Source organism: Roseibium sp. RP-7 (assembly GCF_053005225.1).
In genome coordinates, this window is record NZ_JBRKQA010000001.1 from 1 (window position 1) to 115343 (window position 115343).

General features: G+C 60.7%; 98 protein-coding genes and 1 tRNA gene (1 of these 99 running past the window's edge). 43 read left to right on the forward strand and 56 right to left on the reverse strand.

The window, feature by feature from the left end; translation table 11 throughout:
* Positions 1 to 49: 49 nt before the first annotated feature.
* Positions 50 to 126, forward strand: a tRNA-Met gene (locus tag ACVDG9_RS00005).
* A gap of 208 nt (positions 127 to 334) precedes the next feature.
* Here the strand turns inward: ACVDG9_RS00005 and aptA are convergent.
* Positions 335 to 1675, reverse strand: coding sequence for an omega-aminotransferase AptA (gene aptA / locus ACVDG9_RS00010; RefSeq protein WP_447236999.1), 1341 nt, complete (start codon positions 1673 to 1675; stop codon positions 335 to 337).
* A 116-nt stretch (positions 1676 to 1791) separates the two neighbouring features.
* Between aptA and relB the strand changes: the two genes are divergently transcribed.
* Positions 1792 to 2367, forward strand: a complete 576-nt coding sequence (relB, locus tag ACVDG9_RS00015) for a type II toxin-antitoxin system RelB family anti-toxin (RefSeq protein WP_022999333.1) — start codon at positions 1792 to 1794, stop codon at positions 2365 to 2367.
* A 7-nt stretch (positions 2368 to 2374) separates the two neighbouring features.
* Here relB and ACVDG9_RS00020 read toward each other — a convergent pair whose 3' ends face one another.
* Complete coding sequence (locus ACVDG9_RS00020; protein WP_075284660.1) at positions 2375 to 3244, reverse strand: MurR/RpiR family transcriptional regulator; 870 nt, start codon at positions 3242 to 3244, stop codon at positions 2375 to 2377.
* Positions 3245 to 3359: 115 nt separating this feature from the next.
* Here ACVDG9_RS00020 and ACVDG9_RS00025 point away from each other — a divergent pair, with 115 nt between their 5' ends.
* The 5 genes from ACVDG9_RS00025 (at position 3360) to ACVDG9_RS00045 (ending at position 8472) form a co-directional block, all read left to right on the forward strand.
* Positions 3360 to 4406, forward strand: coding sequence for an ABC transporter substrate-binding protein (locus ACVDG9_RS00025; protein ID WP_077291277.1), 1047 nt, complete (start codon positions 3360 to 3362; stop codon positions 4404 to 4406).
* A 79-nt stretch (positions 4407 to 4485) separates the two neighbouring features.
* On the forward strand, positions 4486 to 5604 hold the full coding sequence (locus tag ACVDG9_RS00030) for an ABC transporter ATP-binding protein (protein ID WP_447237000.1): 1119 nt from the start codon (positions 4486 to 4488) through the stop codon (positions 5602 to 5604).
* Complete coding sequence (locus ACVDG9_RS00035) at positions 5601 to 6536, forward strand: ABC transporter permease (protein ID WP_447237001.1); 936 nt, start codon at positions 5601 to 5603, stop codon at positions 6534 to 6536. Before ACVDG9_RS00030 ends, ACVDG9_RS00035 begins: the two co-directional genes overlap by 4 nt.
* Positions 6533 to 7363 carry an ABC transporter permease gene (locus ACVDG9_RS00040; RefSeq protein WP_447237002.1) on the forward strand — a complete coding sequence of 277 codons (831 nt, stop codon included), beginning with the start codon at positions 6533 to 6535 and terminating at the stop codon, positions 7361 to 7363. The genes ACVDG9_RS00035 and ACVDG9_RS00040 overlap by 4 nt, the downstream gene beginning before the upstream one ends.
* Positions 7360 to 8472, forward strand: coding sequence for a DmpA family aminopeptidase (locus ACVDG9_RS00045; RefSeq protein ID WP_447237003.1), 1113 nt, complete (start codon positions 7360 to 7362; stop codon positions 8470 to 8472). Before ACVDG9_RS00040 ends, ACVDG9_RS00045 begins: the two co-directional genes overlap by 4 nt.
* A gap of 52 nt (positions 8473 to 8524) precedes the next feature.
* Here ACVDG9_RS00045 and ACVDG9_RS00050 read toward each other — a convergent pair whose 3' ends face one another.
* The 8 genes from ACVDG9_RS00050 to ACVDG9_RS00085 form a co-directional block, all read right to left on the reverse strand.
* A complete protein-coding gene (locus tag ACVDG9_RS00050; RefSeq protein ID WP_447237004.1) occupies positions 8525 to 10312 on the reverse strand; it encodes a gamma-glutamyltransferase family protein in 1788 nt (595 codons plus the stop codon).
* Between the two features lie 30 nt (positions 10313 to 10342).
* Positions 10343 to 11212 (reverse strand): ABC transporter permease, encoded by an 870-nt coding sequence (locus ACVDG9_RS00055; RefSeq protein WP_075284669.1) that lies wholly within the window; start codon positions 11210 to 11212, stop codon positions 10343 to 10345.
* Between the two features lie 5 nt (positions 11213 to 11217).
* Positions 11218 to 12165 carry an ABC transporter permease gene (locus tag ACVDG9_RS00060; protein WP_075284666.1) on the reverse strand — a complete coding sequence of 316 codons (948 nt, stop codon included), beginning with the start codon at positions 12163 to 12165 and terminating at the stop codon, positions 11218 to 11220.
* Between the two features lie 59 nt (positions 12166 to 12224).
* Positions 12225 to 13730, reverse strand: coding sequence for an ABC transporter substrate-binding protein (locus tag ACVDG9_RS00065; RefSeq protein WP_075284667.1), 1506 nt, complete (start codon positions 13728 to 13730; stop codon positions 12225 to 12227).
* A gap of 28 nt (positions 13731 to 13758) precedes the next feature.
* The gene (locus ACVDG9_RS00070; RefSeq protein WP_447237005.1) at positions 13759 to 14859 is read right to left on the reverse strand and encodes an ABC transporter ATP-binding protein; all 1101 of its coding nucleotides are present in this window, start codon (positions 14857 to 14859) and stop codon (positions 13759 to 13761) included.
* On the reverse strand, positions 14856 to 15851 hold the full coding sequence (locus ACVDG9_RS00075; RefSeq protein WP_447237006.1) for an ABC transporter ATP-binding protein: 996 nt from the start codon (positions 15849 to 15851) through the stop codon (positions 14856 to 14858). The genes ACVDG9_RS00070 and ACVDG9_RS00075 overlap by 4 nt, the downstream gene beginning before the upstream one ends.
* On the reverse strand, positions 15841 to 16557 hold the full coding sequence (locus tag ACVDG9_RS00080; RefSeq protein ID WP_447237007.1) for a FadR/GntR family transcriptional regulator: 717 nt from the start codon (positions 16555 to 16557) through the stop codon (positions 15841 to 15843). The genes ACVDG9_RS00075 and ACVDG9_RS00080 overlap by 11 nt, the downstream gene beginning before the upstream one ends.
* Before the next feature lie 186 nt (positions 16558 to 16743).
* On the reverse strand, positions 16744 to 17079 hold the full coding sequence (locus tag ACVDG9_RS00085; RefSeq protein WP_447237008.1) for a hypothetical protein: 336 nt from the start codon (positions 17077 to 17079) through the stop codon (positions 16744 to 16746).
* Between the two features lie 159 nt (positions 17080 to 17238).
* Between ACVDG9_RS00085 and ACVDG9_RS00090 the strand changes: the two genes are divergently transcribed.
* From ACVDG9_RS00090 to ACVDG9_RS00120, 7 genes are all read left to right on the forward strand, one after another.
* Positions 17239 to 18453: a transporter substrate-binding domain-containing protein gene (locus tag ACVDG9_RS00090; protein WP_209170169.1), complete on the forward strand. Its 1215-nt coding sequence runs from the start codon at positions 17239 to 17241 to the stop codon at positions 18451 to 18453.
* On the forward strand, positions 18450 to 19052 hold the full coding sequence (locus ACVDG9_RS00095) for an ANTAR domain-containing response regulator (RefSeq protein ID WP_022999317.1): 603 nt from the start codon (positions 18450 to 18452) through the stop codon (positions 19050 to 19052). Before ACVDG9_RS00090 ends, ACVDG9_RS00095 begins: the two co-directional genes overlap by 4 nt.
* Before the next feature lie 4 nt (positions 19053 to 19056).
* Positions 19057 to 19944: an ABC transporter permease gene (locus tag ACVDG9_RS00100; protein WP_145903762.1), complete on the forward strand. Its 888-nt coding sequence runs from the start codon at positions 19057 to 19059 to the stop codon at positions 19942 to 19944.
* Positions 19945 to 19946: 2 nt separating this feature from the next.
* The gene (locus tag ACVDG9_RS00105; protein ID WP_055656842.1) at positions 19947 to 20867 is read left to right on the forward strand and encodes an ABC transporter permease; all 921 of its coding nucleotides are present in this window, start codon (positions 19947 to 19949) and stop codon (positions 20865 to 20867) included.
* A gap of 71 nt (positions 20868 to 20938) precedes the next feature.
* Positions 20939 to 22567, forward strand: a complete 1629-nt coding sequence (locus ACVDG9_RS00110; protein WP_447237009.1) for an ABC transporter substrate-binding protein — start codon at positions 20939 to 20941, stop codon at positions 22565 to 22567.
* Complete coding sequence (locus tag ACVDG9_RS00115; RefSeq protein ID WP_022999313.1) at positions 22557 to 23507, forward strand: acetamidase/formamidase family protein; 951 nt, start codon at positions 22557 to 22559, stop codon at positions 23505 to 23507. Before ACVDG9_RS00110 ends, ACVDG9_RS00115 begins: the two co-directional genes overlap by 11 nt.
* A 66-nt stretch (positions 23508 to 23573) precedes the next feature.
* Positions 23574 to 25355 (forward strand): ABC transporter ATP-binding protein, encoded by a 1782-nt coding sequence (locus ACVDG9_RS00120; protein WP_062491175.1) that lies wholly within the window; start codon positions 23574 to 23576, stop codon positions 25353 to 25355.
* Positions 25356 to 25427: 72 nt separating this feature from the next.
* Here the strand turns inward: ACVDG9_RS00120 and ACVDG9_RS00125 are convergent, their stop codons facing one another.
* Positions 25428 to 27647, reverse strand: a complete 2220-nt coding sequence (locus ACVDG9_RS00125) for a CHASE2 domain-containing protein (protein WP_447237010.1) — start codon at positions 27645 to 27647, stop codon at positions 25428 to 25430.
* Between the two features lie 372 nt (positions 27648 to 28019).
* Here ACVDG9_RS00125 and ACVDG9_RS00130 point away from each other — a divergent pair, with 372 nt between their 5' ends.
* Positions 28020 to 28910, forward strand: coding sequence for a FecR family protein (locus ACVDG9_RS00130; protein WP_447237011.1), 891 nt, complete (start codon positions 28020 to 28022; stop codon positions 28908 to 28910).
* 7 nt (positions 28911 to 28917) lie between these two features.
* On the opposite strand, the gene maiA is transcribed toward ACVDG9_RS00130, so the two are convergent.
* The 6 genes from maiA to xdhA all read right to left on the reverse strand — a co-directional run bounded on the left by maiA (position 28918) and on the right by xdhA (position 37551).
* A complete protein-coding gene (maiA, locus tag ACVDG9_RS00135) occupies positions 28918 to 29562 on the reverse strand; it encodes a maleylacetoacetate isomerase (RefSeq protein ID WP_447237012.1) in 645 nt (214 codons plus the stop codon).
* 209 nt (positions 29563 to 29771) lie between these two features.
* Positions 29772 to 31151 (reverse strand): guanine deaminase, encoded by a 1380-nt coding sequence (gene guaD, locus ACVDG9_RS00140; protein WP_447237013.1) that lies wholly within the window; start codon positions 31149 to 31151, stop codon positions 29772 to 29774.
* 66 nt (positions 31152 to 31217) lie between these two features.
* Positions 31218 to 32801 (reverse strand): permease family protein, encoded by a 1584-nt coding sequence (locus ACVDG9_RS00145; RefSeq protein WP_031268760.1) that lies wholly within the window; start codon positions 32799 to 32801, stop codon positions 31218 to 31220.
* Between the two features lie 68 nt (positions 32802 to 32869).
* Positions 32870 to 33724 (reverse strand): xanthine dehydrogenase accessory protein XdhC, encoded by an 855-nt coding sequence (gene xdhC, locus ACVDG9_RS00150; protein ID WP_447237014.1) that lies wholly within the window; start codon positions 33722 to 33724, stop codon positions 32870 to 32872.
* A gap of 3 nt (positions 33725 to 33727) precedes the next feature.
* Positions 33728 to 36070: a xanthine dehydrogenase molybdopterin binding subunit gene (gene xdhB / locus ACVDG9_RS00155; protein WP_447237015.1), complete on the reverse strand. Its 2343-nt coding sequence runs from the start codon at positions 36068 to 36070 to the stop codon at positions 33728 to 33730.
* 17 nt (positions 36071 to 36087) lie between these two features.
* Positions 36088 to 37551 (reverse strand): xanthine dehydrogenase small subunit, encoded by a 1464-nt coding sequence (gene xdhA, locus ACVDG9_RS00160; RefSeq protein ID WP_447237016.1) that lies wholly within the window; start codon positions 37549 to 37551, stop codon positions 36088 to 36090.
* A 202-nt stretch (positions 37552 to 37753) separates the two neighbouring features.
* On the opposite strand from xdhA, the gene ACVDG9_RS00165 reads away from it, so the two are divergent.
* Positions 37754 to 38653, forward strand: a complete 900-nt coding sequence (locus ACVDG9_RS00165; protein ID WP_022999303.1) for a LysR family transcriptional regulator — start codon at positions 37754 to 37756, stop codon at positions 38651 to 38653.
* 13 nt (positions 38654 to 38666) lie between these two features.
* Here the strand turns inward: ACVDG9_RS00165 and ACVDG9_RS00170 are convergent, their stop codons facing one another.
* The 7 genes from ACVDG9_RS00170 to pobA all read right to left on the reverse strand — a co-directional run bounded on the left by ACVDG9_RS00170 (position 38667) and on the right by pobA (position 44790).
* Complete coding sequence (locus tag ACVDG9_RS00170) at positions 38667 to 39980, reverse strand: lyase family protein (protein WP_447237017.1); 1314 nt, start codon at positions 39978 to 39980, stop codon at positions 38667 to 38669.
* A gap of 54 nt (positions 39981 to 40034) precedes the next feature.
* Positions 40035 to 40871: a 3-oxoadipate:acetyl-CoA acetyltransferase gene (locus ACVDG9_RS00175; protein WP_447237018.1), complete on the reverse strand. Its 837-nt coding sequence runs from the start codon at positions 40869 to 40871 to the stop codon at positions 40035 to 40037.
* Positions 40872 to 41067: 196 nt separating this feature from the next.
* Entirely contained in the window at positions 41068 to 41688 is a 621-nt protein-coding gene (gene pcaG / locus ACVDG9_RS00180) for a protocatechuate 3,4-dioxygenase subunit alpha (RefSeq protein ID WP_075284651.1), read from the reverse strand.
* Positions 41689 to 41690: 2 nt separating this feature from the next.
* On the reverse strand, positions 41691 to 42419 hold the full coding sequence (gene pcaH / locus ACVDG9_RS00185; RefSeq protein ID WP_055656871.1) for a protocatechuate 3,4-dioxygenase subunit beta: 729 nt from the start codon (positions 42417 to 42419) through the stop codon (positions 41691 to 41693).
* Between the two features lie 13 nt (positions 42420 to 42432).
* Complete coding sequence (gene pcaC / locus ACVDG9_RS00190) at positions 42433 to 42837, reverse strand: 4-carboxymuconolactone decarboxylase (protein ID WP_022999298.1); 405 nt, start codon at positions 42835 to 42837, stop codon at positions 42433 to 42435.
* The gene (gene pcaD, locus ACVDG9_RS00195) at positions 42830 to 43621 is read right to left on the reverse strand and encodes a 3-oxoadipate enol-lactonase (RefSeq protein WP_447237019.1); all 792 of its coding nucleotides are present in this window, start codon (positions 43619 to 43621) and stop codon (positions 42830 to 42832) included. The genes pcaC and pcaD overlap by 8 nt, the downstream gene beginning before the upstream one ends.
* Positions 43621 to 44790 carry a 4-hydroxybenzoate 3-monooxygenase gene (gene pobA, locus ACVDG9_RS00200; protein WP_022999296.1) on the reverse strand — a complete coding sequence of 390 codons (1170 nt, stop codon included), beginning with the start codon at positions 44788 to 44790 and terminating at the stop codon, positions 43621 to 43623. The genes pcaD and pobA overlap by 1 nt, the downstream gene beginning before the upstream one ends.
* Before the next feature lie 92 nt (positions 44791 to 44882).
* Between pobA and pcaQ the strand changes: the two genes are divergently transcribed.
* Positions 44883 to 45803, forward strand: a complete 921-nt coding sequence (pcaQ, locus tag ACVDG9_RS00205) for a pca operon transcription factor PcaQ (protein ID WP_055656875.1) — start codon at positions 44883 to 44885, stop codon at positions 45801 to 45803.
* A 14-nt stretch (positions 45804 to 45817) separates the two neighbouring features.
* Here pcaQ and ACVDG9_RS00210 read toward each other — a convergent pair whose 3' ends face one another.
* From ACVDG9_RS00210 to ACVDG9_RS00230, 5 genes are read right to left on the reverse strand one after another with little or no spacing between them, the layout of a single operon-like run.
* On the reverse strand, positions 45818 to 46771 hold the full coding sequence (locus ACVDG9_RS00210) for a glucokinase (protein ID WP_062491154.1): 954 nt from the start codon (positions 46769 to 46771) through the stop codon (positions 45818 to 45820).
* Positions 46768 to 47910 carry an ABC transporter ATP-binding protein gene (locus ACVDG9_RS00215; protein ID WP_447237020.1) on the reverse strand — a complete coding sequence of 381 codons (1143 nt, stop codon included), beginning with the start codon at positions 47908 to 47910 and terminating at the stop codon, positions 46768 to 46770. Before ACVDG9_RS00215 ends, ACVDG9_RS00210 begins: the two co-directional genes overlap by 4 nt.
* Before the next feature lie 23 nt (positions 47911 to 47933).
* The gene (locus ACVDG9_RS00220; protein WP_055656877.1) at positions 47934 to 48773 is read right to left on the reverse strand and encodes a carbohydrate ABC transporter permease; all 840 of its coding nucleotides are present in this window, start codon (positions 48771 to 48773) and stop codon (positions 47934 to 47936) included.
* Entirely contained in the window at positions 48770 to 49663 is an 894-nt protein-coding gene (locus ACVDG9_RS00225; protein WP_022999290.1) for a carbohydrate ABC transporter permease, read from the reverse strand. The genes ACVDG9_RS00220 and ACVDG9_RS00225 overlap by 4 nt, the downstream gene beginning before the upstream one ends.
* A 25-nt stretch (positions 49664 to 49688) precedes the next feature.
* The gene (locus ACVDG9_RS00230; RefSeq protein WP_209170181.1) at positions 49689 to 50933 is read right to left on the reverse strand and encodes an extracellular solute-binding protein; all 1245 of its coding nucleotides are present in this window, start codon (positions 50931 to 50933) and stop codon (positions 49689 to 49691) included.
* A gap of 96 nt (positions 50934 to 51029) precedes the next feature.
* Between ACVDG9_RS00230 and ACVDG9_RS00235 the strand changes: the two genes are divergently transcribed.
* On the forward strand, positions 51030 to 52244 hold the full coding sequence (locus ACVDG9_RS00235) for an ROK family transcriptional regulator (RefSeq protein WP_077291250.1): 1215 nt from the start codon (positions 51030 to 51032) through the stop codon (positions 52242 to 52244).
* A 376-nt stretch (positions 52245 to 52620) separates the two neighbouring features.
* Here the strand turns inward: ACVDG9_RS00235 and ACVDG9_RS00240 are convergent, their stop codons facing one another.
* The 9 genes from ACVDG9_RS00240 to ACVDG9_RS00280 all read right to left on the reverse strand — a co-directional run bounded on the left by ACVDG9_RS00240 (position 52621) and on the right by ACVDG9_RS00280 (position 62633).
* Positions 52621 to 53679 carry a sugar phosphate isomerase/epimerase family protein gene (locus ACVDG9_RS00240; protein WP_152504958.1) on the reverse strand — a complete coding sequence of 353 codons (1059 nt, stop codon included), beginning with the start codon at positions 53677 to 53679 and terminating at the stop codon, positions 52621 to 52623.
* A gap of 23 nt (positions 53680 to 53702) precedes the next feature.
* Entirely contained in the window at positions 53703 to 55301 is a 1599-nt protein-coding gene (locus ACVDG9_RS00245; RefSeq protein WP_447237021.1) for a glycoside hydrolase family 43 protein, read from the reverse strand.
* Positions 55298 to 56344 carry an L-glyceraldehyde 3-phosphate reductase gene (gene mgrA / locus ACVDG9_RS00250; RefSeq protein WP_447237022.1) on the reverse strand — a complete coding sequence of 349 codons (1047 nt, stop codon included), beginning with the start codon at positions 56342 to 56344 and terminating at the stop codon, positions 55298 to 55300. The genes ACVDG9_RS00245 and mgrA overlap by 4 nt, the downstream gene beginning before the upstream one ends.
* 11 nt (positions 56345 to 56355) lie before the next feature.
* Positions 56356 to 57477: a Gfo/Idh/MocA family protein gene (locus ACVDG9_RS00255; protein WP_447237023.1), complete on the reverse strand. Its 1122-nt coding sequence runs from the start codon at positions 57475 to 57477 to the stop codon at positions 56356 to 56358.
* A 9-nt stretch (positions 57478 to 57486) separates the two neighbouring features.
* Positions 57487 to 58233, reverse strand: coding sequence for a sugar phosphate isomerase/epimerase family protein (locus tag ACVDG9_RS00260; RefSeq protein WP_447237024.1), 747 nt, complete (start codon positions 58231 to 58233; stop codon positions 57487 to 57489).
* A 31-nt stretch (positions 58234 to 58264) separates the two neighbouring features.
* Positions 58265 to 59356, reverse strand: a complete 1092-nt coding sequence (locus tag ACVDG9_RS00265) for an ABC transporter ATP-binding protein (protein ID WP_447237025.1) — start codon at positions 59354 to 59356, stop codon at positions 58265 to 58267.
* A gap of 11 nt (positions 59357 to 59367) precedes the next feature.
* On the reverse strand, positions 59368 to 60252 hold the full coding sequence (locus ACVDG9_RS00270; protein ID WP_031268755.1) for a carbohydrate ABC transporter permease: 885 nt from the start codon (positions 60250 to 60252) through the stop codon (positions 59368 to 59370).
* Between the two features lie 110 nt (positions 60253 to 60362).
* A complete protein-coding gene (locus ACVDG9_RS00275) occupies positions 60363 to 61253 on the reverse strand; it encodes a carbohydrate ABC transporter permease (protein WP_055656892.1) in 891 nt (296 codons plus the stop codon).
* A gap of 144 nt (positions 61254 to 61397) precedes the next feature.
* Complete coding sequence (locus ACVDG9_RS00280; protein WP_447237026.1) at positions 61398 to 62633, reverse strand: ABC transporter substrate-binding protein; 1236 nt, start codon at positions 62631 to 62633, stop codon at positions 61398 to 61400.
* A 228-nt stretch (positions 62634 to 62861) separates the two neighbouring features.
* Between ACVDG9_RS00280 and ACVDG9_RS00285 the strand changes: the two genes are divergently transcribed.
* The 3 genes from ACVDG9_RS00285 (at position 62862) to ACVDG9_RS00295 (ending at position 68050) form a co-directional block, all read left to right on the forward strand.
* Positions 62862 to 63896 (forward strand): LacI family DNA-binding transcriptional regulator, encoded by a 1035-nt coding sequence (locus ACVDG9_RS00285; protein ID WP_055659226.1) that lies wholly within the window; start codon positions 62862 to 62864, stop codon positions 63894 to 63896.
* 444 nt (positions 63897 to 64340) lie between these two features.
* Complete coding sequence (locus tag ACVDG9_RS00290; protein WP_075283402.1) at positions 64341 to 65144, forward strand: PstS family phosphate ABC transporter substrate-binding protein; 804 nt, start codon at positions 64341 to 64343, stop codon at positions 65142 to 65144.
* 125 nt (positions 65145 to 65269) lie between these two features.
* The gene (locus ACVDG9_RS00295) at positions 65270 to 68050 is read left to right on the forward strand and encodes a bifunctional diguanylate cyclase/phosphodiesterase (RefSeq protein ID WP_209009461.1); all 2781 of its coding nucleotides are present in this window, start codon (positions 65270 to 65272) and stop codon (positions 68048 to 68050) included.
* Between the two features lie 48 nt (positions 68051 to 68098).
* Here ACVDG9_RS00295 and ACVDG9_RS00300 read toward each other — a convergent pair whose 3' ends face one another.
* Together ACVDG9_RS00300 and ACVDG9_RS00305 are read right to left on the reverse strand one after the other, a co-directional pair.
* On the reverse strand, positions 68099 to 69115 hold the full coding sequence (locus tag ACVDG9_RS00300) for a 2Fe-2S iron-sulfur cluster-binding protein (RefSeq protein WP_447237027.1): 1017 nt from the start codon (positions 69113 to 69115) through the stop codon (positions 68099 to 68101).
* Positions 69116 to 69177: 62 nt separating this feature from the next.
* Positions 69178 to 70965, reverse strand: a complete 1788-nt coding sequence (locus tag ACVDG9_RS00305) for an ethylbenzene dehydrogenase-related protein (protein WP_447237028.1) — start codon at positions 70963 to 70965, stop codon at positions 69178 to 69180.
* 675 nt (positions 70966 to 71640) lie between these two features.
* Between ACVDG9_RS00305 and ACVDG9_RS00310 the strand changes: the two genes are divergently transcribed.
* From ACVDG9_RS00310 to ACVDG9_RS00340, 7 genes are read left to right on the forward strand one after another with little or no spacing between them, the layout of a single operon-like run.
* Positions 71641 to 73008 (forward strand): V-type ATP synthase subunit B, encoded by a 1368-nt coding sequence (locus ACVDG9_RS00310; RefSeq protein WP_062491123.1) that lies wholly within the window; start codon positions 71641 to 71643, stop codon positions 73006 to 73008.
* A complete protein-coding gene (locus tag ACVDG9_RS00315; protein ID WP_022999273.1) occupies positions 73008 to 73631 on the forward strand; it encodes a V-type ATP synthase subunit D in 624 nt (207 codons plus the stop codon). Before ACVDG9_RS00310 ends, ACVDG9_RS00315 begins: the two co-directional genes overlap by 1 nt.
* A complete protein-coding gene (locus ACVDG9_RS00320) occupies positions 73628 to 75421 on the forward strand; it encodes a V-type ATP synthase subunit I (protein ID WP_447237029.1) in 1794 nt (597 codons plus the stop codon). The genes ACVDG9_RS00315 and ACVDG9_RS00320 overlap by 4 nt, the downstream gene beginning before the upstream one ends.
* Positions 75418 to 75867, forward strand: a complete 450-nt coding sequence (locus ACVDG9_RS00325; protein WP_006939055.1) for an ATP synthase subunit C — start codon at positions 75418 to 75420, stop codon at positions 75865 to 75867. The genes ACVDG9_RS00320 and ACVDG9_RS00325 overlap by 4 nt, the downstream gene beginning before the upstream one ends.
* Positions 75868 to 75891: 24 nt before the next feature.
* Positions 75892 to 76593 (forward strand): hypothetical protein, encoded by a 702-nt coding sequence (locus ACVDG9_RS00330; RefSeq protein WP_447237030.1) that lies wholly within the window; start codon positions 75892 to 75894, stop codon positions 76591 to 76593.
* A 1-nt stretch (position 76594) separates the two neighbouring features.
* Positions 76595 to 77341, forward strand: coding sequence for a hypothetical protein (locus ACVDG9_RS00335; protein WP_022999270.1), 747 nt, complete (start codon positions 76595 to 76597; stop codon positions 77339 to 77341).
* Positions 77338 to 79173 carry a V-type ATP synthase subunit A gene (locus ACVDG9_RS00340; RefSeq protein ID WP_022999269.1) on the forward strand — a complete coding sequence of 612 codons (1836 nt, stop codon included), beginning with the start codon at positions 77338 to 77340 and terminating at the stop codon, positions 79171 to 79173. The genes ACVDG9_RS00335 and ACVDG9_RS00340 overlap by 4 nt, the downstream gene beginning before the upstream one ends.
* A gap of 84 nt (positions 79174 to 79257) precedes the next feature.
* Here ACVDG9_RS00340 and ACVDG9_RS00345 read toward each other — a convergent pair whose 3' ends face one another.
* Positions 79258 to 79959 (reverse strand): nitroreductase family protein, encoded by a 702-nt coding sequence (locus tag ACVDG9_RS00345; protein ID WP_022999268.1) that lies wholly within the window; start codon positions 79957 to 79959, stop codon positions 79258 to 79260.
* Positions 79960 to 80379: 420 nt separating this feature from the next.
* On the opposite strand from ACVDG9_RS00345, the gene ACVDG9_RS00350 reads away from it, so the two are divergent.
* Positions 80380 to 81369: an ABC transporter substrate-binding protein gene (locus tag ACVDG9_RS00350; RefSeq protein ID WP_022999267.1), complete on the forward strand. Its 990-nt coding sequence runs from the start codon at positions 80380 to 80382 to the stop codon at positions 81367 to 81369.
* Positions 81370 to 81496: 127 nt separating this feature from the next.
* The gene (locus tag ACVDG9_RS00355) at positions 81497 to 83788 is read left to right on the forward strand and encodes a putative bifunctional diguanylate cyclase/phosphodiesterase (protein ID WP_447237031.1); all 2292 of its coding nucleotides are present in this window, start codon (positions 81497 to 81499) and stop codon (positions 83786 to 83788) included.
* A 111-nt stretch (positions 83789 to 83899) separates the two neighbouring features.
* Here the strand turns inward: ACVDG9_RS00355 and preA are convergent, their stop codons facing one another.
* The 3 genes from preA to ACVDG9_RS00370 all read right to left on the reverse strand — a co-directional run bounded on the left by preA (position 83900) and on the right by ACVDG9_RS00370 (position 87258).
* Positions 83900 to 85213, reverse strand: coding sequence for an NAD-dependent dihydropyrimidine dehydrogenase subunit PreA (gene preA, locus ACVDG9_RS00360; protein WP_022999265.1), 1314 nt, complete (start codon positions 85211 to 85213; stop codon positions 83900 to 83902).
* 75 nt (positions 85214 to 85288) lie between these two features.
* Positions 85289 to 86635: an NAD(P)-dependent oxidoreductase gene (locus tag ACVDG9_RS00365; protein WP_447237032.1), complete on the reverse strand. Its 1347-nt coding sequence runs from the start codon at positions 86633 to 86635 to the stop codon at positions 85289 to 85291.
* Between the two features lie 368 nt (positions 86636 to 87003).
* Positions 87004 to 87258: a hypothetical protein gene (locus tag ACVDG9_RS00370; RefSeq protein ID WP_022999263.1), complete on the reverse strand. Its 255-nt coding sequence runs from the start codon at positions 87256 to 87258 to the stop codon at positions 87004 to 87006.
* Positions 87259 to 87759: 501 nt separating this feature from the next.
* On the opposite strand from ACVDG9_RS00370, the gene ACVDG9_RS00375 reads away from it, so the two are divergent.
* A complete protein-coding gene (locus tag ACVDG9_RS00375; RefSeq protein WP_055656929.1) occupies positions 87760 to 88557 on the forward strand; it encodes a creatininase family protein in 798 nt (265 codons plus the stop codon).
* A gap of 13 nt (positions 88558 to 88570) precedes the next feature.
* On the opposite strand, the gene ACVDG9_RS00380 is transcribed toward ACVDG9_RS00375, so the two are convergent.
* Positions 88571 to 89506 carry a LysR family transcriptional regulator gene (locus ACVDG9_RS00380; protein WP_031268748.1) on the reverse strand — a complete coding sequence of 312 codons (936 nt, stop codon included), beginning with the start codon at positions 89504 to 89506 and terminating at the stop codon, positions 88571 to 88573.
* A gap of 178 nt (positions 89507 to 89684) precedes the next feature.
* Between ACVDG9_RS00380 and ACVDG9_RS00385 the strand changes: the two genes are divergently transcribed.
* From ACVDG9_RS00385 to ACVDG9_RS00410, 6 genes are all read left to right on the forward strand, one after another.
* On the forward strand, positions 89685 to 90695 hold the full coding sequence (locus ACVDG9_RS00385; RefSeq protein ID WP_447237033.1) for an ABC transporter substrate-binding protein: 1011 nt from the start codon (positions 89685 to 89687) through the stop codon (positions 90693 to 90695).
* 72 nt (positions 90696 to 90767) lie between these two features.
* Positions 90768 to 91607: an ABC transporter ATP-binding protein gene (locus tag ACVDG9_RS00390; protein WP_205838498.1), complete on the forward strand. Its 840-nt coding sequence runs from the start codon at positions 90768 to 90770 to the stop codon at positions 91605 to 91607.
* Positions 91607 to 92527, forward strand: a complete 921-nt coding sequence (locus ACVDG9_RS00395; RefSeq protein WP_201030437.1) for an ABC transporter permease — start codon at positions 91607 to 91609, stop codon at positions 92525 to 92527. Before ACVDG9_RS00390 ends, ACVDG9_RS00395 begins: the two co-directional genes overlap by 1 nt.
* Positions 92527 to 93831, forward strand: coding sequence for a cytosine deaminase (locus ACVDG9_RS00400; RefSeq protein ID WP_075283390.1), 1305 nt, complete (start codon positions 92527 to 92529; stop codon positions 93829 to 93831). The genes ACVDG9_RS00395 and ACVDG9_RS00400 overlap by 1 nt, the downstream gene beginning before the upstream one ends.
* A 2-nt stretch (positions 93832 to 93833) precedes the next feature.
* Positions 93834 to 95240: an FAD-binding oxidoreductase gene (locus ACVDG9_RS00405; RefSeq protein ID WP_447237034.1), complete on the forward strand. Its 1407-nt coding sequence runs from the start codon at positions 93834 to 93836 to the stop codon at positions 95238 to 95240.
* A 4-nt stretch (positions 95241 to 95244) separates the two neighbouring features.
* Positions 95245 to 95826: an NAD(P)H-dependent oxidoreductase gene (locus ACVDG9_RS00410; RefSeq protein WP_022999255.1), complete on the forward strand. Its 582-nt coding sequence runs from the start codon at positions 95245 to 95247 to the stop codon at positions 95824 to 95826.
* A 21-nt stretch (positions 95827 to 95847) separates the two neighbouring features.
* Here ACVDG9_RS00410 and ACVDG9_RS00415 read toward each other — a convergent pair whose 3' ends face one another.
* From ACVDG9_RS00415 to ACVDG9_RS00430, 4 genes are all read right to left on the reverse strand, one after another.
* Complete coding sequence (locus tag ACVDG9_RS00415) at positions 95848 to 96252, reverse strand: RidA family protein (protein WP_447237035.1); 405 nt, start codon at positions 96250 to 96252, stop codon at positions 95848 to 95850.
* Between the two features lie 144 nt (positions 96253 to 96396).
* Entirely contained in the window at positions 96397 to 98055 is a 1659-nt protein-coding gene (locus tag ACVDG9_RS00420; protein WP_447237036.1) for a CRTAC1 family protein, read from the reverse strand.
* A complete protein-coding gene (locus ACVDG9_RS00425; RefSeq protein WP_447237037.1) occupies positions 98052 to 99473 on the reverse strand; it encodes a di-heme oxidoredictase family protein in 1422 nt (473 codons plus the stop codon). Before ACVDG9_RS00425 ends, ACVDG9_RS00420 begins: the two co-directional genes overlap by 4 nt.
* Positions 99470 to 100654: an ROK family protein gene (locus tag ACVDG9_RS00430; RefSeq protein ID WP_208984363.1), complete on the reverse strand. Its 1185-nt coding sequence runs from the start codon at positions 100652 to 100654 to the stop codon at positions 99470 to 99472. Before ACVDG9_RS00430 ends, ACVDG9_RS00425 begins: the two co-directional genes overlap by 4 nt.
* Positions 100655 to 101004: 350 nt before the next feature.
* Between ACVDG9_RS00430 and xylF the strand changes: the two genes are divergently transcribed.
* The 5 genes from xylF (at position 101005) to xylA (ending at position 107201) form a co-directional block, all read left to right on the forward strand.
* Complete coding sequence (gene xylF / locus ACVDG9_RS00435) at positions 101005 to 102036, forward strand: D-xylose ABC transporter substrate-binding protein (protein WP_022999249.1); 1032 nt, start codon at positions 101005 to 101007, stop codon at positions 102034 to 102036.
* A 137-nt stretch (positions 102037 to 102173) separates the two neighbouring features.
* Positions 102174 to 103463, forward strand: a complete 1290-nt coding sequence (locus tag ACVDG9_RS00440) for a sugar ABC transporter permease (protein ID WP_075283384.1) — start codon at positions 102174 to 102176, stop codon at positions 103461 to 103463.
* 24 nt (positions 103464 to 103487) lie between these two features.
* Entirely contained in the window at positions 103488 to 104255 is a 768-nt protein-coding gene (locus ACVDG9_RS00445; RefSeq protein WP_006939086.1) for an ATP-binding cassette domain-containing protein, read from the forward strand.
* A gap of 149 nt (positions 104256 to 104404) precedes the next feature.
* A complete protein-coding gene (xylB, locus tag ACVDG9_RS00450) occupies positions 104405 to 105856 on the forward strand; it encodes a xylulokinase (RefSeq protein WP_289807608.1) in 1452 nt (483 codons plus the stop codon).
* A 25-nt stretch (positions 105857 to 105881) separates the two neighbouring features.
* Positions 105882 to 107201, forward strand: coding sequence for a xylose isomerase (gene xylA, locus ACVDG9_RS00455; protein WP_022999245.1), 1320 nt, complete (start codon positions 105882 to 105884; stop codon positions 107199 to 107201).
* A gap of 80 nt (positions 107202 to 107281) precedes the next feature.
* On the opposite strand, the gene ACVDG9_RS00460 is transcribed toward xylA, so the two are convergent.
* From ACVDG9_RS00460 to ACVDG9_RS00470, 3 genes are all read right to left on the reverse strand, one after another.
* Positions 107282 to 107455, reverse strand: coding sequence for a DUF2256 domain-containing protein (locus ACVDG9_RS00460; protein WP_447237038.1), 174 nt, complete (start codon positions 107453 to 107455; stop codon positions 107282 to 107284).
* Complete coding sequence (locus ACVDG9_RS00465; RefSeq protein WP_447237039.1) at positions 107452 to 109020, reverse strand: FAD-binding domain-containing protein; 1569 nt, start codon at positions 109018 to 109020, stop codon at positions 107452 to 107454. Before ACVDG9_RS00465 ends, ACVDG9_RS00460 begins: the two co-directional genes overlap by 4 nt.
* Before the next feature lie 79 nt (positions 109021 to 109099).
* Positions 109100 to 109609 (reverse strand): MmcB family DNA repair protein, encoded by a 510-nt coding sequence (locus ACVDG9_RS00470; RefSeq protein WP_031268744.1) that lies wholly within the window; start codon positions 109607 to 109609, stop codon positions 109100 to 109102.
* A gap of 136 nt (positions 109610 to 109745) precedes the next feature.
* Here ACVDG9_RS00470 and ACVDG9_RS00475 point away from each other — a divergent pair, with 136 nt between their 5' ends.
* On the forward strand, positions 109746 to 110228 hold the full coding sequence (locus tag ACVDG9_RS00475; protein WP_031268743.1) for a hypothetical protein: 483 nt from the start codon (positions 109746 to 109748) through the stop codon (positions 110226 to 110228).
* Positions 110229 to 110375: 147 nt separating this feature from the next.
* Here the strand turns inward: ACVDG9_RS00475 and ACVDG9_RS00480 are convergent, their stop codons facing one another.
* The 4 genes from ACVDG9_RS00480 to ACVDG9_RS00495 all read right to left on the reverse strand — a co-directional run.
* Positions 110376 to 112160, reverse strand: a complete 1785-nt coding sequence (locus ACVDG9_RS00480) for a SulP family inorganic anion transporter (RefSeq protein WP_228870351.1) — start codon at positions 112158 to 112160, stop codon at positions 110376 to 110378.
* 92 nt (positions 112161 to 112252) lie between these two features.
* A complete protein-coding gene (locus tag ACVDG9_RS00485; protein WP_447237040.1) occupies positions 112253 to 113923 on the reverse strand; it encodes a bifunctional protein tyrosine phosphatase family protein/NAD(P)/FAD-dependent oxidoreductase in 1671 nt (556 codons plus the stop codon).
* Positions 113924 to 114050: 127 nt separating this feature from the next.
* The gene (locus tag ACVDG9_RS00490; RefSeq protein WP_022999239.1) at positions 114051 to 114944 is read right to left on the reverse strand and encodes an MBL fold metallo-hydrolase; all 894 of its coding nucleotides are present in this window, start codon (positions 114942 to 114944) and stop codon (positions 114051 to 114053) included.
* A 35-nt stretch (positions 114945 to 114979) separates the two neighbouring features.
* A protein-coding gene (locus ACVDG9_RS00495; RefSeq protein WP_062491082.1) for a DUF6691 family protein crosses the window boundary here: on the reverse strand, positions 114980 to 115343 show its 3' portion. It continues 71 nt past the right edge of the window; 364 of the gene's 435 nt are visible here — the last part of the coding sequence; its start codon lies off the right edge, out of view; it ends in the stop codon at positions 114980 to 114982.

A 115343-nucleotide genomic window follows, 5' to 3' on the forward strand; every position in this document is an offset into this window, starting at 1 on the left:
ACCCACTTGGACCAAACGCGCAGCGCGCCAAGGACAAACAAAAAAACAACGCGGGATGGAGCAGCCCGGTAGCTCGTCAGGCTCATAACCTGAAGGTCGCAGGTTCAAATCCTGCTCCCGCAACCAACAAATAACCCGGCCTCGCGCCGGGTTTTTTGTTGGTAACGGATACAGATTTTAAACTGACCAGCGCCCCCACAAAAAGCGCTATGCCCGACGCCGAAGGCCACAAAACGCCCAAAGCCACATACCGAAACAAACAAATAACCCCGGCAGAAAAACTGACCGGGGTTTTTTGTGCCATTATGACAGGGCCGGGCGAAAGAACGGAAACCTAGGCCGTTTCGGAGAGAACCTGTCCCAGTGTTTCCACCATCTCGTCAATCATGCCTTCTTCTACAATCAATGGAGGCGAAAGGGCGATGATGTCGCCAGTCACGCGGATCAGCAAGCCCGCCTCGAAGCACTTGACGAAAACCTCGTAAGCACGTTTTCCGGGCGCGTCCTCGCGGGAGTTGAGTTCAATGCCGGCAATGACGCCAACAGTGCGGATGTCCTTGACGTGTTTGGCGCTCTTGAGCGTATGGATACGGTCTTCCCAGGCGTTTGAAATCTCCGAACCACGGGTCAGAAGCTTATGTTTTTCGTAGATATCGAGCGTGGCAAGGCCGGCGGCGCAGGCAACCGGGTGACCGGAATAGGTATAGCCGTGGAAGAGTTCGATTGTTTCGGCCGGACCATCCATGAAGGCTTCATAGATCGCGTCTTGCGCGAAGACCGCTCCCATCGGAATGACGCCGTTGGTAAGACCCTTGGCAGTGGTAAAGAGATCCGGTTTCACGCCGAAGAAATCGGATGCGAAAGGGGCGCCAAGGCGTCCGAAACCGGTGATGACCTCATCGAATATCAACAGGATACCGTGACGGTCGCAGATCGCACGCAGTCGTTCCAGATATCCCTTGGGCGGGATCAGGACACCGGTGGAACCGGCGACCGGTTCGACGATAACGGCCGCGATTGTCTCCGCCCCATGTAGCGCGACGATCCGTTCCAGATCGTCGGCTAGATGTGCGCCCCACTCCGGCTGGCCCTTGCTGAAGCTGTTGTGTTCGGGAGCATGGGTGTGCGGCAAGTGATCGACACCGGTCAGGAGCGACCCGAAATGGCGGCGGTTGTTGACGATGCCGCCAACGGAAATTCCGCCGAAGCCGACACCGTGATAACCGCGTTCGCGACCGATCAACCGGGTTCGGGAAGCGTCTCCCCTGGCGCGGTGATAGGCGAGCGCCATCTTCAGGGCCGTGTCGACGGATTCAGACCCGGATCCGGTAAAGAAGACATGGTTGAAGCCTTCCGGCGCAACCGACTTCAGACGTTCTGCAAATTCGAAGGCAATCGGATGGCCCATCTGGAAGGAGGGCGCGTAGTCCAGTTCGGACAGCTGCCGGGCGACCGCATTGGTGATCTCTTCATAACCGTGTCCGGCATTGCAGCACCAGAGGCCCGCAGTGCCGTCGAGAATGCTGCGGCCGTCGTCGCTGCGGTAATGCATGCCCTTGGCCGAGACCAGCATGCGTGGAGACTGCTTGAACTGACGGTTCGCGGTAAACGGCATCCAGTAAGCGTCAAGCGGCTGGTTGGATCGAATATCTGTGTTGTTGTTGACGATGTTCATGTGTGCCTCCTCGGTCGGTCGCACTAGAAAGCACTGATTTTGACAAGCCGAATAGTCTGTTTCTTGCAGACATCAAGGTATTGAAAAGACGCATTTTGAATGGGAAACTGTTTAGGATGATAAACACACTAAACACCGATGACTTCTCACGCGACGTCGGATTGCGCCTGCGGGCGATCCGGGAAGCGCATGGCTATTCACAGCGGGAATTGGCCAAACGGGCCGGTGTCACCAACGGTTTCATCTCTCAGCTGGAAGCGGCCAAGATCAACACCTCCCTGAGCGCGCTGAAACGTGTTCTGGACGGTATACCGATCGGTCTTTCCGAGTTTTTCGCCTATGAGCCGGAGCGGCAGGAGCAGGTGTTTTTCGGCGTCGATGAGCTGACCGAAATCGGCAAGGGCAACATTTCTTACAGGCAAGTCGGCAACAGCCTCTTCGGACACGAGCTGCAGATGCTTTACGAAGTTTATGAAGCGGGTGCGGATACAGGGCGGGTCATGCTCAGCCACGAGGGCGAGGAAGCCGGTATCGTCATTGAGGGACGGCTTGAAGTTACCGTCGGCGAGCAGAGAAAGGTCCTCGGACCTGGAGATGCCTACCTCTTCAAGAGCTCGATCCCACACAGGTTCAAGGCACTGCGAAACGGCCGCTGTGTCGTTGTCAGCGCCTGTACGCCGCCGACGTTCTGACCCTACGCTAGAACAGTCCGAGCTTCTTCGAATTCGCCTTCCATTGTACCAGACGGTGGCTCGAAGTCGTCTCGTTGGCCCTGGCTGCAATGTCGACCATCAGGCTGAGCGCGGCAACGATCCCGATTGTCGATTCCAGAAAGAGGCCCGTTCTGGAAGGCGCATAGACGGCGGCATCGGCGATCTCCCTACTCCAGTGGCAATATTCGTCCGAAACCACAATCACTGATCGGCCCTGGCTCTTTGCCAGCCGGGCGAGCTTCAGCGATTCCGATGCATAGGGCACGACGTCCACCAGGATAAGGCATGTTGTGGCGGCCGTTTCCGGACCGTGATCAAGCCACTCGCCCAGCATGCCGTCATGGGCGGACAGGAAATGGACATTCTTTCGCGCGAGCGCCATCCGGCGGGCGAAATCCTCCACTGTTCCCCGGATCGACTGAAATCCCGTGGCGTAAATCGTCTCGGAAGCCGAAACCAGTCGGATGACCTCTTCCCAGTTATCGCCTTGCGTCTGGTTGAAGACGTTGGTCAGTCCCTGGACCTCGGCTTCCAGCGTCTCGACGAACCGCAAAGGGATGTCCCCGTCGGTGACGAAGGAGGCCGTGGTGACCGAATAATGTTCGCGCAGCAGCTGCTTCAGCCCTTTCATGCCGTCGCATCCGAGCCGGCGCAGCAACCTTCCGACGGTGACCTCTGAAACCCCCGCCTTTTCCGCGAGAGATTTTCCGGTTTCCAGTCCGAGAGATGAAATATTCAGGCTGACAAACTGCGCAAGCCGGGCCTCCTGCTTGGGGAGTTTGGGTGTTTCATCCTGCAAGCGTTTGATGAATTCATCGAATTTCGCCTGAGGGAAGGAGGAGAAGCCGGCTTCCATTTCAGTTCCCAAAATGACAGAAAAATAACATTTGACAGAAATGTCATAATTCAATCTCCTTTTGGACGCAAGCCCGTTCACCTCCCAGAAACGTGGCAGCAAACCAGAGGGTTCCATGACTAACAACACGCTGAAGAGAGTTGCCAAGGCAACACTTGGCGCAGCGGCACTGGTGGCTGTTGCCAGTGCTGCGCAGGCCGAGGAAGAACTGAATCTCTACAATTGGGGCGACTACATAAATCCGCAGGTTCTGACCAGATTTACCGAGGAGACGGGGATCAAGGTGAACCTGGACACCTATGGCTCCAACGAGGAAATGCTTGCGAAGATCCAGGCCGGCGCCACCGGTTACGATATCGTGTTCCCGTCGGTCCATATGCACGACATCATGTTCCAGCTTGGTTTGCTGGAAAAGACCGGCATCGGCAGCGATCCGGCTTTCAAGAACATCGACCCGCAGTTCATCCGCGCGAAGACAGATCCGGACGCGGAATACTGTCTGCCGTATGCCTGGGGCACAGTCGGCATCGCCTACAACAAGCAGAAAGTGGCCGAAATGACCGGCTGGAAGGATTTCTTCGCCCTGGCTGACAAGGGCGAGAAGATCATCCTTCTCGACGATCTGCGCGAGACCATCGGCATTGGTCACATCATGAACGGCACGTCGGTCAATTCCACTGATGAAGCCGAGATCAAGGCTGCGGCAGATTACATTCTGGAGCGCAAGAAGAACGTCACCGCCTTTACCTACGACAGCATTCCGCTGGTCCAGTCCGGCGATGTGGCGGCGGCACACTGGTATGTCGGCGCGAACATTTTCGTGCAGCAGGCTCCGGACGTGCTCGCCTACGTCATCCCGGAGGAAGGCGCGACCATGTACCAGGAGGATATCTGCGTCCTGGCCAGCGCACCGAACAAGGACAACGCAAAGAAGTTCCTGCAATTCTATCTTCAGCCGGAAATTTCCGCGCTGAACGTACAGCAGCAGCTGAATGGCACCCCGAACCTGCCGGCCCGGGAGCTCCTGCCGCCGGAAATTGCCAACAACGAAAGCATCTACCCGCCTCAGGACGTGATGGAAAAGCTGCAGATCTTCGTGGACCTCGGCCGCGACCTTCAGCTTTACAACAGTGAATGGACGCGCATCAAAACGGCACAATGAGTGCGGATGCGGACGACCGTCACGACCAGACTGCGCGGCCACGGGCCGCGCATGTCGCCTGACGTTCCGAGGGGGTAGAATGCAAGGAATTTTGAGGATCGAAAGCGCCTCCAAGAGCTTTCAGGCTCCGGAAGGTGGCGTCATCCGGGCACTGGACAACGTGTCCCTGACAGTGGCTCACAACGAGTTTCTGACGCTGCTTGGCCCGTCGGGCTGCGGCAAGACCACCTTGCTGAGGGCGGTCAGCGGGTTTGAGGATCTCGACGGTGGCGAGATCTACATAGACGGCCAACCGGTATCGGATCAGCCGGCACACAAACGACCGGTCAACACCGTCTTTCAAAGATATGCGCTGTTCCCGCACCTGTCGGTGCAACGGAACGTTGCCTACAGCCTCGAGGTTAGAGGCGTCGCGAAAGCGGAAATCAGACAGCGTGTCGGCAGCATGCTTGAGCTTGTCGGCCTTGCCGGAATGGGCGCGCGCAAGATCGGCCAGCTTTCCGGTGGGCAGCAACAGCGAGTGGCCCTTGCCCGCTCGCTTGTGGCGCGGCCAAAAATTCTTCTGCTGGACGAACCCCTGTCGGCGCTGGACAAGAACCTGCGCCACAAGATGCAGCAGGAGCTGAAGACCCTGCAGCACGAACTTGGCATCTCGTTCATCTTCGTCACCCACGATCAGGAAGAAGCGCTGGTGATGTCGGACCGGATCGCGGTGCTGAACGGCGGCAACATCCAGCAACTGGATGCGCCTGAAGAGCTCTACCGACGTCCAGCGAACGAATTCGTTGCTCGCTTCATCGGCGAAAGCAACCTCCTGGACGCGACAGTGGTTTCGGTTGCCGGTGCGCGTTGCGACGTCGTTCTGACCGATGGTACCGTCATACGCGATTGTCCGGTAAACGGCCTGAAGCGAGGTGATCCGGCTAAGGTGTTGATCCGGCCGGAAAACCTTCTGGCGGACCTGGGGCAAAGCGGTTCTGGCGAGCGGGCGGGACACGAAATCTCGGGCACCGTCAGCGAGAGCTTTTTCGCCGGAACCGATTACCGTCTTGTCCTTTCTTGCCAGGGGCTGCCGCCGGTCAGGGCATCGCTTCGGGCGGGACCTGGCACGTCGCATCACACCATCGGCGAACGGACTTCGCTGTTCGTGCCGCATGATGCCGTGCACCTCATTCCGGGAAATGGAGCTCCGGCATGAGCAGGGGGCACAACACACTGGAAAACAGGAGAAAGCTGACGCTGTTTGGCCTCTTGCTGCCACCGTCCGCCTTTCTTACGATCTTCTTCCTCGGGCCGCTCACCATCATGATCGTCTATTCCTGGCTCACACCGGGTCTTTATGGCGGCGTTGAATGGAAATTCTTTCACCTGAACTACGGCCGCATCCTGGGCTGGGCCGACACCAAGTACGAGCGCTTCGACCCGGTCTATATCGAGATCTTTCTGCGGTCGGTGAAGCTGGCGGCAACCACTGTCTTGCTCAGCCTCATCCTCTGTTACCCGGTCGCTTTCTGGGTGTCGCGGATGTCGGACAGGATGAAAAACCTGGTCATCTTCCTGATCACGCTGCCTTTCTTCATCAGCCTGATCGTGCGTCTGTTCGCGTGGGTCCTGATCCTGCGGCCGACCGGTTTCTTCAATCAGGCGCTGATGGGCCTCGGACTGATCGATGAGCCGCTGGAAATCATCTTCACAGGCACGGCGGTGGTCATCGGCATGGTCTATGTGTTCGTGCCGTTCATGTTCCTGCCGCTCTATGCCAGCATCGAAAAGCTGGACCACAGCCTGATTGAAGCCTCGCAGGACCTGGGTGCCAACCGGCTTCAGACGTTCTTTCGCGTGATCCTGCCGATGACCCTACCGGGCATCGTCGGTGGCTCAATCATCGTTTTCATCCCGAGCCTCGGGAATTTCATCGTGCCGTCGCTTCTCGGCGGGGCAAAGGTGGTCATGATCGGCAATCTGATCGAGCAGCAATTCCTGTCGGCGCGCAACTGGCCCTTCGGAGCGGCGCTCGGAATGATGGTGATGGCCGCCGTCCTGGTCCTGCTTCTCTACTACATCCGCATTGTTACCCGTGAAGAGCGGCGCTCCGGCGGATCGAAGGTGGCAGAGGAGGTTGCGGCATGAGGCGCAAGATTTCCTGGCGAAACCTGTTCCTGTCGGTCTACGGATGGCTGTTTCTGGTCTTCATCTACGTGCCGATCCTGTTGATCACGGCGTTCTCGTTCAACTCCAACCCGGTCAACATGATGATCTGGCAGGGGTTTACCTTCGACTGGTACCGCACGATCTTCGGCTTCCCGACGGAACTGAACGAGCTGACGCTTTATGTGGAATCAACCGATCAGCTCTATAACGCGGTCCTGAACAGCCTGACGGTAGCCCTTATCACGACGGCGGTGTCGACGGTGCTCGGAACGTCGGTTGCGTTGGCGGTCGCCCGCTTCCGGTTCCGCCTCAAGAATTTCTACCGGGCCCTTCTGTTCATGCCGATGATCATGCCCGACATCATCCTCGGCATCGCACTGTTGATCTTCTTCGTGTCCTTCGGCTTCGGTCTTGGCCTGCACACGATCATCATCGGCCACTGCACGTTCCTCAGCAGTTACGTGTTCATCGTGGTCAGCGCCCGCATCGCGGATATGGACGACAGCCTGGAAGAGGCATCGGCGGATCTGGGGGCCGATGGCTGGAGGACATTCCGGCGGGTGACCCTGCCGCTGATCGCACCGGGTGTCATCGGCGGTGCGATGCTCGCCTTCATCATCTCGATGGATGATCTGGTGATCACCTATTTCATCTCCGGCGTCGATTCCACGACCCTGCCTGTTCACATCTACGGGATGCTGCGCAGGGGCATCAAACCGGAAATCAATGCAATTGCCACGGTCATGCTGGTGTTTTCGTTCATCATCGCATCCGTTGGCCTCTACATGCGGTCCCGCAAGAAATGACGCAGAAACATAACTCCAAACGTGCCCGCGACCTGGGACTTCCCATGCCGGGCACTCCGGGTCCGCAAAACGCGATTACCGATGTCGAAGGGGTGCTTGTCGGCTATGAAACGCTTTCCTCGAGGCTGACACCTGCGCTCGCGAGCAACGGTCTTCCCGTGCAGACCGGCGTCACGGCAATCCTGCCCAGGGGGCGGACATCGACACCGCGTCCGGTGTGGGCGGGGCTGCATTCGCTCAACGGCAACGGTGAAATGACCGGCAGTCACTGGGTCAAGGACGCGGGCTATTTCACCGGCCCGATCCTGATCACCAATACGCACAGCGTAGGCGCTGCGCACGAGGCCGCCGTACGCTGGATGGTCGATACCTATCGCGATGCCTGGGAGAACAACCACCTTTGGGCGATGCCGGTTGTCGCGGAAACATATGACGGTGTCCTGAACGACATCAATGGCCTGCATGTACGGCCGGAACACGCGGCAAAAGCCCTCGAAAACGCGACATCCAATCCGCCTGCCGAAGGCAATGTCGGCGGTGGTGCCGGCATGATCTGCTACGAGTTCAAGGGAGGAACGGGCACCGCCTCACGGCGTATCGAAGCAGGTGGCAAGCCCCACACGGTCGGGGTTCTTGTGCAGGCGAACCACGGTCTTCGGCCATGGTTCAAGGTGCTGGGACAGGCCGTCGGGGAAAAGATGATGGAAAACCGGTTGCCTGGCTTCAAGGCGGAGCGTGGCTCTATCATCGTGATCATCGCAACGGATCTGCCGCTGCTGCCTTCCCAGCTCGACCGTCTGGCCCGCCGCGCGACCATCGGCATTGGCCGGGGCGGAACGCCGGGCGGCAACAGCTCCGGCGACATTTTCCTTGCTTTCAGCACGGCCAATGAAATGGATCTGCCGCAGCTCAGCGGGCCGTGGAAATCCATGGTGTCGCTGAACGACGATCTGCTCGATCCGGTCTACATGGCTGCAGTGGAGGCAATCGAGGAAGCTGTCCTCAACGCCATGCTGGCGGCCGAAGACACGCCAACCGCAAGGCCCGCAGGTGCGGTTTGCCGGGCGATCGACGCCGAAGCCCTCAGAGAGCTCTTCGCACGGGTTTGAAAGCCCCGCCGGCGCCGATAGGTGCAAGAGATCGGCGGGGCTGTGGTGCCGTCTATCGACCGACCGCGTAGGCCTGCATCAGGCGCGGGGTCGCCGCTGCCTTCAGGACGCCGTCAGCGCTGCGCTTGGCGGCGGTCAGCCGGCCAATGGTCCAGTTGCCGGAAACTTCCACCGAATGCCCGCGGGCCCGCAGCAGATTGATTGTCTCGGAGCTGAAATTGCCTTCCGCCATCACGTGCCCCGGCTGACGCTGGCGCGGGTGGAACGACGTCGGGAAATGGGTCGTGTGGAACAGCGGCAGATCGATGGCTTCCTGCAGGTTGAGGCTGTGATGCACCAGCCGCAGGAACAGGGAGAGCTGCCACTGGTCCTGCTGGTCGCCGCCTGGTGTGCCGAACACCATCGCCGGTCGCCCTTCATGGAAGGCCAGGCTCGGCGTCAGCGTGGTGCGCGGGCGTTTGCCGGGCGCCAGGCTGGTCGGCAGGCCGTCTTCCAGCCAGAACATCTGCGCGCGGGAATTCAGGCAGAAGCCGAGCGCGGGAATGATCGGAGAGGATTGCAGCCAGCCGCCGGACGGGGTCGCGGCAACCATGTTGCCCCAGCGGTCGATGATGTCGAGATGAACCGTGTCGCCCCGCCGCTCGGAAAGATGCGCCATCGTCGGTTCGTAAAGACCCGTGTTGGCAATGCCTGCGCGCTCGATCACGGCCATGTTGGCAGCCACCTGGTCTTCGAAGCCCGGCAGAACGCCAGGGCGTAGGTCGAAGGAAGCGGTGTCGGAAATCAGTTTGCGCCGCGCATCGTTGTAGTCGTCCGACAGCAGCGTGCTCATCGGAACGTCAACAAAGGCCGGATCGCCGTAATAGACCTCGCGGTCTGCATAGGCGAGCTTCATGGCTTCGGTCACATGGTGGACGAAGTCGGCACCAGCCGGGTCCATTGCGCCGATGTCGAAGCCTTTCAGGAGCGCCAGCGCTTGCAGGAGCACAGGCCCCTGTCCCCATGGGCCGGTCTTGGCAACGGTCCAGTCGTGATAGTCGCTCAGGAGCGGATCTTCGTAAGTCGCACTCCAGGTCGCCAGATCGTCGGCGGTCAGCACACCCTTGTGCTTGGCGCCCGAACCATCCATCACCTCGGCGGTTTCCAGGAAGGCCGCTATCTCCTCGGCAATGAAGCCGCGGTAGAAACAGTCCCGTGCCGCGTCGATCTGCTTCTCGCGGCCGGATTGGCTTTCCGCTTCGCTCAAGAGCCGGGTCCAGGTCTGGGCCAGAACCGGGTTCTTGAACATCTCGCCGGCTTCCGGCACGTTTCCGCCAGGCACCCAGGCCTCGAAGGACGTCGGCCATTCTGTCTGGAAGAAGTCCTTCAGCCCGCCGATGGTCGCCGCTGCACCCGGCAACATGGGCTGGCCGTTTTCAGCGTAATAGATCGCAGGCTCCAGCACATCGCGCAGGCTCAAGGTGCCGTGGTCGCGCAGCATCAGCATCCAGCCGTCGAAGGCACCCGGAATGACGGTCGACAGCAGGCCGTTGCCCGGAATGAGATCCAGCCCCTCCGCCTTGTAATGGTCGATGGTGGCTCCCGCCGGGGCAGGTCCCTGGCCGCAAACGACCTTGGTTTCGCCGGTTCCGCCCTTGTGGAAGATCACCGGCAAATCGCCGGCAGGGCCGTTCAGATGCGGCTCCAGAACCTGCAGCACAAGCCCGGTCGCAACGGCGGCGTCAAAGGCATTGCCGCCTTTTTCCAGGATGCTCATGCCGACGGCGCTTGCGATCCAGTGGGTGGAAGTGACGACACCGAAGGTGCCGGTGATTTCGGGGCGGGTGGTGAAAGTCGGCATGAGTTACTCTTTGGGTTTAAAAAAAACGGGTCAGCTTTCGCGCGGGTCGAGAGCGTCGCGCAGGCCATCGCCAAGCAGGTTGAAACCGAGAACGACCAGGAAGATCGCCGCACCCGGCCACCAGGCCATCCAGGGCGCCTGGGTCATGAAGTTCTTGGCAACGTTCAGCATGGAACCCCAGCTCGGTGCGGGAGGTTGCTGGCCGAGGCCGAGGAAAGAAAGGCTCGCTTCGGCAATGATCGCGGTGGCGACTGTCAGGGTCGCCTGGACCAGAACCGGAGCAAACACGTTGGGCAGGATGTAGCGGGACATGATCGCGAAATGGCTGAGCCCGATGGCCCGGGCCCCTTCGACATAGTCCTCTGTCTTGACCGACAGCACCTGGCCGCGTGTCAGGCGCACGAAGATCGGCATGGCCGACAGGCCGATGGCGATCATGGCGTTGCTGAGGCTCGGCCCCAGGAACGCGGCAAGCGCAATTGCCAGAATGAGAAAGGGCGTTGCCAGAAGCGCATCGGTGACCCGTGAGATCGCCTGGTCGATCCAGCCACCGAAATAGCCCGACAGAAGACCAAAGGGCACGCCGATCAGCACGGCGATCAGCACGGACACGACGCCCGCCATCAGCGAGGCCTGCGCGCCCCAGATCATGCGCGAGAGGATATCCCGGCCGATCTCGTCGGTGCCGAGCCAGTGGGCGGCGGATGGCGCCTTGCGCACGGCGCTCCAGCTGGTTGCGGCCGGGTCCGCAATGGGCAGCAGCGGCGCGGCAACCGCTATGCCGATGAAAAAGGCGACGATGATGAAACCGAACAGCGCGCTCTTGTTCGCCTTCAGCTTTTTCCAGGCGCGGCTTTCGAGGCGGATGGTTTCCTCGGCCGGATCTGCGGCGGTGGTCACGGCGCTCACAGGCTGCTCCTCATGCGCGGGTTGAGAAGGAAGTAGAGAACATCGGCAATCAGGTTCATCAGGATGAAGCCGGCAGCCGTGCACATGACGATCCCCTGGACGACGGCATAATCGCGAGTGAAGACCGCATCGACGATCAGCTTGCCGAAGCCCGGAATGGTGAAGATCTGTTCCGTAAGCACTGCTCCTGCCAGCAATTCGCCAAAGAGCAGGGCACTCAGGGTGACGATGGGCAGAAGCGCGTTGCGGAACGCGTGTTTCAGGATGACCACGTTCTCTCGAAGACCTTTGGCACGGGCGGTGCGGACATAGTCGGCCTTCAGGACACCCAGCATGGCAGAGCGGGTGTGCCGCATCAACGTGGCCGCCAGTGCCGTGCCCAGCACGAAGGCTGGCATGATCATGGTCTGGAGTGATTTCAGCGGATCGACGAAGGGCGATTCATAGCCGGAGGCCGGCAGCCAGCCCAGGTGAACGGAAACCAGCATGATCAGCATGATGCCGAGCCAGAAATTCGGGATGGAAAGGCCGGACAGCGCCACGAAATTGGCGATGTAGTCCACGGCGGTTCCCTTACGCACCGCGGACAGGATGCCGGCCGGAATGCCTATGGCGAAGGCGATGACCATCGCCATCACCGCGAGCTGGATCGTGACCGGCAGCTTGTCGGCAATAAGCTGCGTCACCGGCTGGTTGGTCCGCAGCGAAATGCCGAGATCGCCCTGCAGCATGGCCTTCATCCAGGAAAAATACTGGTAGAGGATCGGGTCGTTGAGCCGGTATTTCTCGCGGATGAACGCCAGCACTTCAGGATCGCGTTCTTCGCCGGCAAGCACGAGCGCCGGGTCGCCGGGCAGCAGTTTCTGCAGCACGAACACGAAGACCGAGACCAGAATGAGCGTCGGGATGGCGATGAGCAGCCGGCGTACGATGTAGGACAGCATTCAGGCAAAATCCGTTTGGATCGAGACCCGGCAAGAGCCGGGTCCCGTCATGCGTCTGGTTATTTGAACTTGACGTTCTCGAGGCGGATCATGCCGTCAGGATAGGCGGTGAAGCCTTCCAGCTTGCCGGACAGGGCCCAGATCCAGGTCGGGTGGTAGAGATAGACGATCGGCAATTCGTTGATCAGGATATCCCGTGCCGCGTCATACTTGGCCTTGCGCGTGGCGGTGTCATTGCTCTGCCGCGCCTCGTCCAGCAGCTTGTCGACTTCCGGAATGCAGACCTTGGAATCGTTGATCCCGCCCTTGCAGGTCATGAACTGGTGGATGTTGCCATCCGGATCGACACGACCCGACCAGCCCACCTGGCTTGCCTGGTAGTTGCCCGCGGACTGGTCCGCCAGCAGGCTGGCGAATTCCATCGACTTCAGTTTGACGTTGAAACCGGCTTCCGCCGCCATCGACTGAACAACCTGCATCATCTGCGTCTGCACGGGGTTGTTGGCCACCTGCACTTCGACGTCGAGGCTGTCATAACCGGCTTCCTTCAGCAGGGCCTTTGCCTTTTCGACATCCCGTGCCGGAACCGGATAGTCCTTGTCGTACCAGGGGCTGGTCGGCGGGAACGGCTGGTTGCCGGGTGCAAAGGCGCCTTCGAAGACAACCTGGTTGATCGCGTCACGGTCGAGCGAAAGGCTGAAGGCCTGGCGGATCTTCGGCTCGTTGCCGAACGGGTTGTCACCCTTCTCGCCGTTGTTGAGGTTCACCGTGATGCCCTGGTAGCCAAGGCTGACGGCTTCCGCGAAGCCGAGGTTGGCATCGCCCTTTACCGAGGCGACGTCGGTTGCAGCAAGGCGTTCAAGCATGTCGATATCGCCGGAGCGCAGGTTGGCGAGACGCACGGTTGTATCGGGGATCGGCAGGAACGTGACGGTGTCGAAGTTGATGGCATCCTTGTTCCAGTAGTCGTCGAACTTGGACAGAACAATGCGGTCCTGCTGGACGCGTTCAACGAACTTGAACGGGCCGGAACAGACCGGGTTGTTGCCGAAGTCGGCCCCGGCGGCTTCTGCGGCGGTCGGGGAAACCATCATGCCGGCGCGGTCGGCAAACTGGGCCAGCAGCGTTGCATCCGGCGAGGCGAGGCTGATCTTGACTTGCAGCGGGCCGGAAACTTCCACGCCTTCGATGGACTTGACTTCACTCTTGCGGCGGCTTTCCGGAAGGGTCTTCGAGCGCTCGATGTTGGCCTTCACCGCTTCCGCGTCAAAGGGCGTGCCGTCGTGGAAGGTCACGCCTTCGCGCAGGTCCATGGTCAGAACCTTGCCGTCGTCAGACCAGGTCCAGCCGGTGGCCAGCTGCGGGATGATTTCCAGATCCGGGGTGATGTCCACCAGCTTGTCGCACAGCGAGGTGTAGACGATACGGCCGACAAAGGTCCGGGACTGATCGGGATCCAGCACATCGGCATCGTCCTGCAGGCCGATACGAAGATCGGCGGCTTGGGCGGCCGTGGCCAGGGTCGTTGCGCTGAGCAGCAGCGCGGCAAGGAAATCCTTACGCATGTTTGTACTCCTCTCGGAAGGGCTCGATTTATGGTCTTGCGGCCGTCGTCGGCTCTTTTTGTTGACTTCGGGTCCGGAACAGCGCGAAGCGCTTTTCCGCATTGGGGCTCCTTGGCGGTTCCTGAACCGGGGGCTGGGCATCGTCTGCAATCTTTTCCCAGTGGTGACAGGCGACGGTCCGGTCACCGGCAACATTGGCGGGCACCGGTTTCTCCCGGCTGCAAAGGTCGGTCGCGTGCGGACAACGCGGATGGAAACGGCAGCCTGAAGGCGGATCCAGCGGCGAGGGCACGTCGCCCAGGAGAGCGGCCTTCATCGACCGGCCATGGGGTGAGGCAATCGGGATCGCGCGCATCAGGGCCTGGGTATAGGGATGCAACGGCTTGTCGAAGAGCGCGTCGTTCGGCGCCAACTCGACGATTTCGCCCAGGTACATGACAGCCACCCGGTCGCTCATGTGGCGGATGACCGCCAGATCGTGGGCGATCAGGACCAGCGTCAGGTCGAATTCCGACTTCAGGTCTTCCAGAAGATTGATGACCTGGGCCTGCACCGAAACATCCAGTGCCGAAACGGGTTCATCGCCGACGATCACCTTGGGACCGCTGGCGAGCGCCCGGGCTATGCCGATGCGCTGGCGCTGACCGCCGGAAAACTCGTGCGGATAGCGGTTGGCAAAGGCTGGACGCAGGCCGACCTTGTTCAGAAGCTCGGCGACCTTCTGCCGCCTTTCGGTACGGGTCAGCGCCGTGTGAACCTTCATCGGTTCCTCGATCAGCGCGCCGACGGTCATGCGCGGATTGAGAGAGGAAAACGGGTCCTGGAACACGAACTGCAGATCTTTCCGCAACCGGCGCATTTCCTGTTCGGACAGGGCGGAAATGTCGTTGCCGTCGTAAAGAACCGCACCGTCCGACGGTGTCAGCAGGCGGACGAGAAGACGTGCCAGCGTGGATTTTCCGCAGCCGCTTTCTCCAACGATGGAGAAGGTTTCTCCACGTTTGATGGTCAGCGATACACCGTTGACGGCACTGACCGAGGTTGCCGGTTTGAAAAGGCTCTTGCGGCCGCCGAAACGCTTGGTGACGGCGCGCGTCTCGATGATCTTGTCCCGGGTTGGCAGGCTCATCCGGCAGCCTCCGCAAATGCGCTTTCCAAGGGGGCGTAATGGCAGGCGGCCCGGTGAGATGGGCCAAGTTCGACAAGTGCCGGCGTTGTTTTGCAACCGGTTCCGGAAAAGGGGCAGCGCGGTGTGAACCGGCACCCGGACGGCATGTTGTCGATGGCAGGCACCATGCCGCCAATGGTTGCCAGCCTGCCGGACCGGGGCCCGACCGACGGCACGGAGCTCATCAGGCCGATGGTGTAGGGGTGTTGCGGATCGTCGAAAATTGCGGCGACCGGGCCTTCCTCCACCGCGCGCCCCGCGTACATCACACAGACGCGGTCGGCGATTTCGGCGACGACGCCCAGATCATGCGTGATCATGATCAGCGCCGTTCCGCTTTCCTTCTGCAGGTCTTCGATCAGGTCGATGATCTGCGCCTGGATGGTCACGTCCAGCGCGGTGGTCGGCTCGTCGGCGATCAGCAGAACCGGGTCGTTGGCAAGTGCCATGGCAATCATGACGCGCTGACGCATACCGCCGGAAAGCTCATGCGGGTAATCGTCCAGCCGGCTGGACGCGGCCGGAATCTTGACCCGCTCCAGCATTTCCAGTGCCCTTGCGCGGGCCTGCACACGGTTCACCGGGCGATGCCGCAGCACGATTTCCGATATCTGGTCGCCAATCCTGTAAGACGGATTGAGCGAGGTCATCGGCTCCTGGAAGATCATGGAAATACGGTCGCCGCGCAGGTCGGCGAGCGCGCGCTCTGGCAGGGCCAGAAGGTCCTGCCCCGCGAAAGTTGCCGTGCCGGACATGACCCTGGCAACACCTCGGGGCAGCAGGCCCATCAGCGACAAGGCGGTCACCGACTTGCCGCAGCCGCTTTCTCCGACGATGCACAGGGTTTCGCCCGGACGGACGGCAAAGGACAGCCCATCGACGATGTTTGCCGGGGCACCCTTGAAACGGAGCGAGAGGTCCTGAACCTCAAGAACGGGGGCCTCAGTCGGCATTTGCCGCCTCGCTTGCACTCTGGAAAAGGAGACGCTCCTGCAGCGCCAGCAGGTGGGTGCGCATGGTCTTTTCCGCGGCGATTGGGTCCCGGTTGGCAATGGCCGCGATGATGTCGACATGCTGAGCCCGGTACAGCGTCAGGGCATCGTCGGTTCTCAAGGCTTCGCGCACATGGCGCCAGGCGGTGTCCTGCCGGACCCGGTCCACAACGTCGAAAAGTGCCAGGAACAACGTGTTGCGTGCTGCGCGTGCAATGGCCCGGTGCAGGGCGCTGTCCCAGAGTTCGCGGCTGTCCATGTCCTCGGCCTTGCCGACGCGGTCCGCAAGGTCGCTCATGGCGGCAATATCGGAAGGCGCGGCGCGCAGCGCGGCCAGCCGGGCCAGCACCGGCTCGATCTGCAGCCGGACTTCCATGACCTCGAGCATGTTGGAGTTTTCGTGCAGCGACAGGATCTGCTTTTCCGGCTGTGCAGGTTCGCTGCCGATGAAGGTTCCCGCTCCCTGCCTGCGCCAGATCTTGCCTTCGGTTTCAAGCACTTCCAGCGCCCGGCGTACGGCCCTGCGGCCGACACCGATGGTTTCGGACAATTCACGCTCGGTGGGAAGCTGTTCCTCGCCCTCAGCCGTGAGCTGGTCCACGATGATCCGAAGTCGTTCCAAGGCCATGCTGGAGTTGCGCTGCGAAGGTTTGTCGGTGCCGCTCATGCCATACCAATTCGAACCAATTTGAATTGGTCGCATTATTGGCGCGATATTTTTAGCTGTGCAAGTAGTGCATTTTGCCAAGATGTGCCCGATACGAGTTTCGGACCGGGCTTGAGAGTTCTGGAATTTAAAGGCAGGGCTTCAGTCATTCATTGTGTAAATAACTGTATAATATAAAGAAAAATATCAGTGAGGCCTGAAGTGAACACCTTTTGGAAAAGGCTTTGCGAGGTGCTTGCCTGAAATTTGTGCTGGGGAACAAATTTTAATCGGTTCCGCTATTTTCGTCAGGTTATCTCCTGAGGCGAAACTTTGTATTGCATCCCCTTCCTCATGGGGTTGATTGTTGCTTGGTTTGGGAGAGAATTTGTCATTCTTTTCAAGAAAAAGAGTGATTTTTGATGCTCTGGCTCCCGGTTGGCGAAACTCCTGAAATTGGTTCATAGGAACCGTTTGTCGCCGTCGTCGCTTGTGGCGAAATTTTATGCGTGGCTGATCTTTGAGCTTTGCGGCGATTGACAAGATTTTTTTCTTCGGCGATCCTGATATCGAAATAGCGGCAATCGTTCAGCCGCATGGCAATTGCGCCCCGATCTGTCGCAGGTGACCACCTGCGGGTCGGGGTTTTTTTATGTTCAGCCCCCGCGGTTTGCATCGTTCGGCTGAAGGGCAGGGTAATACATGGCCTTTGGTGAAATACCTGTTGGCGTTCTGTTTTCGAAATCCGGTTCCTATGCCGCGATCGGGCAGGAAGGCTATTGGGGTGCCCGGATCGCCATCGATGAAATCAACGCTTCCGGCCTGTTCGATTTCCGTTTCCTGCGCGTGGATGGTGACCCGAAGGGCTCTGCCGAAAACTACGCCGTGGAAGCGGACAGGATGATGCGGGAGGCCGGCTGCCGGCACATCATCGGCACCCAGACCTCCTCCTCCCGCAAGGAAGTCTTGCCGGTGATGGAGCGTGGCCGCGGGCTGCTCTGGTACACCACGCCCTATGAGGGCTTCGAAAGCCACGATCGTGTGGTCTACACAGGCGCTTGCCCGAACCAGGGCGTGGTTCCGCTTTTCCGCCACATCGTTCCGGAATCCGGCCGCCGCGCTTTCCTTCTCGGGTCCAACTACATCTGGGGCTGGGAAACCAACCGCATCGCCCGCGAACTTCTGGCCGGGTGTGACGGCGAAGTTCTGGGCGAGCGTTATGTCGCCATTGGCGACGAGAACATCGACCATCTGATCGTTGAAATCCGGGAAAAACGGCCGGACTTCATCTTCAACAACCTGATCGGCGAAAGCAGCTACGCCTTCCTGCGCGCCATGAAGAGGCTTGCGAAGGAAGATCCCGCCTTTGCGCCGAACCGCTGCCCGATCCTCAGTTGCAATCTGACGGAAGCCGAGCTGCCGATCCTGGGGGCTGCCGCCGAGGGTCTTGTGTCCACCTCGACATACTTCGAAACGCTGGACACGCCGGAAAACGAGGATTTCCTGAGCCGGCTGGAGGGCCTGCGCGGCCCGGATGCGTCGATTTCATCCATGTTTGTCGGACCCTATGAGGCCGTCTGGCTGCTCGCCCGCGCTATCGAGGCCTGTGGTTCGGATGCACCGGATCATGTCCTGGCGGAATTGTGCCGCCGGCCGCACCGGACGCCGTTGCGCGACATCCGGATCGATCCGCAAACGCAGCACGCTTACCTGCAGCCGTTGATCGCGGTGGTGGAAACCACCGGGCCCGAGCGCATCCGCTCCCGGTTCCGCATCATCGAAAAGACGTCCGGCCCATTGGCGCCGGATCCCTATCTGGTTCACTATGACCCGCTGGAAAGCAACGCCGGTACATCTGGTGATACACCGGTACCGGACAACGGCAATTCGCCGAGACTGAGGCTGGTGTCATCATGAGCAGCCTGTTCCGCACACCGAGTTTTCGCGGTTGGTCCGCGACTGTGCTGCACAAGCCGCATTCCGACAGGGATGCCGTCTGCCGCCAGCTCGACCGTCTCGGCATTGCGGTGTCGACCGCCTGGCCGGAACTTCCCGAGGAAGCAAGGCAAGCCGATCTGGTGATCTTCGACGCCGACGCCGGTCATGATGCCCAGTTCCCCTGGCCGGTTGAGGAACACCCGATGCCGATGATCGCGCTGATGGGCAGCGAGGCCCCCGGGCGGGTCGAATGGGCCATCCGGCGCGGTGCCATTGCCCATCTGAGCAAGCCCATCGCCTCCAGCGGTGTTTACGGTGCGCTTGTCGTTGCCACGCGAACCTTTGCCATGCGCCGCGCATCGGAGGAAAGGATCGCGAAACTGGAAGCCCGCCTTGCCTGTCGGCCTCAGGTGGCCGAGGCCATCCTGCTTCTGATGCAGCACCAGGGCAGCGACGCCGATACCGCCTACAAACTTCTTCAGGACATGGCGATGGCGAGCCGGCAAACCATGGAAGACGTTGCGCTTGATCTGCTGGCGCGTTCAGGAGGGCAGAATGCCGGCCGACGTGAAGCCTGAAGCGATGCCAGACACCGTGAAAACCGCCGCCCCCGAAACCCCCAAAGGCGTCTGGCGCCGTCTCCTGGAAAGGAAACTCGCCGTCTTTGCCCTGGTCCTGGTCGGCGTAATCGTCGGGGCCGCCGTCTTTGCTCCCTTTGTCGCGCCTTTCGACCCGGCGGAACAGTTCTTCGAAGGGCTGACCCTGGAGGGCGCGCCTTTGCCTCCGGGCGAAACCTTCTGGCTGGGCACGGATCTGCTCGGGCGCGATCTCCTGTCACGTCTGATCTACGGCGCGCAGACGTCGCTCATCATCGGGGTTGTCGCCAACGGGATCGCCGTTGCGGTCGGTGCCTTTGTCGGCATCCTCGCCGGTTTTTTCCGTGGCTGGGTGGAAACGGTGCTGATGCGCTTCACCGATCTGATGATGGCCTTCCCGGCGCTGCTGCTTGCCATCACGCTGGCGGCCCTGTTCAGACCATCGCTCTGGATCGTTGCCATGGTGATCGCCATGGTCAACTGGGTGCAGATGGCGCGTGTCGTCTATACCGAAACCAGGTCGCTGTCGGAGCGTGAATTCATCCTGGCCGAACGGGCCATGGGCGCAGGCCTTTTCCGGATACTATTCCGCCACATCCTGCCGCATCTTCTGTCGACCATCGTCGTCTTCGGCACGCTGGGCATCTCGACGACAGTGCTGCTGGAGGCAACACTCAGCTATCTCGGCATCGGCGTACAGCCGCCGACCCCTTCCTGGGGCAACATCATCTACGAAAACCAGACCTATTTCACCTCGGCGCCCTGGCTGGTGTTCTTCCCGGGTATCGCCATCATCGCGCTGGCGCTGGGCTTCAACCTTCTGGGCGACGCCTTGCGTGAGGTGCTCGACCCGACACAGAAGGGGAGGCACTGATCATGGGTGGTTATATTCTGCGCCGGGTGTTCCAGTCCGTGCTGATCCTCATCGGCATCACCTTCCTGACCTTCGTCCTGCTCTATCTGATCCCGGCCGATCCGGCCCGCCAGATCGCCGGCCGCAGCGCCACCGCGCAGACGGTCGAGAACATTCGCGAGCAGCTTGGTCTTAACCTGCCGTTTTACCAGCAGTACTTCCGTTATCTGACCGGGCTGCTGCAGGGCGATCTCGGCCGCTCCTACCTGCAGAAGACGGAAGTGGGCGCGCTCATCTGGTCGCGTCTGCCGGCAACGCTCCTTCTCATGGTCGGCGCCATCGTCTGCGAACTGGCGATAGGACTTACCATGGGGCTCGTCGCAGCCCTGCGCCGGAACACGGCGACAGATACGAGCCTCATGGTCCTTTCCTTCGTCGGGGTTTCCTCGCCTCAGTTCGTGATCGGCATCCTGCTGCTCTACGTCTTTTCGGTGCAGCTCGGCTGGTTCCCCATCGGCGGTTACGGCACCTTCATGCACATGGTGCTGCCGTCGTTGACCCTCGGGTTCCTGGGCGCCGGCTGGTACTCGCGCATGATGCGCTCGTCCATGATCGACGTGCTGCGCCAGGACTTCATCCGCACGGCGCGCGCCAAAGGTCTGAAACGCTGGCAGGTCCTGTTCGGCCACGCCCTTCCCAACGCCTTGCTGCCGATCATCGCCATGATCGGAATCGATATCGGTCTTTTCATGAGCGGCATCGTGGTGGTTGAAAGCGTGTTCGGCTGGCCGGGCATCGGCCAGCTCGCCTGGCAGGCCATCCAGCGTGTCGACATTCCCATCATCATGGGCGTCACGCTCGTGTCCGCATTCGCGATCGTGCTCGGCAATTTCCTCGCCGACCTGATTGCACCCCTGATTGATCCGAGGATCAAGCTGCGCTGACGCGCGGCAACCGCCGGAAAACCGCCTTCAGAGCGGCCCGGCATATCACCGTAAGAACCGGAGGTTGGACTATGAAGAAGACAGTATTGGCAGGGGCTGCCGCCCTTCTCGCCGCCACCGCCCTGACATCGGCATCCGCTCTGGCGGACGACATCAAGCAGGGCGGATCGATGATCGTCACCTACAAGGACGACGTCTCGACGCTTGATCCGGCAATTGGCTACGACTGGCAGAACTGGTCGATGATCAAGAGCCTGTTCGACGGCCTGATGGACTATGAACCCGGCACCACCAACCTGATGACGGACCTGGCCGAGGACTACACGATTTCCGATGACGGCACGGTCTTCACCTTCAAGCTGCGCGAAGGTGTGAAGTTCCACAACGGCCGCGAGATGACCGCGGAAGACGTCAAATATTCTCTCGACCGTGTCACCAATCCGGCTACCCAGAGCCCCGGTGCCGGTTTCTTCGGCTCCATCAAGGGCTTTGATGCCGTGGCTGCCGGCGATGCCACCAGCCTGGAAGGTGTCACCGTCGTCGATCCCTATACGGTCAAGATCGAACTGTCCCGTCCGGATGCGACCTTCCTGCACGTGATGGCCATCAACTTCTCGTCCATCGTGCCGAAAGAGGCCGTGGAGGAATTTGGCGCCGACTTCGGAAAGCACCCGGTCGGCACCGGTGCGTTCTCGCTGGAAGAATGGACGCTCGGCCAGCGCCTGGTGTTCAAGCGCAACGAGGACTACTGGCGCGCAGGCGTGCCCAAGCTGGACGAAATCACCTTTGAAGTCGGCCAGGAGCCGGTGGTTGCGCTTCTGCGTCTGCAGCGCGGCGAAGCCGATATTCCGGGCGATGGCATTCCCCCGGCGAAGTTCCTGGAAGTGACCAAGGACCCGCAATACAAGGACCTGATCATCGAAGGTGGCCAGCTGCATACCGGCTATGTCACCATGAACGTGAAGATGCCGCCCTTCGACAAGCTGGAGGTGCGCAAGGCCGTCAACATGGCGATCAACAAGGATCGCGTCGTGCGCATCATCAATGGCCGCGCAGTCCCGGCAAACCAGCCGCTGCCGCCCACCATGCCGGGCTATGACAACGAGTACACCGGATATGCTTATGACCCGGAAGCCGCCAAGGCGCTTCTGGCCGAGGCCGGTCTGGCTGACGGGTTCGAAACCGAACTCTATGTCTACAACACCGACCCGAACCCGCGCATTGCCCAGTCCATCCAGGCCGACCTTGCCGAAATCGGCATCAAGGCTGAAATCAAGGCACTGGCCCAGGCCAACGTGATCGCGGCAGGCGGCGAGCCCGACCAGGCACCGATGATCTGGTCCGGCGGCATGGCCTGGATCGCCGACTTCCCGGATCCGTCCAACTTCTATGGCCCGATCCTGGGCTGTGCCGGCGCGGTCAAGGGCGGGTGGAACTGGTCCTGGTACTGCAACGAGGAGCTGGACAAGCAGGCCACTGCTGCCGACAGTATCACCGACCCGGCGAAGAAGGTCGAGCGTGAGGAAGCCTGGCGCAAGATCTTCATCTCGGTGATGGACGACGCTGCCTGGGCGCCGGTGTTCCACGAGCAGCGTTTCACGATGCGGTCCGAGCGGCTGGGTGGCCCCGACGCCATCTTCGTCGATCCGGTCCACATTCCTGTCAACTACGACTACGTTTGGGCGAAAGATGTGCAGTAACTGCAAGGCCGCTTACACGATCCACGCGGCACAGCACCACTTCGGTTGGGACAACTCCAATGCCCCGGCCGAAACGGTGGCACCGGGCACGGTGCTGGAATTCGAATGTCTCGACAGTTCGGCCGGGCAGCTCACGCCTGAAAGCACTGTCGCGGATGTTTCGACGCTGGATTTCGGCAAGATCAATCCGGTCAATGGCCCCATCTATGTGGATGGGGCCGAGCCGGGCGATGCGCTGGTGGTCAAGATCCACGAGTTCAAACCTTCCGGCTTCGGCTGGACCGCCAACATTCCGGGTTTCGGTTTGCTGGCAGACCAGTTCAAGGATCCGGCCCTGCATATCTGGTCCTATGACAAGGACAAGCTGGGAACCTCGGCGTTTGCCCCGTTTGGCAAGGTGCCGTTGAAGCCGTTTGCCGGTACCATCGGTGTCGCTCCGGCGGAAGCAGGTCTTCATTCCATCGTTCCGCCCCGGCGGGTCGGTGGCAATCTTGATATCCGCGACCTTGCCGCCGGAACAACGCTCTACCTGCCGGTGGAAGTTGCCGGAGCCCTGTTCTCCATCGGCGACACCCACGCGGCGCAGGGTGATGGCGAGGTCTGCGGAACCGCTATCGAAAGCCCGATGAACACGGTGGTCGAGCTGGACCTGATCAAGGGTGCCAATCTCAAGATGCCACGGTTCGAAACCCCGGGCCCGGTGACCCGCCATCTCGACGAGATGGGCTACGAAGTCACCACCGGTATCGGCAGCGATCTCTTCGAAGGCGCCCAGGCAGCCGTTTCCAACATGATCGACCTCCTGTGTGCCCGTCACGGCTACAGCGCGGTCGATGCCTACATGCTGTGTTCGGTCTGCGGCGATCTCCGGATTTCGGAAATCGTGGACATGCCCAACTGGGTGGTCTCGTTCTACTTCCCGAAAGTCGTGCTTCAGTAACGCAGCCGGGCGGCGGTCACCGCCGCCGCCCGTTTTCCAGAGTTCAAGAAAGACCAGGGCGTCCGGATGTCCAGCCAGTCAGACCATGTAGCCGTTGCCGAAGACGTCGTTCTTTCCGTAAGAGATCTGCGCACGGACGTCGCGACGCCTTCCGGCCGCAAGACCGTGGTCAAGGGCCTGTCGTTTGACCTGAAGCGCGGTGAAACCCTTTGTATCGCGGGCGAATCCGGATCCGGAAAGTCGATCACGGCTCTTTCCATCATGGGACTTCTGCCGGAGCCGATGGCCCGGGTCTCCGGTGGTGAGGTGCTGTTTCAGGGCAAGGATCTGATCAAGCTTCCCGAGGACGCCATGCGCCGCATTCGCGGCGGCGACATTGCCATGATCTTCCAGGAGCCGATGACCTCGCTCAATCCCGTGCTGACGGTTGGCCGACAGTTGCGTGAGGCGATCCTGGCGCATCAGGATGTCTCGGGTAGTGAAGCCAACAAGCGCGCGCTGGCAATGCTGGAATCGGTACGTCTGTCGGAGCCGGCACGGCGGCTGAAACAATATCCGCACGAGCTTTCCGGCGGCATGCGCCAGCGGGTAATGATCGCCATGGCGCTGGCCTGCAATCCGAAGGTGCTGATTGCCGATGAGCCGACGACGGCGCTCGACGTGACGATCCAGGCACAGATCCTGCAGCTGATCCGCGACTTGCAGCGCGATTTCGGCACGGCGGTAATCATGATCACCCACGACATGGGCGTCGTTGCCGAAATGGCCGACCGGGTGATCGTCATGAACCACGGCAACATCGTGGAAAGCGGCACGGCGTCAGACGTGTTCGAACGTCCGGCGGACAGTTACACACGGCACCTTCTGGAGGCCGTACCCAAGCTTGGCGCCATGACCGGTGTCGACAGTGCGGCCCGGAAAAAGGACCAGCCCGAAGCACCGGTCCTCGAGGTGGAAGACCTTGTCGTCCGCTTCGACCTGCATGGCGGCCTGCTCAATCGGGTGACATCCCGTGTTCATGCGGTCGAAGGCGTTTCTTTCACGCTGGCACCCGGGGAAACCCTTGGCCTCGTCGGAGAAAGCGGCTGCGGCAAGTCCACCATCGGCAAGGCGCTCATGAACCTGGTGCCCTGGGAAGGGAGCATCCGGGTCGCCGGCCAGCATGTCGGCATCGGCAGCGCACAGGAACAGCAGCGCCGCAGGCGCGACATGCAGATGATCTTTCAGGATCCCTATGCCTCCCTCGACCCACGCATGACCGTCGGCGAAATCGTCGGCGAACCACTGGTGATCCACGGTCTGGCGCGGGGCAAGGACCTGAAGGACAAGGTGGCATCGCTGTTCGACCGGGTCGGCCTTCCGGCCGATGTGATCACCCGGCATCCCCACGAATTCTCCGGTGGACAGCGCCAGCGCATCTGTATTGCCCGCGCACTGGCGCTTTCGCCCAAGGTCATTGTCGCGGATGAAAGCGTCTCGGCGCTCGATGTTTCGGTGCAGGCCCGTGTTCTGGATCTTCTGCAGGAACTGCAGGAGGATCTCGGCCTCTCGTACCTGTTCATTTCCCACGACATGGCGGTTGTCGAGCAGGTCTCGCATCGGATCGCGGTCATGTATCTCGGCCAGATCGTGGAGATGGGAACACGCCGTCAGGTGTTCGAAAACCCGCAGCACGACTATACCAAGCGACTGTTGAAGGCCGTGCCGATCCCCGATCCCAAGCGCCGGCGCACCGTTTTCGATGTTCCGACGGGCGAAATCCCATCACCGGTGCTGCCGCTTGGGCAATCGGTCGAGCGGGTCCGTTACCATGATGTCGGCGACCGGCATCTGGTGGCTGTCGCCTGAAGCCGTAGGAACCGAGCGTGGGGCTGGCGGCGCTTTACCTCGCATGCATCCTGCGAGAATGCACTGCAGGCATTACTCCCCGGCAAGTTCCTCGATGATGGGCGACGGCATGAAACTGTCGTAGAAGGCGTTCAAGTCGACCGGAGCCACCGCGAGGCAGGCGTTCACAAGGCGTTCGATCTCTGCGCGACTGGCGACGCGCGCACGTCCTTCGATAAGTTCCCTGTGCAGCCTTTCCAATGCCTGCCACTCTTTCGTTCGGGCAAGTGCCTCATCGCCGACAAGCGCGTAGAGAGTCGCGGGCTGAGCCTTGCCCTTGAGTGTAATCGACCCTGCTTCCAGAAGTGCCATGGCCTTGCACGCGGTGGCAGTTGTTTGCGTCAGCAAAATAGGCCAGCCGACCTGCTTGCAGGCTGTCTCGACTCTGGAAGCAACGTTGACGGCGTCACCGATGACCGAGTAGTTGAACCGCGAACTCGAGCCCATGTTGCCAACGCAACCAGGTCCGCTGTTCAGGCCGATGCCAATGCGGATGTCGCCCAATTTATGGGGTCCGGACTTGAAGCCGAAGGCATCCCGGTCGTTGAGTTCCTTGACGATTTTTATCATGTCCAGCGCAGCATGGGCGGCCTTGACCGGATGATCGGCAACGTCAAGCGGCGCGTTCCAGAACGCCATGATTGAATCGCCAATATATTTGTCGATTGCGCCTTCCCGTTTCTGGATGCATTCCGATAGTGGAGACAGCAGACGGTTCAGGAATGCGACCACGTCTTCAGGAGGCAGCTTTTCGGATATCGGCGTAAACCCCCTCACGTCCATGAACATCATCGTCATGTCGCGGATTTCGCCTCCGAGACGCAGCGTGTGAGGCTGCTCCTCCAGCTTTCTGAGCAAATCCGGTGCGAGATAGCGCTGGAACGCCCTTCGGACAAACCGCTTTTCCCGCTCCGCGAAGGCAAACATCAAGATTGTGGTCAGAAGAAAAATAAGCCCGGAAACCAGCATGGGGAAGACCGGATCCAGAAGGAGGCCATAGCTGGAAAAGGCAAACCAGCTTCCGCCGCTAACTGCCGCGCTCAGGACGGCGCCAACGGCAGCCGATGGGATCGCGCCCGTTGACGGCAATATGGCACCGATAATGAGCGTCACGATGAACAACGCCGCGATTTCGGCTCCTGTCGCCCAGTCGGGACGGTTGAGAAACGTGTTCGACAGGATCTGGTCAATGATCTGCTGATGCATGAAAACACCCGGAACGCTCTCGCCGAGAGCCGTGAGCCTGATGTCTCGCAATCCGGCAGCCGACGATCCGAAGAGGATGATGTGGCCCTCGATCAGCGGGGCCAGCTCCTCGTCCGACAGGTTCAGAAGATCCCGCGCAGAAAGATAGAGAGACGGGTCATTGCGCGAATAATAGATCAGCAGATGGCCATTGGCCGTCACCGGAACCTGGAACTCTCCAACCTTGAATTCAGTCATGGCGAGTGTTCCTGCACTGAACTCGCCGCTCGCTTCCGAAGTCTTGAGAACAAAGGTTTTGTCGCCAAGTGCGACACGAAGCGTCTCAAGTGCCAGGGCCGGATATATTTCACCGTTCGTGCCGGCGATGAACATTGGAACCTGGCGCACCACCCCGTCGGAATCCGCCTGCCCAAGGGAAATCGTACCACTTCCCTCCGCGACAGCCTGATAGGGCGGCAGGCTCATCACGCTGCCTCTGATCGGGTCGAGGAGCGGTGTCGGATCTTCCCCGAGGACGACGTAGGCAGCCTTGGCATCGGGCAGTCCCATTGCCGATCTCGGTTCGTTGAAAAACCCGAGGATCGTCGGTACCCCGGCCATTGATTGAACGAAAACAGCATCATTGTCGGGTATTCCCGAGAGCAGTGGCTTGATCTCGTCGCGGCCGGGCCAACCGCGTTCTTCCAGCTCCCGCAAGAACCCCGCCGGTCCCGTCCGGTCGGGCTCGGAAAACACCATGTCAAAGGCAGCGCAGGCGGCTCCCAGGTTCTGAATACGCTCCAGAAGTTTGGCAATCTGCGTACGCGGCCACGGCCATTGGCCTAGCTGCGCTATCGACTTCTCGTCGATGTCGATGATCCGGATCGGTTGCCCCAAAGCCTCCCTCGGTTTGAAACGCTGATAGGTGTCGAAGGTGATCCAGCGCAGGGACGCTATGAACGGGGGATCGGACAGGCGTAGTTCACGGGCGCCGAAAAGGAGGATCAGCGTCAGACCCAGGACGAAAACGTGCCTGTTGCGTAGCAAGTTGAAAAGCGTCTTTCCCACCGGCATGCCCCTGACCGACAGTGCTGTTCGGGAGCCGCGACACCGTTCCCATGTCTGGTGTCCACTCTACGCTAGAATACGCGTTTCTGAGAAAAATAGACCTTGACAAAAAGAACAATGTTTGAACCAGGAAATCGGAAACGATTCGTCTATTGGTTAAGGATGTGGTAAGATCTCATCGGTCGGGCCGGAGTGGGAGCTATGAGGTTTGCCCCGGTTTTAATAGTTTTATCGTTATCCATCTTTTATTCGTCGGTGTCCTTGGCCGACAAGGTTGGCATAACTGTTGATGCAAGAAAGACCGTCAAAGCGACGGGGGGAGGTGACCCCCGCATCTTGGCATCAAACACATCCATTTTCAGGGACGACCGGTTGCGTGCCAATTCCAGCGGAAACGCACAGATCCGGCTGATCGACGGCACCAAGATTGTTGTCGGTCCCAATGCGGATGTGAAGATCGATGACTTCGTGATCACGGGTCAGACTGTTAGCAAGCTTACTGTTAGTGCAACGCGCGGCGCCTTCCGCTTCATCAGCGGGCGCAGCAAGTCTTCCGCCTACAGCATACGGACACCGAATGGCACGATCGGCGTGCGGGGCACGGCTTTCGATGTGACAATCACGCCTCAGGGAACCAATGTCGCCCTGTTGCGCGGTGCGATCAACGCATGCGACAGGAGCGGGCGCTGTCAATTGGTCCGAAACCGGTGTGACTATGTCCTTATCGGTCGGCGCGGGGTGAAACAGGATCGGCTGAATTCGGATGCACTCAGAAATCGGTCGAAGTCACTCTTTCCGCTACTCGTAAATGAGTCGAACCTGAACAGACAGTTCAGGCAGCGCGGATCTGGATGCACCGTGAAAAATGCGAGGCTGGCACCCGATCGGGTTCCCGAGCAGCAACCCAGGAACATTTTCCGCGCCCTCTTCAGTCCGCGACAACCAACCGAGAACCTGAACAGCCCCGAGCGAAGCAGCCCCGAGCCGAACAGCCCAGGTTCGAATAGCTCAGAGCCGAGCAATTCCGTTTCCAGTTCGCCAGAACCGGCGACACAATCTGGCGGTGCGCCTGCGAGCGCTGGCGTTCCCAACAATCCGGGCAACGGCAATGCTGTCGGCAATGCGGGAGAAAGATTCTCCGGCGGCTCTCGCGGAAACAGTGCAAACGCACCCGGCCAGAGCAGCGATTCACCGGGCAGGAGCGGCAGCACACCGGGAGAAAACAGACAGGCCCGCAACCAGGCTGAACGCCGCAATAATTAGCCTTTTATCAGGCGGGCGGCGCGCCGATGGCATCCGGATGGGCGTCCTTGAACGCGTCGAGCGCTTCGGCGGCAGCAGCAGCACGCAGAATTTTCGGAAATCCGGAAACATCCACACCCCAGCGATTGGCGTTATAGAGCTGAGGCATCAGGCAGCAGTCGGCCATGCTCGGCGTTTTGCCGTGGCAGAACGGACCGTTGTCATCCAGAAGGTTCTCGAAGGCGGCAAGGCCCTTGCCGATAAAGCGCTGCATCCAGGCTTTCTTGGCATCATCGCCACCGCCGGTCAGCTCCGCCACATGACCAACAATCCCGAGATTGCAGACCGGGTGGATTTCCATGGCAATGGCATAGGAGAGCTGACGCACCCGGTACTGGCCGTCGACATCGTCCGGCATCAAGGTCGAACCGGGTGTGGTTGCATGCAGATATTCGATGATGGCCAGCGACTGGGTCAGCGTCTTGCCGTCAACGATCAGCGCAGGCAGCAGGCCCTGAGGGTTGAGAGCGAGATAGTCATCTTCCAGATGGGCGCGGGTCAGAAGGTTCACCGGCCGGTAGTCAACATCGAGCTTCAGCAGATTGAGCGCAATGCGCACGCGATAGCTCGCCGAGGACCGCCAGTAGTCATATAAAACAATATCTTTCGCCACGAATCCCTCCCAGCAACACGGTGTGCATTGATACACTTATTTGGCCATGAATTGGCAAGTCCGTGTGCGCGGAACGGCATCAAAAGCCGATTTTTTGCTGAGCCGGTGAAGAAGCCCTTGCCGTTATCTTTTCTCTTCTTCTGTAGGTCATCCCGGGTCTCGCGATGCTCGCCCGGGGTGACTTCGAAGTTTGCGGCCAGGTTCGCAGGTCAGGACAGGACAAGGTCCTTTTCTCGGGCAGCAGGCGTTTTGCGTGTCCTTGCTGGTGAGGGCTGCGGAACCGCCGGTGCCTTGCCTTTCTGCGGTTTGCCGGCGACATAGACCTCGTCGATGGCCCGGTCGTCGCCCAGCATCTGCAGAACGAAAAGCTCTTCCGCAAGGGTCGAAGCGCGCTCCATGCGCAGGGCCATCGCCTCGGTTGCACGGCTGTCCAGCACCACGATGTCCGCTTCCGTGCCTTCGTCCAGGGTGCCGATCCTGTCTTCCAGGCCGAGCGCGACGGCATTGCCGCGGGTGATCCAGTGGAAGGCGCGGAAGGGATGCAGTTTCTGGTCCTGCAGCTGCAGGATCTTGTAACCCTCGTTCAGTGTCTGCAGCATGGAATAGCTGGTGCCGGCGCCGATGTCGGTGGCAATGGCGTTGACGATGCCCTTCGAGCGCAAGCCTGCATCATCGAAAAGACCGCTGCCGAGGAAGAGGTTCGACGTCGGGCAGAACACCGGTCGGGCGCCGGTTTCGGCCAGCGCATCAATCTCGCGCTGTTCCAGGTGGATCGAGTGGCCGAGCAGCATCTTGTCCGACAGGAGGCCGTAGCGCTGGTAGACATCGAGATAGTCGCGGGCTTCCGGGTAAAGCTCCAGCGTGTAGGCGATCTCGGTTTTGTTTTCCGACAGATGGGTCTGGACGAAGCAGTCCGGATGCTCGGCAACCAGCGCGCCGGCCATCTCCATCTGTTCCGGAGTTGAGGTGATCGCGAAGCGCGGCGTAATGGCGTAGCTCGCACGCCCTCGTCCATGCCATTTGGCGATCAGGTCCTTCGTGTCGTCGTAGCCGGATTGCGGCGTGTCGCGCAGCCCGTCCGGGGCGTTGCGGTCCATCAGCACCTTGCCGCCGATCATCCGCATGTTGCGCTGCTCGGCTTCCTCGAAATAGGCCTCCGCCGAGGCCTTGTGAACCGAACAATAGGCAACGGCCGTCGTGGTGCCATGGTCGGTCAGCAGGTCGAAGAAGCGGCAGGCCATGGCGGCAGCATGGCCTTCATCCGCAAAGCGGGTTTCTTCCGGGAAGGTGTAGGTGTTCAGCCAGTCAAGAAGCTGTGCCCCCCAGGACGCGACGATCTGCACCTGCGGAAAATGGATATGGGTATCGATGAACCCCGCCATCAGCAGTTTCGGCCGGTGATCGATGATTTCCGCATCACCCGCCCCGGCAACCACTTCGCAATAGCTGCCACGCCGCAGGATGAGGCCGTTTTCGATCAGAAGCGCACCATCCTCGATGTAATCGAAGGCGGAGGTGTCGTCCGGGGATTGCGGCTCGGCTGAAAAAGTCAGCAGGCGGCCACGAAGCAAGAGACGGTCGGAAGGCATCGAGAAAGGTCCCGTTTGTCGGAGTTCGGGGCGGAAGATCCGCCCCGAAGTGGTTTTAGGTCTGGTTCATTCGCCCGGGCTGACCTGGGCAGTGGCAATCGGCTCGGCTTCCGGCTCTGCCGCGTCTTCACGGTGGAAGATCGGGTAGATGAACAGGAAGGCGGCGGCGATCAGGTAGCCGAGGCTGACGGTGGTAAATTCCGGCCAGTGAAGCGTTGCCGAATGGATGATCCCGACCGAGGCCATGGCAAAGGCGGCAAAGGCGAAGCCACCGGCATTGCGGAACTTGCCGTCAATGACGCTGGCAACGATGGCGCCCCAGATGAGACCCGTCAGGATGGCACCCTGGCTGAGGGCGAGGTGACCTTCGTAATGGGCGCCCTGCTGCAGCAGCGCTGCGGTCAGTTTCGGATCGCCAAGGGCCAGCATGCCGGTGGCCCCGGTCGCGCCGAGCGCGCCGATCAGTGAGCCCCACTTGATGATGAGGAAGCTGGAGACGTGCGGCATCATTGCGATGGTGACGGCGGCCATATGGTCGGTACGCACGGCATGGGCGGTGTTGGTGATGAGGCTGAGCGCGACGAACACCAGGACGGGGGCGGCAGCGGCCACCGGGATCAAGTTGTTCAGGAAGGCAAGCAATCCGAAAAAGGCCGCCAGCGGAATGACCGCGCCGACGCCGATCACGTATCCTGCATGAGCACCCATGCGCTTGTAGGCCGGATGGCCGATATAGGCGGTCGTCGGGAAGGGCGAACCGAACAGCGCGCCGATCATGGTGCCGACACCGTCGGTGATCTGGCAGGTTGCCACCGGATAGTGGTCGCCTGCGGCTTCCGCGCTCTCCACGTTGTTCATCGTTTCGATGAAATTGTAGATCTGCACCGGCACCAGCACCAGGAACAGCTCCGGATGGTTGAACAGGTGCTGGATCCCGGCCATCAGGTCGCCAAGGTAGGGAACGGGCGGATAGAAGCCGACGCCCTCGAAGCTGATCGTCGATTGACCGGTGGCCAGCGCGACCCCGGTGCCGACCATCAGGGCCAGCAGGCCGGCCGGAATGTTGAACGGCAGGCGGAACCGGCCGACGAGACCCCACAGGATGATGATCATCGAGGCAAAGCCAATGAACGGGTTCTCGAACACCGTTGCCAGCGGCACGGTGCCGATGAACACCAGGGCGATGCCGCACAAGGTGCCGAGCATGCCTGCACGCGGGGTCACCTTTTTCAGCCAGGGACCGACAAGCGCACCAAGGGCCGCGACGATGCCGCCCATGAAGCCCGCGCCGATGCCGACCTGCCAGGCAAGAACCGGATCATTGGTCGCCCAGTAGATCGGTCCGATGACGCCGAAGAGATAGACGAACATCACCGGTGTCGAAATGCCGTAAGGCAGCGCGGTGACATCCCGGCCATGCTGTGCGGCGGCGCGTTTGGCCAGCAGGACATAGGCAGCGACACCGGCCAGGATCGCAATGGCGGCACCCGGCACGATCTTGCCGTAGACAATGTCCGCCGGCATCTGGAATACGAACTGGCAGATGCCTGCCAGGACCATGAGGTTTACGAGGTTGTCGGTGAACAGGGCCCAGAAGGCGCTGAAGTCCCCCCTCGAAAACAAAGTGTAGTCGTTCCTCCCAACCCGCATGTCGGGTCTCCTTTCAGGGTAAGACAGCCGTCCTGTTCCATCTCCCAAAGGACAGGGCAGCCGTTGTTTCACTGCGCGGCCTCCAGCAGCGCAGCCTCCTCCGTATCGCCGGCAGCTCTTGCGCCCGAGGTCAGGGCGGTCAGGACTTCTGCGGCGACAAAAGCGGCGATGATCTCGGGGCGCTTGTCCCGGCTGGCGGTTGCGCCGATCGGGCAGGTCAGCTGGTCGATGGAAAGGCCATTGCAATGGCTGTTGCACCAGGAGCGCAGCTTGGCGCGTTTTGTGGCCGACCCGATCATGCCGACGTAGGACGCATGGCCGATCTCCAGCGCGGCCGACGTCAGCAGGAAGTCCAGACCGTGGTCATGGGTCAGCACGATAAAGGCGCTGCCCGCAGGCGCATTGTAGATTTCGACTTCCGGAATGGCCCGCAGGCGCATGTCGACACGCGCCTGGCATTGCGCCAGCTCTTCCTTGCGCATGTCGACCAGTACGCAGTGAACCGGGGCATGCTGCAGCAGGTTGGCAATCGCCCGGCCGACATGTCCCGCGCCCATGACATAGACATGCGGCAGCGCATCGTCCTCGTCCCGCAGGCGGCTGATGACTGCCTGCCGTTCGGCTTTGCGCATGCGTGCAAGTGATATTTCCACCCGTCCGCCGCAGCACTGGCCGATTTCCGGGCCGAGCGGCAAGTCGAGCCTGGAGGAAAGCGTGCCGTCGGCCAGCATCGAACGGGCCTGGGTAATGACGATGTGCTCCAGTTGGCCGCCGCCGATGGTGCCGAAGAGGCTGTTCGGGGCAACGAACATCTCCGTTCCGGCTTCCCGAGGGGACGATCCTCGAACCCGCGTCAGCACGACACGGACGATCGGGTGGGCTGAGCCGAAGAAGCTTTCGGTCTGGCTGGAGCGCATTGTCATGATTTACTCCCGGGTTTTCAGCCGCTCGATGGCCATCAGCACCCGCTCCGGCGTTGCCGGGGCATCAAGGCGCGGGCATTCGCGGTAATCGGCGACACTGGCAACGGCCATGGAAAGCGCCTCGAAGACGGACACACCCAGCATGAAGGGCGGTTCGCCCACGGCCTTGGAGCGCTTGATGGTGCGTTCCTTGTTTTCCGACCATTCGGCAAGCTTCACGGTGAACTGGCGTGGCCGGTCGGAGGCGAGCGGGATCTTGTAGGTCGACGGCGCGTGGGTCCTGAGGCTTCCGGCCTGGTCCCACCACAGTTCTTCCGTCGTCAGCCAGCCCATGCCCTGAATGAAGGCACCTTCCACCTGACCCTTGTCGAGGATCGGGTTCAGCGACTTGCCGACGTCATGCAGGATATCGGTCCGCTCCACCCGGTATTCACCGGTCAGTGTGTCGACGGAAACTTCCGAGCAGGATGCGCCATAGGCGAAATAGTAGAACGGACGGCCCTTTCCGGCGGCGCGGTCCCAATGGATCTTCGGCGTCTTGTAGAAGCCGGCAGCCGACAGGTGCACACGGGCCATGTAGGCCTGGCGGACAAGATCATTGAAGGACACCAGTTCGGACCCGATCTCGACCATGTTGTTATGGAAACGGATGGTTTCCGGTTCCGTGTTCCAGCGCTCGGCGGCAAAGGCGACCAGACGTTCCTTCAGCTGTTCGGCCGCATTCAAGGCGGCCATGCCGTTGAGGTCGGAACCCGATGAGGCAGCGGTTGCCGATGTATTCGGCACCTTTTCGGTCGTCGTCTTGGTGATCTTGATGCGCTCGAAATCCACCTGGAAGGCATCTGCCACGACCTGGGCCACCTTGGTGTTCAGGCCCTGGCCCATTTCGGTGCCGCCATGGTTCAGGTGGATCGATCCGTCATTGTAGATGTGGATCAGCGCGCCGGCCTGATTGTACCAGGTGGCTGTAAAAGAAATGCCGAACTTGACCGGTGTCAGCGCAATACCCCGTTTTAGTATGGAGGAACGGGCATTGTGCTGCGTGATCGCCTCACGGCGGGCCTGGTAGTCAGAGGAGCTTTCGAGTTCTCCGATCAAGCGCGGCAAGATGTTGTCCTCGACCTCCTGGTGATAGGGGGTGAGGAGACGGCCGTCGTTGCGGTCGCCATAGAAATTGGCCTTGCGGATCTCCAGCGGGTCCTTGCCGAGCGCATAGGCGATCTCCTCGATCATGCGTTCGGCGGCAACCACGCCCTGCGGCCCGCCGAACCCTCGGAAAGCAGTGTTCGAGACCGTGTTGGTTTTCATCGGCCGGCTGGTGAGCCGGACATTCGGATAGAAATAGGCATTGTCCGCGTGGAACAGCGCGCGGTCGGTGACCGGCCCGGAAAGGTCGGAAGAATAACCGCAACGGGCCGCGAAGGTGCCGTCGACAGCCTCGATCCGGCCGATGTCGTCGAAGGCAACGTCGTAGTCGACCACGAAGTCGTGCCGCTTGCCGGTGGCGGTCATGTCCTGGTCGCGGTCCGGGCGGATCTTTACCGGGCAGTTCCACTTCTTCGCGGCGATGGCAGCCACCGCGCAGAAGAGGTTCATCTGGCTTTCCTTACCGCCGAAGCCACCGCCCATGCGGCGGACGTTGACCGTGACCGCGTTCGACGGCACGCCGAGCACATGGGCAACCATGTGCTGTGCCTCGCTCGGGTGCTGGGTCGAGCAGTGGACAGCGACGTCGTCGTCCTCACCCGGAATGGCAAAGGCGATCTGGCCTTCCAGGTACATGTGGTCCTGGCCGCCGATCGTCATCCGGCCCTGGATGCGATTCTTCGCGCTGTCGAAGGCAGGGGCGATGTCGCCGCGTTCCAGCTTCAGCGGTGCGGTGACATGCGGATAGCCGGCATCCATCGCACTGACGGGATCAAGCGCATGCGGCAGGACCTCATAGTCGATCTTTGCCAGTTCGGTGGCCCGCCGGGCAGCGTCGCGGCTTGTTGCGATGACGGCAAACAGCGGCTGACCATGGAATTCCGTCTTGTCGACCGGGAACACCGGTTCGTCGTTCTGGCCCGTGGGGCTGATGTCGTTGCAGCCCGGAACGTCGGCCGCCGTCAGCACTCCGATGACACCGGGAGCTGCCAGAACCGCCTCCAGATCCATTGACTTGATCAGGCCGTGGGCAACCGTGGACGTGCCGAGGTAGGCATGCAGGGTGCCCTGCGGTTCGGCAAGGTCGTCGCAATATTCTGCCCGGCCGGTAACGTGCTTTTCCGCGCTGTCGTGGCGGCGGTCGGTATGGACAGCGCCGCTGATCGACTTCTTGGCGTCCGTGATGATGTCGTGTTTCATGTGGTTCGCCTCAAAACTCAAGCAGACAGCAGATCGACCGCTTCCGAGGTCGTTTCGTCATGGGTCAGGAAGAAGCGCTGCAGCAGGTTGCGCGCGGCAGTCGCCCGGTACTCGGCCGAGGCGCGCCAGTCGGAAAGCGGTGTGAAATCGGCTTCCAGCGCCTTGCCGGCAGCCAGGAACGCAGCTTCCCCCCAGGGCTGGCCGCGCAGCGCGGCTTCTGCTTTGGCGGCCCGCTTCGGCGTGCCGGCCATGCCGCCGAATGCCAGGCGGCAATCGGTGATGCGGCCTTCGGAAACGGTCACGCAGAAACCGGCGGCGACAGACGAGATATCCTCGTCCCGGCGCTTGGAAATCTTGTAGGCAGCGTGAAACTGGCCGGAACGGGGTCGCGGGATCAGGATGCTCTCGACGAATTCGGAGGGCGCCCGGTCCTGTTTGCCGTATTCGATGAAGAACTGCTCCAGTGGCAGGCTGCGCTGCGTGGCTCCCTTGCGCAGAACGATTTGGGCCCCGAGCGCGATCAGCACGGGCGGCGTATCGCCGATCGGCGATCCATTGGCGATGTTGCCGCCGATGGTGCCCATGTTGCGCACCTGTTGGCCGGCGATCCGGTCCCAGTAGCTTTTCAGATGCGGAAAAATCTCGCAGATGGTCGCCTGTGCTTCCGAGTAGGTGACGCCTGCACCAATCTCCAGCGCTGTGTCGCTCAAGGTGACCGATTTCAGCTCTTGAAGGTGGCTGATGAAGACGGCCGGGCCGATGGGGCGCATGAACTTGGTGACCCAGAGACCGACATCGGTGGAACCCGCAACAATGGTCGCCTGCGGAAAGTCTTCCAGAACGGCTGCGAAGTCGGCGACATCCGCCGGAAGGATCGCCTTGTTGTCGTCAGGGCCGGTGACGACACGGCGGCCGTCGGAAAGCGCTGCCAGCCGTTCGGTGATGGTTGCCCGTTCCGTTTCCAGGAAATCCTGCGCCGGCGAGCCGTAGCGGTTGGCGGCCATGGCGGCGGCAATGATTGGCTGATAGCCGGTGCAGCGGCAGAGATTGCCCTGGATCGCGCTTTCGACTTCCGTTTCTGTCGGTTGCGGATTGCCCATCCACAGCGCGTAGAGCGACATGACGAAGCCTGGGGTGCAGAAGCCGCACTGGCTGCCGTGGAAATCGACCATCGCCTGCTGGATCGGATGCAGACCACCGTTTTCTCCCCGCAGATGCTCGATGGTGACCACGTGGCATCCATCAAGCGACGCGAGAAACCGGATGCAGGCATTGACGGTCTCATATTTCAGAACGCCGCCGGCCAGCCGGCCGACCAACACTGTGCAGGCCCCGCAGTCGCCTTCCGCACAGCCTTCCTTGGAGCCCGTCAGCCGGCGTTCCAGGCGCAGGTAGTCGAGCAGGGTCTTGTCGGCAGGCGCATCCGTGACAATCACGTCGGCGCCGTTCAGCAGAAACCGGATTTCTGTGCGGTGGGTCATCGCGTCCTCGGGCAAAGTCTTCTCTCAGCCGAGGACGGTACGCTTCAGGACACTTGCAAAAAATCCGGTGATTCCGGAAATTCTTTCAACAGATCATTGAAAATGGCCGTGCGATACTGTGGCTCGGGAAATGCGACCAAAGTCGATCATGAGAACGAGCGCCCTGTAATCGCACGAGAATTCAAATCCGAGGCAAGAGGCCATGTCCTATCTGGAATCCCTGCGCGTCTTCACACGCGTGGTCGAACTGGGCAGCATCACATCCGGCGGACGCGACTTGCGCCTGACACCGGCGGTTGCCAGCAAGCGCATAAAGGAGCTGGAAAAGCATCTCGGCGTGCGGCTCTTCAACCGCACCACAAGGTCCCTCACGCCGACCGAGGTCGGCAAGGTGTTCTACGATTATGCGGTGAAGGCGCTGGAATCCATCGAAGACGCGGAAGCCGCGGTCGCCAGCTTTTCCGATACGCCGCGCGGGGTCATCCGGGTCACGGCACCGCTTGGTGCCGGCCGGCGCATCATCGCCCCGCTGGTGCCGCGTTTCGTTGAAAAATTCCCGGCAACGGAAGTGCATATGCGCCTGTCGGACCGCAAGGTCGACATCCTGTCCGACGGGCTGGACGTCGCTTTTTTCATCGGCACCCCGCAGGATTCCAATCTGAAGCTGCGCAAGATATCCGATTGCCCCCGGGTGCTCTGCGCGGCTCCGGAGTACCTGGAAAAGCACGGTACGCCCCGTACCCCGGATGATCTCCTGAGCGACGAGCATAATTGCCTGCTGCTGCGCTACCCGCGCTCGCCGGAATATTACTGGGTTCTGCAGACACCGGCCGGGCCGCGCAAGCTTCAGGTTTCCGGCAAGATGGATGCCGACCATGGCGACGTTCTCACCGACTGGGCCTTGTCAGGATACGGCATCGTCAACAAGCCAAGGTTCGACGTAGCCCAGCATCTGGAAAGCGGCCGTCTGGTGGAGATCCTGAAGGATACGCCGCCTCCCCCCACCATCTTCGGCTGCCTCTATCCGCACAGGCGCCTTCAGGACCCGAAGATCCGCCACTTCGTGGATTTCGTGATCAGCAACGCGGATGTGGCCGGGTAGGGCCTGACCCTGTTCAGTCTCTGCGGCGGGTCTGAAAGATCCGCGCCGACATGTCCCTTGCCGGTGCGATGACCTGTTGCGGATCCAGTTCCTTCTGCCAGTCAAGGCTGACCGGCGAAATCCTTGCAAGGGCTTCGGCAAAGGGGGCCGGGTCCTTTGCAGCTGCCGCGACAAGATCCTTTGCCTCAGCGCGGGAAACGCCGTTCCGGGCGAGAACGAAACTGGCGGTTTCGGCCATGATTTCCGGGTTTGACGCCAGCGTTGCGGCGAGGTTGGCCTCATGCGCCTGCAGGCTGGTGGCAAGCTCTTCTGCGTGCACCAGCGCAGCGCCTGCGGCCAGCAGCATTTGTGGCAGGAAATGCCATTCCAGCGGCCACGCTGTCCCGTCGCGCTCCTCAAGGGGGCTGGCGGCAGCGGCAAGCCCGGCCTGGGCGGCAATCGCAATGCTGTTGAGCACCTGAATGGTCTCGGCCTGCACCGGGTTCGCCTTTTGCGGCATGGTCGAGGATCCGCCACCGGTCCCGCTGGAAACTTCCGCAATGTCCGTGCGGCCGGAAAGCGCCAGGTCTCCAGCCATCTTCGCAAGGGCGGAGGTGATCTGTTGCAGCCAGCCCGCAAGCGCCAGAATGGGCGTCCGGTTGACGTGCCACGACGGGCTGTCTTCAAGGCCGAGTTCCAGTGCGAGCGCCGCCGAGACTGCGGTTCCATCCGGAGCGATTGCGCTGTTGATGCCTGAGGCGCCGCCAAACTGGACGCGCAGCACGGCGGACCTGAGCGCGGGCAGGGCATTTTCTGCATCTATCAGCGGATGCGCCCATTGCGCGATCCGGTAGCCGAGGGTGATCGGTGTCGAAACCTGGCTGCGCGTACGCCCCGCCATGAGCTGATCCGCATGGCGCTCGCTCTGCCGTTCCAGCGTATCGACCAGTTTTTCCAGTCGAGCGCCCAGGATCTCCAGCGCCACTTTCGCCTGAAGGACCAGCGCCGTGTCGATGACGTCCTGACTGGTCGCGCCCCAGTGCAGCCAGGCCCCGGCGTCGGCGCTGAGCTGCTTGCGCAGTTCCGCCACAAGCGCTGGAACGGGCACGCCGGCGGATCTTGTACCGGCCGCAAGGTTTGCGGGCTCGATCTTAGCGTCGGCGAGCTTCTCTGATATCTCCCGCGCGGCCTGCGCCGGAATGATCTCCAGGCGCCCCTGTACGATAGCGAGGGCGCGCTCGAAGGCGATCATATGCGCGACATCGCTGCCATCAGCGAGAAGCTTGGTCAGGTCACCGTCAGCAAAGAGGGAGGAATGGATCTGGCTGGAAAATAGCGAAAGAGGCATGGCTCGGCAGGGTCTCTGGATGGGCCCTTATTGAGAGCCAAGTGGAAAGGCGGGTCAAGCCGCCTTCAGCGGCAGACACAGGATCTCGCGCGCCTGCTGCCAGGTCGCGACGGGACGCTCATATTTCTCGCAAAGATCCGCCGCCCGTTTTACAAGCGCCGCATTGGAAGGGGCAAGCGTGTCCCGGTCGAGGCGGATGTTGTCTTCCAGGCCGGTGCGGGTATGCCCGCCTGAGGAAATGCACCACTCGTTGAGGGTGAACTGGTGTTGGCCGATCCCGGCGGCACACCATTCGGCGTCCGGTACCAGCCGTTCAACGGTCTTTATGTAATAGTCGAAGACATCCCGGTCGACCGGCATGGCATTCTTCACGCCCATGACGAACTGCACATAAAGCTTGCCGGGAATACGCCCGTCGCGGTTCATGGCAGCCGCCTGATGAATGTGGCTCAGGTCGAACGCCTCGATCTCCGGTTTCACATGATGGTTGCGCATCTCGCTGGCAAGCCAGTCGACCAGATCCGGCGGGTTCTCATAGACCCGGGTCGGAAAATTGTTGGAGCCGACGGACAGCGACGCCATGTCGGGCTGAAGGGCAATCATGCCGCCACGTTCCTTCCCGGCACCCGAACGGCCTCCGGTCGAAAACTGGATGATCATGCCCGGGCAGTGTTTTTCCAGCCCTTCCTTGAGCCGCGCGAACTTCTCCGGATCCGAGGATGGCGTCTCATCGTCGTTGCGCACATGGGCGTGGACGATGCTCGCACCGGCCTCGAAGGCAGCCTGCGTGCTTTCCACCTGCTCCGCAACGGTGATCGGCACCGCCGGATTGTTTTCCTTATTCGGCAGCGATCCGGTAATCGCGACACAGATGATGCAGGGCTTGGACATGTTTCACGCCGCTCCGGTTTCGCTTGCGCCTGTCCCAACAAGGAGCGGCGATCGTTGCATAAGCCTCCCTCATCCTGAGGAAGCGCTTCAGTGCTGTCTCGAAGGATGGGCCGCATACTTTGAGTGCGCCGCCCATCCTTCGAGACGCTTGGCTTGGCCAAGCTCCTCAGGATGAGGAAGAGTGGTTTGTGCCCTCTCAGATATCGAAGAACACCGTTTCGTCCGGGCCTTGCAGCTTGACCTCGAAACGATAGACCGTCTTGCCGTCGCGCTCGGTCTTCCGGGCGATCAGGGTCTGGCGGCGCTTTTCCCATTCGATCAGGTTGATCACCGGGTCGGCCGCGTTGGCCTCGGTTTCGTCCTCGAAGTAAAGGCGGGTCTGAAGCCCGACATTGATGCCGCGTGCGACGATCCAGAGGCTGATATGGGGCGCGGAAACCTTGCCGTCCGGCAGCTTGACCGGGCCTGGCTTGACCGTGTCGAACCCCCATTCGCCGGTGTCGAAATCGGTGATGACACGGCCCCAGCCGCGAAACCCGTCTTCCACGTCGCCGGCATGTTCAGGATGGGCGTAAATGCCCTCGCTGTTGGCCTGCCAGGTTTCCAGCATCACGTCCTTGATCGGCGAGCCCATGCCATCGATGACGACACCTTCCACACGAATGCGCTCACCCTTGGCATTGGGGCCTGCGATATCCCATCCCAGTTCCTGCCGATAGATGTCGAAACCGGCGGCGCCTGGCGCGAGGCCGATGTGAACGTAAGGTCCGGCCGTCTGGGAAGGCGTTTCCTTCAGATAGTCGAGTTGCTGCGTCATGATCAGTTTCCCTCCGGCCGGTTTTCAAACAGGGTCGAGCGGCGTCCGCGCAGGACGATGTCGAACTTGTAGGCGATCGTGTCCAGCGGGATGGTGGCATTGAGGTCGAGCTTGGCGACCAGTTGCTCAATGGCCGCCGGATCGGGAATGGTGTTCACGATCGGGCATTTCGGAATGAGCGGATCGCCCTCGAAATAGCATTGGGTGATCAGACGCTGACAGAAGGCAGTGCCGAAGATCGACATGTGGATATGGGCCGGCCGCCAGTTGTTCACCCAGTTGCGCCAGGGGTAGGCGCCCGGTTTGATCGTGCGGAAATAGTAGTAGCCGTTCTCGTCGGTCAGGGTGCGGCCGCAGCCGCCGAAATTCGGGTCGATGGGCGCAAGATAGGTGTCCTTCTTGTGCCGGTAGCGTCCGCCCGCATTGGCCTGCCAGATCTCCACCAGGGTGTTCGGGATCGGCTTCGCGTTCTCGTCCAGCACCCGGCCATGCAGGATGATCCGCTCGCCGATCGCACTTTCACCCGCCTTCGCGTAGTTGTAGATCAGGTCCTTGTCGAGCGGGTCGATGTCGTTATGGCCGAAGGTCGGGCCGGTGATCTCGCTGACGTTGTTTTCCAGGCTGATCATCGAATATTGCGGCGAGCGCGACACGCTGGTCTTGTAGTCCGGCGTATGTGCAGGCGGATGCCACTCGCGGTCCCGCTGATAGAAAGGTCCGGGTTTCAACATCGATTTTCCTCCGTTAACCGCCTGTCGCGGTCAGCTTCTGGCCGCTGCGTTCCATTTCGGCGTAAGTTTCCTTGGCGATCTTGAGCGCCTGGTTGGCACGTGGCACGCCGGCATAGACCGCCACATGCTGAAACGCCTCGAGCACGTCCTGCTTGCTGGCGCCGGTGCGGGCGGTTGCCCGGATATGCATGGCAATCTCCTCGAAATTGCCGAGTGCCGCCAGAAGGGCGAGCGTCAGCATCGAACGCTCCCGCGGACTGATGCCGTCCGACGCCCAAACCGTGCCCCAGGCACCCTCGGTGATCAGGGTCTGGAATGGTTCGTCAAGTGGCGTCTTGGCGGCTTCTGCCCGGTCGACATGTTCATCGCCAAGCACGGATCGCCTGACCTTCATGCCGGTTTCAAAACGCTCAGACATGGAGGTCCTCCTTCAGGAAAGTCATGAGATGGCCGGCAAAGACATCCGGCTTTTCGACGCAGGGCAGATGGCCCGCACCGGAAATTTCAACGTAGCGGCTGCCGGCGATGAGGTCCGCCGTGCCGCGCACCATGGCCGGCGGGCTGGCGAGGTCCTCGCTGCCGCCGATACCCAGTACCGGCAGGCGAAGTCCGGACGTGCTGTCCGTCAGATCTGCGCCGGCTATTGCTTCGCAGCAGCCGATGTAACCCTCTGTCGGCGTGCGAACCAGCATGTGGCGCCAGGCCAGGCATTCGGCCGTCTGGCGGAAATCTTCCGAAAACCAGCGCTCCAGAATGGCATCGGCAAGGCTCTCGATGCCGCCTGCACGGATCCGGGCAATCCGGTCTTGCCACATGGCGGCTTCGCCCATTTTCGCGCCGGTGTTGGACAGTACCAGACCCTTGATGCGTTCCGGCTGCCGGTGCGAAAGGAGCTGACCGATCATGCCGCCGATGGAAAGCCCGACAAAAACACAGGAGCCGATCTGAAGGTGATCGAGCAGCTGTTGCGTGTCGCTGGCGAGATCGTCCATGGAGTAGGGGCTCTCGGGACAGGAGGACAGCCCGTGACCGCGCTTGTCGAAGCGGATCAGCCGGAGGCCTGTTTCCGGCAGAAGGTCGATGACCTTGTCCCAGAGCCGCAATTCCGTCCCGAGCGAATTGGCGAAGACGACAGGCGTGCCGTCCGGGTCGCCATCTTCGCGCCAGTGAATGTCGGCAGAAGACAGTCGCGCGATCTTCATCAGTAGGGCAGTCCCACATAGTTCTGCGCAAACCACTTCTGCGCGGTTTCATTGTGATGCAGAGACTCGATTTCCGCCCGCTGCATCTTCAGATCGAAATCCGACTGATCCGGGAACCGGTGCAGCATGTTGGTGGTCGCCCAGCTGAAACGCTCCGCTTTCCAGATCCGAGCCAGGGCTTTCTCCGAATAGGTATCGATGCCGTGGCTGTCCTTGTCCTGATAGTAATGCACCAGACCCTCGTAGAGGTAATGCACGTCGGAGGCAGCGGTGTTGAGGCCCTTGGCGCCGGTTGGCGGCACGATATGGGCGGCATCGCCGCACAGGAACAGACGACCCCAGCGCATCGGCTCGCACACGAAGGACCTGAGCGGGGCAATGGATTTCTCGATAGAGGGTCCGGTCACCAGCTTGTCGGCAACCGCTTCCGGTAGCCGGCGTCTCAGTTCGTCCCAGAACTTCTCGTCGGTCCATTCGAAAATGTCGTCGCTGACATTGCACTGGACGTAGTAGCGCGACAGGTTTTCGTTACGCATGGAGCAAAGCGCGAAGCCGCGTGCCGAATTGGCATAGATCAGTTCTTCATGCACCGGCGGCGTCTCGGACAGAACGCCCAGCCAGCCGAAGGGAAACACCTTCTCGTAGTCCTTGCGCACGGTGTCGGGAATGGTCTTGCGGCTGACGCCGTGGAACCCGTCACAGCCCGCCACGAAATCGCAATCGATGCGCCGCGCGCTGCCGTCCACGGTAAAGGTGACATAGGGCGCGTCGGTGTCCGCATCGCGGATCTCGACCCCCTCGACCTCGAAAATCGTCTGACCGCCAACCGCATCGCGGGCGTCATAAAGATCACGCGTGACTTCCGTCTGGCCGTAGACGACGACATTCTGGCCGATCAGCTTCTGGAAGTTGATGTCGAACATCTCGTTTTCGTACGAGATGCAGGTGCCGTCATGGACGAAGCATTCCTTGTCCATCCGCTCGGCCACGCCTGCCTCGCGCATCATGTTGACGAGACCCGTTTCCAGAATGCCGGCCCTGATGCGGCCAAGCACATATTCACGCGTCTTGCGCTCCAGAATGATGGTCTCGATGCCCTTCAGATGAAGAAGCTGCCCGAGCAGCAGGCCGGACGGTCCACCGCCGACAATGACAACCTGAGTTCGCATCCGATCCTCCCTTGTTGAATTGATATTGAATGATCAAAATTGGGAAGTAAAATGAGATATTCGGCTTCTTTCTTTCCAAAATGAGAAATTAAATGATCGACCGACGCATCAAGTTCCGGCACATCCAGTGCTTCGTGGAGATTGCGCAGGAACGCAGCCTGAAACTGGCTGCCGACAAGTTGAATCTCACCCAGCCGGCGATCTCCAAAACGCTCAAGGAACTGGAAGACATCATCGGCGCCAGCCTGATGACGCGAAACCGGGCCGGCATCGCGCTGACCAAACAGGGCAAGGTGTTTTTGCATTTCGCGCAGATCTCTCTGGCGAGCCTGCAGCAAGGCCTGGACGGGGTCGAGAAGGAAGGCGAACACGCCCGTGCGACCTTGAAGGTGGGCGTTCTGCCGAGTGTCGCGGCCAGCTTCATGCCCCCGGTCATCAAGGAGTTTTCCGAACTGGCACCTCATGTCATGGTCCAGATCATGGACGGCCCGCACGGCTACCTGATCGAACGGCTGAAGATGGGTGAACTCGACCTGGTGATCGGCCGGCTCGGCAGGCCGGTTTCCATGGAAGGCGTTTCCTTCACCCAGCTTTATTCCGAGCGGGTCGATGTGATCGTCCGGGTCGGGCACCCGCTACTGGAAAGACCGGACATCAAGCGTATCGTCGAATGGCCCGTGCTCTATCCACCGGAAGGCGCGGCGATCCGGCCTCTGGTCGAGCGCTTCATGATCGCCAACGGGGTCGGCGAGATCCCGAACAAGATCGAAACGGTCTCGGGTGCTTTCGGCAGGGTCTATACCCGCCGGACCGACGCGGTCTGGATCATTTCGTCCGGCGTGGTGCAGAACGAAACCGCCGACGGCCACCTCGTCCGCCTGCCGTTCGACACCGACATGACCAAGGGGCCTGTCGGCCTGATGACCCGTCCGGACACCCAGCCGGGAGCCGAGGAACAGGTCTTCCGGCTGGCGGTTCAGACCGTGATCGAGGAGCTGGGGCTGAGTTCCTGATCGTGTGGTGACGCTTACATCCGCGCGGCACACCCCGCCAGAGCAGCGAAATCGTCATCAAGCAGATGAACCGGAATGCCGGAAACCAGCTTTTGCTGGCGGCCCTTCGCGCAAAAGGCGTTGATGAATTCCGGTTCTGCCAGGAACCTTGCCAGGCTTCGGGTGACGCCGCCTGTCAGCACGATGCCGCCAAGGGACAGGAACACCAGCGAGAGGTCGCCAATCACCCGGCCGAGAAATGTCACCCATTGCCGAGCAGCGGAAACGCATAGCGGATCGGATCCGGAATTGGCGCGCTCCGCAATGTCAGCCGGTGACAGGTCGCGCGGCGACAGGCCCTGCTCGAGACAGTACCACTCATGAATTTCCTTGAGACCGCTTCCCGACAGCGCCCGTTCGACGGAGGCGCGTCCACGGTTGAGCGCGAGGTAATTCCAGAGCCGAAGTTCGTCTTCGGTTTCGACCGGCAAAGTCGAGTGGCCGCATTCACCGGTGCCGACATGAAATCCGGCAGGTGTCTGAAACAGCGCGGCAGCATTGAAACCGGTTCCCGCGCCAACGACGAGGCGCGTGGCGTTGCTGCGCAGTTTCTGGCTCGGTTCATAGACGGGCTGAAGCCGCTCCGTTGGGACCTTGTCCAGCGAATAGGCGAGCGCCTCGAAATCGTTCAGGAAGGTAATGTTCGCTCCGCCCAGAACCTTGCCGATGCAGTCGGCACTGAAGGTCCAGGGATGGTTTGTCATGCGGATCGCGGGGCCATCGATGGGGGCTGCGATGGCGATGACGGCAGAAGCACAGGCCGGTCGCCCGGCTTCCGAAAGATAGGTGCCGATGGCCGCTTCCGGTGTTTCGAAATCCGCATTGCGGAACCGCGCGATGGTGTTTTCCAGAACGCGGCCGTTTTCGACCAGTGCCAGCCGGGTGTTGGTGCCGCCGATGTCGGCGGCAAGGCCTCGTTGAATGCTCATAGGCGATTACCCGATGCAATGTCGAAATAGGAAATCTTGGAAAGGTCGAAAGCGATCGGGACGCGCTGACCGGCGGTGACCGGCGCATCCGCCGACAGCCGGGCAACGGCTTCCGTTCCGCCAAGTTGAATGACCGCATAGGTGTCGGCGCCGGCCGGTTCGACCACATCCAGAAGGCAATCGGCGCTTTGCAGGCTGCGGCCGTCGATGCCACCGGACCGCAAGCCAAGATCCGTCATCGCCTCCGGGCGAAGGCCGATGGTGAGCTCTGCCGTACCGCCGGCGGACAGCGTTTCCGGCCCCGGACCATAGTCGAACAGTTCCAGCGGCGGTCCTTCCGGCGTCGGGATCTGCAGCCGGAGATGGTCGCCCTCGCGTGTAGCGGTGCCGGTCATCAGGTTCATGGACGGTGCGCCCATGAAGTCCGCGACAAAGGCATTCACCGGCTTGTTGTAGATCTCCTGCGGCGTGCCGATCTGCTGGACCACGCCGTCTTTCATCACCACGATCCGGCTGGCCAGCGTCATGGCTTCGATCTGGTCATGGGTGACGTAGACGATGGACGCGCCTGTTGTCTGATGGATGCGCTTGATTTCCGTGCGCATGGTCACGCGCAGCTTGGCATCGAGATTGGACAGCGGTTCGTCGAACAGGAACAGTTTCGGTTCGCGCACAAGGGCCCGGCCCATGGCGACACGCTGGCGCTGTCCGCCGGAAAGTTCTGCCGGGCGGCGGTGCAGCAGGTGTTCGATCTTCAGAAGATCCGCGACCTCGGCCACCTTCCGTTTCTTCTCGGCCTCTTCGACCTTTCGGACTTCAAGGCCGAAGCCGATGTTGCGTTCCACGCTCATGTTGGGGAACAGGGCATAGGACTGGAACACCATGGCGATATCCCGGTCGGCCGGTTCGTCGTTGGTGCGGTCCTTGCCGGCAATGCGGATGGTGCCGGAGGTAATGTCGGTCAGTCCGGAAATGCAGCTCAGCAGGGTCGACTTGCCGCAACCGGACGGTCCGACCAGGACAAGAAACTCACCGGGCGCCATGGAGATATCGATGTCCTTGAGGACATTCACGTCCCCGTATCTCTTCTGCAGGCGGCTGATTTGGAGGATGGGGTCTTGCGGCATTGCGGCGTTCATTCCTTGTCGGTCTCCTGCTTTGGTCAGCCCTTGACGGATCCGGCGACCAGTCCGGAGACGATGAATTTCTGGAAGGCGATGGCGAGGATGGCTGGCGGCAATGTCGCCAGAACGCCAACCGAGGCGATGACGCCGTAGTCGGTAACGCGTCCGGCGGAGAAATCCGCGATCGCCACAGGCAGGGTCTTCGCGCTGAGATCGTTGGTGAAGATCAGGGCGTAGAAGAACTCGTCCCAGGCCACCAGGAAGGACAGCATGGCGGTGGCGGCAATGGCCGGAAGGGCCAGTGGCAGCACCACCTGCCGGATGGTGTAGGCGGTTCCGGCACCTTCCATGAAGGCAGCCTGCTCCACTTCCACCGGCAGCACGTCGATATTGGCCTTCATCAGCCAGGTGGCGAAAGGCAGCAGCATGGCCGTATAGACGATGATCAGCGTCACCGTGTGGTTCAGCATGCCGAAGCTGCTGAAGGTCGAATAGAGCGGCAGCACATAGGTGATCGGCGGCATCATGATCGTTGCGAGAAAGGCGAACAACAGGACCATCGACGCCTGTCTTCTGGAAAAGGCATAGGCAGCCGGAATGGCGAGCAGAAGCGCGATGACGGTTGCCCCGCCCGCTGTCAGGAGGGAATTCCGGAGTGCGCTCAAAAACCGCTCGCCGTTGCCGCCTTCAAGGCTGAGCAGGCTCGTGTAGCGGCTGAAGTCAAGTTCGGAGGGGATCCAGCGCAGCGGTACCTCGGTCAGGTCGGTCGGCGCGCTGATGCTCATGACGGCAAGCCAGAGCAGCGGGCCTGTTGTGAAGGCTGCCAGCAACAGGGCGCAGCCATAAAGCAGGATGGATTGAACGAGCGAGCGTTTCATGCCGCGCCTCCCGCCGTCTGCCGCTTGGTCGCGGAATAATAGAACACGATCAGAACGGCGCTGATCCCGGCGACCAGCACCGCATAGGAGGCCCCGCTGCCGCTTCTGAGGTAGTTGAAATATTCCTGGTAGACGTAAAAGCTCGCGGTCTTGGTGCTGTCCGCGGGGCCTCCGCCGGTCATCACGTAGATGATGTCGAAGACGCGGAAGGCCTCGATGGTTCGCAGCACCATGACAACCATCAATGGACCGGCGATCCAGGGCAGGGTGATCGAACGGAACCGTTTCCAGGGCCCGGCACCTTCGATGGCTGCCGCCTTGTTGAGGTCACCGGGCACTGTCTGCAGGGCGGCCAGTGCCACATAGGCAACCAGCGGAAAGTTCTTCCAGACATCTGCCAGGATGACCATGTTCATGGCGGTCGCCGGATCGCCGATCCAGCTGCGGTAATCGGAAATGAGGCCCAGCTGGAACAGCAGGGAGTTCAGCGCGCCATAATCAGGGTGATAGATCAAGCGCCAGGCAACGGCGTTGACGATGGTCGGCACCGCCCAGGGCAGGATGATCAGAGCCCGAAGCAGCGTCCGGCCGCGGAATTCCTGGTTGAGCAGCACGGCAACCGCGACACCGAGAATGCCTTCCAGACCCACCGAGACGATGGTGAAGTAAAGCGTCCTGAAGAGGGCGTCCTGAAAATCCGGGTCGGTAAGCGCGTAGACGTAGTTTTCCAGGCCGATGAAATGCACCGGCTCGGGAAGAGCGGAAATGCGCGTGTCGGTGAAGCTCAGCCACAGTGTGTTGGCAAGCGGTATCAGCGTGACCAGCGCAAGCAAAGCCAGGGCCGGCGCCAGAAGGATCCATTTTTCACGTTTCTGGCGTCGGCCAAGCATGGTCAGTCTCCCGTCAGTCGCAAACTTAGCGGATGCGCTTGACGCGGTCTGCGGCAGCTTCCAGCGCGTCATCCACACTTGCCTGGCCGAGCAGGACCTGATGGATGTTCTTCTGGAGAATGTCGGAGACTTCGGTGTAGGACGGCACCAGCGGACGCGGATACATGACAGCAATGGATTCTTTTGCCGCCGCGATCAGGTCTTCCTGACCTTCGATCACCTTCGGTTCGGAATAGGACGCCTTCCAGATCGGCAGACTGAGCTTGGCATAGTTGTCCTGAACGTCCTTCTGGGTCAGGAAGGAGATATAGGCCCAGGCTTCATCCGCATGCGGGCTGTTGGCGGGAATGCCGAGACCCATGGAACCGTTGACGCTGGAAGCGGTTGACTTGCCTTCGACGCCTGGTGCCGGAGCTACCTTCACCTTGCCGGCGACCTTGCTTTCCTTCGGATCGTTGGCGAGGGCATTCATGTAGGTCCAGTTGAGGGCGAACGCCGCTTCGCCGTTGGAGAACACCCGGCGGACGTCTTCTTCGAAATATTCGCGTGAAGACGGGTTGCTCAGGCCTTCGTCCAGCGTTGCCTTCATGAAGGAAACGGCATCTTTGGCACCGCCCGCGGTAAAGGCCGGCTGGCCTTCATCGAAGAACGCGCCGTCATTGGCCGCCGTCAGCGTGGTGAAGTCGCAGATCATCGCTTCGGACTGGGACCAGCTCCAGACCAGCGGATATTCGACAATGCCCTTGTCCTTGATCTGCTTGGCCTGTTCCGCCAGCTCGGCCCAGGTCTTGGGCGGGGCGGAAATGCCAGCCTCTGCCAGCATGTCGGCATTGTAGAAGAGGTATTTCGTATCGAGGATCCAGGGCATGCCATAGCGTTTGCCGTCATATTCGACCGTCGTCCAGGCACCGTCGAAAACCTTGTCGGTATAGTCGGCCGGAATGCGGTCCGTGACATCCTGCAGGAAGCCGCGCGTTGCGAATTCGGCCGGCCAGATCACGTCGAACAGGACAACGTCATACCCGTCATCGCCCGCACCTGCCGCTGCAATGATCTTGTCGTGCAGGGCTTCATAGGGAACGAATTCGAGTGCAACCGTGACGCCGGGATTTGCTTCCTCGAACTTGGCAGTCATCGACTTGATGTCGTCTTCGCTATAAGCCGCCTGGCTCATGAAAAGTGCATTCAGTGTGGTGTCGGCCAATGCCGTCGTGGTCATGGCCAGGGTCGCGAAGGCGGACCCCAAAATCATCTTTCCAAACGTGTTCATCTCGCCCTCCGGTTTTTGTGTAGGCAAAGCATCCTATGTTCGGTTTTTTTATTTTGTCAAATTGATAGAAAAAATAATTTCTGGTCTATTGGCGCCATGAACGACAGTGCTCCGATCCCCGCATCCTTCCGGACCAGCGGCACAAACCTGACCCGCGCCAAGACGCATAATCACCGCGTGGTGCTGGAAGTCATCCGCACGCGCGGTCCGATCGGTCGCACGGAAATATCTGAAATCACGTCGCTTTCCCGCCAGACGGTGCAGAACATCGTCGGTGAGCTGGAAAGCCGCGGCATTGTCGAGATGCACGCTCAGAAGGCCAGGGGGCGCGGCCATCCTGGCATGACGGTGCAGCTCAAGCCCGATCATGCCTACAGTCTCGGGTTTCATGTCGATCGTCTTTCTGTGACGGCGATTGCCTGCGATCTTCTGGGCAGCATCGTCTGGCAGTCGGCCGCTCCCATGGCCGCTGCCACGCCCGAAGCAGCCAACAGCCGGATCCTGTCGATGGCAGAAGAGTTCCGTGCTGCGCATCCCGGTATGGCCAAGTGTCTGTTCGGCGTCGGTCTTGCCGCTCCCGGCCCTTTCGAAACCGGATCGCAGACCTCCAGCGGCACCGATGCCACCACTTTTTCGGATTTCGGCTCGCCGGAAAATCTCGCGCAGCTTCAGTCGGCGATCGGCTTGCCGGTGGTCCTTCAGAACGACGCGTCGGCCGCCGCGCTGGGCGAGCATGTTTACGGGATCGGCCGCAGCTTCAACAGCTTTGCCTTCATCCAGTTCGGCATGGGGCTTGGCGCCGGCTTCGTCCTGAACGGCGCACTCTATCCGGGCGCGACGAAAAACGCCGGCGAAATCGGGCACGTTGTGATTGACCCGACAGGCCCGGCCTGTTCCTGCGGCAACACCGGCTGCCTGGAACGGTATCTGTCACTCAACGCGCTGTGCGAAAGGCTTGGCCTGGAGCCGACGGAACCAGGCTCCGTTGGACGGATCGAAGCCTTGTTCGCCGAAGGAGATCCGGCAGTCCTCGGCTGGATAGCCGATGTCGCGCCGCTCATGCGCCAGATGATCAACATGATCGAGATGATGCTCGACCCGGAAGCGCTGATCCTGGGTGGCATCATTTGTCCGGACTTCCTCCAGGCGCTGCTCGACAGTGCCTCCCCGCTACCCCGCCGTCTCGACGGTTCGCTTGAAGAAGACAGGATCCGCATCGGTACGTCCGGCGCAACAGCGGTCGCCCTCGGTGCGACGGCCGCCGCCGTCGATGCGCTCTACGCCCCCTCGGTTTCGCACCTGCTGCTGTGAGAGCAAACCTCTATGGAAGCCCTCATGCTGAGGAGGACCGTCAGGTCCGTCTCGAAGCATGGGCGGCAAATCCCGAACAGGCGGCCCATCCTTCGAGACAGCGCTGAAGCGCTTCCTCAGGATGAGGGGAGGAAGAGGTGCCGCATTGAAGATTGTCACCCCGGACAAGTGCAGCGCAGATCCAGGGCCCACTCTCTGGGCCGCTTGCCGAAGTGGTCGGATCTCTACAAAAGCCTTCGCTCCCAACCATATCTCTGGACATGAGCAGGCTCCGGGTCACCCTTCGGTCGCCCGGGGTGACAACCGGGATAGCCGCAAAGCTTCGTCAATCGGGACCGGTTAGGATGCGGGTACGGAATGAGCGGTGGGTTCGCCCCTAACTCAGCCCCAGCATCTTCCGGATCTGCTCCTGGTCGGTCTCGCCGCCGGCGAAGTCGTCGAAGGCCTTGTCGGTGACTTCGATGATGTGGTGCTCGATGAAGGGCGCGCCTTCCGCGGCGCCCTGTTCTGGCGACTTCAGGCAGCATTCCCATTCCAGAACGGCCCAGCTGTCATAGCCATGTTGGGCGAGCTTGGAGAAGATGCCGGAAAAATCAACCTGGCCATCCCCCAGGGACCGGAACCGGCCCGCGCGGTTGACCCAGCCCTGATAGCCGGAATAGACGCCCTGGCGGCCGTCCGGATTGAACTCGGCATCCTTCACGTGATAGGCGCAGATGCGCTCGTGATAGATGTCGATGAACGCCAGATAGTCGAGCTGCTGCAGCAGGAAGTGCGACGGATCGTAGTTGATCTGGCAGCGCGTATGACCGCCGAGCGCCTCCAGGAACATCTCGAAGGTGGCGCCGTCGAAGACGTCCTCGCCGGGATGGATTTCATAGCCGACATCGACACCGTTTTCGTCATAGACATCGAGGATCGGTTTCCAGCGTGCTGCCAGTTCCTTGAACGCTTCCTCGATCAGCCCCGCAGGCCGTTGCGGCCAGGGGTAGAGATAGGGGAACGCCAGTGAACCGGTGAAGCTGACGGAAGCAGTGAGGCCAAGCCGCTTGCTGGCGATCGCCGCCTTTTTCATCTGGTCGACCGCCCAGGCCTGCCGGGCCTTCGGATTGCCGTGCACTTGGGATGGTGCAAAGCCGTCGAAGGCCAGGTCATAGGCCGGGTGAACCGCCACGAGCTGGCCCTGCAGATGGGTCGAAAGCTCGGTAATCTCGACGCCGGCGTCCGCGCAGATGCCTTTGACCTCGTCGCAATAGGTTTCGCTTTCGGCGGCCTTGTCGAGGTCGAACAGGCGACTGTCGAAAGTCGGGATCTGAATGCCCTTGTAGCCGAGATCCGCAGCCCATTTGGCGATTGCGGGAAGTGAATTGAACGGAGCGTCGTCTCCGGCAAACTGGGCCAGGAAAATCGCGGGCCCCTTGATCAGTCCAGCCATGAATATCTCCTTAGAGTGTGAGCTCACGTGCCTTCAGGTGCGTATGAAAACCTGCTGAAATCGGCGGTCTTGCCTTGCCCGGTGATGTCGAAGGCCAGCATACCAACAAAGGCGCCGGTAAAGGAGCCGTGCTCACCGCGCCCGCCTTCATCCGAGATCACGCTGGCATCGAGATCCGGTCCGAAGGGCGTCCAGTCGCGGCCTTGCTGGCGCCAGAAGAATTGCTGGCGAGCACCATCAACCTCAACGGCAAGCTCGACCGGTCCGCCGCCAAGCGCGACCGGGTCTGCCGGAAACGACATGCGTCCATCCGGCCAGTCGCCGGGGCAGGAAAGCAGCGTCAGGCAGCGGCCGAGCTGTTCCGTCCAGCTTACGGCCAGAAAATGGAACTTGTGCCGGTTGTAATAGGTCGTCAGTCCGGCGGCCTGCTGGTAGGTCGTTGGCGCAAAGTCGGTGAGCGTGGTTTCCACGCGGTAGCCGAGGTGCTCCTGGCGCCGGGCAACCAGCGACTGCTCGTACCAGCTGCCGATGCTTTCCCGCCCGACGAGGCGCAGGGCCGTTCCCGTCAGGGTGAACAGCCGCTCCGGATAAGGCGTGCGCAGCCATTGGAACTCCGGCGGCAGGATTTCGCCAGTGAAAACGCGCTCCACCCGTTGAGGGGGACGAGGTTCTGTCGCCGTCAGACCCGGCACCTCAACCTTCGGAACCATGCCGCCGTCTGCCAGGTAAAGCCAGCCGTCCTCCCGCCATTCGCATTTCTGGATCGCGGTCTCCCGTCCCAGAGGCGAGAACCGTCCGGGCAGGGGCCGGGAACACAGATGGGTGTGGTAGACGTCGCCATCCGGCGTTTCGACAATCTGGCCATGGCCTGCCCGTTGCAGCGGCGCGTCCGGATCGTCCTTGGCGGTGATGAGGTGGGTTTGCGGGTGAAGCTCGTACGGCCCGTCGATGGACCGTGACCGGGCCGTGGTAACGGCGTGCCCGTAGCCGGTGCCGCCTTCGGCGACCGTCAGGTAGTACCAGCCGCCGCGCTTGTGAAGATGTGGACCTTCCGTCAGACCGTGCGGGCTTCCGGAAAAGATCTTGCGGATCTCGCCTTTCAGGCCTTCCGTTTCCGACCATTCCTGCAGCAGGATGCCGTCGAAGGCCGGATGGCGCGGATGCCCGCCGACGGAATTTGAAATGTGGTTCCATTGCAGGACCAGGAACCATTTGCGGCCATCGTCGTCATGAAACAGCGACGGATCGAACCCGTGTGAGCTGACGTAGATCGGGTCGCTCCACGGCCCCTCGATGGAAGGGGCCGTGACGATGTAGTTATGTGCGTCCTTGAAATTCCCATCCAGCCGTTTGACGTCCGTATAGACCAGCCAGAACCGTCCGTCCGCGTAGGAAAGACACGGTGCCCAGATGCCGCCGCTGTCCGGATTGCCGCGCATGTCGAGCTGGCTTGCCCGGCTGAGGGGCCGGCAGGCCAGATCCCAGTTGACCAGGTCTTTCGACCGGTGAATCTGGACGCCCGGATACCATTCGAAGGTCGAGGTGGCGATGAAATAGTCATCGCCCGCACGGCAGATCGAGGGATCCGGGTTGAACCCCGGCAGGATGGGATTTCGGATCATTTCCGGCTGGGTCCTTTCCGTTCAGCCGAGGCCGCCCACAGGTTGATATCCGCCTCGCGGGTGGTTTCCTCGATCAGCTTCAGCTCCTCGTCGGAAAACTGGAGATTGGCGACAGCTCCGACGCAGTCCTTTACCTGGCTGCCCCGGCTCGCACCGATCAGGGCCGTTGTGACCCGTCCTTTGCGCAGTACCCAGGCAAGGGCCATCTGCGCCAGCGTCTGGCCGCGCTTTTCGGCAATGTCGTTGAGAGCCCGGATGGTGGCGAGGTTGTCTTCGCTCAGGAACTGGGTCTTCAGCGATTTGCCCTGGTTCGCCCGGCTGTCATCCGGAATACCCTTCAGATATTTGCTGGTCAGCATGCCCTGGGCCAGCGGCGAGAAGGCAATGGAACCGATGCCGAGGTCGTCGAGCGTATCCAGAAGGCCGTCCTCCTCGACCCAGCGGTTGATCATGGAATAGCTCGGCTGATGGATCAGGCACGGTGTGCCCAGCTCCTTCAGGATGGCTGCGGCTTCCCGTGTCCGTTTGGAATTATAGGACGAGATGCCGACATAAAGCGCCCGTCCGGACCGCACGATGTGGTCGAGGGCCATCATGGTCTCTTCCAGCGGTGTGTCCGGGTCGAAGCGGTGCGAATAGAAGATATCGACATAGTCGAGCCCCATCCGCTTCAAGGACTGGTCGCAGGACGCGATCAGGTATTTGCGGCTGCCCCACTCACCATAAGGCCCGGGCCACATCTCATAACCGGCCTTGGACGAAATGATCATCTCGTCCCGGTAAGGCGCAAAATCCGTCCGCAGCAGTTCACCGAAGGCGGTTTCCGCCGAACCCGGCTTGGGGCCGTAATTGTTGGCAAGATCGAAATGGGTGATGCCGAGATCGAAGGCGGTCCGGGCAATCTCCCGTTTCTTGTCGAGCGGCGTGTCGTCGCCGAAATTGTGCCAAAGGCCGAGCGAGATCACCGGCAGTTTCAGGCCGGATTTCCCGCATCGGCGGTATTCCATGGTGTCGTAGCGCGTTTCCGCTGCTGTCCAGGTCATAGGCTATCCCGTTATATTAAAAGGCCTTTTGCCGCCTGCGGGTCCAGGGCTTCCGGGCGCTCGCAGGTGGTTTTGATGTCAATGAAAGTCCTACTCTCGCCAGAAGCGAGAATCGACGTCATCACATCGACAACATGCAGAGCAAATTCCAAAGAGCAACGGTGCGGCCGATTTTCCAGTATGGCGAGGGCCATATCGGCCAGGCCTGCCGTGCGGTAATTGGCGTGGCCACGGTCGTTTGATTTGGAGAACGGATGGTTCCAGGCTTCCGACAGGGTCACGAAACTGCCCTTGTCCGTCATGCGCACTTCACCACCGAAGAAATTCGGATCCGGCACATGCAGCGTGCCGGAACGGCCGTAAAGCTCCATGTTGGAATGACCGTGCTGCCACACGTCCCAGCTGGCGCAATAGGTGATCTGGGCGCCGGACTGGAACTGCATCACCGCGTGGATGGTCGTCGGTGTTTCCACCTTGATCTTTTCACCGTTGCGCGGCTCGGAGGTGATGGTGCGATATTCAGATCCGGCGGAACTCATTGCGCAAACCCGCTTCACCGGTCCAAGTAGCTGCACCAGGTTGGAAACGTAGTAAGGCCCGAGATCGAGGATCGGGCCACCACCCGCCTGGAAGAAGAAGTCCGGGTTCGGGTGCCACATTTCCATGCCCGGGCTCTGCACGAAACAGGTGCCTGACGTCACCTTGCCGATGGCGTCACTATCGATCAGGTGCCGGGCAAGCTGGTGTGCTCCGCCCAGGAAGGTGTCGGGGGCCGACCCGACCCTGAGGCCTTTTTCCTTCGCAATCGCGGCAAGGGATTCGCCCTCTTCCAGGCTGAGCACGAACGGCTTTTCCGAATAGACATGCTTGCCGGCTTCCAGCACGCGTCTGGAGACTTCGTAGTGAACGGCCGGAACCGTCAGGTTGACGATGATGTCGATATCGCTTGCCGCCAGCAGGCCGTCGACGGTTTCGGCTCTCAGGCCGAATTCCTCGGCACGTGCTTTTGCGGCAGCTTCATTGATGTCGGCGCAGGCGCGCACCTCGATGCCCTTGAAGAGCGGAGAGAGGCGCATGTAGGCGGCCGAAATGTTTCCGCATCCGAGGATGCCGATGCCAAGTGTCTTGCTCATGGGGTTACCTCAGTAGGTGCGGAAGGCCGCAACGGAGCGGGTGGCGAAACGGTCGAAGTCGGAAGGCTTGTCGTGTTCCATGACGAAGAGATCGACCCCGACGCCGCGAAGCGTCGACATGATGCCCTTCCAGTCCATGGTGCCCTGGCCGACGTCGGCCCAGCCGTCCTCGTCGGCACATTCGCCCTCTGGCGCTATGTCCTTCACGTGGGCCGTGGTGATGCGGCTGGCGTATTTCTCGATCCAGTCGAGCGGGTCCTGATTGCCGCGCACGATCCAGGCAATATCGGCTTCCCATTCGATGGAAGGGGCGGCCTCCATCAGGATGTCCATCGGCAGGCGGCCATCGGCGCAGGCATTGAATTCGAAATCGTGGTTATGCCAACCGAACCGCAGGCCGGCATCGCGGATCTTTTGACCGATGGCTTCCAGCCGCTCGGCGATGGACTGCCACATGGCCGCATCCGGAATGCGTTGCTCGGGCGGCACGGCGGGAACGAAGATCCGCTCCATGCCAAGGGTCTGGGCAGTGCTGATCACCTTGGCGAGGTCGTCTTCGAACTGCTCCATCGGAAAGAAATGTCCCGACGGCATCTTGAGACCCTGGGCGTCGAGCATGTCGCGAAAGGCCGCTGGGTTCTCGTAGTTTCCGCCGAACCCCTCGACCTGGGTATAGCCGAGATCCGCAAGCCGCTTGAGAACGCCGTCCCATGGGGTGAATTCGCGGGCTGAATAGAGCTGGAAAGAAATATCCATCTTGATTGTCCTGAAGTGGTTAAGGACCGGCCTAGAGCCGGGATTCCGAGGTTTTGTCGAAAAGATTGGCGCGGGCGGGATCGAACCCGACCGTGATTGCGTCGCCGTGCCGGATGTTCGCCTGGCCGTCCATGCGCACCCACAGCGTCTGGTCGCCGGTGGTAAAGCGGACGAGCGTATCCGAACCGAGCGGTTCCACCAGTTCCACCTGCCCGTCCAACCGAACGAGCGCGGTGTCTGCTTCCGAGCCGCTGACCATGTGTTCCGGACGGATGCCGAACCAGGCTGCGCCTGCTGCAGGTGGGCCGTTCTGGAAGGTGTATCCGTCAAGCGAGAAGGTCTTTCCGCCTGATGTGAACCGGTAGTTTCCGCCGGCTTCTTCCAGCTCTCCTTCAAAGAAATTCATGGTCGGCGAACCGATGAACTCGGCCACATACTTGTTGGCCGGCCGGTTATAGATCTCGTTGGGCGAGGCCAGCTGCAGGATCTGGCCACCACGCATGATGGCAATCCGGTCGGCCAGCGTCATGGCCTCGATCTGGTCGTGGGTGACGTAGATCATGGTGTTGGACAGCTTCTGGTGCAGCTGCTTGATCTCGACCCGCAGGTCCGCCCGCAGCTTGGCATCCAGGTTCGACAGCGGTTCGTCGAACAGGAAAACGTCGGCATCGCGCACCAGAGCCCGGCCGATGGCGGCACGCTGGCGCTGACCACCGGAAAGGGCGGCCGGCTTGCGGTTGAGCAGCGGTTCGATCTGCAGGACCTTTGCAGCCCGGTTCACCCGCTCCTGGATTTCCGCCTTGGGCAGACCCGCGTTCTTCAGGCCGAAGCTCAGATTCCCGGCGACGGTCATTTGCGGGTAGAGCGCATAGGACTGGAACACCATGCCGATGCCGCGCTGGGAAGGCTCCTCCCAGGTCACGTTGCGCCCGCCGATGAAGATCTGCCCGCCGGTCACGTCCAGCAGCCCGGCAATGCAGTTCAAAAGGGTTGATTTTCCGCAGCCCGAAGAGCCGAGCAGCACGAGAAATTCACCCTGGCCGACATCGAGGTTGAGATCCTTCAGAACGTCCAGGCTTCCGAAACTCAGGGAAAGGTTATTGATGGAGATACTTGGTTCCATGGGTCGTCTCGTTAGCCTTTCACCGCACCGGCGGCGATGCCGCGCACGAAGAGTTTTCCGGAGATGAAGTAGATGGTGAGGGGAACGAGGCCGGTCAGAATGGTCGCGGCCATGTTGACGTTGTATTCCTTCACCCCTTGCGTGGAATTGACGATGTTGTTGAGCTGCACCGTCATCGGATAGAGGTCCGGCTTGGTGTAGATCACGCCGAACAGGAAGTCGTTCCAGATGCCGGTCACCTGCAGGATCATGGCGACAACGAAGATCGGCAGGCTCATCGGCACCATGATCTGGAAGTAGATCGCCCAGAACCCGGCCCCGTCCACGCGCGCCGCCTTGAACAGTTCCTGCGGCACGGAGGCGAAATAGTTGCGGAACAGCAGCGTCAGGATGGGCATGCCGAAGATTGTGTGCACAATCACCAGCCCGGTCAGGCTGCCGTAAAGGCCGATTTCCCGCAGCATGATCACGATCGGATAGATCATCACCTGGTAGGGAATGAAGGCCCCGACGATCAGGATCGTGAAGAAGGTTTCCGAGCCCTTGAAGCGCCAGTTGGCAAGCGCATATCCGTTTACCGAGGCAATCGCGATCGACAGGATCACGGACGGGATCAGGATTTTGACTGAATTGAAGAAGCCGCGTGACAGGCCATCGCAGTTGAGGCCGGTGCAGGCTTCCGCCCAGGCCTTCACCCAGGGCTGGAAGGTGATCTCCACGGGAGGTGAGAAGATGTTGCCAAGCCGGATCTCCGGCATGCCCTTCAGCGAGGTGACGATCATCACGTAGAGCGGCAGCAGGTAATAGAGGCAGACGACGATCAGCGTGCCGTAGATCAGGATGTTCCTGCGGGACAGCGCCTTGCGTGGCTTGCGGCCGGCGGGGCCTTCGACCATCCGGCTGCCGGATGGCGTGCCGTCGCCGTGGCGGAGTGCCCGGTCGGGGCCGGCTTCGGCCGGGCCGGCATCGTATTTCATTGAGCCATTGAGGAGGTGGGGCGTCTTGGTCATTTGCGCTTGCCTCCGAATTCGAGATAGGCCCAGGGCACAACGATGATGACGACCGTCAGCAGCATCATGGTGGAAGCGGCAAAGCCCTGGCCGAGGTTCTGCGACAGGAACATGGCGTCATAGACGTATTTGGCCGGAACTTCGGAGGAGATGCCGGGCCCCCCGCCGGTCTGGGCGACGACCAGGTCGTAGACCTTGATGATGCCGGAGGCGATCAGCACGATTGCGGTGATGAAGATGCCGCGCATCATCGGAATGACGATGAACAGATAGGTCTTCCACATCGGGATGCCGTCGATCTTGGCGGCCTTCCAGATGTCCTCGTCGATCCCCCGAAGACCCGCCAGCATCAGGCACATGATCAGCCCGGTTCCCTGCCAAAGGCCGGCGATGAGGATGCCATAGATGACGATCTCGGGATTGTAGAGCGGGTCGAAATTGAAACTCTCCCAGCCGAGGCTGCGCACCACGTGCTGGATGCCGAAGTCGGGATTGAGAATCCACTGCCAGGCAAGACCCGTGACGATGAAGCTGAGCGCGAAGGGATAGAGCAGGATTGTTCTGAACGTGTCCTCGAACCGGATCTTCTGGTCGAGCAGGGCCGCCAGCATGAAGCCGATCAGCAGCGAGAAAATCAGCGAGAAAGCTCCGTAGATGGCCAGGTTCTCGATGGAGATCAGCCACTTGCTGCTGCTCCACAGCCGGTCGTACTGGGCAAGACCGACGAATTTCTCACGCGGCAGAAGCTTGGAGTTGGTGAAGGAATAAAGAACCGTCCAGGCGGTTCCGCCGATGAAGACCACCACTGCGGTGATAATCATCGGAACCGCGGCCACCTTGGCGCTGATGTTCCGATGCCACCTTGCGGGGCGCGTAGCTGCGGCCATGCCGAAAACTTCCTTGTCGAGACGTCCAGGGTGATGTCGGGCGTTCCCTGCGCGGCGGAGCGCGCAGGGCTGGAGGACGCCGCCTGGCCGCTGTCCCGGTAAAGTTGGGACCGTGCGGCGCAGGCGGCGGGCCTTTTTCCGCTGTTAGTCGGCGTTGCCGACGATCGACGCGAACATCGACTGTGCGTCTTCAGCGGTCATGGACGGGTTGTTGAAGAACTCGACGAAGAGGTCGTTCACCTGAGTCAGGCTGTCGGCAGACATCAGCTGGTCCGGAGACTGGATGACATTGCCTTTGGCCAGGATGTCGAGGCCCTTCTTCATGCAGTCGTTTGCAGCCGCCAGATCGACGTCGCCACGCACTGGAAGCGAGCCTTTCTTCAGGTTGAAGGCAACCTGGGCTTCCGGGGAAAGCATGACCTTTGCCAGTTCGCCCTGGGCTTCGGTGATGGCCTGGTCGTCCACTTTCGGGAAGTAGAACGCATCGCCACCGGTCATGATGACCTCGTTGACGCCAAGGCCGGGCAGGCAGGTGTAGTCCTCGCCGGCAACCTGGTTGGCGACCTGGAACTCACCCTGCGCCCAGTCACCCATGATCTGGCCTGCGGCCTTGCCGGTGATGACCATGGTGGTGGCATCGTTCCAGCCCTGGACGTTGGAGTCCTTGGACATGTCGCGAGCAGTCGCGGCGGCCTGGAAGACCTTTGCCATTTCCTCACTGCCGGCAAGCTCTGCATCCTTCTCGCCGAAGATCTTCGTGTAGGCTTCAGGTCCGGCGAGCGCGGTGAGAAGCACCTGGAACGCCAGTGTCGTCTGCCAGGGCTGCTGCCCCATGGCCAGCGGCACGATGCCTGCCTCCTGAAGCTTGGGTGCTGCGGCAGCGTATTCGTCCCAGTTGGTCGGAACCGCCAGGCCGTTGTCCTCGAACACCTTGTTGTTCAGCCAGAGCCACTGCTGCGAATGAATGTTGACCGGAACGCAATAGATGCGGCCATCCAGCGTGCAGCTGTCGAGCAGGCTGGAGGGATGGATGACTTCTTTCCAGTTACCTTCCTCTGCAATGTCCGTGAGGTCGCGCATCAGGCCGGCTTCCACCAGTTCCTCTGCCTGGCGGCCATGGTTGAACTGTGTTGCGCCCATCGGATCGCCGCCGGTGATACGGCTGATCATGATCGGGCGGGCAGTGCCGCCGGAGCCAGCAATCGCACCGTCAACCCACTTGTTGCCGGTCGCGTCAAATGCCTTTGCGAATTCGGCAACCGCAGCCGCTTCACCGCCTGAAGTCCACCAGTGGGTAACTTCCAGGTCGGTCGCATTCGCGGCCGTTGCTGCACAAAGGGCGGTCGTTGCTGCAAAAACTGCACGTAGTGCTTTCATCATTTCCTCCCATCGAACGTGAATTGTCCGATTGTCCTCACCATGCGGCCTCCACCGCATTTTGTAATCGATTACATTTTATTGTATGCTATATGTAATCGATTACATTCATCATTCTCGGGAAACGGTCTTGTGTCAACCCGGAATGTCGGATCAGACAGTTTCGAGGACGAGCCCGCCGACATGGCGGCAGGCGCCCAGGCTCAAAAAAGAGAAATACCGGAGAAGGCCTTGGCCCAGAAAATAGCACGAATTCAAGATGTTGCCAAAGAGGCGGGCGTATCGACCGCAACAGTCAGCCGGGCGCTGAGCAATCCTGAACTTTTGACAGAGGCAACCCGCGACATCGTCTTCGCGGCGATCCGCTCTACCGGTTACCGGGTCAACCGTGCAGCGCGTAACCTGCGCACCCAGCAGGCCGGAGCCATCCTGGTTCTGGTACCAAACCTCGGCAATCCGTTCTTTTCCCAGATCCTGGCCGGGATAAGTGCATCCTTCGGCAACCGTGACTATTCGGTCCTGATCGCCGATACCAAGGACCATGCGACCAGTGGCAAACACGTGGTCGACTACTTTCTGGACGCCCAGATCGACGGCATGATCTGTCTGGACGGAGCGATCTCCCACCAGGAATTGCAGCTGTTCGAAGACAACGGCGTCTCCGGCAAGATCGTCTTTGCGTGTGAATGGGCGCACGACGTGGCGTTGCCTTCCGTGCGCAGCGACAACGTTCGCGGGGCGCAACTGGCCGTCCGGCATCTGTATGACCTTGGCCATCGCAAGATTGCCCATATCACAGGTCCGCAGGAAAATGTTCTGACGCATGCCCGGCGCGAAGGCATGCTGGCCGAACGTGCAAGGCTGGAGCTGCCTGCCCGTGAGGAATGGATCATTCGGGGTGACTTTTCCCTGGAATCCGGCCGGATGGCCGGTGAGAGGATCCTGGCGATGAATGATCGGCCAACGGCGGTTTTCTGTGCCTCTGACCAGGTTGCCTTCGGGCTGATTTCGACCCTGACCGCAAACGGTGTCCGCGTTCCGGAGGATATTTCCGTCGTCGGGTTCGATGATATCGAGCTGTCGGAGTTTTATGTCCCGGCACTTACAACCATTCGGCAGGATCGGCGCGCGCTTGGTGCCAGGGCTGTTTCCCTCCTGCTGGATTGTATTGACGTTGCGCACACCAAGCCAGACGTCGTGATGGAACCGGTAATGGTTGATGTAGAGCTGGTAGTGAGGGCCAGCGCCGTGCCGCCGGTTTGTTGAATGGCGGCCCTGTTGCCCATCGATTGTGGGGTCGAAAATCGAGCCCGCAAGGTTCAGGCAGGCATGCGGTTGTATTTCTACAGGCTTCGCGAATTCGATGTAGGCGTCGATCAGCAGTGAATCTAGCCTGCAGCATAAATCATGCAACTTAACGTCGGTGTGAAAAGAAAATCTAAGGTTGAATCGAATACATCTTTCTTGCTCGCAGTCAGGTCATGTGTACCGGTCAATTTATTGGCTGAACGAATTTGCTAAGTCGGTAAATTGTTCCTACTAGGCAAATATTGCCCGAAACTGATTTCAGTTTAATTTCGGCGTTATTTTATTTTTATTTCGAAGATTAAATTAGACTACATATTTATTGTAATTTATCGCGGTGGTTTAGCGTTTAGTTAACTTGAATATGTCACTCTAGATAGTACCGTCAATTTTTGGGTGATAAAAATGCGTAGTTTGGCTTTTGCCTTGGCATTGTCCCTTTGCACTTTTTTCTTACACACTGACGTGTCGTCGGCACAGGGCCCGCTAAAAGTCGTGGGTACTGGTGATGGCCTTGAAATGCTTCAGGGAATCGGTGCGGGCTTTGTCGAAAATCGTCCCGATATCAATCTTGAAATTCCACCGAGCATTGGCTCGGGCGGCGGTATCGCCGCCGTCAGCTCCGGCACGGAGCGCCTGGGCCGGGTCGCACGTCCCTTGAAGGACAGCGAGGTGGAATATGGCCTCGTTTACCTGCCGATTGCAAAAATCCCCAGCGCAATCTTCACGCATCCGTCCACTGGTATCGATGCTTTGACCAGTGAAGAACTGGTCAAGCTGTATTCCGGTGAAATAGTCAATTGGTCTGAATTGGGCGGTGCCGATCTGCGTGTTCGCCTCGTCCGCCGTGAAGATGCGGACAGCACTTTACAGGTTTTGAAATCGTCGATGCCGGGCTGGGCGGAAATGGAATTCTCGCCGCGCTCGAAAACGGCCCTTACCACCCAGGAAGCGATTTCCAGCGCGCGCGAAGTCGAAGGCGCGATTGCTTTCGGTCCTTATTCGAAGCCGCTTGAAGACGGACTGTCGGTGCTCAAGATCGACGGCCACCATCCAACCGAGCCGGGCTATCCGAGTTCCGTGACCCTCGCCTTGATCTACAAGGAAGGCACGCTGGACGAGGAGATGAAGGCCTTCATCGACTACGCCCAGTCGGGTCAGGCCCACACATTGATCAGCAACTACGGTGGCGTACCCGTCGGTAGATAACCCAATTGGTCCACATGATGCGTCACTCGTCCCTTCTCTGGCATTATACATACGGCGCCGTTTTCACGGCGGTGTGTGCATTTGCCGGTCTTATCGGACTGGTGGCTTTCCAGCTTGAAGACAGCATGCAACGTCAGGAAGCCGAGCTTCTCGAGCTTTCCCGCGCGCGTCTCGTGGAAACCCTGTCCGCCGACGTGAAGCTTGCCGGGACCCGTATGGAGTTCCTGTTTCAGGACAGGCTTCGGCGCATAAATGCGTTGTCGGAGAGGGTGGATACCGCCAAGGCCGTTGAATCACGCAATGTCGTGGCCATGTCGGAACTGCTTGGCCCGGCGGCGAAACTGGCGGATGTGGACGGCATCGTCGTTCTGGATGAAGAAGGCCATGTGATCGGCGCCTCCTCCTATTCTGCGGACCTCGTCGAACTGGGGTCCAAGATGCAGGGGCTGAGCTTCTTCAACGAGGTCGCCAAGTCGCTCAAAGACAGCTTTCCGGGAGAGAAGCTGACCTATTCCGGCGTCTTGCCCAAATCCGAAACGGGTGTCTTCGTGCCGGGCGATCGGGTCAATGAAGTGTCTCAGATCGCGTTTGTCCCGGTTTTCGATGATTTCGGCTATGTGATCGGTGGACTTGTCGCGCAACGTTGGCTGCGGCCGGAAGAGCCACTCCTGGCGGATCTGGCAAAAATCAATTCCTTCGAAATGGCGATCGTTTTCGACGGTCAGATCATTTCCACAGCGAATTTCACCGGAAACTATTCGGATCTTACACGCTCGAAGGAAACGCCGAACATCACCCTGGACGGTGGGCATGTCATCGAATGCGGTGTCCCGGTCGTTCCCATGACTGTCTGTGCGCTGACGCCTATCGCGGCGCTGACCGAAATCCAGAACAAACTGACCCGCATCGGCACCGAAGAAGAAGCCAAGCTGCTCCGGCGGCTGTTCCTGTTCGGACTGATCGCGCTGGTGGCTTTTGCTGCAGTCGCCTTTCTCATGTCGCGGCAGATTACCCGGCCGCTGACCAAGATCACACGTGTATTGACCGGCATCGCAGCGGGCGACTTCGAAAGCAAGGTGGTTGGCACCGAGCGGCTGGACGAAGTCGGTGACATCGCCAGATCGGTCGTTTCCTTGCAGCGATCTGTCAAGGAACGCGACGCCTTGCGCGAACGCGTGCACGAAAAGAACTCCATCCTGCGCTCTCAGGAAGCCCAGTTGCGCGAGCAGAACGTTCTCTTTGATGCTGCTCTCAACAACATGTCGCACGGTCTGTGCATGTTCGACGTCGATGGCAGGTTGATTGTTTCGAACCAGCGCTACGCCGAATTGTTCGAAGTCGAGCCGGGCAGGATAAAGTCGGGTATGACGGCTGCTCAGCTCGCAACGCTGCAGAAAGTTGATGCCGTCGAAACCGGTGACATGGCTCTGCACGATTCCCGGATCGGGGACCACAGGTATTCAGGTGGCTCGCAAAGCACCGAAATGGTGAAGATCCGCTCGGGCCGTATCGTCCTGACCACCCGCCAGCCGCTGGCGGAAGGTGGTTGGGTGGCGATATCCGAAGACATCACCGAACGGCAGGAAGCCCGTGACCGGCTGGCGTTCCTGGCGCGTCACGACCTTCTGACACAGCTGCCGAACCGCATCGAATTCCGGGACCAGCTGGACATGCTGTTGAACCAGCAACTGGTCAAGGGGGGCGAGTTCGCCATTCTGTGCCTCGACCTGGACGAGTTCAAAACGGTCAACGACAGCCTTGGGCACCCGATTGGCGACGAGCTCTTGCGGCAGGTCGCGGAGCGTCTGCGCGCCCTCATCGGCCGAAAGGACGTTGTCGTCCGCCTTGGCGGCGACGAATTTGCGATCCTCACCGGTCTGCCCTGCAGGCTTGCTGATGTCGAGGAACTGGCGCAGTCGGTCATCTGGGAGATTTCCCAGCCGTTCCAGATCACGGACCATGAACTCGTAATCGGCGTCAGCATCGGCATCACAATCGCGAGGGCCGACGGCACCGCAGGCGACGAACTGTTCAAGCAGGCGGACCTTGCGCTCTACCGGGCCAAGGAAGACGGCCGCAATACCTACCGCTTCTTTGAAAAGGACATGGGCACGGCCGTCAACGACCGGCGAGAGCTCATAACCGACCTCAGAACCGCAGTCGCCAATGACGAGCTGGAGCTTTACTTCCAGCCGCAATACACGCTCGTGGACGACCGGGTGTCCGGCTTCGAGGCGCTGGTGCGCTGGAACCACCCGACACGGGGCATGGTTTCTCCGGCCGATTTCATTCCGCTTGCCGAAGATACCGGCCTTATCACCCAGCTGGGCGAATGGGTGTTGAAGGAAGCATGCCGGATCGCGTCCAATTGGCCGGACCACCTCAGGATCGCCGTCAACCTGTCACCCCGGCAGCTGCGTGGCCATGCATTTGGTCCGGTGCTGATCGATGCCCTGACTCAAACGGGTCTCAAGGCCGACCGTCTTGAACTGGAAGTGACCGAAAGCGTGCTTCTGACCGATTCCGAAGACGTTCTGGATTCGCTGCACCAGGCCAAGTCGCTGGGCGTGAAGGTGTCCATGGACGATTTCGGAACCGGCTATTCCTCGCTCAGCTACCTGCGCCGCTTCCCGTTCGACAAGATCAAGATCGACCAGTCCTTCGTCCGCTCGATGGCCTATTCGGACGACTCCATTTCCATCGTGAAAGCGGTTATCGAACTGGCCAACAATCTCAACATGACCACCACCGCCGAAGGTGTGGAGACCAAGCAGCTTCTCGACATGCTGACCGAAATCGGCTGCACGGAAGCGCAGGGCTACTATCTGGGCAGACCCATGCCTGTCGCCAGCACCGAAGAGCTGATCTATGCAGGCGAACGGTCTCTGACAACCGCCGCGCAATAGTCGGCAAGACCGCTCGCTTTCAGGAGAGGCAGGTGTAGCGCTCTGGCGTCAGCCGGCGGAAACCGAGGTAAACGGTGCGGATGCCTTTCGGATAAGGTTTCCAGCAAGGGCCAGCAGGCCACTTTCTTCCTCCGCCACAAAAAACGGATCGGCGTAGAAGGTTGCCCCTGCGCCTAGCGCGATCTCCCGCATGGCGTCGACATGTGACGGCGCACCGGCCGAATAGACGACGTGATCGGGCGTAAGTTGTCCGACCAGTTCATGCGGGCGCGCCTTGCGCACCGTCTCGTCGTCGCCATCGCCTGCCGTCAGCGTGATCGGAATGCCCCGGCCTTGCAGCCAGCGTACCGCGTCGCGCATGTAGATCCCGTCCCGGGTTCTCGACCCGGCAATGATGCGGATTTCACGGCCGGTCTGGCCCAGGCTTGCAGCAACGGCAATCGACCAGATCGGTGCGAACCCGGTGCCGGTCGAGGTGAGCAGGATCGGGTTCTGCTGCCGCCGCAAAAACGCATTGCCGAACGGGCCTCGCAGCTTGACGGCATGTCCCTTGGCAATTTCCTTGCCCAGCTTCGACGATACGATGCTGTCCGGGTAGACCTTGATGTGAAATACAAGGACGTTCTCTTCCGCATCCAGGTTGAGCGGGGTCGTCGGGCTGTAGTCACGTGGCGGATATCCTGCAAAGGTCGCGCGCAGATACTGCCCCGGCAGCCAGGGCACGGGCCGCGCCGTCTTGACCCGAACTTCCAGGTATCCGTCCTTGATCGGCCGAATGCTTTCCACCGTTCCCTTTGTGGTCTTCACCAGCGGCACCGGGTCATAGGCGATCTCGGCATCGCCTTCCAGAACGGAAAGGCATCCGAGCACGGTGTCCTTTTCCCGGGTGCCCATGTCGTCGATCTGCCCGCTCAAAACGCGGACCCGGCAGGTTTCGCATTGGCCGGAACAGCAGTCGTGCGGGATGACGAGGCGTCCGCCCAGCCCGGCGTCGATCAGTGTATCGCCGACATTGGCCTTGATGGCCTTCCCGTTGATGGTGACCGTACAGGTGCTTTTCGACATGGGTGATTATATCCGTTGAAAGAAACGTCCGGAAAAGACAGGAAAGGCGGGAAGGGCAGGCCTCAATTGAAGGTCAGCCGCACGGGACGGGAATGGCGGGTGTGGCGGGTCTGATTGTGGTCGAAGGCAGAGACCCACATGAAGAGACCGTCCGTCATGGCAAGGTCCTGGCTCTGGCCGGTATCCATGTCCCGGACGACTTCAAGCGTCCAATGGTCGTCCTGCCACCTGGACCCACCCAGCAAATCTGCCCGGCTGCCGGCGTATTCACCCTCGATGAGAACCCCCGGAATAACCGTCCCGACCGGGATTTCCGCATCTTTTTCCGGCGAGTACGGCACGCTTTCGTTTTCGAACATCCACCACTGCGAGCCCTCGTCTTCGCTCCCTTCCGTGGAAAGATCGATGGTGCCCATCAGCGATGTCATTTTCTGATAGTCAACCGGGAGCCGGCGAACGCCGACGGTCCCGTGGTAGTGGGTCACGGGATCGCCGATGTAGTTGTAGACGTAGAAAGCCTTGCCTTCGTCGGGATTGTAGCCGGCGCTGTAGCGGCTCTTGCCGGCGGCCTGGGCTTCGTTCGGTTCCACCGGCGTCGCGAAATGCATGTCGTCGACGCGTCCCAGCATGCCACCACGGGACGCTTTCCATTGCCACACATCCACCAGGCTGCCGTCGGTCGTGTAATGCAGGCCGCGGTGGTTGAAGGCCGCCGGTTTGTCACTCAGGGGCTTCGGGCCCATGTGGGTGGCGCCACCGCCGCCAAAGGTGTCGGTGGTGGAAAAGGCAACCGAGAACTTGTCCTCGTAGTAGGCGGTCTCGTCGGAAATGTCGGCCCGGTTGTTCAGCATGTGCCAGCCGTCTTCACGCTTGATCAGCGGATGCCGCTTCAACGACCGGTTCTTGTCTTCCCAGCGGAAGGCAAACGCGATCTTGTCCCCCACCTGTACGGCGCGCACCTCGACAGTCGATTCACCTGTTCCGTCCAGATTCGAGCCTTGCTGTGTTCGGATGAAAACAGGGGCCGCGTCCTGCCAGACGGGATCGTCCAGCGTGCCGTCCAGCTCCGGCAGGGTGGTGCCCTTGGCAACGACAAGACTGTCGCGTGTGCCGAAATCGAGGCTGACGGCGCCAACAAGCACGATTGCGCCCAGGGCAGTCGCCAGGGCCAGCGGGTGACGGCTCATGCCCGGGAAACGTCGCAGCGCCTGCGGACGGAACAGCCGCAGCAACTGGGCAACGCCGCCATAACAATAATGCAGCACCACATGGGCAACGATATAGGTCAGCACCACGAGCGCGGCCGTGTAATGCACCGTCACCCAGATGCCACCATGACCGATGTAAAGCAGGACGCCCGTTGCCGACAGGGTGAGCACGGCCCCGAACAGGATCCAGTAGGCGATGACGTTGACCGCGGCCAGGCGCAGCTTGGTGCTGGCGGGAAGCGTCAGCACAACGATCTTCTTGGAGGAAATGCGCCGTTTCAGGCGGCCAAGCGTCATATAGGCCGCATAGGCAAAGATCACCGCCAGAACGAATATCGCCGACACATAGTGCCAGGTCCAGATTTCACCCTGTGGCAGGATCGGTTCGAAAAGCTTGGAGAACCAGGCGTGTTCCGCATCCGCCGACAGACGCATGCCCGTCAGCAGGCTGGTGACGATCGCGATAACCAGCGTCCAGTGCAGGAGGATCGTGCCGATGTCGCTGCGTAACGGAGGGCTGCGGTCCTCGGGTCTTTTCGCCGCGCTATCCGCGCCATTGGCGCGCCGGCCTGTTTGGGATTTCTTGGATGAATTGGACGATGAAGGCAGTTCCAGGGCGTGATCAGTCACTTGGTCCGTCAACTTTTCCTCCAGGGCCGCCAGCAATGCGACCGGGTTACCGGCATAGGTTGTGCAACCGGATGTCGGGAAATTTCAAAGCGCTTTGCCTAAAAAATATCACATTTTAACAAAAGTGAAGAAAAAATGGCGAATACAACTGACCTTAAACCTATCCGGGTGGTTTTGCGCATGCTTAAAAATCTTCCTCTTGGGAAAAAATTCAAATGACTGAAGAACAATATTGGCGGGAAGGCGCGTGATCGTGAAAAAGAAACGATCATGAAGAATGATCGGGAAAATAGAGAATTGATATTCCAATATATAGGTAGAATATCAGGTGGATCGTTTGAAAGTTGCTTTAAATTTGTGCAGCGCAACGGCACGTCTTCCTGAATGCTGCTTTTCCCTGGGCTTATGCCGGAATTAAGCGGATCAGCGAAGTCGGTCCGCCGTTAACGCAAGTGAAATGGGGTTGCGGCAATGCGGGAGTAAGCCTGCTGCCTCTGGCATGAGCACTTTGATGCAAGTCATACGAACGCAATCATTTCTCTCTTAACTTCATTTTGGTTGAAGCAAGTTGGGTGCCGGGCAACAGTTCAGGTTGTGTGGGATCGAAAAACCCGCCTAAGATGGTTTGCGTTGCAGCAGAACGGGTTTGGCCCGATGTGAGTTAATTTCCTTCCCAAGGGGGCGTTAATGCTGGTCTCCCACACACGGATTGTCGATATCGTTGGCGATATCATTCGCATTCAGGTGTCTTCTACGAAGAGCGAGTCGGAGGGGCGCCCGTGCCTGGGTGATCTGGCACTGGTCGATTCAGGCGATGGTGCGACGTCTCTCGCACAGGTCATCAACATCGACCGGGACATGGTTTCGCTGCAGGTCAATTCCGGTACCAAGGGCCTCGCCAACAATTCGTCCGTACGCTTTCTGGGTGAGCCGGCCAAAGTCACCTATTCCGACAATATCCTGGGCCGTGTGTTCGACGGTGCGGGGCAGCCGATTGACCGGGGCCCGGATCTGTCCAGCGACCCTTCCGTCCCGATCGGCGGACCGTCTGCCAACCCGATGAAGCGCGTGCTTGCTTCGCGCATGATCCGCACAGATGTGCCGATGATCGATATCTTCAACTGCCTCGTGGAAAGTCAGAAGATCCCGATCTTCTCGGTTTCCGGCGAACCCTATAATCCGTTTCTGGCACGTATCGGCATCCAGGCAGACGCCGATATCGTGGTGTTCGGCGGCCTCGGACTGATCTTCGATGACTATGCCTTTTTCCGGCAGCAGTTCGAGGATGCGGGCGTTTTCCCGCGCACGGTCATGTTCATCAACCAGGCGTCGGATCCGGTGGTCGAGCGCCTGCAGGTTCCGGACATGGCCCTTGCGGTTGCGGAAAAATTCGCCGTTGAGGAAGGCAAGCGCGTTCTGGTGCTGCTCACCGACATGACCGCCTTCGCAGATGCCATGAAGGAAGTCTCCATTGCGATGGAACGGGTGCCCGCCAACCGGGGTTATCCGGGCGATCTTTATTCCCAGCTGGCCCGCCGTTATGAAAAGGCCTGCGATTTCAAGGGCTCAGGCTCGGTCACCATCCTTACGGTCACGACAATGCCGGGCAATGACGTCACCCATCCGGTGCCGGACAACACAGGCTACATCACCGAAGGCCAGTTCTATCTGCACAGCGGCGTTCTGGATCCCTTTGGCTCGCTGTCCCGTTTGAAACAGCATGTGATCGGCAAAGTGACACGTGAGGATCACAACCAGATCATGAACACCATGATCCGCTTCTATTCCGGCGCACGCGATGCGGAGCAGAAGCAGTCCATGGCGTTCGAATTGTCGGAATACGACCACCAGCTTCTGAAGTTTGGCGGCCTTTTCCGGCGGCGTTTCATGGATATCAATGTCGCAATGCCCCTGGAGGAGGCGCTCGACCTGTGCTGGCAGACGCTTGCCGAATGCTTCCAGCCGGAACAGCTTTTGATGAAACAGGGGCTGATCGACAAGTATTTCCCGAAAAGCAAACCTGCCGGCGGAGCGTCTGACGAGGAGGCTGCCTGATGGCGAGGCTGGCCCTCAACAAGTCGTCTCTGGCCCGGGAAAGCGGACAGCTCTCGGAATACAAGCGCTTCCTGCCGTCTCTTGAGCTGAAGAGGCTCCAGATCATGGCCGAGCGCGCCAAGGCCAAGGAAGCAGCCGTCCGCCTGGAGGCGGAGTATGAGGAGCGTTTCAACGCTCTTGCGCGGTCCCTGCCGATGATGGCCAACAAGCATGTCCCGCTCGAAGGGCTCGTGGTGTTGAAGCAGGCCGTCGTCGGCGAGCAGAACCTCTCCGGCACCCGGCTGCCGGTCCTGGAAGATATCGAGGTCGAGACGAAACCCTATTCCCGTCTGGCGCGCCCGCATTGGGTCGACCCCTATGTCGCAGGCATGCAGGAACTGTTGCGGCTCAACAAGGAGCGGGAAATTGCCAAGGAGCGTATTGCCCGGCTGATCGAGGCCGAAGCGGTTATCTCTCGCAGGGTCAACCTGTTCGAAAAGGTGCTGATCCCGCAGGCGGAACGCAACATCAAGAAAATCCGCATGGCCCTGGCGGACGCGGAACGCGATGCCGTGGTCCGTGCCAAGATCTCCAAACGCAAGACGGCAGCGCGCGGCGCCGAAACCTCGGTGGCCGAACTATGACCATCGTCCCGCTCGTCAAGGTGAATCTGGTCGGCATCCTTGAGGACAAGGACAAGGTGCTGGAAGCCACGCAGGAATTCGGTGCCCTGCATCTGATCCCCCTGACATCGGCACAAAAGGAACTGGAAGCCGTTCCCGCAGGCCGGGGGCGCGAGGCGAGCGAAGCCCTGCGCTGGCTTATGGACAGCAAGGCGCAGCGTCGTCCTGTCACCCATCTTGACGACTTTGACCTGGAAACGGTGGTCGAAAAGACGCTTGCCAACCGCAAGGCGCTTCGTGACTGCGAAGACCGGGTGGCGCGCCTTGACCAGCGCATTCAGGATGTGGAGCCCTGGGGCGAATTCAGCTTTTCCGACCTGGCCGAAATCGGCGAGCACCGGCTGTGGTTCTACGTGGTGCCCAACGCCAAGATCAAGCTGATCGATCCTTCCGACAAGATCCTGGAGATCGTCCACCGCGGCAAGTACCGCAGCTACATCGTGTTGCTTTCTCCGGAAGAACCGGCGGCAAATGCCATGCCGGTGCCGCGCGTTCACGTGGGGGCCGAGGCGCTCTCGGTGCTTCGGCGTCAACATGAAGATGCGACCATCCAACTGGAAGAGCTGGAGCTGCAGCGTCAGGCTCTCACCAAATGGCGGTTCGTGCTGGCGCAGAACCTTGCCGCCGCTCGCGACCATTCCGCACGCCACAGGGCGTCGCTCGAAACAGCGGACACCGAGCAGGTCTTCGTGCTTCAGGCCTGGGCGCGGCGGGACCAGGTCACGGAAGTCCGCACGCTTTCGGACAGTCTCGGCATCGCCCTGCTGGTGACGGATGTCGAAGAGGCCGATGCGCCGCCCACGCTTCTCGACAACAGCCCGGCGCTGGAAGCGGGGGAGGATCTGGTCGAATTCTATCAGACCCCTGGCTACAGAGGGTGGGACCCTTCGGCAATCGTCTATGTTTCCTTCGTGATCTTCTTCGGCATGATCATGACGGACGCGGGCTATGGCCTGCTTCTTCTGCTGCTGTTGTACCTGTTCCGGGCGCGCTTCAAAGGTTCGGCGTTGGGTCGGCGCATGTTCCGGATGTCCGTCTGGCTGATGATCTCGACGGCGGCCTTTGGCGTGGCAACGGGCAGCTACTTCGGTGTTGCGCCTCCCGAAGGCACGTTTCTCGCGCGCCTGAAGGTGCTGCATCTGAAAGACGTGGACACGATGATGAAGATCACGCTGACCATCGGCGTGACCCATATCGTCATCGCCAACCTGATGCGCGCCTGGCACGAAACGAGCCTGAGCGGTCGCCTGCAGCCTGTCGGCTGGTGTCTGGTGGCACTCGGTGGCCTGGCAACGTTTCTGGGGCAGGGCACTTCCATTGCGGTTGCCGGCCCGGTCGCGGTGGTTGCTGGGCTTCTGCTGGTCGGCATCTTCGGCAGCGACCGCAAGGTGACATCGCTCAAGACCGGCGGCCTCAGGGTCTTCGATGGCCTCGCCTCGCTGGCCCGTATCGTCAACATCTTCTCTGATGTTCTCAGCTACATGCGCCTGTTTGCGCTGGGGCTTGCGGCAGCGTCGCTTGCCGAAACCATCAACTCGCTCTCGGGCCAGCTCAACCACGCGGTTCCTGGCGTCGGTCTGCTGATCGCCATCGCGGTTCTCGTGCTCGGGCACGCCATCAATATCGGGCTGGGGCTGATCGCCGGCTGCGTGCATGGCCTGCGTCTGAATGTCATTGAATTTTTCAATTGGGGTTTGAAGGACGAGGGCACGCCTTTCCGTCCGTTCAAGAAAGAGGAGACACGCCTGTGAACGAATTCGTTGTGGCTCTCGGATGGTTTGGGCTGTTCGCGCCGGTCGCCCTCGGCGCCATCGGCAGCGCCTGGGGCTGCGCCCTTGGCGGCAGTGCCGCGATCGGCGCCATGCTGGACAGCGACGGTGGTTATGGCCGGTTCATCGGTGTTTCGCTGATGCCGTCGTCCCAGGTGATCTACGGCATCGTGATCATGTTCTCGTTGCAGCAGCCCACCATTGATGCAGCCAATGGCGCCGCGCTTTTCGGCATCGGCCTCCTGTCCGGCGTCACCATGCTCTACACCGGCATTCGCCAGGGCGAGGTGCTCGCCTCGGCCATTCATGCTTCCAAGGCCAAGCCGGAAATCTTCGGCATTTCCCTCGCTCCGGCGGCGGTGCTGGAAGGCTTTTCGGTCTTTGCTCTCGTCTTCGCGCTGGTCCTGTCCGGCTCGATCCCCGCTTAGGGCCAGAAGGAACAGGAGGCGGCAATGGCCAAACATGACGCAGCAGACGACCTGGAGAACGCCGCTGGTGCCGGTGTCCAGGCGCTTATCGAACGGCTGAAGTCCGAAGGCGTGGCCGCGGGCCAGTCGGAGGGGGATGCCATCCTGGCCAAGGCCAGGGAAAAGGCGGAAACCATCGTTGAGGAAGCAAGGCAGAAGGCGGACAGCCTGCTGGCTGATGCAAGAGCGGAAGCGGCCAGGGAAAAGGCGGCGACGGAAGACGGGCTGAAGGTTGCCGCGCGCGATCTTGTCCTCAGCCTGCGCAACGAGCTGGGCGACCGCATTCAGCAGGAAGCCGGCCGGCTGGTGGCAACCACACTTGCCGACCAGGAATTCCTGAAAAACCTCATTCTGGCGATGGCCGCCAACGCAAAGGACAATGCGTCGGTCAGCGACGCTGAGCCGATGGAGATCGTCCTGCCGGAGAAGGTCGTCACCTTCGAGGAGTTGAAGCAATCGCCCGAGGCGGTCGAGCCGGGAACCCTCACCCACTTCGTGATTGCGCTTGCGGGCGAAGTGTTGCGGCAAGGGGTCACCTTCTCCACCGCACCGGGCTTTGACGGCATCAAGGTGAAGTTGACCGACAGGGACGTTTCCATCGATCTGACCGAAGAAGCGATCGCGACACTGTTGAAGCGGCACCTGCAACCGCGTCTCAGAGCGGTGATGGAAGGGGTGCTGCGCTGACATGAGCCGGCCGCACCAATATATCGCGCTGGTGTCCAGCCTGCCCCATCTTGGCAAGCTGTTCTCGCGCAAGGACGTGCCGATCTCGGGGTTCCGCTTGAAGCAGCGGCTGTCAATGCTGGAGCCCGCGCATGCGAGCCTGCTGCGCGAGATGGTAGAGGTGACGGCCTGGGCCGGTGTTGCCGGTTATGATCGCGACATCGATGTGATCCGGCGGGCAAACAAGGTTCTTGCCGATCTGGCTGCCTATCCGGATCTGCAACATCTTGTCGGGGCACGCATGGAAACGCGGACGCTGATTGCAGCGCTGCGTCGACGCCGGGATGGACAGGAAAGCGCCGGAGATATCGAGAACTGGGGCTTCGGCCGCTGGTGCGCACAGGTCAAGGCCAACTGGAGCGACCCGGCCTTTGGGCTCGGCCATTTCATGCCGTGGGTGGGCGAGGCTCACCAACTGATGCGGGCGGGCGATCACATCGCCATGGAACGTCTTGTCCTCACCCAGGTCTTCCGACAGATGGGCCATTACGGCAACCTGCATGAATTCGATTTCGAGGCCGTTGCGATCTACGTGCTGCGCTGGGTGATCGTGGAACGCTGGTCGCGCTACAACGAGGCCGATGCACGTGCCCGGCTGGCCACGCTCGTGGCGTCAGCCCTTGACGGCAAGACGGATGACGGCAGTCAAGCCGGCCGGCCGGATCTTTTCTCAGACTTCACTTCTGCCCTTGAGGGAGCCCCTTCATGACGAGCCATGTTCAGTTGCCCGAACCGACCGCGGAAATCGTCGCCGTGCAGGACGATCTCGTCACACTGTCGCCGCTCGGCTCTGCCCCTCTCATCAAGAACGAGGTGGTCTATATTATCCCCCACGGTCCCGAACGTGATGGCAAGCCGCGGGAATACCTGAAGGCCGAAGTGCTGCGCGTGCGCGGAAAGTCCGCTGAAGCACAGGTGTTCGAAAGCACTGCGGGCGTGCGCGTCGGTGACAAGGTGATCCAGAGCGGCGAGATGCTGTCGGTTGCTCTCGGACCGGGCCTGCTGAGCACGGTTTTTGACGGCTTGCAGAACCCGCTGGCCGATATTGCGGCCGAGCACGGCTTCTTCCTGCCGCGCGGGGTGCTCACCAACGCTCTCGACCAGAACCGCAAATGGTCGTTTGAACCCAAGGTGAAATCCGGTGATGTGGTCAAAGCCGGGGAAACGCTCGGCACGGTTCCGGAAGGCAGGTTCGAGCACCGGATCATGGTTCCCTTCGTCACGACGGGTTCCTGGACAGTGGACCGGATACGCGAAGGAACGTTCACCATCAACGAGGTGGTGGCAACGCTCAAGAACGATCGCGGCGAAACCCGCGACCTGACCATGGTCCAGCATTGGCCGGTTCGCCGGGCGATCCCGGAAGGGCTGGTCAAGGCCGGTCAGAGCGAGCGGCTTTATCCAAGCGAGCCGCTGATCACCACCTTGCGCCTGATCGACACGTTCTTTCCCATCGCCCGTGGCGGAATGGGCTGCATTCCGGGTCCCTTCGGTGCGGGCAAGACGGTGCTGCAATCGCTGATTTCGCGTTTCTCGGCGGTCAATATCGTGATCGTGGTTGCCTGCGGCGAGCGTGCCGGCGAGGTGGTCGAAACGATCACCGAGTTCCCGCACCAGCCGGACCCTTCCGGAGACGGCACGCTCATGGATCGTACGGTCATCATCTGCAACACGTCTTCAATGCCTGTGGCGGCGCGCGAGGCCTCGATCTACACCGGCATTACCCTTGGCGAATATTACCGGCAGATGGGCTATGACGTGCTCTTGATCGCCGACAGTACCTCCCGCTGGGCCCAGGCCATGCGTGAGACCTCCGGCCGGCTGGAGGAAATTCCGGGAGAGGAAGCGTTTCCCGCCTATCTCGACAGCGCCATCAAGGGCATCTACGAACGCGCTGGCGTGTTGCGGACCGCCAGCGGCGAGACCGGCAGTCTCACCATGATCGGCACGGTGTCTCCGGCCGGCGGCAATTTTGAGGAACCGGTCACCCAGTCGACTCTCGGCACGGTCAAGACCTTCCTGGGCCTCTCGTCCGAACGGGCCTACAAGCGCTTCTATCCGGCGGTCGACCCGCTGCTGTCCTGGTCTCGGTATCACATTCAGCTCAACGACTGGTACCAGAACAATATCGGCCCGGACTGGGTTCCCCGCGTTTCGGAGATGATTGAACTCCTGCGAAAGGGTGATGAGATCACCCGCATGATGCAGGTGACAGGTGAAGAGGGCGTCTCGACCGACGATTTCATCCTTCAGCAGAAGGCGCTGTTCCTCGACATGGTCTACCTGCAGCAGGATGCCTTTGACGATGTCGACGTGTCGGCGCCGCTCAAGCGCCAGCAGGAAACCTTCGATCTCGTCTACCGGATCGCCCGCACCGACTTTGCCTTTGACGACAAGGAAGCCGTCCGCAAGTTCTTCACCGAACAGACATCGCTCTTCAAGAACCTCAACTACGCCGCCGACGGCAGCCCGGACCGCAAGGAACTGCTGGAGAAGATAAAGGCCAATGTCAGCGCTGCCCCGACACATGTGACGGGGTGATCGTCGCGTATTGCGGGCGAGTAAGCCCCGGGCTTCGCGCTGCCCGCCCGGGGTGACGCGCTGGAAACGCACTTGGTTTTGAAGCTATTCCTGGTCCTCGAACACGCTCAGGATCTCTTCCAGCGGCTTCTTGATCTTGGCGACAGCCGGTACCGTGGCGTCTTCCGCGGGATGGCCGACGGCCAGGATCATGACCGGCTTTTCCGCTTCCGGTCGGTTCAGGATCCCGTTGAGGAATTTCATCGGGTTGGGCGTGTGCGTCAGGGTTGAAAGCCCCGCATGGTGAAGTGCGGTGATCAGGAGGCCGGTGGCGATGCCGACACTTTCGGGAACGTAGTAGTGCTTGTAGCGGGTGCCGTCGTCGAAGGTGCCCCAGCGCTGCGCGAAAATCACGATCAGCCATGGGGCGATGTCCAGATGCGGCTTGTCCGCGTCGGTGCCGATGGGCTCCAGTGCCTTGATCCATTCGTCGCCCGCACCGCCATCGTAGAACTTGCGTTCTTCCTCCTCGGCAGCCAGGCGGATCTTGTGCTTCAGGTCGGCATTGGAAATCGCCACGAAATGCCATGGCTGATGATTGGCGCCGCTCGGGGCCGTTCCGGCAGCGCGGATGCAGGCTTCGATGATGGAACGGTCCACAGGACGGTCCGAGAAATGGCGAACCGTATGGCGGGTGCGCACATCGTCATAAAAGTCCTGCGCACGGGCCAGCATTTCCTTGTCGTCGTAAATTCGCCGATCCGGCAGCGGCAACGGTTGGTAATCCAGGGCTGATTTGGAAATCATGTTTTTTGTCCATTTGCATTGCCGACCGGCGGATTCGCAAGGAATCCGGGCCGCGCAATCTCCTCCCACTATGCACCGTTAAGTATGGATCGACTGACCGGGCGTCAGGCAACTAAAAATCCGATCCACCGGCTTCACAACTTGAACCAAGCCCGCCTATGCTCGTCTTTGAAACGCCAAATGGCCTTGATGAAAAAATAACCTTGACCAGTGACATGGCACCTTTCTAGATTTTCTTGACCAATTGGTCAGCACTGTTCGTTGAGAAGGCAAAATGCCCCGGCGTCCGGATGCGGCCAAACAGCCGGAAGAGGATCAGGCGGCCGGGAACCGCTCCGAGGTCCGCACCGGTTAGGGTTTGAAGTTCCAGAGAAGGGTGAGTCCGACAGCGGCTCGCCCATAACCAGTAGGGGAATGGCAATGAAGGCATTGAAAAGTCTGGCGCTCGCGTCTGTCCTGGGCGCAAGCCTGGTGTCAGGTGCGGCCAACGCCGCGGACGAGCTGACACTGCAGCTTAAGTGGGTCACACAGGGCCAGTTTGCCGGCTATTACGTGGCCAAGGACAAGGGCTTTTACGACGAAGAAGGCCTGGACGTAACGATCAAGCCGGGCGGTCCGGACATTGCGCCGCCGCAGGTTATCGCCGGTGGCGGAGCCGACGTGATCATCGACTGGATGCCGTCCGCCCTTGCATCGCGCGAAAAGGGTGTGCCGCTTGTCAACATCGCACAGCCGTTCAAGAAGTCCGGCATGATGCTGACCTGCCTGAAGGAAACCGGCATCACCTCACCGGAAGACTTCAAGGGCCGGACACTCGGCGTCTGGTTCTTCGGTAACGAATATCCGTTCCTGTCCTGGATGAGCCAGCTCGGCATTCCGACCGACGGTGGCGACGAAGGCGTGACCGTTCTGAAGCAGGGCTTCAACGTCGATCCGCTGCTGCAGAAGCAGGCCGACTGCATCTCCACCATGACCTACAACGAATATTGGCAGGTCATCGATGCCGGCATTCCGGAAGAAGACCTGATCGTCTTCAAATACGAAGACCAGGGTGTCGCCACGCTGGAAGACGGTCTCTACGTTCTGGAATCCAGCCTGGACGACCCGGCAATGGTCGACAAGCTCGCCCGCTTCGTGAAGGCCTCCATGAAGGGCTGGGCCTATTCCGCCGAAAACCCGGAAGAAGCTGCTGAAATCGTTCTGGAAAACGACGCCACTGGCGCGCAGACCGAAAAGCATCAGATCCGCATGGTCGGCGAAATCAACAAGCTGGTTGATGGATCTGACGGCAAACTGGACATGTCTGCCTATGAGCGCACCGTGAAGTCCCTCCTGTCCGGCGGGTCCGACCCGGTCATCACCAAGGAGCCGGAAGGCGCCACAACAACGGTCGTCACCGACAAGATGTAACGTCAATCGGGCAGCCGGGGCGGAAATTGTTCCGGCTGCCTTTGCCTCATGCCTGCCAAGGCACTAAAAATTAAAGGTTTGAACCCAGACTGCTTCGCTGACAAAAGCTTGGGATTTTGAAAGCGAAATGCGCGATCTGTCTGGAAAAACAGACAAATTCGACCTGGTTCATTCCGCGGCGGAGACAGTATCCGACGAACCGCGCCGGATGACCGCGGGCGTTTTCGGCATTTCTTCCAGCCTCGTCATCATTTTGATGTTCTGCGCGGTGATTTTTTCTTTCGGCGCCGTGCTGTTCAAGGTGCTGGTCGCGGAGCGCGAAGCTGCGATGCGGGAGACCAAATCAGTCGCGCGTGTCTTCCAGAACCACAAGCAGTTGCTGTTGCGTGAAATGGAGCGCTACGCCGCTTCCAACGCCGCCTATCAGAATATCGATACCAATCTGTCGCCTGACTGGATCGAGGCCAGGTTCGGCGTCGACATGGCCCTGGATTTCGCCCACGACTACACAGTGCTTTTCGGTCCGGACAGCAAGGTCCTCTTTTCTTCCAACTTCCACGGCAAGGAGAGAGCGGAAGACTTTTCCAAGAGCGTCCAGACGGGCATTACCGGCACGCTGGACAGCATACGCGGCAATTACGTCAAAGCCTTGGTCCGGTCAGAACCAGGCGAAGTCCGCTTCACCGGGACTTTGGCCGACATTTCGGCCATCGACATCGTCGAGATCAACGATCACCCCTTCATCGTCGCGGCCTTTGCGATCGTACCGGATCCCGGTGGGATCGAAATGTCCTTTGGGCCGCCGAACGTTCTCGTCAACGCATTCGAGATCGATGCGGCGCATCTCAGCAATCTTCTGTCCAGCCTCGCCCTCGACAATCTGAAATTCGCTTCGGAAATTCCCGACGGAATGATCGGTACCCCGGTTCAGAACGGGTCCGGCACGGTGCTTGGTTATCTCGCCTGGTATCCGATGAGCCAGTCGTCGGGGATCATCCTGTCTTCGATACCCGTTCTCCTGCTGTCACTCGGGGTCATTCTGACGGTGGCCCTGATTGCCCTCCGGCAGAATGCCAACGCCAGGGCACGGCTGGCAGCCCGTGAACAGGAAGCCCGTTACGCCGCCAATCACGATTCCCTGACAGGCTTCGTCACACGCGGATATTTCCACGCCACAGCCACGAAAAGGCTTGCCTTGCGCAAGGATCAGCAGCGTGGCGCCTGGATCATTTATCTCGACGTCGACAACCTCAAGCAAGTGAACGACATCTACGGGCACACCGTGGGCGACAGCCTGGTGGTTGCTCAGGCCGAACGCATCAGATCGGTGCTCGGCCCGTTCGACCTGGTTGCGCGCAGCGGTGGCGATGAATTCCTGATCCTGACGGAGCGTTGGGAAACGCCGGAGCAGGCCGTTGAGGAAGCGGGCAAGCTGTTTGAAAAGCTGCGGCAGCCGTTCGACTATGAAGGCAAGCGCATTGAAACGTCCGTAAGCGCGGGTATTGCCCGCTTCCCGGACCACGGCCAGACACTGACAGGTCTTGTTCGCGCTGCCGATATCGCCCTGCAGCGCTGCAAGATGGAGCAGAAAAGCTCGTTCCGGATTTACGACGAGCGGATGGACGACCTTCTGCGCGAACGGCGCGAGATCCGTGTGGATCTTGATTCAGCCCTGCGTGAAGAGCAATTCGACCTGTTCTATCAGCCGATCGTTGACGCCCGGTCGGGCGAACTGGCCTTCTATGAAGCCCTGATCCGCTGGCGGCATCCAAGCCGCGGCCTGGTGCCGCCTGCAATGTTCCTGCCGGTTGCCCAGGATGCTGGACTGATGCCTGTGATCGGTGCCTGGGTGCTGGAGCGGGCACTTCACGATGCCTGCAGCTGGATGCAGACCGGCGTGTCGGTCAATGTCTGCACAAGCCAGATCCAGGCCACAGGTTTCGCGGACAAGGTCGAGGCACTGCTGCATAAATACGACTTTCCTCCGGAAAGGCTTGTTCTCGAAATCACCGAGGACCTGATGCTGGAGGAAAGCGCGCAGACGCGGAACACCATTCTCAAGCTGCGCGATCTTGGCGTCGGGCTTGCCATTGACGACTTCGGCACAGGATTTTCCAGCCTGAACTACCTGCACAAGTATCGCTTCGACAAGATGAAGATCGACCGCAGTTTCGTGTCGCGTATCGGCGAGGACGAGGAAGCGGACATGGTCATCCGCTCCATGCTGAGCCTTGCCCGGGTAATGGGCATGCAAAGCGTCGGCGAAGGGGTCGAGACGGAAGCTCAGCGCGACTTCCTGGTGGAGGCGGGTTGCGAGTTCCTGCAGGGCTATCTCTTCGACAGGCCGCTGCCGTTCAACGAGTTGATGCCGCCTGATCCTTTGTCGCGGATGGAAGGCATCCGTCGAGCCGGCGGTTGATCTGCCTGCTTGCAGCAATCCCTTTCAAGGTTCCCTAGACTGAAAAGCGAACAAAAAAACGCGGGCAAGGGAGGATCCTGCCCGCGTTGAAGGTGACCGCCGGAGCTTTGCCTATTCGGCTGCTTCCTTGACGGCCATCGGGTTGTTCGGGTGCGTCGTCCAGTTGGCGTAGTCCTTTTCGACGGGCTTCTTGGTGCGTGGGTCGATGCTGCCGGCCTCCATGGGCTCCATGGTGATGCAGCCTTCGATCGGGCAGACATTGACGCACAGGTTGCAGCCGACGCATTCCTCGTCGATCACCTCGAACTTGCGAACGCCGTCCACCATGTTGGTGATCGCCTGGTGGGACGTGTCCTCACAGGCGATGTGGCAGCGGCCGCATTCGATGCAAAGATCCTGATCGATCTTGGCCTTGGCGATGTAGTTGAGGTTGAGGTACTGCCAGTCGGACACATTCGGTACCGCGCTGCCGACAAACTGGTCGACGGACGTATAGCCTTTGGTGTCCATCCAGTCGCTGAGGCCTTCGATCATGTCCTCGACAACCCGGAAGCCATAGGTCATTGCGGCCGTGCAGACCTGCACAGAGCCTGCGCCAAGCGCCATGAACTCGGCCGCGTCACGCCAGGTGGTCACGCCGCCGATGCCGGAAATCGGCAATCCGTGGGTCACCGGGTCGCGGGCGATTTCGGCGACCATGTTGAGTGCAATCGGCTTTACGGCCGGGCCGCAATAACCGCCGTGCGCACCTTTGCCGTCGACAGAGGGAGACGGCGACATGATGTCGAGGTCGACACCCATGATCGAGTTGATGGTGTTGATCAGCGAAACAGCATCAGCACCACCCGCCTTGGCGGCCTGCGCCGGCTTGCGGACATCGGTGATGTTCGGTGTCAGCTTCACGATGCAGGGCATGCGCGAATGCTGCTTCACCCAGCGGGTGACCATTTCGATGTATTCCGGCACCTGGCCGACGGCGGAGCCCATGCCGCGTTCGCTCATGCCGTGCGGGCAACCGAAGTTCAGTTCGACACCGTCGGCTTCGGTTTCTTCGACGCGGCGGAGGATGTCGATCCAGTTCTGCTCCTCGCAGGGCACCATCAGCGAGACGACGAGCGCCCGGTCCGGCCAGTCGCGCTTCACCTGCTTGATCTCGCGCAGGTTCACTTCCAGCGGACGGTCGGTGATCAGTTCGATGTTGTTGAGGCCGATCAGCTGCCGGTCCTTGCCATGGATCGCGCCGTAGCGCGGACCGTTGACGTTGACCACCGCCGGATCTTCCCCAAGCGTCTTCCAGACGACGCCACCCCAGCCGGCCTTGAAGGCCCGGACGACGTTATATTCCTTGTCCGTCGGCGGCGCGGATGCCAGCCAGAACGGGTTCGGCGATTTGATGCCGATAAAATCAGTACGCAAGTCAGCCATGGTGGCTCTCCCTCAAATCGGTGGCGCCGAGCGCGTCAGCTGCTGCCGGGCGCTCAGGTTTCAGGCGCGCAAGTCTCAGGCGGTCAGGGCAGCGTTAATGCTCTCGGCGGCAATCTTGCCATCCTCGACAGCGGCAACCGTGAGGTCTTCACCGCCCAGCACGCAGTCACCGCCCGCCCATACATCGGCAAGGCTGGTCTTGCGGTCCGCATCAACCACGATGCGACCCTTTTCAAGGGACAGCGCATCGCCGAGATCCGCTTGCACCAGGGTCTGGCCAACGGCTTTGAACACCATGTCCGCAGGCAGGGTGATGACTTCGCCTGTACCGGTCAGGGAACCATTCTGCTCCTGGGTCCGCTCCAGTTCAATCGCGGTAATCGCACCGTTTTCACCGACAAGGCCCTTCGGCTGGGCCCAGGTCATGATCCGGACGCCGCTGGTCTGGGCCAGCTGCTGTTCGTATTCGGAGGCGTTCATCCGGTCCTGACCGCGGCGATAGGCGATCGTGACGTCTTCGGCGCCCAGCAATTTGGTCTGGACCGCAATGTCGACCGCAGTCATGCCGCCGCCGATCACCACGATGCGCCGGCCAACCGGAAGCTGGGAAAGATCCTTCGACTGACGCAGGTCGGCAATGTAGTCGACGGCATCGATCGAGCCGCTCTTTTCTTCGCCTTCAAGGTCAAGCGCATTGACGCCGCCAAGACCGATGCCGAGGAACACGGCATCATATTCGGCACGCAGGGTCGCAAGATCCAGATTGGTGCCGAGGCGCATGCCGGTCCGGACTTCGATACCGCCGATGGACAGGATGAAATCCACTTCCCGCGCGGCAAAGTCGTCGACCGACTTGTAGGAGGCGATACCGTATTCGTTGAGGCCGCCGGCTTTTTCGCGGGCATCGAACAGGGTGACGTCGTGACCGTGCACCGCCAGCCGGTGGGCGCAGGAAAGACCCGCAGGTCCGGCGCCGACGACGGCAACCTTCTTGCCGGTTGCAGCAGCGCGCGTGAACGGCGTCGAGCTGAACTCCGACATGAAGTGATCAGTCGAATACCGCTGCAACTCGCCGATCTTCACCGGCTTGCCTTCGGCAACTTCGCGCACGCAGACCTGTTCACACAGTGTCTCGGTCGGGCAGACGCGGGCACACATGCCGCCCAGAATGTTCTGGGCGAAAATGGTTTTCGCGGCCCCGGTCGGGTTCCCGGTCGAGATCTGGCGAATGAACTGCGGAATGTCGATGCTGGTCGGGCATGCCTGCATGCAAGGGGCGTCGTAGCAGAAGTAGCAACGGTCGGCTTCGACCTGCGCTTCGTGCTGGTCCAGCAGCGGGTGCAGGTCGCTGAAATTCTCAGCGTATGCGTCCTCAGGCAAGCGCCCGGCGGCAATGTCCGGGCCGGCTTTGGTCTGGGTCATGGAGATCTCCGGAAGGTTGGCGATCGTTTTCAAGGTGGCTTCCTTCGTTTGATGAGGAAGCTCAGGAAGCATTGGAAGAAAATTTGAACAGTTAGTCAAATTTTTTTTGGAATGATTAAAAACTTGAGGGAAAAAATCAGCAATAAAATTACCGGAAAAACAGCACCTTAACGCAAAAAAGGCGCTGTGATGAAATTTGCGCCATGGCGCAAAATCCGGCCTGACAGCTGCCTGTCACGGTGTATTGGCGGGGAAAACAGGACAGATCAACGCGCACGCACGCCAAAGAGCTCCGGCGCACCTGTGTGCACCAGAGTTGAAGCGGCCGCCAGGCAAACTGGTAGCGTTGGTTCCGGAACCGTGTCCGGTTAGTGCGAGTGGTGTGACAGGCGCAGGGGCGCTGTCTGACGGGGGCTTTGAACCCGTCCGGCCACATTCTGGAACGCGAGCACAAGACTGACTGCAACAAGAGTTGCAGGCCACAAGATCGATGTGACCAGAACTCCCAGCAGCCGCTTTGGTGTGCTCAGTCCGCTATCAAGCAATTCCGCAGACGACAGGATCAGAAACACCAGCGTAACGGCGCCATAGAGGACGGCTCCCATGAAGAACAGGAGATACATGTCGGTTACCCACCTTACATTTTACCCAATGCCGCATCCCGAGCCTCAATGCGGCGTCCTACCTCGCACATCACAAGGCAAATCTTTGGTGTAAATGTGGCCGTTTCGCTTCTGGGTAGGCATAGGTGCGCCCAAACTTTCGCCATCCAGGTCGGGCGGGTTAACCCGGAATGCAGCGCATCTCCTTGGGGAACTCCCGCTAACTGCATGGTTAACAAAAGGTTTCCGGATTTGCAGTGGTGGGAAAATGACCGGTTTCAGCCTGTTTTCGGAACCCTGCGCCTGTGGACATGTTTGTGGACAGAAAAGGAAAATTTTTTTCGATTGAGTACAAAGTGGCGGACGGATGTCGCCATATTTTGCTCCGGGTCGGTAAAGGGCTTGAAACCCACTGCGCACAAAAAGGCAGCGGGCTGAAGACATAATGATGCTTTTCAAGTGTCGCCGACTTGCCTACGCCAAACAGGAACGCATCACGGCAACAGAGTTGGGGCAGCGCCGATGGCCAAGCATTTCTTCTGGAACGAATTGAATGCCTCGGATTTCGCGGCGCTTGATCCCGAGCGGACCATCGCAATCCTGCCGACCGCCTCGACCGAGCAACATGGCCCGCATCTGCCGATCGCGACCGATGTCGCAATCGCCCAGGGAATGCTTGCCGAAACGCGCAAACAGCTGCCGGAAGATCTCGATATCCTGGTGTTGCCTGTGCAGGAAATCGGCAAGGCGAACGAACATGTCTACGGCCCGGGAACATTGTCTCTCGGGGCTGAGTTGCTGATCCCCGTCTGGACCGCCATTGGCCAGAAAGTGTCGGAAGCCGGCATTCGCAAGATGGTGATCGTCAATTCCCATGGTGGCAACACCGACATCATCAGCATCGTCTCGCGCGAACTGCGCGTGCGTTACGAAATGGCTGTTCTGGTGACGCATTGGGGCCGGTTCGGTCATCCGGACGGCATGATTTCCGCTCACGAGTCCAAATTCGGTATTCACGGCGGCGAGGTCGAAACGTCCTTGATGCTGCATTTCCGGCCTGAACTGGTCCGCATGGACAAGGCCGAGAACTTCGTCTCAAAAGCCGAAGAAATGCTGGAAAACTCCAAATACATCCAGCCGACCCCGCCCCACGCCCTGGCCTGGATCGCCCACGATCTCAACCCGGCGGGCGTCGTTGGTGATGCCTCCAGGGGGACGGCGGAAAAAGGAGCGGTGATCAGTGCTCATCAGGCCGCCGGTTTCATTGAGATGCTGCGTGACTTCACAGCCTATTCGCTGACCAACCTGTATAAGCCATAACGATCTTCGGATCTTAAACGGGCAGGTTGCCTTCCCGTTGCAATTCCTCCACCTGAGCAACGAGTTCCTGCAGCAGGAATTCGACGAACAGGCTTGTTGCCGCGTCCATCGAGGCTCGTGCCCGAGTAAACAGCTTCATCGGTTGATGATGTGTCCGGGCAACGTTCAGCGGTCGGAAAACAAGCTCGCCCCGCCGGCATTCGGCCAGAACGTCCAGTGGATTGAGCAGGCTGATGCCGATGCCGCGCCGGACAAGCTGGCGAACCGTTTCCGAGGAGTTCGTTTCCAGGATCGGCTCCACCGGGATCGGCACGGACGACAGCACCAGATTGATCACGTCCCGCAGGCTGGTTCCTGATTGGGCCAGCACCAGACGCTCCTGAACCACATCCACGAGATCGACCGGCCCGGTTTCCTGTGCCAGTTTGTGTCCGGGCGGAACCACCGCACCAATGGGAATGTCGAAGGTGGCCAGCGTCCGCAGGCCCGGCGTTGCGGCGATGTTGAAGCCGAGGCCGATGTCGACTTCGCCTGTCAGGACCGGATTGATGGTCGTCGTGCCGCCGTCACTGCGCAGCTTGATGTGAACGCGCGGGTTCTTCTCGATGAACTTCGCGATGATTTCCGACAACGGCCCCGAGGCTAGGCCGACGGTCGTCACCAGTGAGACCTGCCCGGCCTGCGGCATTTTCAGCGCCCGGATCCGGGTCTCTAGCCTGGCATAGTCTTTCAGAACGCCGCGGATATGTTCAACGCACAGCTCTCCAGCCGCGGTGAGCCGCAGCCCGCGCGGCAGGCGTTCGAACAGGGGAACGCCGAATTCCTCTTCCAGGGCAAGGATTTGCCGGTTGATGGCGGAGGACGACACATTCAGCCGATCAGCTGCCTTCCGAATGGAACCGCAGCGCGCGATCTCATCCAGGTAAAGCAGCTTGCGGGAGTGGAGCAGGGCCAAGAAGTGCCTCCTTTTTGTGCATGCGGCACAATTGATCGTCAGAAAAGATAGCGATGACAATAAGGCATCGCTGCAGGCGAATTTTGATGCTTTTCAACGTGCGCTGCAAGGGATCAAATATTTTCGGAAATGTGCGGTTTCACGGTAGTTTTGTTTTACTGGAGGGTACGAAATGACAGTTTTCCCATCTGCGAAGACGCTTCTCGCAGCGGTTCTTCTCACCGGAACCGCCACTCACCAGGCATTGGCGCTGGATGAGGTCAGCTACGGCACCAACTGGCTCGCGCAGGCGGAACACGGCGGGTTTTACCAGGCCGTTGCCGACGGCACCTACGAGAAATACGGCCTGAAGGTCACGATCGCGCCGGGCGGCCCGCAGGCCGCCAACGATGCGCTGCTGATCTCCGGCAAGATCGATTTTTACATGGGCGGGACGCTGAAGGGCTTCGACTACGTCAAGGAAGGCATTCCGCTGATCAACGTCGCCAGCATCTTCCAGAAGGATCCGCAGATCCTCGTGGCGCATCCCGATCAGGGCATCGACAAGTTCACCGACCTTGCCAAGCTTGAAACCATCTACATGGGCAAGGACGGCTACGTCACCTATTTCGAGTGGATGAAGAAGAACTTCGAAGGCTTCTCCGACGCCCAGTTCAAGCCTTACACCTTCAACCCGGCTCCTTTCATCGTCGATCCCAAGTCCGCGCAGCAGGGCTATCTGACCTCCGAGCCGTATGAAATCGAAAACCAGGCGGGTTGGGCGCCGAAAGTGTTCCTTCTGGCTGATGAAGGCTGGACGCCCTACTCGACCATGATCACCACTTCCAAGGCGCTGGTCGAGGAAAACCCGGATCTGGTGCAGCGTTTCGTCGATGCCTCCATCGAGGGCTGGTACAACTACCTGTATGGCGACAACGCCGCGGCAAACGAGTTGATCAAGAAAGACAACCCGGAAATGACCGACGGTCAGCTCGCCTATTCCCTTGCGAAGATGAAGGAATACGGCATCGTGGATTCCGGCGACACGGAAGAGAAGGGCATCGGTTGCATGACCGACGAGCATTTCAAGGCGTTCTTCGATACGCTGGCCTCGATCGCCGTCGTGGATGCCCCTCTTGACTACAAGCAGTCCTACACTACGGACTTCGTCTGCAAGGGCGTCGGCCTCGACCTGAAGAAGTAAGCCGGTTTGGCAAATCCATTCCGCTTCGCGCCACGGCGTGCGAAGCGGCCGCCTCCAGATGCAGAGTTGAGCATGGTCATCGCCGAACAGGGCAGCGCAGAAACGAAGACGCCGTCGGCCCGCAGTGTGAAATCGTCCCGCCCGCTGGTGGCGATGGATAATGTTTCGAAGGTATTCTCCAACGGGACGCTGGCCCTGTCCGGCATGTCCATGACGGTCCGGCCCGGAGAGTTCATAAGTTTGCTGGGGCCGTCCGGTTGCGGCAAGTCGACCGCGCTCAGGATCATCGCCGGCCTTGGCGGCGTATCGGAAGGCGAAATCGACTGGCCGAGTTTCCGCATCAACTCCAGAGGGCTGCCTGACGGCGACATCAGCTTCGTGTTTCAGGAACCGACGCTGATGCCCTGGCAGACCGTCTTCGGCAACGTCTACCTTCCCCTGCGCCTCAAGGGCATCTCGAAGAAAGCGGCATCGGAACGGATCATGACCGCGCTGGAAAGCGTAGGTCTGAAGGACTTCGCCGATGCCTATCCGCGCGAACTTTCCGGCGGCATGAAGATGCGTGTCTCCATTGCGCGTGCGCTGGTAACCGAGCCCAAGCTGCTGTTGATGGACGAACCCTTCGCGGCCCTTGACGAGATCACGCGCCAAAAGCTGAATGACGATGTGCTGGCGCTCTGGAAGGCGACCGGCATCACGGTGATCTTCGTGACCCATTCCGTTTATGAATCCGCCTATCTGGCAAACCGGATCGTCGTGATGAAAGCCCGGCCCGGCCGCGTGCACTCGGACTTTCCCCTGCACACCAGTCTGGAGCGGGATGCGCAGTACCGTACCTCCGAGGAGTACAGGCAGGCCTGCGCGGAAGTCTCCGCCATGCTGTCGGAAGCCATGGGAGGCGAGGAGCACTGATGACCGCACCAGCAAACGAAACACTGGCACCCGCCGACGTGCTGCAGGAACCAGACAGCGAAGCGCAGGTCGCGCGCAAAAGGCCGGCATCAGCAGCCAAGCTGCCGACAAAGGAAAGCGCGGCCGCTGCCAAGCGGCGGGAGCGTATCCTGACGGTTCTGGTGCCGATCTTCGTCATCGCAGGCTTGATCGCGCTCTGGCAGGTCATGGTCACCGTGAATGACATTCCCCACTACATTCTTCCCGGTCCGGGCCTGGTGGTGAATTCGCTGATGTCCGACTGGCACATCCTGCTGCCCGCCCTTTGGGTGACGACCAAGATCACGCTTGCCTCCCTTGCGTTGGCGTTGATCGGCGGTGGCGGCATGGCGATCCTGCTTGTGCAGTCGCGCTGGATCGAGACGGCGCTCTATCCGATCACCGTTATCCTGCAGGTCACGCCGATCATTGCGATCGCTCCGCTGATCCTGATCTATGCTCCGTCAACACAGGCAGCGCTTTTGATTTGCGCCTTTGTGGTCGCCTTCTTCCCGATCCTGTCCAACATGGTGCAGGGCCTGAAAAGCGTGGATCACAACCTCCTGAACCTGTTTGAACTTTACGGCGCCTCGCGCTGGCAGACGCTGATCTATCTGAAGCTGCCGGCTTCCCTGCCGTATTTCATGACCGGCCTTCGCATCGGGGGCGGCCTTGCGTTGATTGCGGCGGTCGTTGCCGAATTTGCGGCCGGATCGGCCGGTGCAGGCTCGGGACTTGCCTTCCGCCTTCTGGAATCCCAGTTCCGGCTCAATATTTCACGTCTGTTCGCAGCGCTGTTCCTGCTTGCCAGCCTGGGTGTGCTGATCTTCGCTTTGACGTCCTTCATCTCCTGGTGGACACTGCATCGCTGGCACGAAAGCAGCCTGAAGCGGGAAAACTGATGACACTCGACCTTCCCAAAACCGGCCGGTTCGCGCTGCGCACCGCAACCCTGCCCGCCGCAGTCACGCCGGGGTCGGCGCTTCCTGCGCGCGAGGGCCTGTCGTCGGCCGATCTGATCGTCGCAGACGGTCGCATTGAGGCCATCCTACCGGCTGGGGCAGCCCCTGCGGACATCGAAAGCGTTGATCTGCAAAGGCGCATGGTCTGGCCCTGTTTTGCCGACATGCACACCCACATCGACAAGGGTCATATCTGGGACCGGCAACCCAACCCGACCGGCGATTTCGACGGTGCACTTGCCGCCGTCAGGGCCGACCGGGAGGCAAACTGGACGGCCAGGGACGTTGAAACGCGCATGGACTTCTCCCTGCGCTGTGCCTATGCGCATGGGACCAGCCTCCTGCGCACCCATCTCGACAGCCTGGCACCGCAGCACCGGATTTCCTTCGAGGTGTTCGCCGACATGCGCGAACGCTGGAAAGACCGGATCGCCCTGCAGGCTGCCGCCCTGTTTCCGATCGATGCCATCGATGACGACGCCTATTTTTCCGACCTGGTGGAGGTCGTCGTGGCAAACGGCGGGCTGCTTGGCGGCGTGACCTTCCCGTTGCCGGATCTAGACCGCAGGCTGGATATCCTGTTTCGCACGGCTGCGGACAACGGCCTCGATATCGACCTGCATGTTGATGAGACCCAGGATGCCAACGTCCTGACGCTGCTTGCTATTGCGGAAGCCAAGCTGCGCAACGGGTTCGAAGGCGCGGTGACAGTCGGCCATTGCTGTTCCCTGGCGCGCCAGGACGACGACAAGGCCAAGGCGACAATCGACAAGGTGCGGGAGGCAGGCCTATCCGTCGTTTCCCTGCCCATGTGCAACATGTATCTGCAGGACCGGCACCCGGGCCGCACACCGCGTTCGCGTGGCGTCACACTGCTGCACGAACTGCGGGCCGCAGGCGTGCCGGTGGCCGTTTCATCGGACAATACCCGCGATCCTTTCTACGCCTATGGCGATCTCGACATGGTGGAAGTGTTCCGCGAGGCGGTGCGTATTGCGCATCTGGACCACCCGCTTGATGATGCGGCCAAGGTGGTCACCAGCCTTCCGGCCGACATTCTGCAAGTTCCCGAAGCCGGGCGGATTGCCGAGGGGCTGGGCGCCGATCTCGTCATCTTCAACGCTCGAAGCTGGAGCGAATTTCTGTCCCGTCCGCAGGCGGACCGCATCGTGATGCGGAATGGCATGGGCATCGACCGTCGCCTGCCGGATTATTCTGAACTTGACCCGCTGACGAAAGGCTGACCATGGCCGATTACGAGACAATCAAGGCCGAACTTGATGGCATTGCGGTTGAGGACAATCCGCGTCTGGTTCAGGCCAAGAGCCGTGACTTCTACTGGTATTCGCCGGTCCTCAAGGCCCAGCTCGACAACGTCACCGGAGATCTTCTGGTCTCGCCGAAAAATGAAGCCGAAGTCATAAAGGTTCTGAAAACGGCATTCGCCCACGGTGTGCCGGTCACGCCGCGTGGTGCGGGCACGGGCAACTATGGCCAGGCGATGCCGCTGTCCGGCGGCATCGTGCTCGATATGTCGAAGATGGACGAGGTCAAGGAAATCGCACCGGGCCGGGTCGTCTGCGGTCCGGGCATCGTCATTGCCAAGCTCGACAAGATTACAAAGGAACATTCGGGCCAGGAACTGCGCTTCCATCCTTCAACCGCGCAAACCGCGACCATCGGCGGCTTCATCGCCGGTGGCTCCGGCGGTGTCGGTTCGGTTCACTGGGGCGGCCTGCGCGATCTCGGCAACATCCTGCGCCTGCGCATCGTCACCATGGAAGCCGAGCCCCGGGTGATCGAGCTGTCCACCTGGGACCTGCAGAAGGTCAGTCATGCCTATGGCACCAACGGTATCATCACCGAAGTCGAAATGCCGCTGACGACGGCCCATGACTGGGTGGACGTGATCGTCGGCCATGAAAACTTCATGGACGCGGTCGTCTTTTCCGACAAGCTGGCACGCAGCAACGGTATTCTGCTGAAGGAAGTCGCCCCGATTGCTGCACCCATTCCGTTCGATTTCTTCACGCGGCACAAGCCCTGGCTGAAGGAAGGCGAGGCGGTCACCGTGCTGATGGTGGCGCCGCATTCCATGTCGGCAATGCTTGCGCTTGCGGAACGGATGAAGGGCGAAGTGCGTTTCCGGTCGGACGAAGTGGAAAGCATGAAGGGCATTCCGCATGTCTATGAGCTTGCCTGGAACCACACGACACTGCGGGCGCTGAAATTCGACAGTTCCTTCACCTACCTGCAGACGCAGTATCCGGGCCCGAACCACGTGGAGCTTGTGCGCAAGACCACCGAAATGTTCCCGGGCGAGATCTTCGGACACCTGGAGTTCCTGCGGTTCGATGGTCAGGTGCAATGTTCCGGCCTTCCCCTGATCCGCTACACGACGGAAGAACGGCTGGACGAGATCATCCGGCTGCACGAGGAAAACGGCTGCCGGGTGTTCAACCCGCATCGCTACACCCTTGAGGAAGGCGGCATGAAACAGACCGACCAGGTCCAGCTCGCCTTCAAGAAGGAGACAGACCCGGAGGGATTGCTCAATCCGGGCAAGATGATCGCCTGGGACAATCCGGACTTCGACTTCAATTCCGGCCAGAACTATCTTTTCCCGGGCCTTCAGGCCTTTGCCGAGGCCTGATCAGATGCGCGTACTTGTTCTCCATTCCCACCCGCAGGAGCACAGTTTCGGCCGTGCGCTCTATCACAAGACCTGTGAAAGCCTGGCGAAGGCCGGGCATGAGGTCGACGGCTGCAATCTCTATGAGGAAGGGTTCGACCCCGTCCTCTCCGCCCGCGACAGGGACATCTATCACACGGTCCCCGACAACCGGGAGCTGGTCGACAATTACTGCGAGCGCCTGCTGGCGGCGGAAGGTCTGGTCATCTGCACGCCGGTCTGGAACTTCGGCTTTCCCGCGATGCTGAAAGGTTACTTCGACCGTGTCTGGCTGCCGGGCGTTTCGTTTCATCTGGAAGACGGCACCTTGACGCCGACCTTGCGCCATATCCGCAAGATGGCGGCCGTCATGACCTATGGCGGCAGCCGGTGGCGGGCGTTTCTGGTTGGCGATCCGCCGCGCAAGGTGGTCAATCGGGTCATCCGGGCACAGATCAAGATCGGTGCACCGGTGAAATATCTGGCCCATTACGACATGAACAACTGCACCCCGGCCTCGACCGGTGCCTTTCTGGAGAAGGTCGGCAAGGAAATGGAGCGGTTCTGACACCGCTCCAGGCTGGCTGGGCTAGAACACCTTCGCCGCGGTCACTTCCACTTCCACCAGAAATTCCGGACGCGTGAAGCCGCCAACCACCAACAGGGTCGAGACCGGTTTCAGCGCTCCGGTGTAGCGGTCTCGAACGGCCATATAGTCCGCGAAATCTTCCCGCCGCGTGACGAAGCCGGAAATGCGGATGACGTCCTCGAAGCCCATCTCCGCTTCCTTCAGGATCGCGGCGATGGCGTCGAAGCAAACTTCGGCCTGACCGGTCACGTCCGGCGGGATCGTATCGTCCGGCCGGATGCCGAGCTGGCCGGAGGTCACCAGCAGGCTGGCGCCGGGTGGCACGTAAAGGCCGTGATTGTACTGCCCGAAGGGTGTTCGAACGGAAGGAGGATTGAAGGATTTCTTGTCGGTTGGACCGGCCATGAGCGCAGGTTCTCCAGAAATTGCATCTTGTCATGCATGTTCCGGTATAAGAGCCGGAAAGTCATTGAAAAAATGCAGCTTTTCTGAATTTACGATGGCATCGCGAACCAGTTATTCAGTACCAGAAAGGTGCCTTGCCGGGGCCTACTCCGGATACCAGAGCTTTGCCTTTTCCGCACCCCGTTCAATGATCACGTGACCGTTGGCAAAGACCCGGTAGCCGTGGCTCCAGTCGCCGTCCGGCCATTTGATTCGCACGTTGGCACGTTCCGCTACACCCAGGCCGAAGTGAACGAAGCCCATCTGGCCGGAGGCATGACCTGCCCCTACCTGGATGTCCTTCACCACGGTCCGGTTTCCCGTCTTCACGCTGATCTTGGCACCCACTGCGCGGGAGTTGGGTTTGCCCGGCTGGCGCACGTCCACAGCCAGCCAGTTGCCGAGCTGTTTCGGTTCTTCTGCCGTGCCCTGTCCGGTATTCCGGAACAGGCTCACCGGTCCGGATCGGTTGACGACAACGAGATCCACCAGTCCGTCGGCGTTGAAATCCGCCAGACCCGCCCCGCGTCCGCGCCGGTTCAGCGCAATCCCGGCGGTGTCGCCGGTTTCCACAAAGCGGCCGTCCCATTGGCCGAGCAAGAGATTGTCCGGGTCATAGGCCGCGAAGTCGGGCATGGCTTCCACATTGCCCTTGGCAATGAAGAGGTCCCAGAGCCCGTCATTGTTGACGTCCTGAAACTCGGAATGCCATCCGGTTGAGGGTTTCAGGTCTTCGCCCGCATAGGGCCGGTGCGCAGTAACGCCGAGGTCGAAGGCAATGTCCTGATAGACCGGCACGGTCTCGTCCGATTCCGGGTCGAGCTTCTGCAGCTTGGTGTCGCCCATGCTGGTGAGCGCAAACTCGGGAAAACCGTCCACATCCAGGTCGATGGACGCAATGCCCATGCCCCAGATCTTCAGGTGTTGCCAGCCATCGGACTTGCGATAGGGGCGAGGCGGCCTGCCGGGCGCAACGGCCCAGAGCTGCTCCTCGCCACCGCGGTAATATTGCCGGTCGTTCGAGATCCTGAGCGCTGGTTCGCCGGAGCGGTTCCAGTCGGTGAACAGCATCGACAAGCTGCAATATCCGGGCGACAGACGGGTTGCTTCCGCGTAGAGCGGGCTGCCGTCCTCCGCCTTTTCCGGCCGGAACAGGAAGTTGTCGTGACAGGTGCCCCAGGGCGAACCGGGGGCAGAACGATCGACATAATTGCCAAAGGCAAGCGTTGGATAATCGAGCCCTGGTTCGTAGGTGGCGGAAAAGGAAGTGCTCCATTCGCGGCCGCCGTCGAAGCCAAGGGCCCGGTTGGCAACCTCGAACGTACAGGCGCCCTTGCCTTCCAGGATCAGGTTTTCACCCAGGCGCAGCACGACGAGATCCAGGATGTCGTCGTTATTGATGTCGAGCGGATAGGCGCCGAGCACGCCGGTGGCCTGTTTTTCGTTGAGGCCTGTTTCCATAGCGGTGAATTTCAGCGCACCTGCCACACGGCTTTCGTTGCGAAAAAGCTGCGCCGGGTTCTTGCCTCCGGCAAAGAACAGATCCGGCTTGCGGTCGCCATCGCAATCGAAGATCGCGGTGCCGCCACCAACGAAGAATTCCCACGCACCGTCATAGGAATGCTCGACGCCCGCAGCTGAAGCCTCTTCAACAAACGAGGGAACGGGCGCAACGGAAACCTGACGGGTGTCGTCTGCCAGAGCCGGGGCCGCAAGGCTTACGCTCAACAGCGCACCGGACACGGAAAGGCTGAAAGGCTTCATTCCGCGATCTCCAGGCTGCGCAGGAAGGCGATGATCGTCTGCTGCTCTGTTTCCGTCAGACCTGCATAGGCCTTGCGGCTGTCGGAAGCAGCGCCGCCATGGGCCAGGATTGCCTCTTCCAGCGTCGTGATATCGCCCCGGTGCCCATAGGGCGCCGTGCTGCCGATGCCCCAGAGTTCGGACGTGATGAAAACGTCGCGCGCAACAAAGCGTTGGGCCAGCAGTTCATTGCCGAAGGTGTCATGGGCCGCATCGGCAATCGTGTGGCGCTTCAGGTCGCCGTAAAGGGGTACCAGCACCCGGCCCTGGTCATCGCGCGGCAGGGCCTTCACCCAGTCCAGCGTGCCGAGGTCAAGTTCGAGCGGTGCCTTCACGTCGCTCTGGCGCAGGGTACCGGCGGTGTCGAACGGGCCGGGATCCTGAAAGATGAGGCTTTCGAGCGGCAATTCGGGAATGTGGCACGAGCTGCAGCCAATGGTGCCGAAAAGCGCTTCTCCCTTTGCCGCCGCCTGCTGCCAGACATCCGGCAGATCCTGTTTTCGGGTGGGCGCGGGAAGCGTTGCCTGGAAAGCGACCAGCGCCGAGATCTGACCCGGCGAAATTTCGCCCGTATGGCCATCACCGTCGAAGTCGTCCGATCCTGTCCACTCGGCGCCGAACCGCTCGACCGCCTGTATGCCATGATGATCGTTGGTGGCGTTCACGCTGAACTGACGAAGCGAGGCAAAGACACCCTTCTGGCTGAAAGGTCGCAAGGTCAGGTCGTCGTCGATACCCTCGAGACGGGAAACGTCCAGTGTCCCGTCAGGAAAGGCGGTCAACTTGCCGAAGGAGACCCCCTTCGTTTCCAGGCTGACGGTTTCTTCCTGACCGCTTTTCCGCACCCTGGCCAGCAGATCCGTCCGCTGGCTGCGCAGGTCCGTGGTCATTTCCCGGGCAAGCAATTCGATCAGCCCGGCTCCCTGAAGCGCGACCGTGTTGCGCTCGTTGGAAAACTGGGGATCCGTGGTGTCGAAGTCGGCGCTTTCGAAGCCTTCGGAAACGAACACGTTTGCTGTGAACGCACCGGAACCACCGATTACAGGCTCATTGTGGCAGGAAGAGCAGGAATTGGCGTCCATTCCAGCAAGACGCTGGAACGCCTGCGGTGCCTTGCGGCGCACTTTTGTCGGCACGATAGCCCGTGTCGCGTCCGGCCGGCCTGCGCCATCCAGTGTGGTGAACTTGGCCTTGAACAGCTCTTCTCCAAGCGGCTGCAGCACGGTGATCGCATCTTCGCCCGATTGCGCCAGGGCGTCGATATCGACGTCTTCCTTGATGGCCCGTTCGCTCCAGGGTGCGGGATCGGCAAGTGCTGATGCAGGCAGGGTGATGCCGAGGACGAGAGCAGAGATTGCGAGCCGGGATTTGCCTGTCATGCCGTCGCCTCCTTGCGGTCGAGCCGGGCTATGCGGCCTGAGGGCGGAGTTGCGTTGCCGAGAAAATCCTTGTCGAGACGTTCCATCGACTGGGCGATCAGGCCGCTGCGAATGAAGTCCTCATTCCAAGGCATCACGTCCAGGGAGAAATTGTTCCTGAGATCGGAAACGAGAGCCTCTTCAAGCCCTTCCCACATGCCTTTTTCCATGAAGGAGAAGGCACGCATCGCAGCGCCGGTCAGCACCACGCGCTTGGGGTCGATCATCGCAATCACCCGGGCAAGACCATAGCCCAGAACCCGGCCTGCCTCGTGAAACGCGTTGCAGGCGTCCTTGTCTCCCGAGCCGGCCAGTTCGATCAACCGGGCAAGGCCGCTGACGCCCGCCTTGATGGTGCCCGGATCGGTGTTCTCCGGCAGATGCGAGGCAGCCCGCACCAGCGCGTAATCGGATAGATACGCCTCAAGGCAGCCCTTCTTGCCGCATCGGCAGAGCGCCCCGCCGGGCAGATGGTTGGCATGGCCGAACTCGGCGGCCGTGCCGCTTGCTCCCGAAAACAGCCGGTTGTCGAGGTAGAGCCCCATGCCGACACCGTAATCGAGCATGATCACGGCAAATGTCCCGCTGTACTTGTTCGGATCCGACCAGTGCAGCGCTTCGGTGATCATGTTGGTGTCGTTGGAAATGTAGCAATCCGCCCCGAAGGCTTCGTGCAATGGACCGACGACAGGGATCTTGCGCCCGGCAAAGGCGGGGCTCCAGGCAACGACGCCGGTTTCCGTTTCGACGACACCCTGTGCGGCAACGCCGATTTCCCGAACCCGTGACGGGCCGATGCCGGCCTCGTCGAGGAACTGCCTGATCGCGGTGATCAGGGTTTCGGGAAAGCTGTCGGCATCTTCGGTGGCACTGTCAAAATGGCTGCGCCTGTCGCACACCACCTCGCCGGCGAAATTCACCAGCGACAGGTCGATGTTGTTGACCGACAGACGGACGCCAACCGTATAGACCGCGTCCGGCTTGAGCTTCAAAAGGGTGCGTGGCCGTCCACGCGCCTGGGGTGTTTTGGGCTCCTCGCTCTCCAGGCTCAGGATCAATCCCTGGTCCAGAAGATCGGAGGTGATGGCCGTCACCGTCGCGGGGCTCAGCCGTGTCATCTGGCCGAGATCTATCCGCGCCATAGGGCCGTTCCGGCGCAGGGCCTGTAGAACAATACTTCTGTTTTGCCGCCGGATCTGATCCCGGTCCGCCTTGCGTGTCATGCTCGCTCAGCTCTTCCCAAGGTGTTTCCTCTGTCCCGGGTTTCTCCCGGTTTTCCTGCTTCTCACCGGGTGTGTCAAACCCCGCGGAACAGTGTTTTGCAAAACCATGTTGACAGGAGCAGCGCTTTCCTGCAACTTTTTTTCGGGCACCAAAAAAAATAACAATAAGGCTGTCCTTTCTGAAGGCGCCTCGAAAAGGCGCTTCGACACTGACGCATTTCAGGCACATCCGTCCGACGTGGGATGCGCCAACTGGAGGAAACATCGCAATGCGTAAAATCACCACTTTGCTGGCGGGCGCCCTGCTGTCCGCGACCGCACTGAACCTGGCCCACGCAGAAGACGTCATTGTCGGCGTGAGCTGGTCCAACTTCCAGGAAGAACGCTGGAAGACTGACGAAGCCGCCATCAAGGGCGCCCTTGAGGCAGCCGGCGCGACTTACATTTCCGCCGACGCGCAGAGCTCGTCCGCAAAACAGCTTTCCGACGTTGAGGCACTGATCGCACAAGGTGCGACCGCCCTCATCATCCTGGCGCAGGATTCCCAGGCAATCGGCCCGGCCGTGCAGGCTGCTGCCGACGAAGGCATCCCGGTTGTCGGCTACGACCGCCTGATCGATGATCCGCGCGCCTTCTACCTGACCTTCGACAACGTCGAAGTTGGCCGCATGCAGGCTCGCGCCGTTCTGGCTGCCGCGCCGAAGGGCAACTACGTCATGATCAAGGGCTCCCCGACCGACCCGAACGCGGACTTCCTCCGCGGTGGTCAGCAGGAAGTCCTGCAGTCCGCAATCGATGCGGGTGACATCACGATCGTTGGCGAAGCCTACACCGACGGCTGGCTGCCGGCGAACGCACAGCGCAACATGGAACAGATCCTGACCGCCAACGACAACAAGGTCGACGCGGTTGTTGCCTCCAACGACGGTACGGCCGGCGGTGTTGTGGCAGCTCTGACCGCACAGGGCATGGACGGCATTCCGGTGTCCGGTCAGGACGGCGACCATGCCGCTCTGAACCGTGTTGCAAAGGGCACGCAGACGGTTTCCGTCTGGAAGGACGCTCGCGAACTCGGCAAGGCCGCCGGTGAAATCGCCGTCAGCCTGGCCAGTGGCACCGAGATGGGCGGCGTCGATGGCGCAGCGGCCTGGACGTCTCCGTCCGGCACCGAGCTGACCGCCAAGTTCCTGGCACCGCTTCCGGTCACCAAGGACAACCTGACCGCGGTCGTCGATGCAGGCTGGATCTCCAAGGATGATCTGTGCCAGGGCGTCGAGAACGGCCCGGCTCCCTGTAACTAATAACACTACGCTTAATGTGCGGCCCCGGTTACTGTTAACCGGGGCCGTAATAACAGGGACAGCTGCTGCGAAAGCCGCTCCCCGGGATGGGCCACCCGATGCGTAAGCGTAATGGTCTCCAAGCAGGAGTAACCTCTATGTCTGACACCGCACTGTCAGGGCCCAAAAGCCCGACAGCACGAAACTTGTTTGCCGCATTGCAGCTGGACACACGGCTTCTCGGCATGATCGGGGCGTTCATCGTCCTGTGCCTGGTGTTCAATGTGATTACGGATGGCCGGTTCCTGACGCCGCGCAACATCTTCAACCTGACGATCCAGACCGTGTCCGTTGCCATCATGGCCACCGGCATGGTGTTCGTTATCGTCACCCGCCACATCGATCTGTCCGTCGGCTCCGTTCTGGCGACCGTTGCGGCGGTCATGGCGGTTGTCCAGACCGATGTCCTGCCGCCGCTGCTCGGCCTCGGCAATCCGGCTATCTGGATCCTGGCCATTCTGGCCGGTGTGGTTGTTGGTGTGCTGATCGGTGCCTTCCAGGGCTGGATGGTCGGTTATCTCGGCATTCCGGCCTTCATCGTGACGCTTGGTGGCCTCCTGGTCTGGCGAAACGTTGCCTGGTTCATCACCTCCGGTCAGACGATCGGCCCGCTCGATGAAACCTTCACCATGATCGGCGGTATCGGCGGCACCATGGGCGAAACGGGATCGTGGGTCTTCGGCGTTCTGGCCGTCGCCGTTGCGCTGTGGATGCAGGTCTCCTCGCGCCGCCGCAAGGCTGCACATGGGTTCCCGGTCAAACCCGGCTGGGCGGAAGTCACCATGGGTGTCATCACGACCGGGGCAATTCTCGGGTTCGTCTGGGTGCTGAATGCCTATGACATTCCCACCGCCCGTCTTGAGCGGATCTTCGAGGCCCGGGGCGAAACCATGCCGGAAGGCCTGGTCATGGGCTACGGCATTCCCTATTCGGTGCTGCTTCTGATCGTGGTAACCGTCGTCATGACCATCGTCGCACGCCGCACCCGTCTCGGACGCTACATCTTCGCAACCGGTGGAAATCCGGATGCCGCGGAGCTCTCCGGCATCAACACCAGGTTTCTGACCGTCAAGGTGTTTGCCATCATGGGCGGCCTCAGCGCGCTTGCAGCCGCTGTCGCGGCCGCCCGCCTCGGCTTTTCGACCAACGACATCGGCACGCTGGACGAACTCAGGGTCATCGCCGCGGCAGTGATCGGCGGCACCGCGCTTGCCGGCGGTGTCGGCACGATCTACGGCGCCATCCTGGGCGCGCTGATCATGCAGTCATTGCAGTCGGGCATGGCCATGGTCGGCGTCGACGCCCCGCTGCAGAATATCGTCGTGGGCACCGTGCTCGTCATCGCCGTCCTCGTCGACATCATCTATCGCAAGCGCACGGGAGACTGAGACATGGACGCGCCTCTCGTAGAAATGAAAGACATGTGCATCTCCTTCGGCGGGGTGCAGGCCGTGGATCATGTCTCTGTCGATCTTTATCCGGGTGAAGTCGTGGGTCTGCTTGGCCACAACGGTGCCGGCAAGTCGACCCTGATCAAGATCCTTTCCGGTGCCTACAAGGCCGACAGCGGCGAAATCCGCATCAACGGCAAGGAAGTGCACATTCACTCGCCGCGCGACGCGCGGGCGCAGAACATCGAGACCATCTACCAGACGCTTGCTCTGGCGGATAATCTCGATGCCGCGTCCAACCTGTTCCTCGGCCGTGAACTGACCTCGCCGCTCGGCTTTGTCGACGACGATGCCATGGAAGCGGAAACCCGCAAGATCATGGGCCGGCTCAACCCGAACTTCAAAAAGTTCCATGCGCCGGTGAAAGCCCTGTCGGGCGGTCAGCGCCAGTCGGTGGCCATTGCCCGCGCGGTCTATTTCAATGCCAAGATCCTGATCATGGACGAACCGACCGCCGCGCTTGGCGTGCATGAAACGCAGATGGTGGCTGAACTCATCCAGGAACTGAAGAAACAGGGCCTCGGCATCTTCCTGATCAGCCACGACATCCACGACGTCTTCCAGCTTTGCGACCGTATCGCGGTCATGAAGAACGGTCAGCTAGTCGGCACCGCCCGCACGACCGACGTCACTGATGACGACGTGCTCGGCATGATCATTCTGGGTAAATGCCCGGAAGGGGCGATCCCGGGTCCAGGTGCTCTTGTGGACGATACAGTGGTCGGATAAACCGACAGGACCCGCGGGCTCTTGCCCGCGGGACTTCCTCATGGTTTGAACAGATGGCCTGGCCCTGTTCGGACGGTGTGGACCCTCATGCCGACACCCGGTCACGGGCCATCGGCATTCTTTTTGATTGTTTTTGAGGAACGCACCTCATGTATATCGGCCTCGATATCGGTACCAGTTCGGTCAAAGCCATTCTTCTTGGTGAGGACCAGTCCCTGATCGCATCGGCAACCGCGGAGTTGACGGTCCAGCGTCCCCATCCGGGCTGGTCGGAACAGGACCCGGACAGCTGGTGGCGGGCTTGCGAAACCGTTCTGGACGCGCTCAAGGCGGAAGCGCCGAAGGCCATGGCCGCGGTGCGTGGCATCGGCTTGTCCGGCCATATGCACGGTGCCACGCTTCTGGATGCCACCGGTAAGCCGCTGCGCCCCTGCATCCTGTGGAACGACGGCAGGTCGGGCAAGCAGTGCTCGGAACTGGAAGCGGCCGAACCGAAATTCCTGACGCTCGGCGGCAACCGGGTGATGCCGGGCTTCACCGCGCCGAAGCTGCAGTGGGTGCGCGAGAACGAGCCGGAAATCTTCGCCAGAACCACCATGGTTCTGCTGCCCAAGGACTATGTCCGTTTCAAGCTGACGGGCGAGTACGTCGGCGAAATGTCGGATGCCGCCGGAACGCTCTGGCTGGATGTCGCCAGACGCGACTGGAGCGACGCGCTTCTGGCCGCAACGGGCCTCACCCGTGAGAACATGCCGCGCCTTGTCGAAGGGTCCGAAAGCTCGGGCACACTCAAGGCGGATCTTTGTGGCCGCTGGGGTTTCGACGCCGCTCCGGTGGTGGCCGGCGGCGGCGGCGACAATGCCGCATCTGCCTGCGGTGTCGGTGCGGTCGATCCGGGTTCGGCCTTTGTCTCGCTTGGGACCTCCGGCGTGCTGTTCGTGACCAACGACCGCTTCTCGCCCAACGTCGACAGCGCGGTTCACGCCTTCTGCCATGCCGTGCCGGACACCTGGCACCAGATGGGAGTGATCCTTTCGGCAACCGACAGCCTCAACTGGCTGGCAAAGGTGGTGAAGCGCAATCCGGGTGAACTCACCGGTCTGGTTGGCAATGTGGAAGGGCCTTCGCCCGTTTCCTTCATGCCTTATCTCGGCGGCGAACGGACGCCGCACAACGACGTCGACATCCGCGCCGGCTTCTTCGGCATTTCCCACGGAACCGACGATGCCGAACTCTGCCACGCGGTACTCGACGGTGTCGCCTTCGCGCTGAAGGACTGCCTGGAAGCGCTCAGCGTTGCCGGCACCGGGATCGAACGCGTTCTGGCGGTCGGCGGCGGGTCTCGATCGACGGTCTGGCTGGAGATCATCGCCAGCCTGCTCAATGTTCCGGTCGACGTTCCGGTGGATGGCGACTTCGGGGGCTCGCTTGGCGCAGCCAGGCTCGGCCAGGCCGCCGCGCTCGGTAGCACCGAGGGCATTTTCACCAAGCCCGCCCTCAAGGCCAGCATCGATCCGGTGCCGGCCCTCACACAAAGATATGCCGAAGGCTACGAGCGCTGGCGCAAGCTTTATCCGGCGCTCAAACAAGCCGGCTTTTAGGAAACATATTCAAGGAGATGACAACATGAGCACTGGGTTCTTCGGCGATCTTCAGCCGATCCAATACACCGGGCCGGCAAGCACCGAGCCGCTGAGCTATCGCCACTACAACAAGGACGAGGTCGTCCTCGGCAAACGCATGGAAGACCATCTGCGTCTTGCCGTGTGTTACTGGCACAGCTTCTGCTGGCCGGGCTCCGATCCGTTCGGCGGCGAAACCTTCAACCGGTCCTGGATGGCGGCTGGCGGCGATCCGATGGAACAGGCCAAACTGAAGGCGGACGTTGCCTTCGAGATGTTCCAGATCCTGGGCATGCCGTTCTTCACTTTCCATGACCGCGACGTTGCGCCGGAAGGCCGGACGCTTGCCGAAAGCAATGCCAACGTGAACGCGATTGCCGACATCTTCGAAAAGAAGATGGCCGACACCGGCATCAAGCTCCTTTGGGGTACGGCCAACATGTTCTCCAACCGCCGCTTCATGGGCGGTGCGGCCACCAATCCGGATCCGGACGTCTTCGCCTATGCCGCCGCACAGGTGAAGAACGCAATGGACGTCACCTATCGCCTCGGCGGTGAAAACTATGTGCTCTGGGGTGGCCGCGAAGGTTACGAGACCCTGCTCAACACCAACATCAAACAGGAGCTGGACCAGTTCGGCCGCTTCCTCAACATGGTGGTCGAGTACAAGCACAAGATCGGCTTCAAGGGCACGATCCTGATCGAGCCGAAGCCGCAGGAGCCGTCCAAGCACCAGTACGACTACGACGTCGCCACCGTCTATGGCTTCCTGAAGGCCTATGGGCTGGAAAACGACGTCAAGATGAACATCGAACAGGGCCACGCCATTCTGGCCGGCCACTCGTTCGAGCACGAACTGCACATGGCCCGTTCGCTCGGCATCTTCGGGTCCGTCGACATGAACCGCAACGACTATCAGTGCGGCTGGGATACCGACCACTTCGGCATGAACGTGCCGGAACTGGCGCTCGCCTACTACGAGATTCTGATGGCGGGCGGCTTCACCACCGGCGGCACGAACTTCGACGCCAAGCTGCGTCGCCAGTCACTCGACCCGGTCGATCTGATCCAGGCGCACGTCGGCTCAGCCGACGCGATTGCCCGCGGTCTGAAGGCCGCGGCAGCCATGATCGAGGACGGCCGACTGAAGGGCTTCGTCGATGACCGTTATGCCGGCTGGCAGAAGCCGGAAAACGCCGACATCCTCAAGGGTGGTTCCTCGCTCGAGACATTGGCCGAGCGCGTCCACAAGGCCGACCTGGAACCGCAGCCGAAATCCGGCAAGCAGGAATACCTGGAAAGCCTGGTCAACCTGTTCGTTTGAGGACTGCCTGCACACAAGAACGGAGGTCACGGGCACCGTGACCTCCTTAATTCGGCTGACCGCTTGGCTGGCAGACGGCCTCAGCTGCGCATTTCCGGTGAAGTCCCTTGTTTCGCGTCCTTGTTGCGCCTGCAGCGTTCGGAGCAATGGCGCACCTCTTCCCAGTCACGGGCCCATTTTCGACGCCAGGTGAAGGGGCGTCCGCAAGTGGCACAGAGCTTTACCGGCAGATCCTCTTTCTTGCGCATTTTCATGAGTTTGGCCCGAAAAGGTCTGCCTGGTCGGGATTGATCCGCGGTTTCCTGCCGCGTCGGGCTTTCTCCTGGCCGCGCATTGCAATCCCGCTTTTCCGGCTGCCGTGTTTCGATTGGATATCTGCCGCTGCCCCGCGGAATGCTTGTCCCTTCCGTACAGCCCAGACCTTGTCCCGCGCCTCGCGCGCCGCCTCGAGATAATCGACGACCGGGAAGGGATAGCATTTGCCCAGAACCTTGCCTGCGTTATCTGCCTTCCAGGGTTCGTGAACATGCGCGGTCGCAATGTCCTTCAACTCCGGCACCCACCGTCTAACAAACAGACCCTCCGGGTCCTGATCGAGACCCTGCTTCACCGGATTGTAGATCCGGATGGTGTTGATCCCGGTGGTTCCCGATTGCATCTGCACCTGCGGCCAGTGAATGCCGGGTTCATAATCGGTGAAAAGCCGCGCCAGGTGCAGGCCCGGTGCTCGCCAGTCCAGCCACAGATGATAGCTGGCAACTGCCATCAGCATTGCCCGCATTCGAAAATTCATCCATCCGGTGGCCGCGAGTGCTCGCATGCAGGCATCGACAAAGGGCAGGCCCGTCTCCCCTTTCTGCCAGGCTTCAAGCCGTTCTCGGTCAGGCTGGGCCGGTCGAAGCCCCTCGTAGGCGGGGTGCAGGTTGCGGAACTCCAGAGAGGGTTCGTCTTCAAGCTTCTGCATGAAATGGCAGTGCCAGTGAAGACGGCCCGAAAAGGACCGCATGGCTGCCTGCCACGTGCTGCGGCCGGGAAACTCCGAACCCTTCAGATCACGCTGGCGGCTCCAGGTCGCCTGGGTTACCTCGCGCAGCGACAACGAACCGAATGCCAGATATGGCGAAAGCCGGGAGCAGGCATCGAAGGCCTTGACCGGCGTTGCCATGGCCGCCCGATAAGGCTTGCCGCGCTGAAACAGGAAGCTGTGCAGAGTTGCCTGTGCAGGGGACCGCCCGCCGCGCTGCCGGTTCGGGCAATGGTCGTTGGGCAAACCCAGTTCCGATGCTGCTGGAGGCTTGCCGAGATCGATACCGGGATTGCTTTCGGCAAGTGGCGACAAGCAGGGCGGATCGACGGGCGCTTCTGCCATGAAGCGGTCCCAATGCGCGGCCCAGCCATCCCGTGTTTGAAGGCGTCGAATTACGCCGGTTTGCCGGCACTCCGTCCAGGGAATTCCCTGAGCCCTGCACCAGGCGGCAACACGCTTGTCCCGGGCAAACGTCCAGTCGTTTCCCGTCTCTTCATGTGACCAGAGCCCGGCAACTCCGTTTGATCGCAAGAAGGCACCGAGAACCTCGGTAACCTCGCCCGTGCGGATGACCAGCGGCTGGCCAACCGCTGCCAGGTCTCGTCTCAATTCGGAAAGGCATTCCAGCAAAAACGCATAGTGGCGTCCGGCCATGTCAGGCTGTTGCCAGAGGTCGGGTTCGATGACGTAGAGCGGCAGTACCGGACCGTGAAGGCTTGCCCGTTTGAGCGCTGCATTGTCCTCAATCCTCAGGTCCTTCTTGAACCAGACGATCTGGATGGTTTTCGTCACGACATTCTGTTCCCGTCCAGGAAGGCGTTCTTCCTTGATACGCGTGAACAGGGCGTTGGATTTGTGCCGGAAGCGTTTGTCAGAACCGGTTGAAGATCTGTGCGCCGTCCGGGTCTGACAGGTTGTGCAGGCGGTGTGCGGCATGGCGGGCGAAGCGATGGGTTACCGATTTCCGGGTGGCTGCCGCCAGCTTGTGTTCCGGTGCTTCGCGCAGGATCTCCGCCCCGAAGCCGTCGGAAACAATCAGCCCGGCCTCCTCGGGAAAGATCTCCAGCGGTACGTCCGGATGCGTCGCGAAATACAGGCGGTCGCAATGAAGGCGGTAGTCCGGCCACTTGGTATCCGCCCGGAAATCGGCGATCGAGGATTTGACCTCGACTATCCAGAGCTCATGTTTCGGCCCAAGCGCCAGGAGGTCCGCCCGCCGGGCGGAGGCAAGGGTGACTTCCGGCAGGCAGGCGAAATCGAGTTGTCGCAACAGCCGCGCGGCCCCGCGCCAGACCTTCAGCGCTGTTTCCGACTGACGTCCGTCCTTGAGCGGGTCATCCAGCTGAATCCGCCCCGCTAGTGGCTGATGATCGGGTTCCATGCGCATTTTGTTCCACATTTGTTCGTTTTTTGCAAGTTTTGCCGTTGGCGACATTGACCTTTCCTGCCAACTTGCGCGATGTTTCGGCGCATCGGATAATCCGGTTGGATCTTGTCACTCCGGGAGGGGGTAGCGGTTGAACGGTTTCACACGAAATGCCTTGTTGGGCGTTGCACTGGCGTTTGCGTGCGGGCCTGCGCTTGCAGGCAAGGGAGACCTGATGTTCCAGGTGCCGAAATCCGCACCCCTTCTGCAAGGGCGGGCACTGGATCTGCGTTTTGCGGATTTCGCGCAAGGCATATGGGTGCGGGAACTGCAGGATTGTCCGGCTCCACGGATCGACCGAAGCGCACCCGGCTCGACGCTGGCCATCTACCGTGGCCTTCTGGAAACCCCGGGGCGTATCTGCCAGGTCTATGGGGCTGAAAAGAGCGGCAAGATGACTCAGCGTGCGGCCATCAATTGCCTGCTGACGGATGGCGGCGAGGCGATCGAACTGGTCACCGTTCAGCCCCGTGGCACCGAAGGGCTCATGGTTCAGGAAGGCGAGAAGCCGCCGGTCCATTTCCGCTTCTGCGAGAAGATCGTGCCGATCCTCCAGTCGTCAAACAGCAACTGATGCCTTTTTGCCGGTTGGTTTGAGGGCGAGCAGCTCTCGCCTCAAGCGCCTGACAGCAAAAATGCCTCATCCTGAGGAGCGGTGGATCGGACAGAAATGCGGTAACAACCGGTTCGACCCTCTCACAGCAAAATAGCCGGAGCCGGATCAGATCTCCGGCCCGCTCCACAGGTTCGATTTCGCGGTCTTCTTCGGCGTGCGGCTTTCCGAGATATGCGCCGTCAGCGGGTCGAGCGTGCACAGGGCGTCATACTGGCTGAGGAACACCTGCCCGCTCAAATGCTTCAGGAAATCGGTCCGCTTCAGTCGGTCCATCACCGGTCCCTTCACCTCCGAAAGGTGGAAGGAAACACCGGAATCCGACAGACGGTGGTTGATTTCCTCAAGGCTCTCCAGGGCACTGGCGTCGATCTCGTTCACGGCCGGGCACATCAGCACCACGTGTTCGATATCGGGCTTTTCGGCTACCAGTGCATAGATCCGGTCTTCCAGAAACCGAGAATTGGCAAAGAACAGGCTTTCATCAACCCGTAGCGTCAGCACCCGGTCCCCCGTCACTACGGCGTGCCGGTCTACATTGCGGAAGTGCTCGGTTCCTGGCACGACGCCGACAATTGCCATATGCGGCCGGCTGCTGCGATAGAGATAAAGCGCGATCGACAGGGCAACGCCGGTCACCACGCCCGGCTCGACACCGAAGAACAGGGTGATCAGGATCGTCGCGGCCATGGCCGCGAAATCGCTCTTAGAATAGGCGAACGTCCGCTTGATCGCGCCGAGATCAACCAGCGACAGCACGGCAACGATGATGGTGGCGGCCAGAGTTGCCTGCGGCAGATGCGTCAGCAGCGGGGTCAGGAACAAGGTGGCCAGCGCAATGCCGACGGCGGTGAAGGCACCAGCCGCCGGGGTCGCTGCCCCGGCATCGAAATTGACAACCGAGCGGGCGAACCCGCCGGTGACCGGATAGCCACCGGAAATGGCGGAGGCAATGTTGGAGGCGCCGAGGCCGATCAGCTCCTGATCCGGCTCGATCCGCTGACGCTTCTTGGCTGCCAGCGTCTGCGCAACGGAGACGGATTCCACAAACCCGATGACCGAAATCAGCAGCGCGGGACCGGCAAGCGCCAGCCACAATTCGCTGTCGAAGGCTGGCAGATGCGGCACCGGCAGGCCGGAGGGAATGTCCCCGACAACACGCACGCCTTTCTCGCCGAGTTGAAAGACGGCGGACAGGATCGTGGTCACCGCTACGGCTGCCACCGGCCCGGCCTTGGTCAGGATATCGGCAAAAAACGGTTTCATTCCCATGCCGAGCAGCAGCTTCTTCAGGCCCTTGCGCACCCAGAAGAGGAAAGCCGTGGCCGATATGCCGATTGCGAAGGTGATCCAGTTGATCTCGCCAAGGTGCTGCAGGATGGAGCCGAGGATTTCGTAAAGCGTATGCCCGTTCGCCTTGACGCCGAGGATGTGCTTGAGCTGGCTGGACGCAATCAGCAGGCCCGACGCGGTGATGAAGCCGGAAATCACCGGATGGCTCAGGAGGTTCGCCAGGAAGCCGAGCCGGAACAGGCCCATGGCGATCAGCATCAGGCCCGACAGGAAAGCGAGAATGATGGCTGCACCCAGATATTCCGGGGTGCCCTGCCTGGCCAGTTCGCCAACGGCGGAAGCCGTCATCAGCGAGACCACGGCAACCGGCCCGACGGCCAGCGCTCGGCTGGTGCCGAACAGGGCGTAGGCGACAAGCGGCAGGATGGATGCATAAAGGCCGACTTCGGGCGGCAGACCAGCCAGAAGCGCGTAAGCAAGAGACTGCGGGATCAGCATGATCGTCACGATCACCGCCGCAACGAGATCGTTTGTCGCCGTTTCCCTGTCATAGCTTTTGCCCCAGTCGAGAATGGGCAGATAGCGCTTTAGGCGGATCATTTTTCTTGGCCTTTGTCGGGGCTGGTAAAAACTCGAGCCGGGAAACCGGCTCGAGTTGCAGGTTGGTACGATGGGCCCGTTTTCCGGGTTTGTTATGCTGCCGATACTTTTTCCGGCTTGGCCAGCCATTCCTTGCCGCGCAACATGGCACGCCAGTAAATGGGAGGCAGGATTCGCTCCTTCAGGAGCCATGCGGTGCGCGTTGGCTTGGTCCCGTCCACCAGCCAACGCGGGAAGCTCGGCAACAGCGTTCCACCGTAGCCGAACTCGGCCAGGACGATCTTGCCACGTTCAACGGTGAGCGGGCAGGAGCCGTAGCCGTCATATTGGGCCGTCGCGCTGTGCCCTGCGATATCGGAAACGATGTTTTCCGCGACCACCGGAGCCTGTTTGCGCGCAGCCGCGGCCGTCTTGGCATTCGGCGCATTCATCACATCGCCGAGCGACCAGATGTTGTCGAAGGTCTTGTGGCGCAGCGTGGACTGGTCGACATCGACCCAGCCGGCGGCATCCGCCAGCGGCGAGACGCGAATGAAATCGGGTGCTGTCTGCGGCGGCGTCACATGCATCATGTCGAACTCGACTTCCGCCTGGCGTGGATCCTTTTCCGGTTCCTTCACCTCGAAGACGGCCTTTTTGCCAGGCCCGTCGACGGCAACCAGATTGTGGAAGAAGTTCAGGCCGGCATCGTATCGCTTCACGTAGTCCATCAGCGCAGGCACATAGTCCTTCACGCCGAACAGTACACCGCCGGCATTCATGAACTGGATGTCGATCTTGTCCAGAGTGCCGGACTTCAGCCAGTGGTCTGCCGAAAGATACATGGCCTTTTGCGGCGCACCGGCGCATTTGATCGGCATGGGCGGCTGGGTGAACAGCGCCCGCCCTGCCTTCATGGTCTGCACCAGGTGCCAGGTGTAGGGAGCCATGTCGTATCGATAGTTGGACGTCACGCCGTTCTTGCCGAGGGTGTCGACAAGGCCTTCGACCTTGTGCCAGTCGAGCTTCAGGCCCGGGCAGACCACCAGCCGTCCGTATTTGACCACTCGGCAGCCGTCCAGAACGACGGCATTGTCCTTCGGTTCGAAGGCGGCGACTGCCGACTTGATCCAGTGAACGCCCTTCGGAATGAGGGAGCCCATGGTCTTGGCGGTGTCCGAGGCCTCGAAGATGCCGCCGCCGACCATCGTCCAGCCGGGCTGGTAGTAGTGAACGTCTGCCGGATCGATGATGGCGATTTCCAGGTCCGACTTGCGGGAAAGCAGACTGGAGGCCACCGAGATGCCGGCCGCGCCACCGCCCACGATGACGACGTCGAAACGCGCATCCTCGGCAGTTTCGGTCGGTGTGCGGCCGCCGTTGGCGATGCGCCGCACCACGCCAGCCATGTCGTAGCCGGCGGCCTTGGTTTTGGAGAGGATGTCGGAGAGCGGCAGCTTTTCGGCCTGGGACAACGACCAGAGCGTTGCCGAGCGCGTACCGGTCCGGCAATAGGCCAGGATCGGTTTCGGCAGGCTTTCCATCAATCGTCCGAACTCTTCGGCATCCGTATCGCCCACCTTGCCGGCAACGATGGGCAGATACCGCGCTTCCATACCGAGCTTGCCGGCAGCCGCTTCGATTTCCTCGAACGAGGGCTGGTCGGCACCTTCCCCGTCGGGGCGATTGCAGATCACCGAGCGAAAGCCCTGTTGTGCAAAGTCGGCCATGTCCTCGGGTTTTACCTGGGGAGCTACCGATATCTGGGAATTGATTGCTTTCATGGGTCCTGTCCGCCTCCTCCCGGCGATGAAGTCTCGACCGATTTTCTGCAGACGCCCGCCTCGCGTGGATACACGGGGATCAGCCGCCTGCTTCGGTTCTGCTAGAGGGGCCGTTCAATGGCCTCGATCAGAGGCCGTTGACCGGCACTTTCAGGAAGGTCTTGCCGCTTTCATCCGCGGGCGGCAGCTTGCCGGCGCGCATGTTTACCTGCAGCGAGGGGATGATCAGCTTCGGCATGTCGAGCTGGGCATCGCGTTCCGTGCGGAACTTGACGAATTCTTCTTTCGTCTTGCCGCCACCGACGTGGATGTTGTGTTCCTTCTCGGCACCCACCGTGGTCTCCCACTGGATGTCGCGGCCATTCGGGCCATAGTCGTGGCACATGAACAGGCGCATGTCGTCCGGCAGGGCCAGTACCTTCTGGATGCTGTCGTAAAGCGTTGCCGCATCACCGCCCGGGAAATCGGCACGGGCCGAGCCACCGTCGGGCATGAACAGCGTATCGCCGACAAAGGCGGCATCGCCCATCACATGCACCATGCACGCCGGAGTGTGGCCGGGCGTATACATGGCAAAGGCGGTCAGCTCGCCGATCTGATAGACGTCCCCGTCACGGAACAGGCGGTCGAACTGGCTGCCGTCGCGCTGGAACTCCGTGCCTTCGTTGAACACCTTGCCGAAGGTTTCCTGGACGACGGTGATCTTGTCGCCGATGCCCAGCTTGCCGCCCAGTTTCTGCTGGATATACGGCGCTGCCGACAGGTGATCGGCATGAACATGTGTCTCGATCAGCCATTCCAGCTTAAGATCCTTCTCGCGGATATAGGCGATGATCTGATCGGCATGGTCATAGGTGATGCGGCCGGCGGCGTAGTCGATATCCATCACGCTGTCGACAACGGCGCAGGCGTTGGAAGCCGGGTCCTTGACCACGTAGCTGATCGTGTTGGTGGCCGGATCGAAAAAGGGTGTGACGTCAGGTTTGACACCCATGTCGACCGGATAGTTTGAGTTGCTCATAACAATCTCCCGTTTGTTTTGCCGGCCGAGCCGGGTCAGGCTTTTGCGGGTTGCTGGCGATGGCCGAGGGCGATCATCCATCTTGCGGTCAAGATGCCGGCAACGATAGCACCGGCGGTCAGCAGAGGCTCCATGCCCAGACCCAGCACCGGAACGAGACCACCCGGACAGAAACCGCTCAGGCCCCAGCCGATGCCGAAAACCGCGGAGCCGCCGATCAGTTTGGCGTCGAGATCGGTTCTCGAAGGCAGGTTGAAGCCCTGTGCCAGCAGCGGCGTGTTCATCCGGAAGACCAGACGATAGCCGATGGCCGTGACAAGCAGCGCACCGCCCATCACGAAGGCAAGGCTCGGGTCCCAGGTGCCGGCCACATCGAAGAAGTTCAGGACCTTGGCAGGG

Excerpts from the sequence above, each read along its gene's own strand:
- ACVDG9_RS00075 (WP_447237006.1), bottom strand. The coding sequence starts at position 15,851 with ATGCCGACTGAGGCCCCCGTTCTTGAGGTTCAGGACCTCTCGCTCCGT.
- ACVDG9_RS00400 (WP_075283390.1), top strand. The coding sequence starts at position 92,527 with ATGACACTCGACCTTCCCAAAACCGGCCGGTTCGCGCTGCGCACCGCA.
- pcaH (WP_055656871.1), bottom strand. The coding sequence starts at position 42,419 with ATGTTGAAACCCGGACCTTTCTATCAGCGGGACCGCGAGTGGCATCCG.
- ACVDG9_RS00025 (WP_077291277.1), top strand. The coding sequence starts at position 3,360 with ATGACTAACAACACGCTGAAGAGAGTTGCCAAGGCAACACTTGGCGCA.
- ACVDG9_RS00120 (WP_062491175.1), top strand. The coding sequence starts at position 23,574 with ATGTCCAGCCAGTCAGACCATGTAGCCGTTGCCGAAGACGTCGTTCTT.
- ACVDG9_RS00235 (WP_077291250.1), top strand. The coding sequence starts at position 51,030 with ATGAACGACAGTGCTCCGATCCCCGCATCCTTCCGGACCAGCGGCACA.
- ACVDG9_RS00340 (WP_022999269.1), top strand. The coding sequence starts at position 77,338 with ATGACGAGCCATGTTCAGTTGCCCGAACCGACCGCGGAAATCGTCGCC.
- ACVDG9_RS00385 (WP_447237033.1), top strand. The coding sequence starts at position 89,685 with ATGACAGTTTTCCCATCTGCGAAGACGCTTCTCGCAGCGGTTCTTCTC.
- ACVDG9_RS00290 (WP_075283402.1), top strand. The coding sequence starts at position 64,341 with ATGCGTAGTTTGGCTTTTGCCTTGGCATTGTCCCTTTGCACTTTTTTC.
- ACVDG9_RS00070 (WP_447237005.1), bottom strand. The coding sequence starts at position 14,859 with ATGAGCCTGCCAACCCGGGACAAGATCATCGAGACGCGCGCCGTCACC.
- ACVDG9_RS00165 (WP_022999303.1), top strand. The coding sequence starts at position 37,754 with ATGTCCTATCTGGAATCCCTGCGCGTCTTCACACGCGTGGTCGAACTG.
- ACVDG9_RS00105 (WP_055656842.1), top strand. The coding sequence starts at position 19,947 with ATGGGTGGTTATATTCTGCGCCGGGTGTTCCAGTCCGTGCTGATCCTC.
- pcaG (WP_075284651.1), bottom strand. The coding sequence starts at position 41,688 with ATGACGCAGCAACTCGACTATCTGAAGGAAACGCCTTCCCAGACGGCC.
- ACVDG9_RS00240 (WP_152504958.1), bottom strand. The coding sequence starts at position 53,679 with ATGGCTGGACTGATCAAGGGGCCCGCGATTTTCCTGGCCCAGTTTGCC.
- ACVDG9_RS00145 (WP_031268760.1), bottom strand. The coding sequence starts at position 32,801 with ATGCGGGTTGGGAGGAACGACTACACTTTGTTTTCGAGGGGGGACTTC.
- ACVDG9_RS00220 (WP_055656877.1), bottom strand. The coding sequence starts at position 48,773 with ATGAAACGCTCGCTCGTTCAATCCATCCTGCTTTATGGCTGCGCCCTG.
- relB (WP_022999333.1), top strand. The coding sequence starts at position 1,792 with ATGATAAACACACTAAACACCGATGACTTCTCACGCGACGTCGGATTG.
- ACVDG9_RS00480 (WP_228870351.1), bottom strand. The coding sequence starts at position 112,160 with ATGATCCGCCTAAAGCGCTATCTGCCCATTCTCGACTGGGGCAAAAGC.
- ACVDG9_RS00215 (WP_447237020.1), bottom strand. The coding sequence starts at position 47,910 with ATGAACGCCGCAATGCCGCAAGACCCCATCCTCCAAATCAGCCGCCTG.
- ACVDG9_RS00415 (WP_447237035.1), bottom strand. The coding sequence starts at position 96,252 with ATGGCCGGTCCAACCGACAAGAAATCCTTCAATCCTCCTTCCGTTCGA.
- ACVDG9_RS00490 (WP_022999239.1), bottom strand. The coding sequence starts at position 114,944 with ATGAGCAACTCAAACTATCCGGTCGACATGGGTGTCAAACCTGACGTC.
- xdhC (WP_447237014.1), bottom strand. The coding sequence starts at position 33,724 with ATGACAATGCGCTCCAGCCAGACCGAAAGCTTCTTCGGCTCAGCCCAC.
- ACVDG9_RS00485 (WP_447237040.1), bottom strand. The coding sequence starts at position 113,923 with ATGAAAGCAATCAATTCCCAGATATCGGTAGCTCCCCAGGTAAAACCC.
- ACVDG9_RS00060 (WP_075284666.1), bottom strand. The coding sequence starts at position 12,165 with ATGCTGTCCTACATCGTACGCCGGCTGCTCATCGCCATCCCGACGCTC.
- ACVDG9_RS00445 (WP_006939086.1), top strand. The coding sequence starts at position 103,488 with ATGAAAGACATGTGCATCTCCTTCGGCGGGGTGCAGGCCGTGGATCAT.
- ACVDG9_RS00275 (WP_055656892.1), bottom strand. The coding sequence starts at position 61,253 with ATGGCCGCAGCTACGCGCCCCGCAAGGTGGCATCGGAACATCAGCGCC.
- ACVDG9_RS00035 (WP_447237001.1), top strand. The coding sequence starts at position 5,601 with ATGAGCAGGGGGCACAACACACTGGAAAACAGGAGAAAGCTGACGCTG.
- xylF (WP_022999249.1), top strand. The coding sequence starts at position 101,005 with ATGCGTAAAATCACCACTTTGCTGGCGGGCGCCCTGCTGTCCGCGACC.
- ACVDG9_RS00045 (WP_447237003.1), top strand. The coding sequence starts at position 7,360 with ATGACGCAGAAACATAACTCCAAACGTGCCCGCGACCTGGGACTTCCC.
- ACVDG9_RS00350 (WP_022999267.1), top strand. The coding sequence starts at position 80,380 with ATGAAGGCATTGAAAAGTCTGGCGCTCGCGTCTGTCCTGGGCGCAAGC.
- ACVDG9_RS00265 (WP_447237025.1), bottom strand. The coding sequence starts at position 59,356 with ATGGAACCAAGTATCTCCATCAATAACCTTTCCCTGAGTTTCGGAAGC.
- ACVDG9_RS00175 (WP_447237018.1), bottom strand. The coding sequence starts at position 40,871 with ATGTCCAAGCCCTGCATCATCTGTGTCGCGATTACCGGATCGCTGCCG.
- ACVDG9_RS00115 (WP_022999313.1), top strand. The coding sequence starts at position 22,557 with ATGTGCAGTAACTGCAAGGCCGCTTACACGATCCACGCGGCACAGCAC.
- guaD (WP_447237013.1), bottom strand. The coding sequence starts at position 31,151 with ATGCCTTCCGACCGTCTCTTGCTTCGTGGCCGCCTGCTGACTTTTTCA.
- ACVDG9_RS00355 (WP_447237031.1), top strand. The coding sequence starts at position 81,497 with ATGCGCGATCTGTCTGGAAAAACAGACAAATTCGACCTGGTTCATTCC.
- ACVDG9_RS00320 (WP_447237029.1), top strand. The coding sequence starts at position 73,628 with ATGACCATCGTCCCGCTCGTCAAGGTGAATCTGGTCGGCATCCTTGAG.
- aptA (WP_447236999.1), bottom strand. The coding sequence starts at position 1,675 with ATGAACATCGTCAACAACAACACAGATATTCGATCCAACCAGCCGCTT.
- ACVDG9_RS00425 (WP_447237037.1), bottom strand. The coding sequence starts at position 99,473 with ATGACAGGCAAATCCCGGCTCGCAATCTCTGCTCTCGTCCTCGGCATC.
- ACVDG9_RS00080 (WP_447237007.1), bottom strand. The coding sequence starts at position 16,557 with ATGAGCGGCACCGACAAACCTTCGCAGCGCAACTCCAGCATGGCCTTG.
- ACVDG9_RS00295 (WP_209009461.1), top strand. The coding sequence starts at position 65,270 with ATGCAACGTCAGGAAGCCGAGCTTCTCGAGCTTTCCCGCGCGCGTCTC.
- ACVDG9_RS00270 (WP_031268755.1), bottom strand. The coding sequence starts at position 60,252 with ATGGTCGAAGGCCCCGCCGGCCGCAAGCCACGCAAGGCGCTGTCCCGC.
- ACVDG9_RS00090 (WP_209170169.1), top strand. The coding sequence starts at position 17,239 with ATGGCCTTTGGTGAAATACCTGTTGGCGTTCTGTTTTCGAAATCCGGT.
- ACVDG9_RS00300 (WP_447237027.1), bottom strand. The coding sequence starts at position 69,115 with ATGTCGAAAAGCACCTGTACGGTCACCATCAACGGGAAGGCCATCAAG.
- pobA (WP_022999296.1), bottom strand. The coding sequence starts at position 44,790 with ATGCGAACTCAGGTTGTCATTGTCGGCGGTGGACCGTCCGGCCTGCTG.
- ACVDG9_RS00470 (WP_031268744.1), bottom strand. The coding sequence starts at position 109,609 with ATGGAACCCGATCATCAGCCACTAGCGGGGCGGATTCAGCTGGATGAC.
- pcaC (WP_022999298.1), bottom strand. The coding sequence starts at position 42,837 with ATGTCTGAGCGTTTTGAAACCGGCATGAAGGTCAGGCGATCCGTGCTT.
- ACVDG9_RS00430 (WP_208984363.1), bottom strand. The coding sequence starts at position 100,654 with ATGGCGCGGATAGATCTCGGCCAGATGACACGGCTGAGCCCCGCGACG.
- ACVDG9_RS00100 (WP_145903762.1), top strand. The coding sequence starts at position 19,057 with ATGCCAGACACCGTGAAAACCGCCGCCCCCGAAACCCCCAAAGGCGTC.
- ACVDG9_RS00040 (WP_447237002.1), top strand. The coding sequence starts at position 6,533 with ATGAGGCGCAAGATTTCCTGGCGAAACCTGTTCCTGTCGGTCTACGGA.
- ACVDG9_RS00395 (WP_201030437.1), top strand. The coding sequence starts at position 91,607 with ATGACCGCACCAGCAAACGAAACACTGGCACCCGCCGACGTGCTGCAG.
- ACVDG9_RS00365 (WP_447237032.1), bottom strand. The coding sequence starts at position 86,635 with ATGACCCAGACCAAAGCCGGCCCGGACATTGCCGCCGGGCGCTTGCCT.
- ACVDG9_RS00260 (WP_447237024.1), bottom strand. The coding sequence starts at position 58,233 with ATGGATATTTCTTTCCAGCTCTATTCAGCCCGCGAATTCACCCCATGG.
- ACVDG9_RS00280 (WP_447237026.1), bottom strand. The coding sequence starts at position 62,633 with ATGATGAAAGCACTACGTGCAGTTTTTGCAGCAACGACCGCCCTTTGT.
- ACVDG9_RS00170 (WP_447237017.1), bottom strand. The coding sequence starts at position 39,980 with ATGCCTCTTTCGCTATTTTCCAGCCAGATCCATTCCTCCCTCTTTGCT.
- ACVDG9_RS00375 (WP_055656929.1), top strand. The coding sequence starts at position 87,760 with ATGGCCAAGCATTTCTTCTGGAACGAATTGAATGCCTCGGATTTCGCG.
- ACVDG9_RS00255 (WP_447237023.1), bottom strand. The coding sequence starts at position 57,477 with ATGAGCAAGACACTTGGCATCGGCATCCTCGGATGCGGAAACATTTCG.
- ACVDG9_RS00370 (WP_022999263.1), bottom strand. The coding sequence starts at position 87,258 with ATGTATCTCCTGTTCTTCATGGGAGCCGTCCTCTATGGCGCCGTTACG.
- ACVDG9_RS00330 (WP_447237030.1), top strand. The coding sequence starts at position 75,892 with ATGGCCAAACATGACGCAGCAGACGACCTGGAGAACGCCGCTGGTGCC.
- ACVDG9_RS00410 (WP_022999255.1), top strand. The coding sequence starts at position 95,245 with ATGCGCGTACTTGTTCTCCATTCCCACCCGCAGGAGCACAGTTTCGGC.
- ACVDG9_RS00405 (WP_447237034.1), top strand. The coding sequence starts at position 93,834 with ATGGCCGATTACGAGACAATCAAGGCCGAACTTGATGGCATTGCGGTT.
- mgrA (WP_447237022.1), bottom strand. The coding sequence starts at position 56,344 with ATGACCTGGACAGCAGCGGAAACGCGCTACGACACCATGGAATACCGC.
- ACVDG9_RS00245 (WP_447237021.1), bottom strand. The coding sequence starts at position 55,301 with ATGATCCGAAATCCCATCCTGCCGGGGTTCAACCCGGATCCCTCGATC.
- ACVDG9_RS00390 (WP_205838498.1), top strand. The coding sequence starts at position 90,768 with ATGGTCATCGCCGAACAGGGCAGCGCAGAAACGAAGACGCCGTCGGCC.
- ACVDG9_RS00335 (WP_022999270.1), top strand. The coding sequence starts at position 76,595 with ATGAGCCGGCCGCACCAATATATCGCGCTGGTGTCCAGCCTGCCCCAT.
- xylA (WP_022999245.1), top strand. The coding sequence starts at position 105,882 with ATGAGCACTGGGTTCTTCGGCGATCTTCAGCCGATCCAATACACCGGG.
- ACVDG9_RS00225 (WP_022999290.1), bottom strand. The coding sequence starts at position 49,663 with ATGCTTGGCCGACGCCAGAAACGTGAAAAATGGATCCTTCTGGCGCCG.
- ACVDG9_RS00310 (WP_062491123.1), top strand. The coding sequence starts at position 71,641 with ATGCTGGTCTCCCACACACGGATTGTCGATATCGTTGGCGATATCATT.
- ACVDG9_RS00230 (WP_209170181.1), bottom strand. The coding sequence starts at position 50,933 with ATGAACACGTTTGGAAAGATGATTTTGGGGTCCGCCTTCGCGACCCTG.
- ACVDG9_RS00050 (WP_447237004.1), bottom strand. The coding sequence starts at position 10,312 with ATGCCGACTTTCACCACCCGCCCCGAAATCACCGGCACCTTCGGTGTC.
- ACVDG9_RS00065 (WP_075284667.1), bottom strand. The coding sequence starts at position 13,730 with ATGCGTAAGGATTTCCTTGCCGCGCTGCTGCTCAGCGCAACGACCCTG.
- ACVDG9_RS00345 (WP_022999268.1), bottom strand. The coding sequence starts at position 79,959 with ATGATTTCCAAATCAGCCCTGGATTACCAACCGTTGCCGCTGCCGGAT.
- ACVDG9_RS00440 (WP_075283384.1), top strand. The coding sequence starts at position 102,174 with ATGTCTGACACCGCACTGTCAGGGCCCAAAAGCCCGACAGCACGAAAC.
- pcaQ (WP_055656875.1), top strand. The coding sequence starts at position 44,883 with ATGATCGACCGACGCATCAAGTTCCGGCACATCCAGTGCTTCGTGGAG.
- ACVDG9_RS00030 (WP_447237000.1), top strand. The coding sequence starts at position 4,486 with ATGCAAGGAATTTTGAGGATCGAAAGCGCCTCCAAGAGCTTTCAGGCT.
- ACVDG9_RS00020 (WP_075284660.1), bottom strand. The coding sequence starts at position 3,244 with ATGGAAGCCGGCTTCTCCTCCTTCCCTCAGGCGAAATTCGATGAATTC.
- xdhA (WP_447237016.1), bottom strand. The coding sequence starts at position 37,551 with ATGACCCACCGCACAGAAATCCGGTTTCTGCTGAACGGCGCCGACGTG.
- xylB (WP_289807608.1), top strand. The coding sequence starts at position 104,405 with ATGTATATCGGCCTCGATATCGGTACCAGTTCGGTCAAAGCCATTCTT.
- ACVDG9_RS00420 (WP_447237036.1), bottom strand. The coding sequence starts at position 98,055 with ATGAAGCCTTTCAGCCTTTCCGTGTCCGGTGCGCTGTTGAGCGTAAGC.
- ACVDG9_RS00095 (WP_022999317.1), top strand. The coding sequence starts at position 18,450 with ATGAGCAGCCTGTTCCGCACACCGAGTTTTCGCGGTTGGTCCGCGACT.
- xdhB (WP_447237015.1), bottom strand. The coding sequence starts at position 36,070 with ATGAAACACGACATCATCACGGACGCCAAGAAGTCGATCAGCGGCGCT.
- ACVDG9_RS00210 (WP_062491154.1), bottom strand. The coding sequence starts at position 46,771 with ATGAGCATTCAACGAGGCCTTGCCGCCGACATCGGCGGCACCAACACC.
- pcaD (WP_447237019.1), bottom strand. The coding sequence starts at position 43,621 with ATGAAGATCGCGCGACTGTCTTCTGCCGACATTCACTGGCGCGAAGAT.
- ACVDG9_RS00460 (WP_447237038.1), bottom strand. The coding sequence starts at position 107,455 with ATGAAAATGCGCAAGAAAGAGGATCTGCCGGTAAAGCTCTGTGCCACT.
- preA (WP_022999265.1), bottom strand. The coding sequence starts at position 85,213 with ATGGCTGACTTGCGTACTGATTTTATCGGCATCAAATCGCCGAACCCG.
- ACVDG9_RS00110 (WP_447237009.1), top strand. The coding sequence starts at position 20,939 with ATGAAGAAGACAGTATTGGCAGGGGCTGCCGCCCTTCTCGCCGCCACC.
- ACVDG9_RS00315 (WP_022999273.1), top strand. The coding sequence starts at position 73,008 with ATGGCGAGGCTGGCCCTCAACAAGTCGTCTCTGGCCCGGGAAAGCGGA.